The sequence below is a fragment of the Nitritalea sp. genome (assembly GCF_054166705.1).
Genome location: NZ_JBSZCV010000015.1, coordinates 288,358 through 403,700 on the forward strand (window position 1 = coordinate 288,358; position 115,343 = coordinate 403,700).

The window sequence follows — 115,343 nt, forward strand, 5'->3', positions numbered from 1 at the left end:
GCATCTTGATTTTTGAAAGCGGAACTTCACGGAAACCGTTTTTTATTTTCTCGCTGATAGAAGCGAGCAGACTGGAAAACAAAGAGATAAAAGAGTAGGGAGATAGGTGTTGCAAGCAGCAACCAAGCGCCCAATGCCACGAAAATGCGTTCGGAAAGCACTTGGGCGATCGCTTTTGGACCTTCTCCGAGTAAGGCCTGTAAGCCTTCCCAGTCTAATGGAAACGGTGGTAGACCGACTATCCCTTCTCCCACTCGGATAAAAAATAAAATCCCGATCAGTTGAACAGGGGTCAACATATAGCTAAATCCCATGGCTAGCGGTAAATTTAAGCGTAACCGAAGGACACACAAGGTAAGCAATAGCGTGACAGGCCCTATCAAGGGGATGGTGCTAATAAAGAGAGTGATACTTAAACAAAGCGCCAGCTCCTTTGGGCCGAGGCCCTGCTGAAAAAAAGGTAAAATGAGCTGCTTTAGCTTGCGCAACATGAGTGGGAGGACTTGGAATCGCTTGTAAAACTGGAGAAAGGGCCTGAAAGTTTCCCTTTCTCCAGCGGTCTGGGCTTACTTTTCAAAGATTGCAAACACGGGTCTGTTTGTATCTTTCAGTGCCTCCACCGTGCTCCGGATATGATCGCTCAGCTCGGCGTGGCGGCCTAGGCCTTCTTCCACTTTTTTCAAGATAAAGCTGGCTTCCATTTCCTTATCTTCGATCACGAAGCTTTCCATCTGAAAGAGCTTGAAGAGCTCTCTATATTTGTGCGACCAGGAAATCGCCAGCGAGGGAATGCCTAGGCTGAGCGCAAAGACCAATGTGTGAAAGCGAGAGGCGATCACATAGTGACAGGTTTTGATAACGGCCTTGATCTCTTCGGCGCTCCGATAGCCCTTAATGCGGTAGATTTTTTCTGGCTCGGGGACCAAGTCATGTAGCAGCTGACAGAGGAAGGCGTCGTCTTTCTGGGGTGCCCCAGGAGGACGAATTTCATTTGGTACGAGGAGCACCTCATACTGTGTTCGGAGTGAGGAAATGAGTGCCAGCAGGGTCTGCACATAGGGGTTTTGGCCATCGGCCTTTCCCATTCGTTCGAGCACGCGCATATTCGGTGAAAGGGCCAGCAGGGGCTTACCAGAGGCCTTTACAGCTGCTAACTCCGGCAGCACACTAGCGGGGTCCAAGGTTGGAATGGGGAAGTGAAAGGCGATATCTGGCATTAGGGGTATTTCCTCCACGGGGCGCTCCAGCAGTTCTGCCACATAGGCTCTGGACTGATCATCGCGCGCATAAAACCCATTGGCAGACTCTAGCATACGCCGGCAGTTTTGGCGCACCGCCTCCTCTTTAAACCCTCCCCAGGCCTGCGGCATGAAATAATAGGGGATCCCTTTCGGCTTGCAGTAGTCGATGATGAGTTGGGTTTCGAGTGGCTGCTGGTAGCCGCGTTTATCCCCGTATGCGAAGCCGCTGGCATCGATCACCATGCGCAGCTGCTCGATTTTTTTTATGCTCTGCATCGGGCTATAATCGGCATAGGGCTTGGTTTTTAGCTTCAGGCTCGACTTCACCTTGCCCTCCACTCGGCTGATGAGGTGGAGCAGTCCGGAGCTGGGTAAGTAATGGGGCACGAAGCCCTGTCGTTCGGCGATTTCTTTTTCCTCTGCATGGCAAATGACATGGATGGAGGCCTCCGGATCTTGCTGGCGGATAAAATGCGCCACTGTTTTCATCATGGCCTCAGCACCCTTGTTGATAAAATTCGTTCCGACGATTAAATAGGCATCTTTCATGGTTTTTTCTTAATGGATTTAGCGATGGTGAGGAGTTCTTTTAAGCGGGGCCGCAGGGGCGGCAAAAGGGCCCAAAGCCCCAAATAGCTCAGCCCGAAACTGAGTAGTCCGATGCCCAGCTGCAGCCATAAGGATGCAGCAGAAAGCGTATGCAAGGCGAGATAGTTCATGCCTGCTGCAAAAAGGGCCGTGCAGGCTGGGGCCAAAATACTCCGTAGAAATTGACCGACGGTCACAGGTGTTTTGGCAAAGCAATAATATAAGGAGGGGATGAGAATCAAGTAGTTCGCAATGGCATAGGCAATAGCGATTCCACTTAGCCCAAAGCGAATTCCAATCAGGAAGGCGATGGTTACCACGATGGCATTGGCTAATCCCCAGTAGAAATACCGTGTGCTTAAACCACTGGAAATCATGACCATACCGCGGGTAGAGGCTACGGGCTGTATGAAAGCCGTAATAGCCAGCAGCTGAAAGATCCCGATGGCTTCCGCCCACTGCGCTCCTAATGCTATCAGGATGAGCGCTTCCGCATTCACCAGCAGGAATAGGGTGATGGGCATGGAGAAAAAGGCCATAAAAAATAAAAACTGATTGTAATAGTGCTTGTAGCGCCCGGGCTCTGCGCGCAAAGAGCTCATAGCGGGGATGCCCACGCTATTTAGCGGGTCGCGCAGTTGCGTGATGGGAAGCATCAGGAGCTGGTATGCTTTCGAGTAAAGCCCTAAAGGATCTGATCCTAAGTATTTGCCGATAAGGATATTGTCTAGATTTCGGCTAAAGTAATTAATGATGTTAAAGCCTGAAATCCCCGCTCCGAAGCCCAGGAAAGATTTGATACGCGCAGAGGGCCAGTGAAAATCGGGGCGCCAGCTGCATTTCCTCCACAGTAAGAGACAGGTAATCAGGCTATTCAAGGCGCTTATGGCTACCAGTGCCCAGTAGCCAGCACCTAGGTAGGCCATCACGAGGGCAGGAATCAAGCTGAAAAATGCCGCCTGCATCGTGATCGATGAGATCCGCTGAAACTGCATCTGCCTACTCAGCAGGGCCTGATGCTGTACCGAGAGTCCGCCTAAAATAGCGATGCCGGCATAAGCAAGTGTGATCGGTGCCAGCCGACTTTCTTCATAAAACCAGACGACCAGTGGAGCGGATCCTGCGATGAGGAGTGCTAGCACGAAGCTGATGAGGACGTTAAACCAGAACAGCTCGCTGACCAGCCTTTGCGTCAGCCCATCCTGAGAAATAACAGCCTGCGCGATGCCTAAGTCTTTAAAAATCAAGATAAACCCTGTAAAGGAGGTCACCATGGCTACGACTCCATAATCCTCTGGAAGCAGCAGACGTGCCAGAAAAATAGTCGTCAGCAGGTTTGTGCTGAAAGAGAAAAGTTGGGCGCCCACCGTGCGCAGTCCTCCCTTTACGGAGCGCTCTTTCATGTTATCCACGAGGTGCCCCCGCTCAAACCAGTCTTCGGGCCGTATCGGAGCAGACTTAGGACCGGAGCTCATTAAAACGCATGAGTTGGTCTGGAGTCTTTTTCTGCGAGTAGGGGATCCCTCCTTCGGGGTCTGCATAGCCTACACCGATAAGCATCATCGGACGCTCGTCAGGCCTCAGGGGCAGGAGTTCGTCCATTTTACCCTCCAGGTACTCGATATCGGGCCAGTTAATAGTCACCGAGCTCAGTCCCAGGGTTTCCAGTGCCAGCACGAAACTCATGGAGGCTAGTCCGCCGTCCAGGTAAATGACGTGCCGGTCTCTTTCGCTGAGGTAGGCACTCAGGCGACCCACCAAGACCATGATGACGGGCATATTTTTAAAAAAGGGACGAATACCTGCCGGTAAGGCTCCGACTTTATTCTTCTTCTCCTCTTCTGTAAATACATGAAAATAAAAAGGTTGACGATTACAGGCAGAAGGAGAGTAGGTGGCGGCGGCCATGGCTTTTTCTAAAAGGTCTTTAGGCACCTCTTGCTGCAGGAAGTAGCGTACCGAGCGGCGCTGCTTGGTCAGGCTTAGAAAGTCTTCGTAGGAAACTTGGCTGCGGTGCGCCTCTTTCCGCTTATAGGGAGCCGCTTTTACTGGAGCCTGCTGGATGGAAAGGGGATGCTCGCAGGTCATAAATTGTGTATGCAAGGCTTGAATTTCAGCATCGTGATCCACGGCTTCGAAGTAGGCAGTGAGCACACTATAGCCCCAGAGGAGAAGTCCTTCGTCGATATCGCCACCCAGGTGTCGGTTTTCATTTAGGGTGATGTAATTTTTTACCGTATCCCCGATATAATCTCTTGCGAAGGAGCGGCGTCGGTTTTTCATGATCAGCCCCTTTTCCAGACGGTGCACCTGGCGGCGCAAGTGGAAAGCATTCGGTTTATTCGCCTTCAGGGCACTGAGGTGGAGAAATTTTCCTTCCAGCACCTTCTGATGTTCGCGCGAAAAATCACTGGAAAAGAGGAAGTAATATAAATCGGCTAGCTTCCGATGCTTGCGCACGATAGGCAGTAGGTAGTTATTTTGAATCTTGATTTTTAGGTCGTAAAGGCTCATGGTCTTCGGTTTACTAAATAGGCTGAGGGCGGCGTATGATACGGCCTCCTCTAAGGTACAAATTTCATGTAAATGTCTATCATCTTTTGGGCGGTATTTTCCCAAGAAAAGGAGGCAGCCCTGCGGTGGCCCTTTTCGATGAGCTCTTTTCGGAGCATGGCATCTGAGAGTACATGCTGCAGTGCCTCGGAGATGGCCATAGCCGAATGCGGATTTACATAGTAGGCCGCATCCCCAGCGATTTCGGGCATAGCAGAGGTTTCACTACAGATGAGTGGGCAGCCAGAAGCCATAGCTTCGAGCATGGGTATCCCAAAGCTTTCTCGCAACGAAGGATATAAAAAACAACGCGCTCCCTGATACAAGTAGGGCAGCTGCTTGTTGGGAAGGTAGCCTGTCAGGTGAATGGCCTCACGTAGCTTAGGGTTGCCGATTAGGGCTAGCTCTCGCCTGAGATAGCCCGCATCTAGGTCGGGCATCACCAGCTTAAAGTCCAGCTTACCAGCTTTCTCCACAAGCGAAAGCGCGTGGAGTACATTTTTCAGGTTCTTTTTAGGGTCTGTATTCCCTAAATAGAGCACATATTTATTCGGTATACCTTTTTCGCTGAGAAATTTTTGGATTTCTTCCGGACTATGGAGCGTGAAAAAGTGCGCACTGCAGGCATTGTAAACGGTGCTGATCTTCTCCTCAGGCACTCTCAGATAATGCTGGATACGCTCTTTTTCGTAGTCGCTGACCGTGAGGATATGCTGACACTGGGCTGCCACTTTGGGCACATTCCAGCGGCGATAAAGATTGCCCAGTCGCTGGTACCAGGAGCCCTCGCTAAGCATCCATTTTTCTAGGTAGATGACATCGTGAATGGTGACGATGAGCGGGATTTTACTTCCCGTGGGGCCTGTGTTGCTGGTGGTATGAAGAAGCTGTACAGCCGCTTGCTCTGCTGCCTGCGGCAAAAGGCGCTGTTCCCACTTGACATAATTCGCAGGCCCTAGCTGCTGTACCTCGACCTGCCCATTTGTGTGTAAACAGGGATCAGCATCGGGCTGGACGAAGACCTTTGCCCGGAAGGGCAAATTTTCTTGCCGCTGCATCGCGCGCAGGGCCTCCAATACGACGATATCCATCCCATGTTTTTTCGGGCGGAAAATGCGCTGGGCTTCAATTCCGATGTTCATGGTAACTGCCAGTTAGCAGCCGCTTTACCGGCTGAGGTGAAATTCCATTTAACGCCTTTCCAGTAGGCGGCGGCTTGCTCTTTTTCTCCGTTTTTTTGCATCTGCAGTAGGTTTTTCGGCACGGCGACTGCGAAATAGAAGACATACATGAGCAGTTTTTGGAGTCCGTGGGTATGGCGGCGAAGGTAGAGAAGACGGTTTCTACCATAGTAAAAGGCCTTTAGGGGGGACTGCTTGCCGGTGGACATGCTCTCTTTATGCCACACGCGGCTTTTCGGTTCGTACCAGATGCTGAATCCGGCACGGCTAGCGATGGCGGCGTAGTCCATTTCCTCGTAGTAGAGGAAGTATACCTCCGGCATGGGACCGATTTTTTCCCAAAGCGCTCTTGAGAACATCATAGCGGCACCGTGCGGGCGGCTGATGGCGCGGGCCTCTTCGAACTGGCCCAGGTCTTGTTCTCCTAGTCCGATGGAAAAGCCTCTGCCACTGATGCTGCTGATGGGCCCGAAGCCAGCGAACTGCAGGGTGAGCGGGGCATCATAAAAGTAGATCTTCGGGGAGACCATGCCGATGTCTGGATTTTGTGCGAAGCGCTCCACGAGGGGGAAAAGGAAATCTGGATCTACCTCGGTATCATTATTGAGCCAAAGGAAATAATCGCCCGTGGCCTTTTCCATACCCGCGTTATTGCCTCCGGCAAAGCCCAGGTTCTGGCCCGTATCCACATAGATCACTTCTGGAAACTCCTCTGCGAGCACGGCACAGGGCTCCTTAGAGCCATTATCAACCAAGATAATTTCCAGATTTGGATAGCGCTGCACGCACAAGGAGGACAGGAGCTCCCGTGTGACGGCAGTCGTGTTAAAGTTGACGGTCACCAGGGAGACTTTCGGAAGCTGCTGTGGTTCTTTCTTCATGGCTGTTGGTATCGATATCTTCGATGATATAGATGGCTGCCCAGGTAAAGTAGAGCATCAGGTTAAGCGGAAACTGGCCGAGGATGGGATTGCCGTAGGCGGCAAAGGCGATTCCGATAAATCCTGCGTGCAAGGCCATCAGGTATTGCTTGAGTACGGGGTCTTGCAGGGCAAAAATCACTGCGAAGCCCTTAAAGATAAAAAATAAAATGATGGCAATGTGTAAGGTAAGGCCTACCACGCCAGTTTCTGCCCAAATTTTTACATACCAGGAGTCGTTTGGCGTCTGGGCCAAGAAAGTATTCGGGCTGAAGCGCAGTCCCCAGGTGCCTGAGGTGCCGATTCCTCCTCCGAAGGGGCGGGTTTTCAGGTAGGCTTTGAACTTTTTTTGATTTTCAAGCCGCACTTTCAGGGAGGGGTCTTCGGGGTTAAGGGCGGAGCGCATCCTGCGCAAGGTATAATTGTCGTTTCCGATGGTGGTGTACTTGAGGAAGAAGAAGATACCGCCCAAAACGATCAAGCCAACAGCCACACTACGAAAGTTTTTGGTAGCTACGAGGTAGGCCATTGCCGCGCTAGCGGGCACAAAAAGTGCTCCTCGTGTGCCGCTCAGCCCCATGGCATAGAAGCAGATTAGCGAGGCGGCCAGAAAGAGCAAGCGCTTGCGCAGCGTAAAGGGTCCCAGCGCTAAAATAATGCTCATGATCCCGGCATAGCCCATGGTAGCTCCGAACTGTCCGGAGTCGGAAAGGAAGGAAAAGGCACGTAATACGCCTCTTAGGACGTGCGTTTTAATGGCTCCTTCTAGCAGCCAGGCCCACTCATAGTTATCAAGCCCGATGAAAATTTGTTTAAAGCCCCAAAAGGCGGCGATCACGCACCAGATTAAAATAAAATGAGTAAAAAAATAGATTTCCTCTTTTGTTTTTACATACAGTAGGATGAGTACTACGGTAAACAGCTGGTAGAAGGCCACCGCACGTACAGCATAAAACCAAGCCTCTTTACTAGGGGCTTCGGGGTTAAACAGCTCGAGCACTGCGAATCCTAACCAAATGACACTTAGGTAGATGGCGCCATTATTAAGCAAGCTTAGGCGAGGGTGGCGTGGGCTCACGATGGCCAGAATGAGGGCGATGACCAGTAGAAAATCGACACCAAGGCCCAGGGGCAGACTGGTCAAGTAGCGAGTGGCCCCATTGACGACGAAGGCCAAGCTTAGTGAAAGGTAAAAGCCGCGCAGCGGGTTCATCAGGATGTAGTACAGCAAAAAGAAGCTCAGCAGTCCGACCGTCGCTAAAATCACGAAAAGCACCTCCATCTTCAAAATCATGAAGGCAGAGGCTAGGGCGATGAGGATGCCCCCAACTGTGAAAGCGATATGGGTTTTGGCCTGCGAAACGTGCATGCTTAGGCTTGATTTCCGATGATTTCTCGAATAAAATTCACATCTACCTGGTAGAGGAGTAGCTCTGGTTTTAGTGTTCCACTGTCTTCTAGCCACTCTTTATGAATCCCATCACTGCGTGTCCATGTGTATGCGGCAGGAGCCGCAAAGAGGTGCCAATCTACCTTTTCGATAAGGTCTAAATTCGCATTTTCTGTCCGATAGGGCGGGAAGATAACGATGCTACAGGCCTGCTCGAACCAGTCGAAGCGGAGCTGTTCGGGAAGTAAGTCTGCCCAACTGTAGGCTTCATGAAAAGCCTCTACACTGTAGGCGTATTCTCCTGAACCCAAGCTCTCTGGGTGCAAGACAGGCACTTCTGGAAAATGAATTTGGGTCTGTTTGATGATGGCTTCCAGAAGCGGCAACAGTCGCTTGTCTTCTTTTACGGGATGAATACCGATGATAAAAGGAGTCCCCTTACCTGCTGGCTGCTGCTTCAGTCGTTTTTTCCATTCGTTTACGAAAAGGCGCGCCATAATGGCTGTGGGGAGTTCTTTCGCCGGGGAGGGGAAGGCGCCGATGACCCGAAGGCCAGTTTGCTTGGCCGCTTGCTGCGGTTCATGTAAATTAACCCCTAGAAGTAGCCTGCCGGCGAAAAAGCCGATTAACAAGATGTGTCCAAACATAAAGGAAGCCGCCACCATGATCTTACGCTTAGAGCTTCTCGCCTGCGTCGGAAAAAAAGGTGGGTCGATGATTTCCTGTGTCTGGGAAATTTTCAGATTTTGGCTCTGCAGGCGTGCTTGATTAAGTCCGGAAAGTATGGCCAGATATTCATTTTCATTTACCTGCACTTCTCGCTCGAGACGTTTCAGCTCTGCCCCCAGCGGCGCAAAACGGTCGATGCGGTCCGAAATTTCTTGTTTCGAGCTTAAGGAAATTTCTAAAGCACTAAGCTCTCGTTCCTTCTCGAGATACGTGCTCAGCCATTCTCCTAAAATCTGATTGAGCGGAATGCCATCTACCGCAAAATCCTGTCGGTAGAGGCTGGCGATTTTATCGCTAAGCTTATCGGATATTTCACGGATTTCTTTTTTTAACTCGATGATTTCGTAGCTATCGGGACCCAGTTCGGTCATCAGTGTGTTGAGCATCACACGTTTATTAGACACTTGGGTTCGGTAATAAGAGAGCGAGTCGATGGTAGAGGCGCGGAGTTCGTTTACCCGTAGTTTTTCCTCAAGTTTTCGGAGGCTGGCATCTGCTCCTTCGGACACCTGACGGGCGCGAATGACTTCTTTTTCGATTTCGTTTATGTAATTATCGAGGTTTTTTCCTTGCTCGTAAAAGTTCATGATGCGATTTGCACTGACGAACTCCTTTAAGCGCTCTTCTGATTCTTGGAGTTTCTTAAAGATTCGGTCTCTTTCCTGGATGTAGAAGTCAATACCTCCACTTGTCTCACTGATACGTAGATCTCCATAGCGGCTGAGGTAAACATCTGCTAGTGCATGGACGGTTTGGTACACGATTCCGGGATCATCTGTATAGTAGCTGATCTCGATCATATCCGAGCTTCTTTTTCGAAGCACGCGCACCCGTCCAGAGATATTTGAGATTCCGTAGTATTTGTGGTTTTCGAGTACGTAACGAATAGGTCCCACACGTGGGTCCTCATCGCGCAGCAGTCTCTCGATACGAAGTTGTGTACGGACGGGATCTCCAGGAACTGCAACCTGGCTGCGAAGAGATTCGGGAATATTTGTACGCAGCTGCTCATACGTGTCCTGCTCCATTCTTTTCGGATCGAAGGCATCCATGCTAAGATGCTGGGAGAGCAGTTTCAGCGCAACAAGCTCCGAAGTTCGCCGACTATTAATCAGTTCGACGATATTATCCATCAAGTTATTTGAGGTAAAATAGTCGATCTTAAGCGATTCGGTCAGGTCGGCAGTTTTACGGGTAGAGATGCCCGTATAAATAATGGTGTGCGAGTCGTAAATTTTTTCGAGATTGCGCGTCATAAAAATAACGACCGCAGCCAAGATACCGGGTACAAGTAAAAACAAGTACCAGTATTTCTTAATCTCCCACCATAGTTCTTTAATTTTTAACATGTAAGGCTTATCGCTTTAACATAGAAAGTTTAATGCCGAGTAAAATTTCTAAATTTTTATAGGCTGTCATAAAATCCGCATAGGCATTGTAATAGCGGTCTCGGGCCAGTGAATTGATTTCCGCCAGTCGGGTGTAATCGGTCAGGGAAAGTTGATTTTCTCTCAGTTTCAGCTCGCCGACCTGTTCACTTGTCGTCGCTTTTTCGAAAAATTCATGGTGGTTCACCATGGTTTTCTGAGCCGCCAGCAGCTGGTAGTAGGCCTTAGCGATTTCCTGCTTGGTTTCTATGGTCATGGCATCGCGCATGTGCAGGGCAGCTTCCTTTTCTGCGGTAGCAAGCTTGATTCGGTTTCCTCGCGTCGTAAATTCATAGAGCGGAATACTCACATTTAAGCCATAGAGAAATCCGCTGGCTACTGTATTCGTGAAGACGTCGGCAGATCCTGTCACCAGAATTCCTTGGTTTCCTTGTGATAGAATCACGAAGGGCCGAATATGGTTGGTCCAAAGCCTTTTTTGTACGTTTATGCGCTGTTCTTCCGCTCTTGCTAGCGCTTCTTCTCGTTTAATGGTAGGGTTAAAGTCGGCCCCCATGTCGAGAAGATCGTCTAAAGGCGGCAGCTGTAGGGCGAGATCTTCTAAAATATTAAACACTTCGATTCCTGAATCCCGGTCAGAAAAGGGCAGGACGTTCTGTGCTTTGGCCTGAAGGCCAAAAAATAAGGGGAGAAAAAGTAAAAGATAGGACCATTTTCTATCCATATAGAAACTGTAATAAGGTGACTTAGACGCTTTCCTTCTGAAATAAGGCAGGAAAGGTTTTTAAAATTATTTTCATATCCAACCAAAAGCTGAAATTATCCGCATAATAATTATCGAGTGAGATGCGCTCCTCCTCTGACATGGGTCCCCCTTTCCCACGTTTGGTAACTTGCCACAGTCCAGTGATTCCTGCGGGCGCCATAAAGCGTTTGGAATACTTATCTGTCGTTAGTTTTTCTGCTTCATAGATCGGTAGTGGGCGGTTTCCGACGATGGACATGTCTCCGATGAAGACATTAATCAGTTGTGGCAGCTCATCGATACTACTATTTCGTAGAAATGCCCCCAGCTTGGTGATACGGGGGTCGTTTGCGATTTTGAAAAAGGTGTTATCGCTCTCTTTTTTAAAGTCCGGGTAAAAGGTTTCGCAGATGTAATCGCCGCTATCGTTAAAGAGTGGTTTTTCACAACTTATCGCATAGCGCGTACAGGTATCACAGCGTTTATTGATGTATTTATTTTTAGATATTTCGGCCTCACCTGTCTTGTACTGGTTCAGGTGGTCCAAGCTTTTTAATTTTTTATCCGCATCGGGAACCATGGAGCGGAACTTGTAAAAGTCGATGACCTTCCAGGCGGTACCTACACGTTTAGACTTGTAAAAGATAGGTCCTTTTGATTCCAGGCGAATCAGGACGGCGATAGTCAGCAGGATAGGGGAGAGCAACAAGAGCGCCAGACCAGAAAAGAAAATATCGAAAAGTCTTTTGTTTAGCGGTGTCTTGTAATCAAAAGAGGCAAGGGTCTGGGTGTCTTCCGTAAGCTCTTCTCTCAGTTTAGAGGGTTCTCGGCTAAGGGCTTGGCTGAGGGCCTCCATAAAATAGTTTTTCTTCAAGTCCTTTGCGCTCAGCAAGCCGTCTACATCTAGACGAATCGCATGCCCTCTGTCCTCTTTTACGACTACATCACTAAAAACAATCACTTTAAATGCGTGAATGGATTTAAAGGCACTAATCGTTTCGACAGTATTTAAAAAGGAAGGGTCCGAAAGCTTACCGAAAAGACATACCGCATCTACCTGAAGCTTTCCAGCTTTAAGTTTTTCGATGAAAGAAAAGATGCTAAATTCCTCTGCCAGCAGGTAGGAGGTAGCGAGTTGCGTACGAACCTCCTTCGTAAACAATAGATCGGGGCGGATAATGGCCAGCGATGGGTTCATGCCTCGTGAAATTTATAACGATCAAAAAAACGCTTGATGCGTACGCGTAGTTCTTTCGGGTTAAAAGGCTTTATAAGGAAATCATCAGCTCCGGCATTAAAAGCCTCTATGCGGGCATTTACGCTATCCTCGCCGGAAAGGACAATGACAGGTATTTTTTCGAGATAATGAAATTTTCTAATTTCACCTAAAAACTCCATGCCTCCCATTTTCGGCATGTTTAGGTCAATAACGATGACATCAGGGATCTCTCCCTTCATGATGTGACTGAGTGCTTCCACACCATTCTGTTTAATGGTAACCTGATGATCCTCACTGAATTGCTTTTCCACGATCATCCCAATGATGGGTTCATCGTCGACTAAAAGTAGGGTACGCTTCTCGTCTGGGTTCATAAGTACAGCGTGCTGTTTAGTTTGTATTATTTAAATATAAGCTTTTTACACAAAATAAAGGCAAAGGTGCTGAAAAATCGGCATTTATTTTTAAAGGCCGATTTAATTTTTGTTCCTAGGGGATTGTTTTTATACTTTTGGCTTACCTATTAAACAGATATTTTCTATGCTACATGCTATCGATCCCACCACGACGTCTGCTTGGAAGACGCTTAAGCAATTAGCCGCTTCTTCAGGACAACTCAGCATCCGTACGTTGTGTCAGGATGCTGCGCGATTTTCCAACTATTCGCTCGCGTTCGAGTCCATTCTTTTCGATTACAGTAAAAATAAAATGAATGACGCGGTTAGGGAGCAGCTTTTAGGTCTGGCTAAGGAGTGCAAGCTCGCCGATGCTATTCACGCCATGTTCGGTGGCGAACCCATAAATTTGACTGAAGGTCGAGCCGTTCTACACACCGCGCTCCGTAATCAGTCTGACCGTCCCGTCCTAGTAGAAGGGCAGGATGTGATGCCAGACATTCGACAGGTGCTGTCACAAATGAAAGATTTCGCGGAAGGCATCGAGCAGCAGCGGCATTTGGGCTACACGGGTAAACCCATCGATACACTCGTGAATATCGGTATCGGGGGTTCTGATCTAGGCCCAGTGATGGTGACCGAGGCGCTGAAGCCGTATCACCTGCCGCATATAACCACTTATTTTGTATCGAATGTGGACGGGACGCATTTAGCGGAGACCCTGAAACGTGTAAATCCAGAGACTACCTTGTTTTTTATTGCGTCTAAGACCTTTACGACGCAGGAAACCATGACGAATGCCCATTCTGCGCGCGACTGGTTCTTGGAGCATGCGCGGGATGAGAAGGCGGTGGCCAAGCATTTTGTGGCCCTTTCTACGAATGCTGAGGCCGTGCAAGCTTTTGGAATCGCCGCCGAAAATATGTTTGGTTTCTGGGATTGGGTTGGAGGTCGCTACTCCTTATGGTCTGCCATAGGCCTGCCTATCGCGTGCACAGTGGGCTTTTCCCATTTCGAAGCATTGCTTCAGGGTGCCTATAGCATGGATGTCCATTTTCAGGAGGCGCCCTTCGGTCAAAATATTCCGGTGCTAATGGCTTTAATTGGAATTTGGAACTGTAACTTCCTTGGCGCTACTTCTGAGGCCATTCTTCCTTATGATCAGTATTTGCACCGTTTTGCAGCCTACTTTCAGCAGGGAAACATGGAGTCGAATGGCAAGTATGTCACCCGAAACGGGGAGCGTGTTTCCTATAGCACGGGCCCGATAATCTGGGGTGAGCCGGGAACGAATGGGCAGCATGCTTTTTACCAGTTGATCCATCAGGGAACACACCTGATACCCTGTGATTTCATTGCGCCAGCGCAAAGCCACAATCCGATCGGCGACCATCATGTGAAGCTGCTTTCGAATTTCTTCGCGCAGACTGAGGCGCTCATGAATGGCAAGGACCTGGCTGCTGTAGAGGCTGAAATGCGTGCAGCCGGCGCGGATGAGGAAACGATACAGAAAATCGCTCCACATCGCGTGTTTGATGGGGAGAGGCCGACGAATAGTATTTTGGTCAAAAAAATTACGCCTTACACGCTAGGGCAGCTTGTGGCCATGTACGAGCATAAAATTTTTGTCCAAGGGGTGCTTTGGAATATTCTAAGCTTCGACCAGTGGGGGGTAGAATTAGGAAAAGTTCTGGCGAAGCGTATCCTTCCTGAACTAGCTGGAGATGACGAAATTCGTTCTCACGATGCTTCCACAAATGGTTTGATTAATGCTTATAAAAAGATGCGCGATTAACCAAGGTCAAGCTTTATAGGGCGGTAAGGAAGTGATACAATCTTTTTTACCGCCTTTTTTATTTTGCTGCACCGATACTGCTTTTATCCGGAAGGGAGGAGGCTTTTTCCCCTTATTATTCGGTGGGTCTACCGTTTAGCACATTTTATTTGTTTTTTTTCTCATGCTTCTTTTCTTTACACAACCTTAGACCAGATACAGACATGAAGTATATACCGCTTTTAGTTTTTTTATTGCTTTTGGCCAGTGGTCAAATGCATGCGCAGCAGATGCAGTCTGCTGTATTAGAGCAGCGTGCGCAGGCCCAAGTAGTAGATGCTTGGCTAGAAGAACGCATCGATACGGTTCTTCCCGAGTTAATGGATCGGACGGGAATAGACATGTGGGTGCTGATTTCCCGGGAGTATAATGAAGACCCAGTCATTCGGACTTTTTTGCCAGCCACTTGGTTTGCGGCTCGCCGCAGGACCATTTTAGTGTTATACAAGCCGAAGGGAAGAGCTTCGGTGGAGGCTTTGGCCGTGGCGCGCTATGATGTAGGTAAGCGGTTTAAAAAGGCATGGGATCCGGATACCGAGCCGGACCAGTATGCGCGCTTGGCGGAGCTCATTCAGGAGCGAAATCCAGAGCGCATCGGCTTGAACTTTTCAGTAAATTATGGGCACGCGGATGGGCTCACCTTTCAAGAGCACGCCTTGCTGATGGATAAGCTCCCTAAGCGATTTCAGGATAGGGTGGTTTCGGCCGAAAAGTTAGCGGTGGGCTGGTTAGAGCGCCGTACGCCGTCGGAATTAGCCACATATCGGCATATTCAGTCGATTGCGAATCAAATTATAGCCGAAGGTTTATCTGAAAATGTGATTACACCGGGAGTGACGACGACGGATGATGTGGTTTGGTTTTATCGGGAGCGCATTAAAGAGCGGAAGTTAGACACTTGGTTTCAGCCTACCGTGGACATACAGCGTGCAGATCCGGATTCTAAGGAGCACTTGCGAACCTTTGATAAGCGTCCGGATGTGTCAGTGATTATGCCTGGAGATCTTCTCCATATTGATTTTGGTATTAGCTATTTGCGTCTCAGTACCGATACGCAGCAGCTGGCCTATGTGCTGAAGCCTGGAGAGGATGAGGTGCCGGCCTATCTGCGTACTGCTTTTCAGGTAGGGAACCGAGTGCAGGATTTTTTGACGAGCTCTTTTGAAAATGGGAAGACGGGGAATGAAATTTTGCGTGCTACGCGCGCCAAAATGGAAGCGGCAGGCATTCGGGGGAGCATTTACTCTCATCCTATGGGCTACCATGGGCATGCTGCCGGGCCGACGATCGGGATGTGGGACAACCAAGGGGATACGCCTGGGGCGGGGGATTATCCGCTTTATCCGATGACAGCCTATGCGATCGAGTTAAATGCAGTCGTGTATGTGGAAGAGTGGGGAAAGGATGTGCGTATCATGTTGGAAGAGGGAGCTTACTGGGATGGAGAGCAGGTGATTTACTTGAATGGGCGCCAAAAGGAAATTATGCCGATTCCAAGAGCGCAGCCATTTTTAAAAAATCAGTGATAGCGATCCTGATCTGCTGACTTTAGGAAAAAAGCTACTCCCTCTTCTAAGAAGGAGTAGCTTTTTTACTGTTTTGGCTGATTTTTTCATCGTAAAATAAATTTGGTTCTTTTTAATTTGAACCAAATATAATTTGATCATTCAGTTGAAGCTCTGGGGTTCGCCAAATTAAATTTTATCAGAAGTGGTATAGTGTAATATATTCTGAAAAAAGGTAAATTTATTTCTCTTTTTTATTCAAATAACATTTTTTCCTTTTGTCCTTTTCTATAAGGTCATCTGTTTATTTTGTGTTAAATTGCTTTTACACGTGAGAACGGATCAACTAAACGGACATGTTTTATAGCTAAGGGTTCTATTTTTAGGCTCGTAGTGCGCATGCTGCGAAGTTTTTTTCGTCGACACGTTCGTAACCCTTTTCTTTAACTTAATACTACTACCTATGCACAAATTTTACAGGTTCACACTGAGCTTGGTGCTGCTGCTTTTAGCCACGGGCTGGAGCATGGCGCAGTACACAGTCACAGGGACGGTGACGGATGATCGTTCCGGGGAGCCCCTGATCGGGGCAAATATTTTACTTCGGGGGGCCAGCATCGGTGCTGTCACGGATTTAGATGGCAAGTTTTCCTTAACGGTACCGGGTAATGATTCGGGTACACTGATCATCTCTTCTTTAGGGTATGTCTCCAGGAGTTTTACGATCAATGCATCCACAGGCACATTAAATGTACGCCTTTCTCAGGATGCCACGAATTTAGAAGAAGTAGTCGTGACGGGTCTGGCTTCCTCTGTAAAAAGGAGTAACTTGGCCAATGCGGTTTCATCCGTTTCGAGTAAGGAGCTGACGGGAACGACCACGCTGCAGACGACAGATGGAGCCCTATATGGAAAGATCGCGGGAGCGACCATTCGTTCGAACTCGGGTGCTCCGGGGGGTGGTTTTTCCATTCAGTTGCGTGGTATTTCTACGCTGGGTGGAGGATCGCAGCCGCTTATTATTTTAGATGGTGTCTACATCAACAACTCTTTTCAGCGTACGGGTCGTGCTGCTGTATCGGGTGCTGGTGGAGCCAATCAGGATGATGGAGCGAACCGTCTGGCAGATTTAAATCCAAACGATATCGAGTCTATCGAAGTGTTAAAAGGTCCTTCTGCAGCTGCCATTTATGGAACGCGTGCGAATGCTGGTGTAATCATTATTACCACCAAGCGAGGTGCGGAAGGAAGAACGACAGTTTCTTTATCTCAGGATATCGGATTCTCGCAGCCTTTACGTCTTTTAGGTGTGGATGACTGGAGTGAGGAAAAAATCAATGTATTTTTCCCTGAAGGACGTAGGCCCATCGAGCTAGAGCGCTTCCGTGAAGCACAGCAAACGGGAAATTTTATCGATTATGAGGATTTCTTTTATAACAATACTGCATTGCTGTCGAACACGCGGATAAATGTTTCCGGTGGGAATGAGCGTACCAAGTTTTTTGTGAGTGGAAATATCGTAAGCGAGGATGGCAATGTACGTAACACAGGTTTCGAGCGCTATTCCATTCGGGCGAATATCGATCAGAAGATTTCGGATAAGATTCGTCTTTCGGTTTCGTCAAATTATGTGCGTAGTAATACCGACCGTGGATTTACAGGAAACCAGAACAATTCTGGAGCATCTATCGGCTACAATATCGCCTATGTGCCGAATTATTTTGATTTAAGAAGAAGACCAGACGGTACTTATCCAGATAATCCGTATTTCGCGGAGAACCCTGTAGCGGTGACCGATCATGGGATTAATAATTCCGTCGTAAATCGTTTTATTCAGTCGTTTAGTTTAGACATCGACATTTTACAGACGAAAAATAGCTTTTTGAAGGCGCAGGTGGCGGGAGGTTTAGACTTCTTACAGAACACGACGTTGGTATATCTTCCTGAGTTTTTACAGTTCCAGCGTGGACAGGCGAATCCTGGGGATGTACTCTGGGGGAAGCAGGAAAGCTTTAACACGAATTTACAAGCTGCTCTAATTTATAACTGGAACTTAGGGAATGTGAACATGAATTCCACAGGGGGGATCGTTCGATTAGATTTTCAGCAGGACGTCCTCTTTAATCGGGGTAGAGGTCTAGCTCCGGGGCAGCGCAACTTACAGCAGGCGAATATTCAGGAAATCAATCAGCAGTTTTTCTCTGAAGTAGCGGATGCAGGGGTTTTCTTACAGCAGGAAGCAAACTGGGACGATAAAATTATCGGTACTTTAGGTATACGTTGGGATAAGTCTTCATTAAATGGAGATCCGAACCAGTTTTATGCCTTTCCGCGAGCCTCTTTGGCGGTGAATATTGCTAATTTTGAGTGGTTTAATGTCCCTGCTATCGCTGCCCTAAAGCCACGTATAGCGTATGGAGAAACAGCTGGACCCGTTGGGTTTGGAGCTACATTCACACCACTCGGCGGCACAAATATCGGCGGTCTATTAGGGTCGGTAGTTTCCACTTCTATAGGCAATACAGCCATATTACCGGAGTCTGCTACGGAGCTAGAATTTGGTGTTGATGCAGGTTTCTTTAATAACCGCATCGGGATCGAGGCTACCTATTATATCAAGAATACGCAGAACAATATTCAAAACTTAAGTCTAGCACCTTCTACGGGTGTGAATTCTACGCCGAGTAATGAGGCTGAGCTACAGAATAAAGGACTGGAGTTAGGTTTATTCGGTACGGTTATAGACCAACCTAATTTACGTTGGAACACCCGTGTACTCTACTGGCATAACCGTTTAAACATGACGCGATTAGGCATTCCGACCTATTTAAGTGGTGGTTTTGGTGCAGCGCTGGGGACTTTCTTATATGCGGAGGGTTTTTCTCCGACGACGATTGTAGGGACACCTGCGGATCCAAGTGTTCCGGGAGGTTTTACGATTTGGGGAGATGCCCAGCCGCGCTTTAATATGTCTTGGGTGAATAATTTCACGATCGCGCGTAATCTTGAATTATCTTTCTTGATGGAGTACCGTCATCGTGGGGATAATGTTAACCTGACTTCTTTTCTGACCGATTCTGGAGGCACCACGCCAGGGCTCTTTAATCCAGAAACGGGAACACTTAATCCGCGTCCCCCAGCACCTTTTAATAATGCAGGTCGCTGGATTCAAGATGCTACTTTCTTGAAGGTACGTGAAATTGGCTTATTCTATACAGTTCCTCTGGAGATCGTTCGAAACACTTTCGGTTCTTCGGTTTCAGGCGTGCGTTTAGGTACTTCTGTAAATAATGCCTTTCTGTTTACTAATTATGAAGGCTATGATCCAGAGACCTCTACATTTGGGGCACAAGCAGTTGGGAATAATGTAGATATCACCCCATATCCGACACCACGTCGTGTGTTTTTCCACATTAACATAGACTTTTAATTTTACCAAGAGAAGCATATGAAACGATACATAAATAGTTTAGGGGTGGCAGCCTTGGCGGCAACGACGTTTTGGGCCTGTAATCCCCTTCAGATAGACGAGGTAATTGATCCCAATAATCCAGCGGTGGAGGTGGTATTAGAAGATGCCTCTCGGGAAGCCGTGCAGTTTTTAATTACGGGCTTAGAGGCCCGTCACAGGGGGTATGTTTTTAACGTGACGACCTCTTGGGGGACTTTTGGGCGAGAAATTTGGTATTTAAATGGATCTGATCCGCGCTTTCAAACCGACTGGTTAGGCCAGGGAGGGCGTCAGCCGGATCGCTCGTATTTTGGGTTTGGTGCTACCGGAGGAGGTTCCTGGGCGGCTCCTTATCAGGCGATTAACCAAGCGGAAGTCTTAGCAGGAGCTGCTACGAATGCGAGTATTTTAAATGAGCGTGAACGTGCTTCGGCACGCGGGTTTGCGCGTACGATACAGGGTTTTCAGTTTATGATTCCTGCCAACTTTGTCTTTGAAAATGGTATCCGCATCGATGTGTCAGATCCTTTTAATCCGGGGCCTTTTGTTTCTTATGAAGAGGCTCTCGATCACGCAAAAAGCTTGCTGGATCAGGGTTTCGCTGACTTGGAATCTGCAGGAGTAGGGCCTTTTCCCTTCCGATTGACCCGAGGATTCGATGGATTTAATACCATCGCAGGCTTGCAGCAGGTAAACCGTGCCATCGCTGCACGCTTAAATGCGTATCGAAAGGATTGGAACGGAGTGTTAACAGCCTTAGAAGGATCCTTTATGAATATGAGTGGTGATATGCAAATGGGGCCCACACACCCCTATGGTGCAGCGCCGGACTTGTTTAATCCGCTCTTTTTTGTCTTAGATGCAGCCATTAATACGCTCACCGTAGTGCATCCATCCGTCCTTAGGGACACTACGGCAGGCGATTTACGCGTTCGGCAGAAGTTCTTTCCACGTACGAATCCAGTTATTATTACCACAGATGCAGCACCGCTTACAGGGACGCATCAGGATCAGCGCTGGCCTACGAACGAGACTTCTGTGCCCTTTATTCGAAACGAGGAGCTAATCCTCTTAAAGGCAGAAGCACATGCTAACTTAGGACAGGCAGGACCCGCGATCGAGGCGATAAATGTAATTCGAAATGCTGCCGGGATAGGTGAGTATACAGGAGCCAATTCCACTGCGGCACTTATAGATGAGATTCTTTACCAGCGCCGCTATTCCTTATGGGCGGAACCCTGGGGGCATCGCTGGATCGATACGCGACGCTATGATCGCATGGAAGAAATCGATACCTCTTTCGATGGTGGTAGCGTTTTCCGACAGTTCCCGCATCCACAGGCCGAGCTCAATTGGGATTTGTATGTCGAAGGACAATAACGTTCAACTCAGCCTTTGAATGATTCAGCCGATACCGTTAACGGTATCGGTTGTTTTTTTAAATTTTTGCATGCGTGTTCCTGAAATCAAAAAGAAAAGCTTAAATTACCCTTCTCAAAGACAAATTATGCGAAAATTTTTACTGACTGCGGCAGGACTCATTTATTCTTGGGTGGTATTCGCCCAGGGTCATGTAAGCACCCGTTTTGAACAAATTCAGGTTTTTGACAGCCGAAAAGCGCAGCTGCTGCCTCCTATGGATGTCCGTGTTCGCGAGAATAAAATTGTTGAAATGGCGCCCCGCCTAGCAGCGGAATCAGGTGAACGTGTGATCGATGGTAGTGGTAAAACGCTTCTTCCAGGTCTAATAGATGTGCATGTGCACTTAACTTTCGGGGCCCTAAGTATGAAAGAAATGTTATCGCCGATGCTTTCTCAGGGCGTTATCCTTGAAAAGGTGGGTGGAGGAGCAGAGGCGATGCTACTGCGTGGGTTTACCTCTGTACGCGACGCTGGAGGTCCGATTTTTCCGCTTAAAGCCCAGATAGATGCGGGCTCGCTCGTAGGGCCACGGATCTGGCCCTCTGGTGCCACGATTTCTCAAACCGCAGGTCACGGAGATTTCAGAAGTCCTGATGAGCGTTCTAGGAAATTTTTTGGTGAAGTATCGCGTGCTGAGCGCATGCAGGCCACTTTTATAGCAGATGGTCGCCCTGAAGTGCTCACGGCAGTTCGTGAAAACTTACGCTTTGGCGCTAGCCAAATTAAGCTTATGGCCGGAGGGGGGACCTCCTCGGCTTATGATCCAGTAGATGTAACGCAGTATACATTCGATGAAATGCAGGCTGCTGTAGAGGCAGCAGAAGACTGGGGAACCTATGTGATGGTGCATGCCTACACGCCGCGAGCTGTTCAGAAAGCGATTCGTGCAGGAGTGAAATGTATCGAACATGGTCAAATTTTGGATAAAAAAACACTTCGCATGATGAAGCGTAATGGGGTGTGGCTGAGTACACAGAACCTAGTGGAAAGCACTCCCGAAATGGATCCACTTCGCGTAGAAAAGCGTAAGCCAGTGCTAGAAGGGCAGGAGAAACTTTGGCCCATGGCCAAAAAAATGAACCTAAAAATCGCTTGGGGGACGGATTTCTTGTTTGAACCTGAGTTGAATAAGCATCAAAATGCCTACATCCTGCGCCTGCAGCGCTGGTTTACAAATGCAGAGGTCTTACAGCTGGTTACGTATAATAATGGACAGCTCCTACAGCTTTCGGGTATGCGCTCTCCTTATCCAGGTAGTTTAGGTGTGATCGAAGAAGGAGCTTTTGCGGACCTGATCGTAGTGGAGGGCAATCCGGTGGAGGATTTGTCGCTGATCGCCTCACCTGAAACTCGGTTTCTGGTGATCATGAAAGACGGGCAAATCGTAAAGGACATCATGAAATAACCTAATTGGCCCTCGTTTTCTCTTCCCATTTTTGAATGATTAAGGGGATTTCATCGAGTAAAAGCTGGTAAAACCCCCGAACATGTTCTAAATCCTCAGTTTTTTTCATGTTCTCCTTGCGTGCGGCGATTGCCGTGTCTAGCATCTGCATGAAAAGTGCAAAACGATGGTTGATCAGAGATTCCGTTGTCCAGCTTTCTAGCGTCAGATAAAAAAAACGCTTGCGCTTTCCCGGTTGCTGCCGGAAAGCGATTAGCTGCTGATCGATCAACATATTCAATGCGATTGAAACGGCACTCTTACTTAAACTAAAATAGCTTACGAGTTCTTCGAATGTAGCAGCGTCCTGCTTGTACATCAGGTAAGTGTACAGTTTGGCTGCTGCTGGCGTTAATCCTAATCGTTCAGCGAGGAGGGCTTGCTCCTCAATTTTTACTTTTAAATGTTCCACTGTTTACCTTGGTTTCGTTATTAAAGAACCAAAATTGCTTTATTTTACCCGAAATCGGGTATAGTACGGCAGATCGACTTTACTTACCTTTGTAAAGGGTGATTAAGTGACTTTTTTAATACAAGACTTAGAAGAGCATGCATTATTTTTCTGCTCTTCTACTCTTTTTTCTCTTGCGCCAAATCATGACGTTTCGGGATATCCGGGTTGATGAATGTAAATCCCCTGGCATCTACTCCTTCATAGAAATCAATTTCCATGCCCATTAGAAACATCATGTGCCTTTTTTCGATCAAAAGGGTCAATCCATCTACCTGAAAAATCTTATCTTCCTTTTTTTCTGTATCGAACCCGAGCATGTAAGCCATACCCCCACAGCCTCCCCCCTTGACGCCTACACGAAGTGCGTAGGAGGGAGGAATATTTTTATTTTCAATGATATAGAGGATTTCTTTTAATGCTTTAGGCGTAATAGAAATAGGGTTAAGCATATACTTGTTTTCCTTTTATGTGCATACTAGCAACAATATTCAAGGATAAAAGTACTCAAATTTCAAAATGTTTACTATCGATATGTAGAATTATGTGTAGGAACATGTAATTTTGTTACTCTTGCTGATATGGCGAGAACTTCTTCTTTAATCTGCTGTCTTTATGGAATTTCTTAGTCAACTACTCACTGTGTTAATTGCTGCTGGTGCTGTACTCTATGGCATGTATTTAGTCGTGCTTACCTTCCTGAAGCAAGAGCGAGAAAAGCAAGATAAGGAGCTGCGTGCTATTCGTCAGAAAGAACTTATCCCCATTCGCCTGCAGGCTGCGGAACGTGTTTGTCTACTTTTGGAGCGAATCCGTCCAAATCAGCTAATTCGTCGCGTGAATGATCCTGAGTTTTCGGCTGCTCAGCTTCATCAAGCGCTACTTCGGGATTTAAGAGAGGAAGTGAACCATAATCTCTCTCAGCAGGTTTATTTTTCAGATGAAGCATGGGCGCGGGTAGAGGCAGCTGTAGAGAGTACGATCGTTCTCATCAATGCTTCTTTTCAGGAGATAGACGCGCAGGCGAAGGGGCTAGTACTGGCAAAAGTTATTATGGAAAAATCCTTAGCTTCTTCCGCGGAACCTATCCGTTTAGCCATTTCTGCTATTAAAAAAGAAGTGAATCTGTACTTTTAACTCTTAAACTCGCGGGCATGTGGAAACAGAATAGATATTTTCAGCAGGCTAGGTTGCGGTTTTTGGCGCAAGCCGAACAAATCGCTTCCAGCAAAGAGGCGATGCTCAAGCTTCTCGATGAGGCGAGGGCGAAAGTGACAGCATTAGGAGAAAATAAAGAGGTGCAAAAGGTTCTTCAACCGCTAGGTGTATTCAAGCGGATGTTAGAAGCCCATCGCTCCGGAGCCCACCGCTTATCCTTTAAGACACTAGCGCTTTTGTGTCTAGGCCTACTTTATTTCGTAACACCCATTGATATTATTCCGGATGTTATCCCCGTACTGGGTTTTGCAGACGATGCCTCTGTGCTTTTAGCCATTTTTCATGCGCTGAAGCAAGAGATTGAAGACTTCCAAGCTTGGGAGGCTGGTAAAGAAAATACCTAAACTAAACTGTAATATATTATGCAAACGACCACTCCTGCTGTTCCTTTGGAGCTACTAACAGGGCCTACCTATACGTATAATACCTATAGAAACTTAGTCGATGAGCTCCTGGCCAAGGGGCAGACTACGGGAAATAATCATAGTGAGGCGATGCTACATTACACGCGTATGAATCAGCAGCGGATGAAGCGATGGGATAAAACGGCCCAGGTTCCTGAAACCTTTATTAGCCTATTAGTGGATTTAAAGCGTCCTCAGCATTGGCTCATCCTCACCGAGGCTTGGTGCGGTGATGCTGCCCAGTCAATTCCATTTTTAGCTAAACTGGCGGAAGTGAGCGAGCGCATTTCTTTAGACCTAGTATTGCGTGATCAAAATACTGCGCTTATGGCAGCGTTTTTAACAAATGGCGCACAGTCTATCCCCAAACTTATCGCCTGCGATGCTCAAACGGGAGAAGTTTGCTTTACTTGGGGGCCACGCCCTGCCCTTTTACAAGAAAAAGTTCTAGCCTACAAGGCCAATCCAGCAGGCCAAACTCAAGAAGAGTTTATCGCCTCGATTCACCGCTGGTACACCGATAATAAAAACCAAGCTATCGCAGCTGAATTTGAAAAGCTTTTAAAACCGTTTACACTATGAAAATCGCACTGCTAGCTGGGGCGACGGGCATGGTCGGGAAACAGACCCTTTATCAACTTTTAAATTCCGACTGCGATGCAGTCCTTTCTTTTGGCAGACGTCAGCTCCAAATTAAGCACAACAAGTTACTGCAGTTTACAGTGGATTTTACTCGAGTGGCTGATTTCGACTTAGAGGAAGCCCTGCAGGAAAAAAATAGTGGAGGTGATTGGACTTGGCTGCGCTTAGCACTCACAGAAGGCCAAGCGGAACTACATGCCTTTTGTGCCCTAGGCACTACGATTAAGCAAGCCGGATCACAGGAAAAGTTCAAACAAATCGATCAAACCTTTGTGCTCGACTTTGGAAAGTTGTGTCTACGCCTGGGAGTGAAAACGTTCTCTTATGTATCTGCTTTGGGTGCTGACCGCGGGTCAAATGTGTTTTACAATCGCATAAAAGGGGAAACCGAAGACAAGCTAAAGGAGCTGGGATTCACTCATTTACTGCTGCACCGCCCCAGCTTGCTCTTAGGAGATAGGGACGAGGTTCGTTTTGGAGAGACGCTGGCCATGTATCTTATGCTTCCTCTCAAATGGCTGCGTGTAGGAGATTCTTTTCGAGGAATCGAAGCCTCTAAAGTTGCTCGTGGCATGCTCCTGCATGCATTTAAGGAAAATCCGGCTGTCTTTAAAATAATTGTTTCACGGGAAATGCATCAGTTCACACCATGATCGTTTTAATTCAGCGTGTTCGACATGCGCGAGTGGAGGTAGCAGGACATAGCGTAGGAGCCATAGCGCAGGGGCTGCTCGTACTTGTAGGGATAGAGGCAGCAGATACTACTGAGGATGTGGATTGGTTGAGTCGAAAGGTCTGTCAACTTCGTATTTTCGAAGATGAACAAGGTGTCATGAATAAAAGTGTGCAGGAGGTGGGAGGTGACATCCTTTGTATTTCTCAGTTTACACTTCATGCTAGCACGAAGAAAGGAAATCGGCCCAGCTATAGTAAAGCCGCTCGACCGGAGCAGGCCCAGCCGTTTTATGAAGACTTTTGTTCCGCTTTAGAAGGACACTTAGGTCGGCCGGTTGCCAAAGGGATTTTTGGGGCAGATATGCAAGTAAGCTTGCTCAATGATGGCCCGGTAACCCTACACATCGACTCCAAGAATCGCGTATAAGGGCTGTGTTTTTAGCGAATCCCTTTTGCACTTAAACCTCTAATACCGAATTTCAATAGGTGTGCATGTTGAGGTTGAATAGGGATTTCGGTATCATTTAAATATTCATAATCGAGAAAAATACGGACTTGGGCAGCGCCTCGCAGGAGGAGCCCCGTGCTAACTCCTGCATTCACATGAAATTCGGCTGTTTCTCGAAATCGATTGGTAAATCCTTTATCCCGCCCGAATAGGTTCGGTTGTACATAAGTATTTACAAACCATGCCACTTGTTCGTCTTTAAAGGGCAGTAGTACGTGTGCTTTTAGCGAGGCCGAGGCTAGCAGTCGTTCTTGGTTGAGGGACTCGGGAGCCGGATTAAATGGATCACGGGTGTCTTGAAGGATGCTGTAGAGATCGGTCCCGAGGCTTAGCCACATTTCCCTGCGCTTCGGTAGCTGGTAGGTGCGGATATGTTCTGCCCGAAAGCTACCGTAAATAAGTGTACGTTCCTCTCCGATGGATAAGTTGTCGATATCATGCTTGCAGCGATGGTGGTAGCTAAACTGCCAAAACCGATCTTCTGCTGTCTTTAAGGAATAAATGAAACCCTCCGACCACCAAATGGCGCGTGGGTTAAAGGTAATCCGATTAAAAGGGTCAGCGATAAACTCTATAGTAGTGTAGACGGAAAGGGTACTGCGGTTGGAAAAGCGAATCAACTCGATAGCAGCACCCAGCTCATGAAACCATTCGTGATCATTGTCCGAAACTCCTGTATAACGACCAAATCCGGCCCACCCTTGCAGCGCATGTGCAACAGAAAAGCCTTTATTTTCGGGAAAAGAAGTACTATCTGCTAAGGGATTAATGATAAGATTACGATCGCTGAGCCGCTGGGCCTGGCTCGTGGTTAGCGCAAACCAAAGGGCGAGAAGCGTAAAGTACATGCATAAATTACGGGAGGAAACGTTCATGAGCTAAGGGAATAGTGGCTATAATTTCCTCAACTCTAAGAGAGAGATTTAGTTTTAAAGAATCCCATATTTCCGATTTTTGTGTGCCCCTTCTTCAATTTTCTATCTAACCTGCTCGACGGGTATAAAAAAACCCTTCGCGAATGCGAAGGGCTTTAAACTTAAACACCTACTTAAATTTCATTTAAGTATTACAAATATAGGGCGGAGACCTCGAATAGGAAATACCTATTTTTAGGTATTTTTCGCCACTTTGAATTATAATAATTAAATAAAATAATAAAATAGTTTAATTAATCAAAAAGCACGCTTTTCTAGATGCTCCTCTAGGCTTAATCTTGGTATACCGTCCACTACCCAATCGGGGGCCGCTGCTCCTTTCAGAAAGTGATCGAAGAACTCAAGCATGCGCACGCTGTAATCTTTACGGTTCTCTAATTTACCCAAACCATGGTTTTCACCTTTATACTGAACCATAATTACGGGCTTTTGGAGACGCCGTAAGGCATTGTAATATTCGATACCCTGTGTGAAGTCTACGGCACCATCTTTATCGTTATGCAGCATAAGCAGTGGCGTTTCTACTTGTTTCACATGGTAAATAGGGGAGTTCCGCTCATAAGACTCCCAGTTTTCCCATGGAGCTCCACGGAAACGACCCTGAGAGGCTTCAAAAATACTCATGTTGCCACTTCCAGTATTCCAATAGATAAGGTCATACATGGAAATCATGTTGGTAAGTGGCGCACCCGCTGCCGCTGCTTTAAAGCGTGGTGTTTGCGTGATAAGGAATGATGTCTGGTACCCTCCCCAGCTATGTCCGTGCAAGCCCATGCGGTTTTCGTCGATTACTCCTGTTTTAATGGCTTCATCTACAGCCGGAAGTACACACCATACAGCAGACATCCCTGGATCATCTAAGGTGTATACGATGTCTGGAATAAAGACCGCATACCCATTTGAGGTATAAATGGCAGGGTTCCAACCTGTACCAGAGAAGTTGGGTGCCGCATAGTTATGCAGCGTCTGAGACAATTTTTCATAATAATAAATAATCGTGGGATATTTTTTCCCTTCCTCATAGTTGGCAGGCAAGAAGAGCGCTCCTTGGAGCTTTGCGCCCTTATCAGAGGTATAATCGACCAGACGAACGCCAGCGCTCCACACAAATTTATCCTTGTCAGGAGCGTTTTTCGTCACCTGAATGGCATTCGATAAATTCATATCTGCCATAAACAACTCAGTCGGCACTTGGAAGTTTTCGCGGCTAAAGCTCAGCTTATCTGCTTTTTTCGGCTTAGCAACGCGCGAAATCGCAGCATCCTCCCAAAGCAGCACTTCAGGACCTGCTACTAGTCCACGACGGGATGCATTCAGTCGACCCACGCCACTCTTCTTCGTCCACTCCCCATACATGCGTAGGTACTGCGGCTTACTCAGATCGATGCCTTTTTCCTCCATATCTAGGACGTAGCGAGCCTGGTAGCGAATGCCTTTCTCGCGTCCATCCACTGTAAGGTTTATGGCTGCTCCTCGCCCTGAGACCGGTACCTGCCAAATATCCCAGCCATCACGTAAAAGCACAAACTGACTGTCTGCACTCCAGCCTAAGGGCGTGTGTAGCGGATCGGTTACATTTCGGTCATTTTCTGTATCGATAAAGGAAACTGGAATATTTTCGGTTAGCTTAGTAGTAAGCCCTGACTCTAGATGTAAGACATAAAAATGACCTTCTAAGCCATAGAGCCATTGCTTCCCATCCGGAGAGCTTCTCGGAAGACTTGCGAAGGTAGGCAGATAGAAATTCTCGAATCGTAGTACTTTCTCCCCTGTCTGTAGGTTCACACTGTAAATGTCACGGAAGTTTTGGCCATCGAGGTTACTCTGCAGCTCATAGGCGCGCTCGTCCATACCCATCGCGAAATGCTGCTTCGGGAGTAAGTTGAGGTCCTTCATCGTGCTGTCATTCAGGGTAATATGCTGTTTATCGGCCAAGCGAAACATGCCATAGTAGCTCAGGTTTTTATCCTGATTTTCTAGAATTTGCTGCCGCGACTGTAGCCTGCTATCCGCCCAGTGCCAGATGGTCATATCGGGCTTTTTAGCTTCATTTTTCTTGGCTTTCTGGCTTGCCTTAGCCTTGTCTAAGGTGTCTACCTTTGCTAGCGCTTCGCGCAAAGCCTTTATGTCCGCTATGGAGGCATCATTTCGAAGCTTTTCGACCATCACCTTTTCTAAAGAATCTCTGTTGATCGTACTGGAGCTATCCTGCTCCTTGTCCGATTTTTCAACTGTATCGTCCGCCTTTTCCAGACGATGTAAGCCATAAAACAAGCGTGTTTTATCCTCTGACCAGCTGGGTCTGCGGTTCGGACTGATCGTCATATTGCTCGTTTTCAAAGCCTCGATTTCTCTGGGATCAACCAGCGTAAGTTTTGGCGCGTTTAGCACCGTAAGCCCCATCGCGATACCATGTTCCTGCTTGTATTTCTTGTCTTTTATAAATTTAAGCAAGCTTAGGGCATCTCCTTCCTCGTTCCAAGAAAGCGACTTGTAGGAGGCCTCGTCATTATCGATTACCTGTGTCGTCCAACTGGCTAGCTGTAAAAGGTAAAGGCCGTTCCCATTTTTGTTGGCGGCATCTACCAAGTAGGCCAGATGTGTCCCGGGCTTGTTGAAGCTAAATTCAAGCACATTTCCTAGGTTCAGCTTTTTCTGGCTACTCAGCTCCATGAGCAGAAGGTCCGAGCCTTTGCCGTCCCCGGCATTACCTTCTTTCAGTAAGTTAATGGCGATAAAATTCCCATTTTCATTGTTAAATGAAAAATTAGTTACTTTATCGATCGTCGTCTCTTTCAGGTCGCTTAGATTCAGAACGGTAAGCTTATCGGGCTTGCCCTTACCGTTACTTTTTGCGGCAGCTTTTTTACTTTTATCGTCTTCGTAGATTTTAAAGGCGAAGTAGCGGCTATTTTCTGAAAAATCGAACATAGGAAAGGTGCTCGAGCCAATGTTAAACGTTTTGATGTCCTCGTTTTTCGTGGCATCGTGTAGGATCAGCTCAGCGTCACCGTCCACCTCTGAAATACTGTAGGCAACAAAACGCCCATCGGGGCTGATTTTCACCGCATTTGGGTTCATGGCTTTCCAGGAGGGGATATCCTGCCAGGTCATCGGACGCGGCGTATCCTTTTCTTGAGCGAAAGCCCCCGTACTCAGCCAGAGGCCGAGGACGAGGGCAAGCATGCTTCTTCGGGGCATGTAGTTCATAAGTAGTAAGAATAGTAAATTTTCGATTAGTTGGGATGCTGCACGTAGCGTTCGAAGAACTCGATGATACGTCCGATACGATCCATGCGGCGTGTGATGTCTCCGGAGCGGGACAACTCATGTCCTTCATCCGGGTAGCGCACGTATTCTACGGGTTTGCCGAGGATTTTTAAGGATTTATAAAGCAGTTCGCTTTGGCGCACGCCCGTTCTTAGATCCACATCTCCATGCTTGATTAGAAGCGGAGTTTGGATATTTTGTACGTACGTTTGGGGTGAATTATAGTCCATGATTTCCTTTACGCCCTCTTCCCATGGGTACCCGAAGTGGTGGGGAACCAGTCTCCAGGCATTTCCTTCTCCTAGGAAAAAGGTGAGTTCATAAACGCCGCGCTGCGCAAAGGCCGCTTTAAAGCGGTGGTCATGTCCGACGATCCATGCGGTTAAATAGCCTGCATAGGAGCCTCCCGTTAGGAAAAGCTGATCTTCATCGATCCAATCGTACGTTTTACCGGCTTCATCGAGGGCGCTCAGCACATCGGAAGCGGGGCCATCACCCCAGTTTTGGAAATTGCCCTTTTGGAAGGCTTTTCCGTATCCGCCGGAGCCTCTCGGGTTTCCATACACGACACCATAGCCTTTCGCGGCCATCACTTGAAACTCATGCCACATGGAGCCTTCACCTGGCCCCCACATGGCGCTAGGCCCGCCGTGCATTTGAAGCACAGTAGGGTATTTCACGCCTGATTTTTTGCCGATAGGCTCCATCACCCAATAGTCGATTTCGAAGCCTTCATCGGTTTTTAGGCGATGCGCCTTGGGGTAGGAAATTTCTTTCGTGGCCAGCCAGTCAGCATTAAAGCGTGTGATTTGTTTCGTGTTTTTCGCATTTTTATCTGCGAGGTAAAGCTCAGAGGGGTTTTTTACTTCGGTAAAGGCATAGAGGAGGTGGTCTCCATGGAGGTCAAAGCTGCTGACGCCCACCTGTCCGCTGATGAGCGGTGTGATTTTCGCATTGCTAGCTTGTACGCTCCAAAGGGAGAAGCCTCCTTCGTTAGCGGCAGTGAAGTAGATATTTTTACTGTCCGTGCTCCACTTGGCGCTTCCTACGCTTCGGTCGAGGCTTTCGGTGAGCCATTTAAAGCCGCTACCATTCGCTTGTAAAATGCCGATCATAGACTGATTATAGCTCGGTTCATCGATCTCCTGGCCGCTCACCAAGATACTTTTTCCATCCGGTGAGAAGCTGGGATTTCCTACGCGGAAGCCCTCAAGGGCAAAGAATACGGAGGCTTCCTGGGTCGCCACGTCCACTTTCCATACTTCGGTATGCTGGGTGAAATCTGGGTGGATTTCATTTTTAAGGCTGGAGGCTAAAACGAAGCTTCCATCGGGGGACCAGGTGGCGCCAAAGTAGTTTTGGAAACCGGAGGTAAGTGTGGTCTCAGTTCTTGACTCCAGGTCAACAATAGCAAGATGGGAGAAATACAGATCGGGGCTCAGGTCTTTTTCGCCGAGGAAATTTAGTCTATCGATGACTTTAGGATCTTGTTTGGCCGCATTTTTAGCTAGCCAAGCACGCAGTTCGTCTAGATCGCCGTCTACATTTGGTTTGACTTCTTCTTTTGCCAGTCCTGCTTGGATAGCGCGGTAGTCGGGCTCATCGCCAAAGCGTCTGCCAGGGCGCTGGTGTTCCCAATCGGGCTCTCCTTCGATGGCCCACATGGGGAGAGTGCTGGAGAAGAGGATTTTTTTGCCGTCAGGTGACCAAACTGGATTGGAGGCGCCGTATTTGGCATCGGTAAGCACTTGGGCTTCTCCACCGTTAAGGGGGAGCAACCAAATTTGGCTTTTGCCTTTATAAGCGCGGGTGAAGGCCAGGGTTTTACCGTCCGGGGAGAAGCTGGCTCCACCGCTGTTTGCCGTTGGGGAGCTGATGGGGCGCATGGTGTTCGGCTGTTTCACGTCCATCATCCAGAGCTGGCGTTTATAGGAATAGCTGCCCTGTTCTTCTTCCATAAAGCTTTTCACGAAGATGGCTTTTTCACCGTCCGGGCTGATGGAAATGGAGCCCATGGTGACGACTTTGGTAAGGTCAGAGATGGTAATGGGTTCTTTTTGGCCGAAGGCCGAGAAAAAAGTTCCGAAAAAGAGAAGTAGAATGAGGAATCTACTGCTTAGATGTTGCATGGTTTCTATAGAATTACGTTATATTGTCGCTTCAATCGGTTTCACGGGCAGATGCCTGAAGGGTAAACTGAAATAAAATAAAAATAGCTTCTCCATCATGGTGATTTCTGATCAAGAGGATTTTTTCGTGTTATTTGGCGATAATCCCTGTCCGATAGCATTTTTTGGCCCAGAGGGCTTACGTTTCTCGAACGGCGCCTTTGAGCAGTTCATGCAGCTCCTTTCACCGGATAGGAGTGAGAGGTTTTTGATGGCTATCCACGAGAGGATGATGGCATCTGCTGCGCCTTCTGCTGCCACTATCGAAACAGAGCGGGCAGAAATGCCCAGATTCTCCATACATGTGGCTGGGGAGGGTTTATTTTTGGTTAAAGTAAGCGATAAAAACCTGCGTATCCAAAACCAACAGCAGCGACTTTCGCTTCCACTTGTGCAGTATAGCCGCGAAATGCTTATTATTTTAGATGAGCAAGGGCGTTTTTTATTTTTAAATGAGGCGGTAAAAAAGCGGCTGGGGGTGGTCGAGAGCATGCTGGAAGAAAAGACCATTTTCGATTTAAAGGAAAAGGGGCTTATTCAGGTGACGAAGGGTTCGCTGAAGGAGGTCATCGCAGGAGGGCCAGGGCATGAAGTGCAGGTGGATTTTTGGGTGTTATACGACTCGGACCGCCCTCTATTTGTAAAGAGTGTGGCTACTAATTTACTTCACGATCCGACCGTACGTGGTATTTTATTTTCGGGGAGTGAGACTACGGCTTTCATCGAAACTGAGGGTTCACTAAAAAAGCGGTATGCTTTAGAGCAGCTTATTAATAAGATTTCGACCAAGTTTGTAAATGCGAATGCGGAGGACTTACCACTCATCTATCAAGAGTCTTTAAGAATGTTAGGGGAGTATGAACAGGCCGACCGCACCTACATTTTCTTAATTCATCATGAGCTGCAGGAGATGGAAAACATTTACGAGTGGACAGCAGAGGGGGTGGCACCGGAGATCGATAATTTAAAGCATTTGCCCTACGAAATGAATCTACTGACGATGGTGACCTTAGCCAGAGGGGATGTCTTCATCGTGCCAGATGTGGATCACATGGATGACTTGTTTCAGTACGAACAGGAAGTATATAAGGCGCAGGACATTAAATCCGTGATGCTAATACCCATTTTTTCAGAAAGTAAGTTGATAGGCTTTTTCGGATTAGATGCTGTTCGTGAAAAGCGGGACTGGCAGGAAAAGGATGAATATGTGCTCCGGCAGTTAGGGGATATCTATGCTGCTGGTTTGACGAAAGGGCGCATGATCAGTGAGTTAAAACGCAATGAAAGTTTACTGGAAAGCACCGAGCTGATAGCTAAGTCTGGTTCTTGGCGTTATAGTTTTATTACCAAACGCTTTACGTTTTCAGAGGGACTTCGGCAGCTGTTCGAGCTTCAGCAGGAGGAAGATTCTATTCCTATTCAGCATTTTACACAGTTGATCGCAGATAAAGAAAAGATACCCTTTCTGCGCCATCTGGTGGCGGCCGTGCAGGGAGATCTGACGAGTTCCGGGCAGTTTATGCTGGAAACACCTTCGGGGCATTTTAAGCATGTGCAGTATTTCGTAAAAAGGGGGGACACGCTGGAAAATTCTCATAATGAGGTGTATGGCTACTGCTTGGATATCACGCACAAGCAGCAGGCCGAGCGTTATCTGCGTTTTCAGTCGCAGGTATTAACTCAGGTAAACGATGCGATATTTGTGACAAATGTTAATTTGCAACTGGTGTATCTCAACCGTGCTGCAGAGTCTTTTCATCTTTTACATCGGGCGTTTCAGCAGGAGGAGGAGATTTCTTTGCAGGATCTTTTAGAACCCTCAACGCTCCGCAGGGGGACTTTAGAAGAAATTCAGGTACAGCTGCAGCAGCGAGAGGTGTGGAAGGGTTTCTTGACTTGGTATCAGGAAGGAAAAGAAATTCCGGTGGAGTTAAGTGCTTCGCTGCTGCGTAATGAAGACGGAGATCCTTTAGGCTATTCCTTTGTTATGCGGGATTTGACGGCTTTGCGTCAGCAAGAAGCTTTAGCGCGGCAGGCGCAAACGATCGTAGAAAACAGTACAGCCATTCTCTTTACAGTGAACCCCGCAGAGAACTTTAGAATCACTTATATTACCGAAAATGTACAGCAATTCGGGTACTGTGCTGCTGATTTGGTGGCGGAGGGGGCCAGTTTAATGGAGCTCGTACATGCAGAAGATCGTGCTGCGATCGAAGCATTTTACTCCAAAGAGAATCAGGTAGGGGAAACCGTCTTTTCCGGAGAGTATCGGTTACGGTGCGCCGATGGACGCTATATTTGGGTTTCAGATAAATCCACGAATACGCTGCAGCAGGGTTCGGGGGCGGTGCTCCATGAGGGGGTCATTCAAGATATCACAGAGCAAAAGAAATACCGCGAAGCCCTAGAGCGGGGGCAAAGGCTTTACCGTTTACTTGCTTCTAACTTGCCCGGAACGGGCGTGTTACTCTTGACTCCAGCGCTGGAGATTTTAGTTGCTGAAGGAAGCGTGCTGCAAGATTGGGAGACGGATACGCGCGCCTTAGAGCGGCATAGCATCGTTGACTTTCAGGGAGAACATTGGGCCAAGTTGCAGGAAGCTGTCCAGAGCAGCAAGCGCAGCTGTGTCATGAAGGTGATCACCTTTAGTCATCAGGACAGGTACTATGAAGCGTATTGTAACCCGATCCTGGAAAAAGAACAGCTCCAATCCATGCTAGTGGTGATACGCGATATTCACCATGAGTTTACCTATCAGCAGGCGCTGAAGGAATCGGAAAGCAAGTACAGGACGCTAGTGGAAGAGTCTACTGAGATTATTTTTTCGATTTCCAGTGATTTACGCCTGTCGTACATTTCTCCGAATGTGACGCAATATTTCGGGTATAATCCAGAGGAGGTACTTGGACTCTCTATTATGAGCCTGATCAGTGAGGAAGACAAACAAGTGTTTGAACAATCCCTAAATGCCGTAGATCCCTATGATTTTTTTGCACAGAACCAATTTCTCGAATTCAAGCTGCGTACCAAAGAGGGTGTGCTGAAGGTGCTAAGCTCAAATGGCAAACTGGTCTATGATGCGAACGGAGAGGTAACAGGCTACATGGGGGTAGCACGGGATATTACGCGTTTAAAAGAAACCCAAAAGGCGCTGTACTATGCCAAAATAAAGGCAGAAGACGCTCTCCGGGTAAAGTCGCAGTTTCTCTCCATTATGAGCCATGAAATCCGTACGCCGATGAATGCGGTGATTGGAATTTCTCACTTGCTACTTCAAGATAATCCGCGGCTAGATCAACTGGAAAACTTAAAAACCTTACAGTTTTCGGCGGAAAATCTTATGGCACTTATTAATGATATTTTGGACTTCAATAAAATTGATAGTGGGAAATTACAGCTGGAACATATTCCATTTCAGCTGAAGGACAACATACAAAAAATAGTCCGCTCCTATTCTTATACAGCCTCTGAGAAGGGACTGCGACTAAAAGCAGAGGTTCAGGAGGCTATTCCTGAGCAGGTACTAGGAGATCCGACGCGCATTTCCCAGATTCTTAACAATCTCGTGAGTAATGCGCTAAAGTTTACGGAGTCCGGTCATGTGCTGCTTCGTGTCGTTCTCATAGAGAAAACAGCAACTCACATACAGCTCTTGTTCGAGGTAGAGGATACAGGAATCGGAATTCCAGACGATAAAAAGGAAAGTATCTTCGAGGCATTTACACAGGCAAGTAGTGAAACTACCAGAAAGTATGGCGGCACTGGATTAGGCTTAGCCATCGTTAAGCGCCTCATCGAAATGCATGGTTCGCATATACAGGTGAAGAATAACTTTTATGGAGGCACCACCTTTTCCTTCTCCTTATCATTCGCCTATGAAACCGTCACCGAGCAGCCAAGAGAAGTGCGTGCAGAAGAAGACGACAAGGCTTATTTTTCCCGTCTACGGGTCTTAGTGGCGGAAGATAATATGGTCAACCAGCTGATGATTCGTAAATTTATGGAACGCTGGGGGGTAGGGAGCATACGTCTGGTCGATAATGGGGAAGAGGTGCTGAAAGCGCTGGAGGAAGCCCCTGCAGACTTGCTGCTTTTAGATTTGCAAATGCCAATTATGGATGGCTTCGAGGCTGCGCGACTGATTCGTTCTAACCCCTTAAAGCCCTATGCAGCTATTCCTATTATTGCTTTGACAGCGTCTTCCATCGCCGAAATTCAGCAGGATATCCGTGCGGCAGGGATTTACGATCACATGGGCAAGCCCTTCGATCCGCAAGAGCTTAAGAAAAAATTGATGCAGGTGGCGCAGCAGCTCTAGACCTAGTCGGCAGCTCGCCGCGTGCTTTTTTCACTGCCGATGCGAAAGGCCTTTCGCCATCTCCCCGCTTTCTCTTACCTTTGTATCCGGATGTTTAGGAAGACACTTGTATGTACTGGGCTCCTTAGCCTGCTCGTAAGCTTGCAAGCTTTTGGTCAGCTGGACCTGACGAATCGCTCTACCGTATACGGAACTTTCGGCCTCACTGGGGCTACGAATAGAGAGTTTAATGAGCTGCTGAGCAGCAAAGGACTCTCCCCGACACGGAATGGCTACATGAATTTTGGACTGGGATTCCAAACCCGTTATAATGATTTTTTAGTAGGTTTCGAGCTGTTCCAAAACGTGGGGCAGTATGCGACCTTTAACGACTTTACGATAAACCAACGTAGCACACGCTTTTATGCAAATGTGGGCTATGCGCTCACCGAGGAAGGGCGTTTTCAATTCTTGCATTACCTCTCGCTCGGTGCTGGATTTCTCAACTTCCAAATGCTGCGTGATACACCCCGAGAGACCTTCGGCCACTTTCTCGATCAGCCTCAGCAGGGATTCATTCTACGCGATGGTGATATTCACCGAGGAACCAGTGCCCTCACGGGCTTTCTTACAGAGATAGGCTTTCAGGCGAGCTATGACTTTTTTATTCCCGGAAGGGGGGAAATGTTGGAGGTGATTACTCGCTTTGGTTATGCCTTTAGCCCCTTTGAAAATTCTTGGGAAATGGCAGGCATGAGCTTCAATAACCTTATGAGTGGAGCCTTTTTCCGCATGGGCCTAGGGCTTACACTGCCAGACCAAAACTTCTTTTACAAGGATGCCACTCTAGGGGTTTACTTCCTCTATGGCCCTAATTTCACTGCGCCAGAAGCCTTAAACGAGGCACTCGAAGATGCTGGATTCGAGCCCGTTGCGAATCGAGCTAATAATTTCGGCATGCGCATCATGGGCGAGTCTAAACAGTTTCTCTATGCTATTGATATTTATAATTCCGGTCATAGTGGTGTGGCAAATAGCTCTTCTACGCATACGCTAAATTTTACGCGGATGTATCTAAGTGGTGGGCGGAAATTTTTCGAATGGAAAAACTTCGAGCTTGGAGGGCTGCTGGGCCTGGGGTATGCGAATCTGCGGTATACGCTGCTGGCGCAGCAAAGACCCGAATTCCCCGTGCTTTTCGAAGAACCTTTCCATGACGGTTACGTGAGGACCAGCGGTCTGGCTCTCAAGCCGGAAACATCCTTTTTATACGGTATCCCGCTTACGAAAAGCCAACTTTTTAATGTCGTCGTAGGTCTAAACGTAGGATTGGAGCTCCCCATCGGTAGCTTCGACCTCCTTGATGTCCCCATGGGCTCTTATGTGCGCAGCCCCTATGCACAACTGGTTCTTGGGCTGCGGCCCTAAATGTGCCTGACACAGAAGGGAGCCAGAGCGGGTGCTTTGGGAAAAGAAAACCATCGAAAGCGCTCCCCGCATAAGGTAAAACTATTTGGCATGAGCAGCAGTTATGGATCCTGTGAAAAAACAACATTTACCCGAAAAGATGTGTCCTGTTTGTCAACGCCCATTTACCTGGCGTAAAAAGTGGGAAAAGAACTGGGAAGAAGTAAAGTATTGCTCGAAACGCTGCGCTGGTAACAAGCAAGCGAAAAAGTAACCCTTTTCCACTTGCCCTTTACCTGCTGGTTCCATAAAAAACGATTGCGCCAAGCATGCGCACTGCTCTTCCCCATTTCAACGAGTAAAGGAACCTCTTTGGCTCATTTCTTATGTTTTTATTCGCCGAACCCAGCTGCTTAGCGTGCTCAAGCCGGCATTACTTTTGACTACCAGTCAAAATCACAGAATATTTCATCTGATCCGATGGGGGCCCCATCAGGAACCTTCAGGGTACTCCGCCTTCCTGCGGGCATTTTTTCGCTTAAAAAATGGGTAATTTTATCCCGAATCAGCGCCCGATGCATAGACAGATAGGCATTCGCTTTACCTCCCTTATTGTCGGCAGCTTGGATCAGAGCGATCTCTTGGAGTTTCGCCCTACTGATGGCTTGTACTGAAGGACTACTGCCCGGATCAGCAGCGATACGCTCCAGATGTTCCACCAGCTTGTGCTCGGCCAGTACCTGAATTTCATCCGTATAGGTGGCGGCATAGCGGCGGACCACTAGGGCTTCGCTAAGCGCATCCACTAGCTCCTGATAGGTCGGCAAGGAAGGCTCGAATAGGTGTTGCTGATGTAGACGATTAGCCCTCCCAGGCTCTAAAAGAAGTCCGAGTGCGAGATCGAGAACATTTTCCGCTGGCGCAAAGGGATCGAAATTCAAGCCATTGCGACTTGGAAAAGTTTCGCGGTTACGTCCATAGCCCATGGGACGCGGGGGAATACGCTCGATGATAAACTCGGGGAGAGCAAGCTGTTCCGCCCGTAGAGATTCTAGGATCGCATCCAGTGCCCCACGCTGTGTGGCAGCATCTAAGCGGACCTGCACACGCTGATTATCTCCTTTCACTTTATAGGTGTAGTCTAGGCCGCCTATTCGTTTACTCGTCGCTTCCAACTGATACCGATGCATCAGGTACAGCGGAACTAACACTTCTTCCATCAGTGCTTCGGGGGTTCCTTCAGGAATGCTGTTAAGGGAAAAGGTGGCCAGCTTTTGCTCTCGAATTTCAAGCATTCGCTTTAGCTCCTCTGCCGCATCTTCTCCGTTATCCCACAGGTGCGCTTGCGGATGACTTCCACTTGGATGGCGCGCATCTGTATCCGAAATAAAGGTATGTCCAGCCGCGTAGGTGTCCTCTAAGAGTGTCTTCAAATGCTCGGCTTCCGTCTGCCCTTCCGGAACTGGCTCGTAGCCGTAGCGAATCGCCCAAATGTCCCAAGCGCCAATCTTCTGGTCGTAGGCATTTGAAAAATCAGGCTTTCCCTTGTTATCTAAGCTGATTAGTGGATAGGGGTAATCCATGACAGAAGCACGATTCGTGGGCGAAGAGGCATAGGCATGCGCCAAACCGATCGTATGGCCGATTTCATGTGCCGAAAGTTGGCGCAGCCGTGCCAGCGCCATTGCTAAAAGGGGATTTTCGTCCGGATTTTCAGCGTCATAAGGCTGTGCCAGCCCCTGTGCGATCAGGAAGTCCTGGCGCACGCGCAAAGAGCCTAAACTAACATGCCCCTTTAAAATTTCTCCTGTCCGGGGATCACGGATTGAGCTGCCGTAGGACCAGCCTCGCGTCGCGCGGTGTACCCACTGGATAACATGGTAGCGCACATCAAGGGGATCTGCTCCTTCAGGCATCAGTTCTACCCGAAAGGCATTCACGAAACCCGCTGCTTCGAAGGCCTCTGCCCACCAATTACCGCCCTCGATTAAGGCTGAACGAATGGGTTCAGGTGTCCCACGATCCACATAGTAGACGATGGGTTTTACGGCCTCTGATCGTGCCGCTGTGGGATCTTTTTTCTCTAGCCGATGCCGCGAAATATATTTTTTGATAAGCGGACTGTTGATCGGGCTACTGTAATCTTGATAGCTGATGTGAAAATAACCTGAGCGGGGGTCGAACGCTCTGGGCTGATAGCCTGCATCAGGCAAAGCGATGAACGAATGACGCTGCCGAACGGTGATATGGTCCGCATCAGGGCTGACGCTGCGGATATAAGCCCCTTTACCCTCACCGCTTACCGTTAAAATACTTTCTACCTCTGTGTTTAGAGGGAAATTTTTTACCATCGGAAAATGCAGGGCACTTCTGCTCGCATCTACTGTGTATCGCCCCTGATTCGCATCTGTAAGCTTGCGAGCTACCTGATGCGCATCCTGTAAATAAAAGGAGGTTGCGTCCACCAACAGGCTTCCGTCAGGACGCCTTTCAGCGATATCAAAACCAAAAACCACAGATTGAGCGAAGGCATCTTCTACCGCTTTCAGTTCCGATGGATTATCCGAATACGCTCGAAAGCCATAATTTTTTTCGATAAGCAAGAGTTTTTTACCCGCCTCATGAAAGTATACGACACGAGTTTTGCCGAGCTGTCCTCGGTCTAGGCCTAGGTCATTGGAGCCTACGCCTGCGGCAAGGCTGTTGACATACAAAAACTCTTTTTCCAGAAATTCCCGTGGAATCTGGAGGCTAATTTTTCCTGCTTGGCGTTCGATTTCTAGCGGAACGAAACCTGCTAAGAGTTCTTTTTTTTCCTGCTGAGCGAATATTACGCTACTGAAGAGGCAGAGGAAAAGGAATAAACATGCTCGGGATCGTGTTTTCATAGGGTAATGCTGCTCAAGAAGTAAAAATACCTCTAAAAAATTCGGGGTAATTTCCAAGGGCGGAGAATTTATGGCTTATTATGCTATAGGTGAATCGGGTGGATAAACGGTAGAAAAGGTACTTTTGGCCGAAGGCCTACCCTAAAAAAGGAATTCCGCTTACCTTTACAGGAAAACTAAATATGGAAAAAGATGAACAGCCACAGCCTTCACCCACGCTTCAAGAGGTGCAAGCGCAGGTAGACCATTGGATTAAGACAGTAGGTGTTCGCTACTTTAATGAGCTCACGAACACGGCCATTCTCATGGAAGAGGTAGGGGAACTCGCCCGCTTGATGGCGCGCACCTACGGAGAACAATCATTCAAGGCATCCGATAAGGACCGTGACTTGGGGGATGAAATGGCGGATGTCCTTTGGGTTTTGGTTTGTCTGGCTAACCAGACCGGTGTGGATTTAAGTGCGGCGCTGCGCCGAAACTTTGAGAAAAAAAATATCCGCGATGAGAAGCGCCACCAAGAAAATGATAAGCTAAAAAAATAGCTGCACATGATTCGCAAGGAGGTAGCCTGTAACATCTCCACGGCTTTGCTCTGCTGCTTTTCGGGCTAGTAGCGGTAGCGAACTTGGAGGCTGAGATCGTGCTGGGTATTGCCCGCGATTTCTTGCCAGCCGCTGCTGATGGTCCTGAGGTCGGTATACAGCGTCCGCGCCAGTCGTCCGTATAGGGTAAAGCGATCACCGAGGCGTTTGCTGACCAAGAGATAGGTCCGCTGTCCTCGCCCATGAAAAGCGGGAATCGCAAATGCCCGAAATACCTGTTGCTCAAATAGATACTGTCGGGTATCGAAGTCGTCGGTTTGAAAGAGGGCCATTCGCGCAGAAAAGCGCCAGGTATGGATGCGGTAGTGGAGGTCTTGCGCCAGCGCAAAGCCCCGACTTGGCTCCAGGTCACCATGCCTAAACCGCGCCCACTGCAGGCGGGTTCTACTTTCCCAGCCTTCTTGAAAACGCTTGCTGAAATTGAGCACGGCTTGTGTCCGATGGGTATCCCAAAGCTGAAAGAAGCGGACGCCTTCCTGCTGGGGGGCATTGCGGTCTTTCTGGGTGTAGCGCGTGAAGAAAATCCATTCATCCGATTTAGAGGGAGAAAAGCGCACACGCAAGAGGTACTCGTATCCAGAACCTGGTCCATAGGCACGAAAGCGAGCCTCTTTAAAGGAAAAAAAGTCTGCATAGGTAGTCAGCAGCCAGCGTCTTCCTTTTTCATATTTGAGCCCCACGTACATGCCTCTTTCATTTTCTGGCCGTGTGTTTTCAGCGAATGCAGCCGCATAAAAGCTAGAAAAATCCGGTGCGTAGTCACGCCAAAGTAGGGAAAGGGATAGTTGTGGGTGCAGTGCGCTCATCAGTCCGACAGTGTAGGCCGCTCCTCGTCCCAGGCTTTGGGCGAACTCTCCAAAGAGCAGATGATTTTCCCAGTTCAAACTCCCATAGAGGCTAGCCACGGTATGCTGCTGCCCACGAAAACGCTGTTGGTTGTAGCGATTCGGGATGGGCATCCACTCATGACCGAAATTCGTGTGAAGGACATTGACTCCTAGCTCCCATAGCCCTTTAGCACCCGTGTAGTGGTAATTTCCCCCGAAATCCACTACACGCTGCTGCTGCTTAGCGGCAAGCTCCGAGAGGGTACGGTAGCGTCCGACGGTAGGAAAAGAGCGAATCCTTCGTGCCCAAGTCTCCTCCGTACCTTCATCCGGTTCATGAAAGCGGGCGTCTCGTTTTTGGCTGGAAGCCATCAGCGTCAACTGATGCCTTTTTTCTTGGAAAGTGGCAGTAGCCCCACGGAAATAGCCGAAGGGCATTGTCCCAGTGAAGGGACGGCTGCCCTTACTGCTTTGACGTAAGGAAGTGATGGTTTCGGCCCCCTTGCCGACCTGAAAACCCCCACCGAAGACCAAGCCCTGCCCGAACTGCAAGACATAATCTCCCAAAATAAGTGCCCGAATGCGCCCTTTTGGATAGAGTGCTGCATGAAAGCCTTGATGGTTATAGCCAAAACGCCGTGTGTGTGGATCCCAAAGAAAGGCTTCTCCGGGCTGCTTGCTTAGGGTGAGCCCAAAGCTAAAGGCACCGGGCTTGGCATAGCGTGCTAACAGCAGATGCTGCCAGGGGTCACCCAAATAAGCTGCGGGGCCTTGTTCGCTTCGAAAGCCTCGGCGTGTTTCCAAAGTGCGGGCAGCGCGCTGCAAAATATCCCATGTCCCTCCTTTTTTAAGGTTGTCCCGTAGATTTCCAGTGTCTGCCAAAGGGGCATTCAGCTGCACGAAAGGCAGAAAGAGCTGGAGCGATTCTAGCGATAACTCTTCTATCCCCTGTAACTCGTATAGGGACTGAAATGGGCCAAACTCCTCCCGAAATTGCAGGAAGGCCTCGATTTCCCTTTGGGTCCAAATGCCTAGGGCTTGTATTTCTGCTCCAGTAATCTCGTTTACTCCACGTGGCTGGGCGAGAGCTTCGAGGAGCTGTTCCTGAAGTGCTTCCAGATCGACATCTTCGGCATGGCTGCTGAAAAGGAGGTTTTCTAACATGCGTTCGAAGTGAGGATCTTCCTGAGCCCAAGCAGGCCCTCGTAAGCTCAGCCCAAAACAAAGGAGTAAGGCAAACCATTTTTGAAATAAAGTCATGGCGAGAAAAAGTTAAAAGTCCAAACGGAAAGCCGCATGATGGGTGAAACCTAGTGCCTGGTGGTGGCGAGAGGCAAAGGAGATGTCTAGCTTGCCATAACGAAAGCCGAAGCCTCCATGCAGGCTCTCTTGCAGCTGGTTCACCCCTAGGCGAAGCTGCAGGGCATCTACTAACTGGTACGCTAGCCCGGTTTGGATGCCAAAAGGATAGAAAAGATCTTTTTCCCCTTGGGCGAAGACCTGTAGCTTCTCGGAGAGATGGTAGCCGAGCCCAATTTTTATCAGGGAGGGATAGCGTTCTTCTGTCTCTGAACTCCAGCGTGCTGCATTCAAATTAACAGCGTGCATGCCCATGTAAAGTTTTTTAGAAAGCGCCATATGTAGCCCTGCATCGATGTAAAAAGCTCCCGCACTGCCGATCCCAGCCATGTAAAGGGTAGAATAGGTGACTTTTACACCGATAGCAGCAGGCCCCACCCGATGTGCATAGGCTAGCTTCAGTTTGCTTTCATGCATATGAGGGCCTCCAAAGCGGGAAGCCCCCACAGTCATGCTGCCATTCGCTAAGGGGTGTGCGTATGCAGCTCCTAGACTGCTAAGCTCGGCCAGTTGCCAGCGATGGTCATAGCCAACTACTGCTGTAGCCTCTGTTATCAAGCCTAGGGCCCCTGGGTTATTAAAAAGCGCCCAGCCATCGATTAAAGTGAGGGAAGCATGCCCTAAAGCGGCAGCGCGTGCACCTTTCGGAAGGAGTTCTTGACTTCCCTGAGCTAGCAGCTTCTTGGTGAGAAAAAAACTTAAAAATAGAACGACAAAAAAAGTAAGACGAAACGGCATATGAAAAAATTTTCAGCAATATCCATCCTTTAGAAAGCAGGATCCGGAGGAAAAACACTTGTAGTCTGTTTCAATCGGTTACGGTTGCCATCGCATCAAAAGTCTATAGTTGTTTAGCGCTCTTAACACACATTTCCCGAAGGGGCAAACTTATTTTTTCAAATAAAAGCCTATATTTGGCATGGAAAAAATAGTGTTTTTACTCTATTTATTCTATTCGAAGTAATTCAAACACAAAAAATAGGTGTACATGGCGTTTGAGATGGAGTGGGAATTCGATCGTTTGATGGAGTTTCATGAGTATAAGATTCCGTATCTGGAGGCAAAAGCGCATTTTAATGCTTTAAATGAGCTCGCAGCTCAGATTTTCCAAGTACCTTTTTCCTTCACCCATGTTTTCGATGCCACTAATCAGTGGGCGATAGGCGCTTATGGGGCCGACCCTACCTTAACGCCGCGCATCACCACCATCTGTCATCACACCATTACCCAGCATGAGGCGGTAGAGATTAAGCGGCTGGATTTAGATGAGCGCTTCGCAGATGCCCCCTGGGTGGTACAAGCTCCTTTCTTCAAACATTATTATGGTGTTCCGCTCGTTAATCCTAAAAAACGCGTACTAGGAACCTTATGTGTCATCGCCACTGAGGATCAAGAATTTACCGAGGTACAAAAGCGCATGCTACAGTTGCTGGCTCAAGAGTGTGTGAAGAAATTAGAAGCCCTGCGTGAGCGTAATGCGCTTTTGAAGTATGTGGCCTCTACGCGATATTATAACAGTGCTGTCCTTCACGATGTCCGTTCTCCCTTGTATTCGTTGCGCCAATTTGCCGCATTGGAGTCTGAGGAAGCCAAAACGATGGCGGAGTCTAAAAATGATGCTTTTGCCCTTGCGGTACATGGCCTGGCCAGTACTTTATGCGAACGCCTAGACGATTATCTAGGACAAAGCGAGGAGGCCAAAAAATTTCAAAATACGGCGGAAGTGGATCCAGTCGATGTGGTGGAGATACCTGACTTGTTAAAAGAGTATTATGGCCCGCTTGTGCAGGCCTTCGGTTGCTCCTTTGAAATTGATATGGCTCCAGGAATTTCGCCACGTAAAGGATTTTTTCCCCGCTCGAAAGTATTAGAAATTATCGGTAATATGCTTTCTTATGCCGTTAGTGTCACTGAAGACAAGCGGGTTCCTGTGCGCGTCGAAATGAAATACATGTCTGTTGAGCATCAGCTCTTCGTAGAGCTCATCTTTGCAGGCGCTCCTCTCGATACCGCTGTCGTACAAAATATTTTAAGTATCCGTCAGCAGGACGAGCTGCAGGGTAAGGAAAGTTATAGTGAGCGATTTAAGTTAAAATACATTGCATATGCCGTGCGCAGTGTGGAGGGCAAAATGGAAATCGGAGAGGATCATCGCACCCAGCACTGCCGACTGGCTGCCTTACTTCCTCTTAAAGATAGGAAAAGGAGCCGAGTGCACATGGATCATCCTGAGACATGGCCACAGTTTTACTTGAATAGCTAAAGATTTTTTCTTTTGGCCGGAGGCCAAAAAACAACTTAAAACGGAGCTCGGAAATTGATGAAAAATACATTTTCTCCATTATTATTTCGAGAAAGCTCAAAGCGTATCGCCAGGTCATACAAGCTCACAAAGTCCAAGCCCAGGCCGTAACCGAAAAGGTAGCTATTAGCGAGGCGCTGATTTTCCGGAAGGCGCATGCGGTCATTTACATAGCCATGATCGAAGTTCGCACTCAGGTAAAAGGTGATCGGCAAAAAAGAAATTTCATCGAAGGGGATATAGTCGCTCAAGTCCCAGGCATAGTCTAAAAATTTAAATCGGAGGGAGTTTTTTTGGACGATAAACTGCTGTCCTTCCACCACATTAAACTCATAGCCCCGTATGAAACTGGGCGGATAGCCGATGCCGGTCACTAAGGTGTAAGGTTGCTGGCGCCCGAAAAAGTAGGTTCCGCTGGCCCCGGTAGCCAAGTGAAAGCGCTCTCCGAAAGGCAAAAAACGACTGGCTGAAAAACTGAATTCCAGGTCTTGTATATCATCCGAGGGCAGCAGCCCATACTTGCGCAGGCTGGCCTCTAAAAATGCACCTCTGGTGGGATAGGCGTTGTTATTCCGTCGGTCATGCCGGAAGGTATAGGCCGCTGTAAAGTAGCGCAAACGCCGACCTTCATGGAGAAAGAAATTGGGGTTTTCTTCCAGCACATCCGAGTTCATAAGGGTGTTCGTAAAGCCTATATTTACAAAGTGGAAATTGTAAAAACTCCCTCTGTAGGTGTAACGAATGGCTGCCGCAGTGTTCCTCCTCAGCACCTCTTCGTTTTCGTTGGTGAAAAAAACCTGCCTGTTGTTTTCCGAACGAAGCGCCACCGTTTTCTGTGTGAAATAGGTAAACTGCGCCGCGATGCCGTGCTTTTGATTGCGATCGATGTACGGGATGGAATAGAGCACGTCGAAAGCCTCGGTGAAACCTAGCTGTCCCCCGATGCGTAGCTTTTCATTTCGGCCGGCGACGTTATTATGGGCCACACGCATCCCGAAGTTCACGCGAGAGAGGTCACGCTCCTGATTGGTCCACCACTCGGCCAGGTTTCTATCGGCTAGCGCCAAAATGATATTTGGATAAATGTACCAGCGTTCTGTTACCGTCACGAGAATGTCTACCGTATTTTGGCCGTAGACGATAGGTTGTACGGTTACTTGATTAAATAGAAGTAGATTATATACCTTCGCGCGGTCGGCCTCCAGCTGCTCGAGCAGAAAACCCCAGGTGTAAGTGCGTCCTTCCTCTAGGGTAAGCTCTCGCGATATGATGTTTCGGCGTGTTTTTTCATTGCCTACCACATAGATAGCGCCTACGGTCACTTCGGATTCAGGGCTGAGGTCATTTTGCGCGGTAGCGCAAAAGACAAGGCCAAGCCAAAGGCCCAAAATAAGGCCTATTAAGCGACTACCAGAAGAGCTCCAACAACTAAATTTCATGCTTTCTCCTTAACGCTGGCGCTTATTCGCGCGTATGCTCGCTTATGCTTTTTTCTCTAGCGTAGGGGGCTTGGGGGCCCCATTTTTTAGGGCCCGCGCTATCAGTATAATTCCCGCGATCACCAGTGGAATGCTCAGCAGCTGTCCCATGTTATACTGCAAGCCTTCTTCGAACTCCACCTGGTTTTCTTTCATAAACTCCCAGAAAAAGCGCATACCAAAGACCAAGATAAGAAACAGTCCCAGCAGAAGGCCTTCCGGAACGCGCTCCTTCATGCGAATCCAGAGTAGCAGCAGGAATAAAAATATCAAGAAATACGACAGCGATTCGTATAGCTGCGTCGGATGGCGGGCGATACCAAAGGTCTCCACCGTCACTTTATAGGTACTCCCATTATCGGATACTTGCAGCTGTACGCTACCCTCCGCTGGCTCGGCTAAGTATTTTTGCGAACTGCGGTATCGGGTCAAGATGTACTTGATATCCTGACCTAATACGCGCTCCAGCTCAGCTTTTTCGAAGGCACCTTTCGAAACTTGCAACTCGAAATTTACCGGTACGATGCCATTTCCCACTAATTCGTTTTGTCGGTTTTCCGGCTTGTACGCATGTACATCTACGATGGGTACTTTCAGTTCCTGCATGATTTCTACTGCTTCTCGGGCGAAAACAAAGCCGCTGTCGGATTCTGTAGGCTTGCCTCCGATTTCGGAATTCATCAGATTCCCTATCCGGATCATCGCCCCCACCATGGCGGTGACGATGACGATGCGATCTACCACCCAGAGGTACGACTGCCCGGGTGTTTTTCGCGCATACAGATACAGGGCAAAGAGAATGGCAAAGGCTGCTCCATGGCTGGCTAATCCACCCTCCCAGACTTTTAAAATATCGATGGGATTACTTAGATATCGTTCGGGCTCATAGAAGAGCACATGTCCTAAGCGCGCCCCGATGATAGTGGAAAGTACCATATAAATCGTCAGTCGGTCCACTAGCTCTGCTTTATGGCCCTCCTTGGTAAAGAAATACACCATAATCTGCTGGGAGATAATAAAACCCAGTGCGAAAAGTACGCTGTACCAGCGCAGGCGCGGAAAAGCAGAAAAGATGGCGGGATCTGCATCCCAGACTGTATAGGCGAGTAATGTATGCAACATGCTGATGTACGATCGTTAAGAACGTGTAAACTTACTATTTTTCGAGGGTTTTCCCTGTTAAATTAACAACTAATCTGCTGAATAGGCCTCCAGCTCGGTCAGTTCTTCGTGAAAGCTGCCACTTAAAATCGGAAAACGGTACCAAGTTTTCGGATCTACATTAAAGTCGTCCAAATGAAAAGAAGGGGCTAGGCGCTCTCTTTTCCACTGGTTTTGGCTCCAAAGCTTGAAAAACCGGATTACCGAAGTCTTTAGGGTCTGTGGATCTCCCCATTTTCCTTCTTCGAGGAGATTTTTATACACATCTAGTGGGGATCTGTACTCCCGAATCGCCAAGCTTTCGATCGCTAGCAGGAGGGGGTAGGGCATGAGGTCATCTTCGTCGCGCTGTTCTTGGGCCAGCGGCCGGAGTTCGGCAGAAGGCTGTAAGCTATTGACAGCCGTCAGACCGCTGTAGCCCAGCTCGCTTTCCGCCCAGCGCAGCCACTGGAGCACGAAGACCTTACTGAGGCCTGCGATAGGGGAGATGCTTCCGCTGGTATCCCCATCCATGGTGGCATAGCCTACATCTCCTTCGCTTCTGTTGGAGGTCGTAAGCAGTAGGGCCCCCTGGATATTAGCCAGCATCCAGATGATAGGAGAGCGTGCGCGAGCCTGAATATTTTGGAGGGCGAGGTCATCCTCCTGCCAGCTGAGCTCTCTTCCGAGGGCCTGTGCGATTTTTTGGCTGTAGCCCTGCACTTCCGCATCGATGGTCCAGTGGTGAAAGCGCGCACCGATGGATGTGGCCAGCAGGCGTGCACTTTCGAAGGTAGCTTCAGAAGAATTTTCTGTGCCTTGGTATGCAGTGGTAAACAGCCGTCCGGTGAGTGCCTTCAGCTCCTCTGTTTCCGCCTCCTGAGGAAGGGATAGCGCCTGCGCAAAGGCCTTTTGGCCAAGGGCCTGCACACCTCTTCGCACCATTTCTGCCACCATGACAGCGATGCTGGAGGAATCTGCCCCGCCACTCAGGGAGAGGACGAAGCCTTTCGCTCGGCTTTTACGTAGGTAATCGAAAAGTGCTAAGCTTACTGCCTGCGTAAGCTCTTCATTCCGGTTGTATTCGGCCTTCGGCCAAAAGGGAGCCTTTTCCTGCTTGTGATACTGAAAGCGGTGGAGGGTGAAAGGCTGAAAGGAGAGCAGTTCTCCCTTATAGACGATACCCTGGGGCTGCGCGATAAGCGCTTCCCCATCGAAAATCATGCGGCCGGACTCATTTCCGGTTAAGTTAATGTAGCAGTAGGTACCTTTCATAATCCCGACGCTTTCCATGAGAAGCTCCTCACGCGTTAGCGTCTTGCCCATCGCATAATGGCTGGCACTAGGGTTAAAAATGAGGTCAACGCCCCTTTTTGCAAGGCGATAGGCGGGGCGGTCCTGGCCTCTCCATGCGTCTTCGCAGATTTCGAAGCCAATTTTATGCCCTTCAAGCGTGTAGATGTAATCGCCAAAGGGGATAGACTGCCCCTGAAAGTCGATAGTATCCAGTTTATCGGCAGGCCAAGGTTCGAACCAGCGAAATTCATAGTGAACCCCGTCGATGGCCATAAACTGCTTCGCGATACAGGCTTTCAGTGCGCCATTTTCTAGGATAGCCATACAGTTATAGAGCTTGCCCTCTTTCCGAACGGGCAGGCCGACGGCCACGCTAATATTTCTGGTGTGCGGAATTAGTTTTTCAAGCTGCTCCCAGGCTTTTTTCGGGTACCAGTAGCTTAAAAACAGGTCCTCGGACCCATAGGCGCACAGGGAAAGTTCAGGAAAACAGAGAAAAGCGATTTCTTGTTGTTTCGCTTCCTGGATGGCGCGTAGAATTCGATTTAAATTTCCGGACCAGTCGAGAGGGGTTTGGTTTACGGAGGCCAGGCCGAGGGCAAGTGACAGGGTAGAATTTTCGCTCATTCGAATATGCAGGGGTAGGTAATTTAGAGTAAAGAGAGACTTTCACAAGCAGCTTTAGCGGCTTCTTGTTCGGCTTTCTTTTTAGTGGCTCCTTTTCCGGTGGCGATGCTGGTTCTATCCACTAGTATTTCCACAGTAAATTCTTTGAAGCGCTGGTTTCCAGTAACGGATACCGTGCTGAACTCGATCACCTTGGATTCTTTTTGGCTCCATTCGATGATCTTGCTTTTGTAATTTGCGGTGGTCGTGATGAGGTCATCGACATCAAAGTGAATAACAATTCTTTTCAGTACAAAGTTGCGCGTGAATGCATATCCGCGATCCATGTAGATGGCTCCCACCATGGCTTCGAGCGTATCGCCGTAGATGGATTTATGGATTTGAAAATTTTTATCGCTTTGCTGGGCCTCTATGATTTTTTGCAAGCCGATTTTTCGAGCGATTTCATTTAGCGCCTCTCGATTTACCATTCGGGAGCGCGTTTCGGTGAGAAATCCTTCGTCTCGGTAGGGGAATTTTAGATAGAGAAATTCAGCGATTATAGCACCTAAAAATGCATCGCCCAAGTATTCGAGACGTTCATTCGAAATTTTAAGCCCATGGACGACCTCATCTGCGATAGAGGCATGCTTTAGCGCGAGGGTATAAAGGGCTATGTTTAAAGGCTTGCTTCCTACCATATGTTCGATGGAGGATGCAAGCCTTCGTTGATTTTTGTTATAAAAGATCGACCGGAGTCGAAGCATTAGCGTTCGGATCAAGTTACGCGTCTATTTTTTTGAAAATGATGGAACAGTTATGTCCACCAAATCCAAAGGTGTTACTCAAAGCCGCTCTGACTTCTCTTTTTTGTGCTTGGTTAAAGGTGAGGTTCACGCCGCTATCGAAGACCTCGTCATCTGTGAAGTGGTTGATAGTCGGTGGAATGATCCCATTTTTAACGGCTAAAATAGAAGCGATCGCTTCCACTGCCCCGGCAGCACCCAGCAAGTGACCGGTCATGGATTTCGTACTACTTACATTTAGCTGGTAGGCATGCGCTCCGAATACAGACTGTATTGCCTTGATTTCACTTACATCTCCCAGAGGTGTAGAGGTGCCATGCACATTAATGTAATCGATATCCTCTGGCTTCAGGCCAGCATCTTCTAGTGCAAACCGCATTACATTACCGGCCCCTTCTCCCTCAGGATGTGGTGCAGTAATATGGTGGGCATCGGCTGTCATACCTCCACCTACTAATTCAGCGTAGATTTTTGCACCACGTGCCTTTGCATGTTCATATTCTTCCAGTATAATGGCGCCGGCACCTTCGCCTAGGACGAAGCCATCTCTGTCTTTATCGAATGGGCGGGAGGCTGTCTCAGGAGAATCATTTCGCTGAGAAAGTGCCTTCATTGCATTAAAACCACCGATACCTGCTTCGGTCACAGCGGCTTCTGATCCGCCTGAGATAAAGATATCAGCTTTACCAAGACGAATGTAGTTAAAGGCATCTATGAGTGCATTCGTGCCGGAAGCACAAGCGGACACCGTCACGAAGTTCGGGCCTTTAAATCCATACTTGATGGAAATAAACCCTGTGCTGATGTCGGCGATCATTTTTGGTATAAAGAATGGGTTAAAACGCGGCGTTCCATCACCGGTCGCGAAACTGGTAACTTCATCTTGGAACGTGCGTAAACCACCTATTCCGGATCCCCAGATTACGCCTGCGCGCAAGGGGTTGATTTTTTCGAGATCAAGCCCAGAATCTTGCATAGCCTCATCCACAGAAATCATAGCATACTGCGTAAAAGGATCCATTTTACGGGCTTCTTTCCTGTCTATGAAGTCCTCTACGTTTAGATTTTTAACCTCACAGGCAAATTGTGTCCTAAATTTAGATGCGTCAAATTTCGTGATAGGCGCAGCACCACTTACACCCGCTACTAATCCCTCCCAATAAGCTGGGACGGTATTACCAATGGGCGTAAGGGCACCTAAACCTGTAACAACTACTCTTTTTAAATTCATAATTTAAGCTTATGAATTTTATTTAACGTTAGCCTCTAAATAATCGATCGCCTGCTTAACAGTACCGATTTGTTCAGCTTGTTCGTCCGGAATCGAGATGTTAAATTCCTTTTCGAATTCCATGATGAGCTCTACCGTGTCAAGAGAGTCAGCACCAAGATCATTCGTGAAGCTAGCCTCAGGAGTAACTTCACCTTCATCTACGCCAAGCTTATCAACGATAATGGCCTTTACTTTTTCTGCAATTTCAGACATTTTAGATCAGTTTAAATTTTAAACACTCCGCAAAGAAATAGATTTAATGCCTTATTGCCAAAAAAAAATGGCAACTAAATGAAGATATTCGTGTAGCGTGTTAAAGTTGAGCGAGAATGCTTAACTTTGTATTTTGACGTCATCCAGCCATGAAGAAAACCAAACTCCTGATAGCGCCTTCTTATGATTTCGAGTTATTGGGGTTGGCGACTTCTTTGCGAGCGCATACTTTGGCCTTCTGGTTAAATAAAAAATTAAATATTCAGCTAAAGCGCGTAGACGATCATGAAATGTATGCAGCGCGGGGGGAAAAGCTATTCACGACCATGTTTAAACAAATGCTTGAACATGGTTATCTGGTACTAATCCAAAACAGGGGTATCCTACAGAGTGGCCGTCGTGGCTACCTGCTTCCTGAGCTTAAGCAAATGGATTATTTCTTTCTAATTGAAGATGAAAGTGTAGGCTTTGACCCCGAATTCTATCTAGAGCGCATGCGGACCTGTCCAGGTGTGCAGCTTGTTTTCAAGCTGGATATTCGTAAATTGAAATCCAAAGACAATCTTATAACCTATTAAATACTCTTAAACCTATGATTAACCAATCGTTTAATCGCACGAAAATTTTAGCGACAGTAGGTCCCGCCTCGAACTCTGAAGATGTGCTCAGAAGTCTCGCTGCAGCTGGAGCTAATGTTTTTCGTCTTAATTTTTCGCACGGAAACCACGAAGGACACGCTGCTGTCATCGAGAAAATCAGGAAAATAAATAAGGAGACAGACTCTAGTTTAGGTATCCTCCAAGATCTACAAGGACCTAAAATCCGCGTCGGTGAGGTGGAAAATAATGGGGTTACGATCAAGCCTGGTGATGCTTTAACCATCACCTCTGAAGAAATGGTAGGAAATTCCGCTATGGTTTCTACCGTCTATCAAAATCTTCCAAATGACGTAAAGGAAGGGGATCGTATTCTTATCGATGATGGTAACCTCGAGCTGCGCGTAAATAGCACCGATGGCAAGCAGGTGCACTGTACGGTGATTCATGGAGGCGTGTTAAAATCCAGAAAAGGCATTAACCTGCCGAACACGAAGGTTTCCGCCCCTTCTTTAACGGAGAAGGACATCGAAGACCTGGCCTTCGGCTTAGAGCAGGAAGTAGACTGGATCGCACTTTCTTTCGTCCGCTCAGCAGCAGATATCGAAGATCTAAGACGACGTATCCAGGCTGCGGGGAAGTTTTGTAAAATCGTGGCCAAAATCGAAAAGCCTGAAGCTTTAGAAAATATCGATGAAATCATCGCCGCCACAGATGCTATCATGGTGGCGAGAGGAGACCTCGGCGTCGAAGTGCCCATGGAAAAGGTGCCGCTCTGGCAAAAAACGATGGTCGAGAAATGTAAGCTGGCATGCAAGCCTGTCATCATCGCTACCCAAATGCTGGAAAGCATGATCGTGAACCCACGGCCTACGCGCGCTGAAACGAATGATGTCGCTACCGCCGTTTTAGATGGAGCAGATGCTGTCATGCTTTCCGCTGAAACTGCCTCCGGGAATTTCCCGATTAACGCCGTGAAGGCGATGAGTACCATCATCGCGCATATCGAAGAAAACGCGCCCATTTACCATAACCTCTTCAAGATTCCTGAAACGGACGAAACCTTTTTATCGAATAACCTTATATTGATGGCTGTGCGCCTCTCGCGTAATGTGAAGGCTAAGGCAGTGGTCGGCATCACTTCTTCAGGCTTTACGGCTTTCCGTGCCTCCGCACACCGTCCCTCAGCAAGCATTTTTATTTTTACCCGAAACAAGCCGCTCATCACACAGCTGAGCCTGGTCTGGGGAGTGCGCGCCTACTATTATGAAAGTAATGTCTCTACGGATGCTACTTTCATGGATTTACAAAATAAGCTGAAAGAGGACCGCCATGTAGCTCCTGGCGATATTATCGTGAACACGGCCAGCATGCCTTTAAAAGCAAAAGGAAAGACGAATATGTTGAAAATCCATATCGTGGAATAAGACGCATAGTCGCCAAATCGTTTGAGTCTGTATCTTCCAGAGAAGGTACAGACTTTTTTTTTGCCCAGGGGGCAAAGGAAACTTTCCTTCATTACCCGAAGATGAAGTGTCCCTACGGAAATCTTGCTGCGCGTTAAGCCTTTATTAAGGCTACTTAACATGTTAAAATTTAACATGTGGATGAAGTGAAGAACGCGAATTTTGAGGCATCAAACGACACTTTATCTTACTATGCTTACACTATTACGCTTACGTGTGCTGCTCCTGATTTTCGGGGTGGTATGCCTGCTGGCCTCGCCCAGGTCAGCTTACGCCCAAGCTACTAATGCCACGATAAGTGGTTTAGTAGTGGATGATACAGGGGAAACGATGCTCGGTGCCATGGTGCTGGTTCGAAATGAATCCACAGGCTTCGAGGCAGGGGCCGTTACAGGACCCGATGGCCGTTTTACTTTCCAACAGCTCCCTTTAGGAAGCCCCTACACGGTTACGATTAGCTACATGGGCTATCAGACGCAGCGCTATACGGGATATGCGCTGAATCAAGGGGACCGGATTCAAGTGCGTGCGGAGATGTCTTCTAGCGACAGCCAGCTGGAAGAGGTAGTCGTGACGGGCAATAGTTTTAAAAATCAGATTGACAAGCTTGGGGCTGTGACGGCCATCGATGCCAAGCAAATTAAAAATCTGCCTACGGAAGGAAGGAATTTCGCCAACCTTACCGCGCTTTCTCCACTTCAGGGCGGTGGTGCTCTGAACTTGGGAGGACAGCGTAGGACGTCTACAAATATCACCTTAGATGGAGTAAATGCCCGAAATCAGTTGACCGCTGGAGAAATCGGTAGGGGGCCTTACACGGTTTCCATCGAAGCGATTCGGGAGTTTGAGGTCGCTACGAATGCCTACGATGTGACCCAGGGCCGCCAGGCAGGTGGTGCATTAAATGCGGTTACGAAAGCTGGAACGAATGAAATGGAAGGGGCCGCGTTCGTGTATCACCGAAATGATAATTTGGCTAGTCAGACGGATATTCGCGGCGTACCGAGAGATGCCAGCTTCCATAATACCCAGTGGGGTTTCAGTCTCGGAGGGCCTATCATTAAAGATAAACTCCATTTTTATACCGTATTCGATCGCCAAGATGCTGGTGAGCCGGTGTTTATCGCGGACATCCGAAATGAAGACGATGAGCGTCGCTTACGCATCCGCCAGGATACCTTAAACCGGTTCATCGACATCGCGCGTTCTAAATTCGGAGTCGGGCCGGAGCAGCAGGTGGGGGAATTCGCACGTACGACCGTGGCCAATACGTTTTTTGCGCGACTAGACTGGCAGATCAACAAGCGAAATAAACTGACGATTCGAAATAATTTTACGAATTGGAGTAATCCCTTTTCTGTCAATGACAATACGGCTATTAACTTGGCTGAGGTCTGGGGGGATTTTACGTCTAAAGAAAACAGTTTACTGGTTTCTTTACGTAGCATCGCGAATGCATCCACCACCAATGAGTTAAAAGTCCAGTTTCAGCATGCTGAGCGTGCCTTTGCCCCGAATGGACAATTACCGTTTTTTAATATACCGCGGGCTATCGTGCGGGTAGAGTCTCCTTTCCCAACAGAGAGCAATCCCGATGCCATCCAGACCACGAATGTACAAATCGGTGGCCAGCGTTTTTTACCGGAAACGAACATGGAGCGCCAGCTACACTTCGTGAATACGACCTATATGCAGCGGGGCAAGTTCAATTTAACTTTCGGAACGGATAATATGATTACCTACTTGGAAACGCTTTTAACGAGTGAGCAGAACGGCCGGTTTTTTTACAATAGTCTGACGGATTTCGAAAATAATCGTCCCTTTCGCTATGCGCGGGAGGTGCCACTGCAGGGATTGCCGATCGTTAAGCAAACGGTGATGGACTTTTCGGTATTCGGGCAAGCGGAATGGAATCCACATCCAGATCTGAATGCGGTAGTAGGTATTCGTTACGATGCCACGCTGTTTATGAATGCGGCAGCTCCAAATCCGGTATTATTTAATGAGTTAGGGATTAATACCCAGGTGAAGCCTCAGGATTTCACCAGCGTTCAGCCCCGGGTACAGTTGACCTGGAACATAAAAGGAAAAAATACAGACGTGCTGAAGTTTGGTGCAGGGATCTTTGCGGCTCAGCCGCACTACTATGCCCAGGTGAATAACATCCAAAACTCTGGGGTGATGTTAGCGGCTATCGATGTACAGGGCGATTTAGTGCCGGAGGCTGATTTTATCGGTTACCGCAATGGGGTGCCCGCACCTGGGGTACCGGAAGGGGCAGATTTTATCTCTACCATTAATGCGATAAGCGATGATTTTAGAGTTCCAAATACTGTGAAGGCGAATGTGAACTACAATAAGTTTATCGGCGATCGCTTCCGAGTGGGGGCCAATGCGCTTTTCTCCTACACCTACAATAATTATGTATATCTGGAGCGGAATTTAGTGGAGGAACCCTTTTTTAGGTTGGAAAATGAAGGGAATAGAGGGGTTTTCGTGCCAGCAGGAACTATTTCAGATCGCGGGCAGACCAACTGGCTCTTTTCCCGTGCTTCAGAAAACGTGGGGCGTGTACTTGAACTAAACTCTGTGGCATCTGCGTATCAGTATGCATTCATTTTGGACGGTTCGGTGCGTATCGGTAAAGATGGCTATTTTACGGCTTCTTATACCTTTAATCAGGCTTTTGATAATTCTTCTTACAACTGCTGTGTGGCAAATACCTCGACCTTCCTGCCGGTGGTGGATGATTCCCGCGCCTTGAACTGGGGCTATTCGGATAATCAATTCCGAGACAAGGTGGTGCTTAACGGTGCCTCTCCGACTTGGAAGGGCTTTGTGTTTGGGGCGAGTTTAATCGGAATCGGGGGGTCGCGCTACTCTTTTATGACTTCTAATGGCTCTTTACAGGGAGATTTTCCGCTGAATAATGCCTTGGCCTTTGTCTTTGACCCGAATGATCCCGCTACCCCAGATGCTATTCGAGCGGGATACGAAGCGATTTTAAATGATCCGAATACAGCAGAAAGTGCTAAACGCTATTTAAGGGAAAGTTTCGGAACGGTGGCACGTCGAAATGGAGGCGAAAACCCTTTCTTCTTCACAGTAGATCTGCGCTTATTAAAAACGATCAAAACCTTCGGTAAACAGCGCTTCGAACTATCTGCCGATGTGTTTAACTTTATGAATATGTTGAATAAAGACTGGGGCGTGAATAATAACTTAGGAAGTACCCGTAACCTGCAAAGTATTCGTGGATTTGACCAGGCTTCCCGCACCTACCAGTATAATGTAGAGTCTGGAGTAGGGGTGTTACCTATTAACGGTACCCCATGGCGTATGCAGCTGGGCTTACGCTATGCCTTCTAAAAATGACGAAAGGTGCTGCCAACTAGAATCCTGATGGGTCCTCGGTAGAGAGGGTTTTTTTTTCAGAGTCCAAGGAATGCGATGAGCCGCTCCTTGGACTCTTTTTTTATAAAGTTAAGTTTTCATCTCGAGCAGTTCAACGTAAAAAATGAACAGTTCAGGGTCTAAATTCTACAAGTCGCAGAAAGGCAGGAAAACTTTTTATTTTTAATCGGTTTAATCCATAAAATAATTTTACTCTCTTATGAAAAAACTAGCCAGTTATTTACTCGCAGGATCTCTCTTCCTGTCATTCTTCGCTTGTAGTGATGAGGACGAAATGATGCCTCCAGTAATGGAGGAGGATGCCCCCAACTTGGTAGTGGCTGCTCAGAATGCCGGTCTAACGACCTTATTAGCCGCAGTAGAGGCAGCGGGAGTAGGGCCTGACCTTCTTGCTGCTGATGCCATTACAGTCTTTGCTCCCTCAAATGAAGCCTTTGCCGCAGCGCTAGCTGCATTCGATGCCAGCGACTTAGGTGAATTGGTTGCTGCCTTAGGTGGTGTTGAAAATTTAGAAACTGTTTTGGCATTCCACGTGGTACCTGCTGTCGCATTCGCAGCGGATTTACAGCCCACTCAGATGCTTCCTACGCTTAGTGGTCAAGAACTTTTAGTGGAGCGAAACGGAAATGTCGTGACGGTAACAGATGCGGCAGGAAACACATTTAATGTGATCGCTGCTGATGTAGAAATCGAGAATGGCGTCGTACACGTGATCGATGGTGTTTTACTTCCTGAATTAGGCGAAATGGAAATGGAGGCTCCGTCTCTTTTGGAAGCAGCTACTGAAGCAGGCTTATCTAATTTAATTTTAGCAGTGACAGCAGCGGGAATCGCAGATGACTTGGCGGCTGCCGAAGCCATTACAGTGTTTGCTCCTAACGATGAAGCCTTCGCGAACGCTTTAGAGGCGTTTAACGTGTCTTCTTTAGAAGAGTTAGTGGTTCGCATCGGCGGAGCTGAGAATTTAGAAACTGTTTTAGGCTTTCACGTCGTACCAGCTGTTGCTTTTTCTGAAGACCTATCAGCTACAAATACGTTTACTACCTTAGCTGGACAGGAATTAACTGTTAATGCGTCTAATGGAACAGTTACAGTGGTGGATGCAGCCGGTAATACGTTTAATGTCGTGACCGCTGATGTAGCGATCGAAAATGGTGTGGTACACGTAATCGATGGTGTCCTACTACCTGAGCTTACTTTCCCGAATGTAGTAGAGGCCGCTACTGCAGCTGGCTTAACTGTTCTTTTGGACGCAGTTATGGCTGCTGATTTAGGCGCCACGTTATTAGAGGCGGAAGAGATCACCGTGTTTGCTCCTTCTAACGAGGCTTTTGGGGCCTTACTCGAAGAGCTAGAGGTGGACGACTTAGAGGGACTGGTAGAGCTTTTAGGACTGGAGGGCGTGGTTAATGTGCTTGGCTTCCATGTAGTGCCAGCAGTCGCTTTCTCCTTTGACTTAGCCGATGGGGCTCAGGAAGTGCCTACCCTAGCGGGTGAAATGCTAACCGTAACGCGCAGCAATGGCAGCGTAACCGTAACGGACAAAAATGGAAATACCTTCAATGTGACTACAGCTAATGTAGCGATTGAAAATGGTGTAGTGCACGTCATCGATGGTGTATTACTTCCTTAATTAGGCAATCCTTGCTTTTATATACTTAGAAATGGGGCATTCTGTGCCCCATTTCTTCATCCAAAACAGACCCGTAGCACGTATTTTCCTTAAAGAAGGCCCATGTTCTCTCATAACTATCGATGGTTATTTATCCTCTTCCTAACGGCATTCTCCTTTTTAAACATTTGGCTGTTAGACGGAGATCGATTGACTTTAGTAGAGGTACAGGCTTTACCGCTGGGTTTACTTGTTTTTTTGGCCGTCACCTACGTATGGGAAGGAAATCGCCTCCTGCAGCGCTACCTCGTTCACAAACCCACTGGATTCCATGTTCTTGTTAATCAGTTTCTTGCCAGCCTACTGCTGACGGGTTTAGGAGCACTCTTTTTCACATGGGCGAGCGCCAAAGTATACGGAGATCCTTTTTTTTTCCGTGTAGAAAATTTTCTGCTTATCGCAGGCTTTATGTACCGGGTCAACTTGTTTTTAAATACCGTACATGCACTCTTTTACGTACATCGACAGTATAAACAGAAAGCCTTAGAGGCAGAGAAACTTTCCCGCTTAAATTCTGAAGCCAAGCTAGAGCGCTTAAACGCGCAAATGAATCCTCATTTCTTTTTTAATAATTTAAGCACATTATCCGCTCTTATTCAGACAGATGTAGATGCGGCAGAAAATTACCTGCAGCAGCTAGCTAAAATTTACCGCTATCTCCTCTTGCATAAGGACAGTGTCCTGGTTTCACTGGAAGATGAGCTCGAATTTATGCGCGCTTACTTGGCGTTACTTGAAACCCGCTTTGAAAGTGCCTTACAGGTAGAGGTTCGCTATGCGTCCCATTTGAATCAAAGCCTCCTCGGTATTCCACCAGCTACTTTACAGCTCCTCATCGAAAACGTGGTGAAGCATAATAGTTTTACACAAGCCCAACCCATGCATGTCCTGTTAGAGGTAGGACCGGAAAGCATTAAAATAGCCAATAAAAAACAGCTTAAGCCGTATCCTGAGAATTCTAATGGTATAGGGCTGCAAAACATTCGTGAAAGATATCAGTTTTTAGGACATGCGATAAGGGTTCAGGAAACACCTGAACAGTTCGAAGTCGTTCTTCCCATGCTGAAACGCCATGAAAATCTTACTTATAGAGGATGAGCCTTTAGCTGCTAAAAGACTTCAGCAGCTTATTTCCAAGCTGCGGCCAGAAGCGGAATTTTGTGGTTTGGCGCAGAGTAATGAAGAGTTTGACCAACTGCTATCCGCCCACACAGAGATAGACCTCATTTTCTGCGATATCCATTTAGCGGATGGACACAGTTTTCATACTCTACGAAAGCATCGGCTGCTAACACCGATTATCTTTGTCACTGCCTACGATCAACATGCCCTTGAGGCCTTTGAACACTACTGCATCGATTATCTACTAAAGCCTATAGAAGAGCGGAAATTGATTCGTGCCTTGGATAAATTCGCGCCTATCGTACGGCAAAAAGCTGTGTCAGCCTCTGAAAATGCTATTGCTGATCCTGAACAACTGAAGCAAATGATTCAGGAGGTGCTTGCTCCGCCTCCGCCAACCTATAAATCTCGTTTTTTAGTGCATGTAGGTAAAAAAATGCATTTTGTTTGGGCACAGGATGTTTCCTTTTTCCATTCCAAGGCAGGAATAACGTATTTAGTAACTCGAGATGGCGGTCAACGGTACCTAGTAGACGAGTCATTGAGTGAGTTGGAAAAAAATTTAGATCCTGCTGTTTTTTACCGTATCAGTCGCAATACCATCGTACACATCGGGGCACTAAATGTCATAAGCCCTTTCGAAAATGGACGTCTGAAAATTGGTGTTGGAACAGCAGATGGCGAGCAGCTCGTGGTATCTCGCGAGCGTGTTTCCGGGTTTAAAAACTGGGTAAATCAATAAACTGAATAAGATGAAGGTGTTTCTGTGTACCCTGTTATTTCTCTGCCTTGGATGCTTTGCGCATGCGCAAAAACAAAGCGAACTGTTACAAGAAAGCCCTGTCTCCACGGGCCTGCTCACTCGCTCGGACTCTTTGGTTCGTGCGCTTTCTCGTCTGGAGATAAGACAGTATGAGACGGATATGCGCTTGTACCAAGCCAAACGGCAGTTAAAAGCGGGTATTTTAGTGGCCACGCTAGGTTACTCTGTCACTATCCTGGGTGGGCAGCTATTAGGCACCCGGCCCCGGGCGGGGGAAACGCTGCTTTATGTCGGGGGAGGAATAGGCATTGCCGGTACTGTGGTTTTAGTAAATGGCTTTAATAAAATTAGTTTGGGGCGACCCGAAATAGACTTGTATTTTGCTCCTCGCGAGAGTGAATTGCGCTAGAGAGATTTTTTTCTTATTTTTCCTACTAAATCGAATGTATGCTTTTACTTGCGGATATTTACGACACTTCGCTGCCGTTAAGCAACCCTGTGCTGCGCTTTTTGATTATTTTAATTATCATCCTGGTAGCGCCCTTACTGCTTCAAAAGATTAAAATTCCGCCTCTGCTGGGACTCATTATCGCGGGTGCCATCGTGGGTCCGAATGGGTTCTACTTGCTGGATCGTGACAGTAGCATTATTTTATCCGGGACGGCGGGGCTTCTCTACATCATGTTTTTAGCTGGACTGGAAATCGATTTGATGGATTTTAAGAAAAATGTTAACAAATCCCTCGTGTTTGGCTTATTCACCTTTCTGATTCCCATGGTTTTAGGGACCTCTGTGTCCTATTTTCTGTTTGCTTTCTCGCTACCAACATCTGTACTCTTAGCGAGTATGTTTGCATCTCATACGCTCATCGCTTATCCGCTGATTAGTAAGTTAGGGGTGGCCAAAAATAAGGCTGTCAATGTGACCGTTGGCGGAACGATGATTACCGATACGCTGGCCTTACTTGTTTTGGCTGTCATTGTCGGCATGAGTGCCGGTGAGGTAGATGGCTACTTCTGGGGGCGACTAGGTATCGCGCTTATCGTTTTTTCTAGTATCATTATCTTTTTATTTCCCTTACTGGCACGCTGGTTTTTTAAAAAAGTAGATGATAGCGTGGCACAGTATATTTTTGTACTTGTTATGGTCTTTTTAGGTGCCGTTTTAGCCGAACTAGCTGGCATCGAAGCGATTATCGGGGCGTTTTTATCCGGATTGGCATTAAATCGCCTCATTCCACATACTTCCCCTTTGATGAACCGCATTGAGTTTGTAGGAAATGCGATCTTTATTCCTTTTTTCTTAATAGGTGTCGGCATGTTAATCGACTACAAAGCGTTTTTTAAGGACGTAGAAACGATTAAAGTGGGGACAATGATGATCTTGGTAGCTACTTTATCGAAGTTCTTGGCGGCCTTTGCTACGCAAAAAGTATTTAAATTTTCTGTTGATGAACGTCATCTGATCTTTGGCTTAAGTAATGCGCAGGCAGCAGCTACTTTAGCTGCGGTGTTGGTTGGGTTTAATATCATCTTAGGTACAGATGAGGCGGGGAATCCTATTCGCTTACTTAACGAAAGCATCTTAAATGGGACGATTTTAATGATTTTAGTTACCTGTACCATTGCGAGCTTTGTGGCCCAAAAAGGGGCACGTAATATCGCTCTGCAAGAAGTAGATGCTGAAGAAAATGAAGCTACGGAGGAAAAAGAACGTATCCTGATTCCAGTCAGTAACCAAGAAACGACCGAAGAGCTGGTCAACTTAGGCTTGCTGATTAAGTCGAAGAAAAATACCTCAGGTTTGTATGCATTAAGTGTTGTGAATAACAATGACGAGGAGGATTTACCGATAAAAAATGCACGGAAAATTTTAGAACAGGCGGTAAGGACAGCTGCCGCCTCTGATAATAAGTTGAGGGAATTATTGCGGTACGATCTAAATATCGTGAATGGAATTAATAGCGTCGTTAAAGAGCATGCCATCACGGATCTGATCCTAGGGCTTCACGTGAAAAAGGGAATATCGGATTCTTTTTTAGGGCACCTGACAAAAGGGATTCTGACTAAATGCAATACGACTACTTTTATTTATAAGCCCGCGCAGCCTCTTAGCACGATTAAGCGACTTTGTGTGGTACTTCCAGGAAATGTGGAGCGAGAAATCGGTTTTCCTTTTTGGTTAGTGAAAATATGGAATATTAGCAAAAACTCCGGTTCTCCAATCGTATTTTACGGGACAGAAGCCGCATTTAAGGTTATTCGTACCATCCAAAAATCTAATCCCATCGAAGCAAGCTATAAGCCTTTTACCAATTGGGAAGATTTTTTAATCCTCTCGCGAGAATTGAAAGATAATGATCAGCTGGTACTTATTATGAGTCGAAAGGAAAAGATTTCATATCATGCTGCCATGGCGAAGATACCCTACTATCTAAATAGTTATTTTACTAATTTCTCTTACTTGCTCGTTTATCCGATGCAGCGTGGAGTGGGTAATACGGATTTCCAAGCCCTAAGTGACCCGTCCCTTGGCGATAGGGCAGCTTCTTTTGAAGGGATTAGCGAGACACTTACGGCGCTGTTTCGGAAAAACAGGTAGTGCAGGAGCTTTAGCTGTTGCGCGCTCTTACCAGAGGCTCATTGGGGAGAGAGAGGCTGTACGAGGATCACCTTTTCTCGGTCTACCCTGACAGCTCCTGGGGCACTGCCCTTTACCTTATGTACGTATTTGGCTGGCGTGTAAGCGATCGGTGCGAGGCTTTCCTGCTTGTATTTAGAGTAATATGCTGCCAGTCCAGCTGCATATTCGAGTACATCTTTAGGGAAATTAAGGCCAGAACGGGCCTTAATGAGTACATGGGAGCCGCTCACGTCTTTGGCATGGAGCCATAAATCTTCCTTCCAAGCATAGCGGCGCAGCAGTTCGTCATTGGCTTTAGCTGATTTCCCTACTAAAATTTCAAATCCCTGATGCTCGAAGCGCTTGAAAGGGACACTTTCCGCCTGCTCCCGCTGCTGGCTTCCGAGCTGATTGTCCTTTAGAAAGGCCTTTAGGCTACGGTAATCTTCCAGCTGCTCGAGCTGTTCTATAAACAGGTCGTTCTGCGCGATAAGCTCCTCTTTATCGCTGACATGCTGTTCGATTTGTGCGATTTCCAGGCGGCGGTTTTTTGCTTTTTTGTATCTGAGCTCGGCTTGTTTTTGGGGACTCAGGCCTTGCTTAAGCTTAAAGACCTCTTCCTGTCCGCTATAAAAGTTAAACAAGCGCACTTCGGTCTCGTTTCCGCTAAGCTGGTGTAAATTAGCCATTAGTACGTCGGCTTCTTCTTGAGGGGAGCGCCCTTCCACCAGTTCCTTCAGGCGCTGTCTATTTTTGGCGATGTAGGCCTGCGACTTTTTGTTTTGACCCTGAAAATGTTTGATCCACTGCCCCCGTTCTTTTTCGAAGGCGCGAATGGCTACCCGATACTTAAAAAGCATGCGGCAGGCCTCGAGGGCCTCACTGGTCTGAAATAAGGGTTTTTCCACAGGCAGCATGCTAAGCACAAAGTCTTCATGCTCCTGCATAATGCTAAAGAGCGGCACGCTAAGCATATCTAACAGCTCCTGGAGGAGCTCCCATTTTTCATCGACAGAAGCGTCTGGATATCCTCTTTCTTTTAGCCACTGGCGAGGGATTTTGCCCAGAGTGGGCAAAAACTGGCCCGCATGGCCACCTAAAGCATTAAAATGTTCCCTGCTTAGGTCTAATTCCTTTGAAAAATGGTGTAGAGGAACCTCATGGTCCTCTTTTAGCTCATTGCGGAAGAGTAGCTGCGCGGCGGGAGCGTCGGCGGACTCGAAAAAGAGTACATTAGCCCGGGTGCCGTGAAGCTTAAAAAGGAGCACCGATCCCCCACTAAGTAGCAGTTGAAAGGCCCGCTCATGCGGCATGGCCGCTACATCTTCGATGTTTTTTTCCAGCAAAGGAGAAAATAAGTTGATGGTATTACGTTTTCCTCGATGGAAGGTGTCGGGAAAGTCCATACACGCCACACTCGGCAGAAAATTAGCGCGGATAAAGCGCTCCCCAGAAGGACCGCCTGTGCCGATGATCAGTTCATCTTTGTTTTGGGAAAAACAAGCGTTTATCTGTTGTCCGACGAGAATTTCTCGCAGCTCCGGCACGAGAAATTCTAGAAAATAGCGGTTGAAGTGCATGCTTAGGGGATTGAAACGCTGAGCCCATCGTAGGCAAGGCGTACGTGTGGAGGCAGCATGGCTTCCACCTCTCGATGGGTGCCCAGTTTATGGGAAATATGGGTGAAGTAAGCTTGCTCCACCTCGAGATCTTCTACCAGCGCGAGTGCCTCTGTTAAGGTAAAGTGGGAGATATGCGGAGTACGCTGTAAGGCATTCACCACGAGAACTTTACTGCCCCTGACTTTTTTTAATTCCTTCTCTGAGATATAGTTAGCATCTGTGATGTAGGTGAAGTCTCCGATTCGAAAGGCCTTCACGGGCAGTTTATAGTGCATGACCTCGATCGGTGTGATGGGTACGCCTGCGGCCAAAAAAGGGGCTTCATCGATCGTTTCAGGGGCTACAGACGGGACGCCGGGGTATTTAATCGCCTCGAACACATAGGCGAACTCGCGTTGAATTTGTTTTAACACATCCGCAGTAGCAAAAATGGGCATGTCTTGCTTTTGCTTAAAATTAAACGAGCGGATATCATCCATTCCTGCTGTATGGTCTTTATGAGCATGCGTAAAAAGTACGGCATCTAATTGTTGCACGCGGTTTTGCAGCATCTGCTGCCGAAAATCGGGCCCTGTATCGATCACAAGTGTTTTTCCTTGGACCTCCAGCAGTAAGGAGCTTCTGAGGCGCTTATCGCGGAAGTCTAGGGAGCTGCAGACCGGACAGTCACAGGTAATAACGGGAACCCCTTGAGAGGTTCCCGTCCCTAAAAATGTAATCTTCAAAGTTTCAGTACAGTTTGTTTGATTTCAGAAAGAAAAGCCTGCATTTTTTTATCTGTCACGGTAGCAGGATCTAGATCTAACTCCTTTAAGATATCCAGTAGCGTATTTATTTTTCCCTCTAGCGTATAATACTTGTTAACGATCACAATCTTGTTTTCGTTCAAGATACAATACCCCGATTTAAAGCTTCCTTTTTCATACCGGAGATGATAGGCAGAAGCGGCAAAAATACTTTCTAATTTATCTAGGTAGGCTTTGGTATACCGTACGGGCATGAAGAAATTTATTTGGTCAAGTGTTTCTTCACCGTGGCGAGCAGCAGATCATAGTCGAGTGGTTTTTGGATATAGTCATCCAGCCCAGCAGCTTTAAAGTCATCCAAGGTGTAGTTTTTATAATTTCCTGTTATGGCTACGATAGGAATTTGAGATTTTTCTGGCTTACCTAATTTTCGTATTTCCTGCGTACAAGAAATTCCATCCATGATAGGCATGTTAATATCCATTAGAATAAGATCGAAGTCTTCATTCTCAAGCTTTTTTAAAACTTGCGCACCATTTTTTACGGCGGTGATGTGATACTTTTCGAAGGCCAGAACATTTTTAGTAAGGTTAATGATAACGGAACTATCCTCGGCTACTAAAATTCTTTTACTTTCCATTTACGTAGATGCTTGGTTTTGTGTGCTTAATAAATGCTGTTTAAAGTGCTGTACCTTCTCTTTCAGACGGTCTGTTTGGGCACTCACCTTGTCAAAAATGCCTTTTTTAATACTATTTTCAAAATCTTTCGTGAAAATAAAAATATCTGTGGCCCCCAGTGTTCCTGAATTTCCTTTAATGATGTGGAGCTTTTCTCCGATTACTAAAAATTCTTCCCGCACACATGCCTCTTCGATATCGACCAGTAGACGTTCACATTCATCGATAAAATCAAAATACACCATCCGGATATTTTGCTCGGTATTGTATTTTAAAAGTTGCTGCCAAACTTTTTCATCCAGTACCACTGCATGCGCACTACTTAAATTTTCTTCCCTCCTTTGAATTAACTCCTCCGCTGGAGCCAAGTGAAATGCGATACACTCTAAAAGTACTTTCGGCTTTACCGGCTTGGGTATAAAGTCATGGAAGCCAGTGGACAAGAAATAGGCCTTATCCGTCTCGTCAGCGAATGCAGATACGGCAATAATAGGGCATTCGGTTAACTGCTCCTTCTGTATAACACCCAGCGCTGTAATGCCATCCATCACGGGCATCTGTATATCCATGAGGACAAGATCTACTTTCTCTACTCGTAGCAAGTCGATGGCCTGCTGCCCATCTTCAGCTGAGCGAATTTCGTATAGCTGGCCGACGATATGTTCGAAAACCTTTCGATTAAGTAGGTTGTCGTCTACTATGAGTATTTTTTTTGTTTGGCCGTCCATTTATTCTATAAATTTATCCCCATGAAAGATGATGTCCTCAATAAAACTTTAAAGCCGATACTCATCACGGTGGTGGGGCCTACTGCTGTAGGCAAAACATCCCTATGCATCGCATTGGCTGAAAAACTTCGTGTTCCCATACTTTCCGCCGACAGTAGGCAGTTTTTTCAGGAAATGGAAATCGGTACCGCGAAACCTTCTCCCGAGGAACGCCTGAAAGTAACGCATTATTTCGTAGATCACAAGTCTATACATGACGCGTACGACGTGAATTTGTTTGAAAAAGAAGTCCTAAATTTTATGGATGCTTATTACAAACAGGAGAAGGTTTTGCTGCTTACGGGTGGCTCAGGACTTTATGTCGATGCCATCACGAAGGGATTCGATCCGATTCCAGCCGTACCTCCTCATTTTCGAGAACAGGCCCAACAGCTTTTTCAGTCGGGAGGGATCGCTGTCCTGCAGCAGGAGCTACGCGAGCTGGACCCCACATATGCGGCAGAAGTAGATATGCAGAATCCCCAGCGCCTCATGCGGGCGCTTGAAGTCTGCTGGGGAACCGGACTTCCCTATTCTGGCTTTCGCCAGAAGCAACTGCCCGAGCGGCCTTTTCGCACCATTAAAATCGGCTTAGAGCGTCCGCGTGAGGAGTTGTATGCACGGATCGACCAGCGCATGGACCTGATGCTAGAAGCGGGACTCTTACGTGAGGTGGAGGCACTCTATCCTTTTCGGAGCTTAAACGCGCTGCAAACAGTAGGATATACGGAGCTCTTTGCATACCTAGACGGTCAATATCCTTATGAGGAAGCTGTGCGTCTACTAAAAAGAAATTCGCGTAGGTATGCCAAGCGGCAGCTTACCTGGTTTCGTCGCGATCCAGACACCCGGTGGTTTCATCCGGACGCATTCGAGGAAATTTTTAGGTTTATCGAACAACAAATGGCAGCACCCGCGTAAGGAGTGCTGCCCATACCTGATAAAAGGGCCATTTACGCGAACTGCGGACGTGCCCGAAAACCAAAAATTTTAGCCACGAAGCTGTAAGGGCGTTTTTTGACCAATTTATTGTAGGCCCGAACCTCCAGTTGGTAGGTTTTGTGCGCTTGCGTAAATTGCGCGAGGAGCGCCTGATCAAAGCTATTTTTTTTATCCGTCTTTAGGGAAGGGAAAAAACCAGAAGGATGCTGCGTCTCTCCATAGAGCTGGGTGAAGCGTAGGCTTCGCGCGGCAGCGCTCATCTGCAGCTCTAACTCCTCTAGCGTCTTATTCCGCTGTGCCAGATAAATACGTACCGTTAAGATAAACAGCAAGGAGGCGCCGCCTACCACAATCATAATCGGTAAAAACCCCATAAATTAGATGCTCAAGATTTCGATTAACTTTAGGTGATCGTCTTTTAGAACTTTCTTCTTCGTGATACAGTCGTGGAAGTCTGTGTAACACACCTCCCCATTTACTACCCCTGCCATCACACGTTTTTGTCCCTGAAGAAGGCCCTCTACTGCGGCCATGCCACATCTAGAACCTAAAACACGATCTCGGGCTGTAGGGTTTCCGCCGCGCTGAATATGGCCGAGAGTGGTTACTTTAAACTCTTTTTCAGGGTCGTTAATGGAGGTCTTTACTTCCTGCATGATCTGTTCAGCAGAGCCAGCGTCATCGCCTTCTGCTACCACGATGATGCTGGAGCTTTTCGATTTGCGCAGGTTTTTAAATGTTTTAATGAGTGCCTTCAATTCCGTTTTTTGTTCAGGGACGAGCACAAATTCTGCACCCCCTCCTATACCACACTCCACGGCGATGTAGCCTGAATCTCGTCCCATCACTTCGATAAAAAAGATCCGATCGTGTGCCGCCGCCGTGTCGCGAATTTTATCGATGGCTTCCAGTGCCGTGTTCACTGCCGTATCGAAACCGATGGTGTAGTCGGTGCCATAAATATCATTATCGATCGTTCCTGGGCAGCCCACCACAGGAATGCCGTATTCCTCATGAAAGATTTTAGCCCCTGTAAACGTTCCATCCCCGCCGATGGCAATAAGCCCTTCGATGCCCTGCGCTTGAAGGTTCGAATAGGCGATACGGCGCCCCTCGGCCGTTCTAAAGTCCTCACTCCGTGCTGACTTCAAGATCGTTCCGCCGCGCTGGATAATATTGCTTACGGAGTGAGACTGCATTCTTTTGATATTGCCTTTCATCATGCCCTCGTAGCCATAATTTATACCATAGACTTCGATGCCATGGTAAATCGCCGTACGGACTACGGCGCGGATACAAGCGTTCATTCCGGGAGCATCACCCCCAGAGGTAAAAACCGCGATTTTTTTCATGAATAGCCTTTAGGTTTTTTTAAAATAGGTTGAGTCGGCCTGCGCCGTTCCAAAAGTACAAAAATAACAGCAGAGCGCCCGATTAGTTTCCATACTTAACGGAGGCTTCATCTAGATTGGTTCTTTTTACCTTCTTTTCTCCGCCAAAGAAACTACAGGAGATGTGTGAAGGCTACAAAATGGAAACTCTTTAGGGATTACTTCGTTTTCGAGAGTACCTGATGGTGTCACTTAAGGCGCGTTTCATGGTGTTTTGTTATTTTTATTCGTGTGTAAAATCAACTGTATATGTCTGCTATTTTTACAGAAGCCGCACATGTGGTGGCCTCGATCAAGTCGGGAGATCGTGTCTTTATTCATGGAAGTGCTGCTACCCCGCATCATTTACTTCGCGCCCTCGCTGCCCGAAGTGCCGAGCTTAAAGGAGTCGAAATCGTCTCCATTTCCACCTTAGGAGCAATGCCACTTACGGAAGTAAAACAAAATGATGCCTTCTTTATAAATTCTCTATTCGTCTCTGAAAATGTCCGCCAGGCGGTTAATAGTGCACAAGGTGGCTATGTGCCGGTTTTCTTGAGTGAGATCGGGCAGCTGTTCCGTTCCGGTATATTGGAGCCGGATGTGGCCATCGTTCACGTTTCGGAACCAGATCAGCATGGCTACTGCAGCTTGGGGGTGTCAGCGGATATCGCCATCCCTGCCGTGGAAACAGCTAAAATCGTTTTGGCGCAGGTCAACAAGCAGATGCCGCGTACCCATGGGGCTGGCCATATTCACATGAGTCGCATACATGCCTTTGTGGAGATCGACGAATCGCTTCCAGAGGTAGATTATAGCCAAAAAATAAGTGAAAAAGAGGAAAAAATAGGGGCCTACATCGCCGAGTTGATCGAAGATCGCTCCACCCTACAGATGGGCATCGGCGGTATCCCGGACGCGACCTTACGTGCACTTTCCCAGCATAAAGACCTGGGTATTCATACTGAAATGTTCTCCAATGGCCTACTTCCGCTCATCCAGTCGGGCGTGGTGACGAATGCATATAAGAAAAAGCATCCCGGTAAGGTCGTCACTGCCTTTGCCATCGGCAATCGCGAACTTTATAATTTCCTTCACGATAATCCACTCTTTTCTTTTCAGGAGGCAGCCTATGTAAACGACACCTCCGTAATCCGTAAAAATCCGAAAGTAGTTTCCATCAACTCCTGCTTGGAGCTAGATCTTACGGGCCAAGTATGTGCAGACTCCATCGGGAGCTATCATTATTCTGGAGTCGGCGGGCAGATGGATTTTATGCGCGGCGCGGCCCTATCGAAAGGCGGGAAGCCCATCATGGCGCTTGCTTCGACTACACGGAAAGGGGAGAGTAAGATCAATCCATTCCTGCGTACAGGGGCGGGGGTAGTGACTACACGGGCACACATGCACTATGTGGTGACAGAATATGGTGTGGCCTACTTGTATGGTAAAAACTTACGCCAGCGCGCCTATGCCTTGATGGAAATCGCACACCCCGACCATCGGGAAAACCTGGAGCGGGAAATCGTAGCCCGATTTGGTTCTTATAAGTATACGTTTCGTTAAATAAGGGACTAAAGTACTAGAATGGAGGTACTTGCTCTTTAGGAGTGAGTCCTCCATTTTTTTTTGCGCCGGGGCGCAAGTTATACGGCCGCTCTATCGATGTCTATACAGCCGTTTATTTATCTACTTTAAGCTGCGTTTTCTTTCAGAATATTTTTAGTTTACACCTAAAACAAGTGCGAGCGGAATAATCTTTTGCTAGCTTTCTGTAGGAGGGGTTTCTCTCTAAGCATAAATTGCTTATATTCGCAAGATAGCCGGCAGGCTCCCCACTTACGGGGGCATCTAAGAAAAATATAGCTTTATCATACAGTGACGCAAGAAATCTATAAACCCAAAAATCACATCCGAATTGTGACAGCGGCCTCGCTTTTTGATGGCCACGACGCTGCGATAAACATCATGCGGCGAATCATCCAAGCGACTGGCTGTGAGGTCATTCACCTAGGGCATAACCGCTCGGTGCAGGAGATCGTGGACTGTGCCATCCAGGAAGATGTGCAGGCCATCGCTATCACCTCCTATCAGGGAGGGCATGTGGAGTATTTCAAGTATATGTTTGACTTACTACAGGAGAGAGGCGCCGCTCATATCCGGCTTTTTGGTGGTGGTGGAGGCACGATTTTGCCCACCGAAATCGAGGAGTTGCATGCCTATGGCATCGCGCGTATTTACTCTCCCGATGATGGCCGCTCCATGGGGCTTCAGGGCATGATTAATCACCTGGTGCAGACGGCGGATTTCCCTGTGGGAGATCAGGTGCAGGATTTAGCGGCGCTGCCGCAAAAGGAGGACAAGGTCCGAATCGCACGCCTTATTTCTGCTGCGGAGAATTTTCCGGAACAGTCTGCTGCCCTTTTAAAGCAGGTACGCGAGGCAGCTAAGGCTGCGAAAACGCCTGTCCTGGGCATCACAGGTACCGGCGGAGCAGGGAAGTCTTCTTTGGTAGATGAACTAGTACGTCGCTTTTTGTTGGATTTCGAAGACAAGCATCTGGCGATCATATCAGTGGACCCTTCCAAGCGTAAAACAGGAGGGGCACTTTTGGGGGATAGAATCCGCATGAATGCCATAAATCATCCCCGCGTGTACATGCGCTCTCTGGCGACACGGCAGTCCAACCTAGCGCTATCTAAGTATGTGCAGGATGCAGTAGATGTGGTGAAGGCTGCAAATTTCGATTTGATCATACTTGAAACATCCGGCATCGGGCAGTCAGATACGGAAATTATCGAACACTCTGATCTTTCCCTCTACGTGATGACGCCAGAATATGGAGCAGCCACGCAGCTGGAAAAAATCGATATGTTGGATTTCGCCGACGTCATCGCGCTAAATAAATTCGACAAGCGCGGAGCACTCGATGCGATCCGTGATGTGAAAAAACAGTATAAGCGCAATCATAACCTTTGGGACACTCCAGACGAGGAGCTTCCTGTCTATGGAACCATCGCCTCTCAGTTTAATGATCCGGGCATGAATCACCTGTATCGTGCGCTGATGGAGACTGTGGTGGCCAAAACGGGCGCTCCTCTTCAGACTAGCTTTCAGGTGAGCAACGAGATGTCCGAAAAAATTTATATCATTCCGCCGGCACGTACCCGGTACCTCTCCGAGATTTCCGAGACGAACCGGAAGTATGGGCAGTGGGTAGAGGAGCAGAAAGAAGTAGCTCAAAAGCTATACAGTATCCATAAAAGTATCGAGACCATTCAGCACTCCGGCGTAGCGGATTCTGATCGCCTGGTGAAAGAGCTTCAGGAGGTATATGCACAGGTCGAGCTCAACCTAGACCCTAAGAACAAAAAATGGCTAGAGGAGTGGGACACAGAAAAGGCGCGTTACTCGGACGATTTTTACGTTTTCCAGGTACGTGATAAAGAAATTAAAGTACAGACCTACACGAAAAGTTTAGCGGGTAGCCACATTCCGAAGGTGGTGCTTCCGCGCTACGAAGCTTGGGGCGACCTGCTGAAGTGGGGGCTGACAGAAAATGTACCGGGCAAGTTTCCCTTTGCCGCAGGCGTCTTCCCTTTTAAGCGGGAAGGAGAAGATCCCACGCGTATGTTCGCAGGGGAAGGGGGTCCTGAGCGGACCAATAAGCGTTTCCATTATGTATCGAAGGGCATGCCTGCCAAGCGCTTGTCGACGGCTTTCGACTCTGTAACCCTCTATGGAGAGGATCCTGATTATCGTCCGGATATCTACGGAAAAATCGGTAATTCTGGAGTAAATGTTAGCTGTCTCGATGATGCCAAAAAGCTGTACAGTGGTTTTGACCTTTGTGCGGCCAGCACCTCCGTGTCCATGACCATCAATGGCCCTGCGGCGGCAATGACGGCATTTTTCATGAATGCGGCCATCGATCAGCAGTGTGAGCTTTATATCCATGCCAATGGCCTGGAGGCAGAAGTGGAGGCGAAGATAGCGACGATTTATGCAGAGAAAGGCGTCCCGCGGCCACGCTATAATGCTACCATTCCAGAAGGGCACGATGGTTTAGGTTTGTTCCTGTTAGGGGTGACCGGGGATCAGGTGTTGCCTGCCGAGGTGTACGCGAAAATCAAGGCTGAGACGATGGCGAAGGTGCGTGGAACCGTTCAAGCAGACATTTTAAAGGAGGATCAGGCGCAAAATACCTGTATTTTTTCCACGGAGTTTTCACTCCGCGTAATGGGGGATATGCAGCAGTATTTTATCGATCATGCCATCCGTAATTTTTATTCCGTATCCATTTCAGGATACCATATCGCAGAGGCTGGGGCGAACCCGATTACCCAGTTGGCACTGACGCTTTCGAATGGCTTTACCTTCGTGGAGTATTATGCGTCGCGCGGGATGGATATTAATAAGTTCGCGCCGAACCTATCCTTCTTTTTCTCGAATGGGATCGATCCGGAGTATGCGGTGATCGGGCGTGTGGCCAGGAGAATTTGGGCGAAAGCCATGAAGCTAAAATATGGGGCAAATGAGCGTAGCCAAATGCTCAAGTACCATATCCAGACCTCTGGGCGCTCGCTACACGCACAGGAAATCGATTTTAATGATATTCGCACCACGCTGCAGGCCTTGTATGCGATTTATGACAACTGTAACTCGCTGCATACCAATGCTTACGATGAGGCCATTACGACGCCTACGGAGGCTTCGGTCCGTCGTGCGATGGCGATACAGCTTATTATCAATAAAGAGCTGGGCCTAGCTAAAAATGAAAATCCACTTCAGGGGGCCTTTATTATCGAGGAGCTTACCGACCTAGTGGAAGAGGCGGTGTATACGGAATTCGATCGCCTAACGGAGCGTGGTGGGGTTTTAGGTGCTATGGAGACCATGTATCAGCGTGGTAAAATCCAAGAGGAAAGCTTGTATTACGAGACGCTTAAGCACACGGGAGAGTATCCGATTATCGGGGTCAATACGTTCTTGAGCGCTGAGGGTTCTCCTACGGTGATACCGGGTGAAGTGATTCGGGCTCATAAGGAGGAAAAGGAGTATCAGATCGAGATGTTAGGCTTTCTGCATCAGCGGAATAAGGAGCAGGCGGAGGAGATGCTGAACGAATTACGCCACCGCGCTGTTCAAAACCAGAATATCTTCGAGGGACTCATGGAGGCAGCGAAGTACTGTTCTCTAGGTCAGCTGACCCAGGCACTTTATGAGGTCGGAGGTCAGTACCGCAGAAATATGTAAGATAATTTCAAGGCCTCGGGGATTTTCTTCGAGGCCTTTTTTAGAGAAAAAAAATTATGGCGACAAGACAAGTGGAGGTCCGTATGCAGTCGGACTATGCCTATGAGGCAAAAAACGATCAAGGTATCCGTGTACCCATCGATATGTTGGCACCTGAGGAAAAACAGGCCCAGAGCCCGATGGATCTTTTGCTTTCTGCAGTAGGGGGCTGTGCCTCAGTGGATGCGGTACTCATGATGCGCAAGAAGCGGCGGGAGATTACAGATTTTTCTGTTCAGGTAAAGGGAGAGCGGCATGAGGGCATTCCTGCCTATTATGAAAAGATCCACATGCATTTCGTGTTAGTGTCGCCAGATGCGACGGCTGAGGAGTTCGAAAAGGTGGTGCGTCTCTCGGTGGACAAGTACTGCTCCGTGTCTGCGAGTTTAAAATCAGAAATATCCTTTTCTTCAGAAGTAAAGAAACCGTAAGTATGCGCGTAGTAAAAGAATTCACGCAGGACGATATCCGGATCAGCATCTTTTCCTGGAACAATAAATACATCATCAAGTATGAGCTAGGCCCCTTAGAGCAAACGTATAAGGTGTCCGAGCTGGATATTTTAGAGGAAAAAGAGCTAGAAGGCTTCCTGGCAGCACCTTTTTTAGATGCCGTGAAAAATAATTTTGAGGTAATGGGAGAAAAACTTCGATTTCAATTAGAAAATGGCTAGATTTAGTCATTTGTTATGAAATTATGCGATTAAGTTGTTGGTATTTCGGTTGGTTTCTTTTTCTAATTCTTGTAGCATGTAATCCGGGGGAAAAGCAGGAGGAGGTCTCGGCGGCAGAAAGATTTGCAGCGTCTTTTTATACGCAGCTTATCGAGCTGGAGCGTGCGATGGTGGGTTTATCCTTAGTAGCGGAGGAAGTAATAGAAAATGCGCCTCCATTTTCAGAACAAGAGTTACGCGTGAAGTATGACTTGGGAAAGCATTATTTTAATACCTTACCCCGAGCAGATACTTCGGAAAGTTCACTTTATGTTTCGGCACTAGCCCGGGATAAAATCCGCAGTTTTGAGTTGCTGGCGCAAACGGAACGCCTGGACAGGCACTTTAAAAATATGCTAAAGGATAGTCCTCTGGTCACTCAGGTGTACCTGAACTCCAAGTATCAGATTAATCGACTTTATCCGCCTTATGAAGCGCAGTCCATGCTAACCGCGGAGTTAGATGTCACCACCTATAATTTCTATTATATGGCGGATGAGTTGAATAATCCTGAAAAAGGCCCTGTTTGGATTCAGGAGGCCTACGTGGATCCTGTCGGCAAGGGGTGGATGGTGAGCCTCTTACACCCTGTTTATCGAGGTGAGGAGCTGCTCTTTGTACTGGGAGCCGATATCACCATCTCTACTATTATCGAAAATTATTTGCGAGCTACAGATGAGCTTTTACTCATCGTAGATCGAAATGGCGTTTTAGTGGCAGGAAAAGACTCTGCCGTTGAAATGTTTAGCCTACCGCCAATACGTAATTACTCCTATATTCAACCGGTCATACGCGACAGCTTTCGTCCTGAGGCGTATAATCTTTTCCAAAGTAAACAACTTGAGGTTCGACTTCTTGCAGAAACCTTATTTAAGAAAGGTGCTGAAGTCGATGTATTTACCATGGAGGATAAGCAGTTTGAGGTTATAAAAGTACCTTTAGAGAAGTTAAATTGGTTTGTACTTGAGCTTCGCGCCCTATGAAGAGGAAGGTGATAGAAAATAGCAAAGCGGGAAATTTTATCTTCGGAGCACTAGTGGGACTGGTGCTTTTGCTCACGTTCTACCTGGCATTTACTTTTTATCAATCACTTTATGAAAATAATACCTCCAGCACAGGGCAGGTTTACCGGAAGCAAGTAGAGCTGGCAGCAAATGAGCTAGAGAAGGAATTTGGGAATTTTTATGAGGACATGCAGTTTGTACTCAGCATGCTTGATGAAGGTAGCTTAGGTGATAATGACCGGGAGCGCCGGCTGTTAGAAAGGCGTTTGCGAAGAGTATTGACTTCACATTACGATCTGGTCGACTCCCTTATTTTACATGTAAGACAGGATAAGTATCTGTATTTTTTTGATGCGCAAAATAACTTTTATGTAAAAAATGTAAGCGTTTTACCGCCTGCCTCTGGGAAAACAGTTTTAGTAGATCATCAAATGCTACCTGTTCGCTTAGAGGCACGCGTAAGTGTTCGTAATTTTATTCGGCAGCAGCTGAAGTCCTTTTACATCTCTTCGGGATACAAGATCTTTTTTAAAAATGGTCATTTTTATTCGGCTCAAGGAGGGCTTTCTGATGATGAGCTAGAGGATTATGTCTTTTCTGATGATCTGCAACAAGTGATTTTTTCCAATCAATCAAGTGGTCTTCGCGTCTCTCAAGTTGGCATTTTATCTACCCCCGATAGTCAAATTAGCGGTACGGCGCACAGTTATCCCTTTCGTTTATATCCTCTAGTCGATCAGATGGGGCTTGTGTTTTTCCAGCCGCATCAGGGCGTAGTAGCAGGCATCTACAGAGGGTACTGGGCTACGTTTTTAGGTTTTGTTGTGCTCGTCGTGCTCTTTTCTTTACTGATCTATTTTTGGGTAAAAAATTTAGAGAAAAATGCCCGCTTACTATCAGAAAACGCAGCAGAGATTAATGATTTATTTGAAAAGCAGCGGCTACTGCTGCAAGAGTCTAAAGGGTTCATCTATTTTCAGAATCAATATTTTAAATTCACTGGTGTAGGGGAAGAGGTCAAAGAAATCTTTGGCTATACACAGACTGAGTTTATGCTTGGCTTTAAAGATTACCTAGACGATACGACAGTGGAAGACTATGGCCAAGTGTTTCAGCAGGCGATTAAGGAGAGGAAGGAGTCTCTGACCTATGAGTTTTTTATTCGTCATAAAGATGGAAGTGTGCGCCGTGCGCGTACCTTCGAGCGTATTCTCTATAATGAGGAAGGGGCCTTTACAGGTGTGGTAGGACTCTGCTCAGATATTTCCTCTAGATATGCTGTAGAGGAGGCGATGAAATTAGGTGAAGAGCGCCTTCGCTCAGTGCTTCATGCCCTGCCCGACATCATTTTTATCTATGACCAAGACGCCGTATTCATCGATTATTATGTGCAAGACGAGTCGCTTTTGTTATCGCCCGCCGAGAAGAGTTTAGGTAAAAGTATCCGAGAAGTATTGCCCTCCCCATTAAATGAAAAGGTGATGCACACCTTTAAAAAGACCTTAAAAACGGGTAAGCTTCAGACCTTCGAGTTAGAGTCTGATCTGCCTATCGGCAAAAGAATTTTTGAAACGCGATTTTTTATGCTCGATGCGAACCATGTCATCAGCATGGCACGTGACATCACCGGCCAAAAACTTTGGGAAAAGGGCCTTCGTGAGGCAATGGAAGCTGCTGAACAGGCCTCTCGTGCGAAATCTACGTTCTTGGCCAGCATGAGTCATGAAATTCGTACGCCCATGAATGGGCTGCTGGGAGTCCTCAGCCTTTTCGAAAAAACACCACTCACGGAGCAGCAGCGCCAGTATCTCCAAATCATTAAAGAGTCTGGTATCTCCTTGAAAGACATCATTAGCGATGTATTAGATTATTCTAAAATTGAATCCGGTAGGATAGAGCTGCACCCCTCCAACTTTCAAATTCGGGAGGAGATAGCTGGGATTTTCCGTATGTTTAGCCGGCAGGCCGAAGAAAAACAGGTAAAGATGGAGTTTAAAATTGCCGGAACCATACCTGAGACGCTCCATGCAGATAAAGAAAAACTCCGCCAAGTCCTCGTGAATTTAATCGGAAACGGGCTTAAGTTTTCGAAGCCAAATGGTTTTTTACGACTGCGGATTACTTCTGAGCCTATCGTTGGCCAAAATATCGTACTTCTCTTTGAAGTAGAAGACTCAGGTATAGGGATCCCTAATAACCAGATTAAAAAGCTGACAGAGCCCTTCGTCCAAGTACAAAATACCTCTGTGGGAGGGACTGGGCTGGGCCTAGCGATCTCTAAACGCTTAATCGAACTGATGGGCGGTGATCTTGATATCAAAAGTACCCTCGGAAAAGGCTCTATTTTTATGTTTAGTATTTTCGCTCAAGCAGCTACGAAAGAACAGTATACCCGAGTGGAAGTCCCATTACCTTTCGAGGAAGACGACTTCACGAATATGGCCGAAAAATATCCGCTCCGCCTGCTCGTTGTCGAGGATAATGATATCAATCTTAAATATATGCGGCTATTAATGGACCAATTGGGCTATTCCTTCGCTACTGCCCGCGATGGTTTAGAGGCTGTAGAAAAACTTACAGAAAATAGCTATGATGTCATCTTTATGGATATTCAAATGCCACGGATGGATGGCTTTCAGGCAACCAAAAAAATTCGAGAAGAAAATCTAGCTCCCGATGCCTTTATCATCGGCCTTTCGGCCAATGCATTTACAGAGGATATAGAAAAAGCATACAAAGCGGGCATGCACACGTATTTATCCAAACCAGTACGCCCTGATCAAATCGCTAAGCTGTTAAAAGAAAGAGCATTACAACTTGGAGTAAGCCTCTGATGTGGGCCTTCTCGAGCTGTAATGCTCTTTTACACGCTGAACATGCTCATTCTGCGGAAACTACCGCTGTCCGAAAGGCAGGTTGTTGAAGATTACAAATTGCAATTGATTACGCGTGAATAGAGGGTTATTTGTGCTTTGGCGCATAAAACCTACCTCAAAGCGGAGGCGCGGACTCGTCTGGTAGCCGATAGCCCCATAAAGGCGGTTACGATCGAAGATAGCTGGATTATCTTCTTGGTTTGAATTAAGGAATATCTCGTTATACGCCGATAAATACCAAGTATCTTCTCCCATTCTGTTTTTGTTTAAAGGGAAGTTAGCACCCAAGAAATAGCGCCAACGCATTCTGAAGTCATCGTCTCCGAAAAAACGCTGCTCGAAGCGATAACGGTGAATCAAAACCAGACGGCCTACATTCTGGCGACTCCAAAACTGTTGCCATAAGCGATGCTCATCGAAAGCTCGATCCTCTACTACATCTAAAATGCCATCTAGCTCACCAAGTGGACGTGTATGAATGAAGGCATAACCAGCAGAAAGAATATTGTTGTTCTCCGTAAGGTATCGACCTATACCTGTACGAATAAGTAATTGTTCAGTGTTACCAACGAAGTTATAGTTTCGGTACTGAATTTCATTGTGAAACACCCACTTGTTGTTCCCGAAATTCTGGTTGCCGAAATAAATTAACCAGTTACCAGTTTCAGGCACTTGACTGTAGACGGCTCGCTCTCCGGCAAAGAATAGAAGTACGAAGCAAAGTAATCGTAAAATGTATTTTTTCATACAGGCTTAAAGGTGAAAGAAGCGTTTAATGTACATAAAGAAGCGTCACTCTTTCTAAAGAGTGACGCTAGAAAGTAAAGACTCTTATAGACCCATGATGTCTCTTTTAGAGAATTTAGAGGAAGGTAGATCGGTTAAGGTCTCTTCTAAAAACTCTACTTTTCCTGACTCAAGGTCATAGACAGCACCCACGATGACAATCTCACCATTGTAGTACATACGAGAAAGCATAGGCTCTAATTCTCGCAATTCATTCACTTGATTGATTACGTTTTGCTTTACAGCGAAGTTTAGTAAATTATCGCTTACGCCAAAATAACGCTTAGTAGCAGGCTTAATGCTGTTAATTAAGGTAACCACGTGCCCCGGAGGATTCTCAGGAAGCTTGATCGCAGCATCTACCGCACCACAATACGTATGGCCTAAAACAACGATGAGTTTTGTTCCAAGAACACCAGAGGCAAATTCAATCGTGCCATAAGAAGCCTGTGCCATTACCTGGCCAGCTGTTCGAGTTACGAATAAGTCACCGAATCCCTGGTCGAATAAAATTTCAGCGGATACACGAGAGTCACTGCAGCCTACGATAGTAGCGAATGGAGCTTGACCCTTGGAAAGTGCGTTGATTACATCTGCATCTTGTCTTGGATGAATACTTCTACTCTCCACAAAACGCTTATTCCCCCACATTAACTTTTGTAATGCATAGTAAGGGTTAGCACCAGCAGAGTCCCTGTTGATGATGTAATTTTCCTTTCTCCACTGAGGATCCGCATACAATGCTTCCTTCTCTTTTTTCGCTTCACGACCATCGCGCTGCGCTAGAGCTAGTCCTCCTGTTAGTACAGTGAGCAGGCATGTAAACAGGGTGACGTTTAATAGCCTGAAAAGATTGTTTTTTCTTGTAAACATATAATTGGATTTAATTCCTTGGTTATACGATCAAGTTTTTAGAGAGTTGTTTAAAACATAAGGCCTAGTTCAGTTTTGATGATAAACGTTTAATATTTCGATTTAAAGGAATTGTAATAGTGTACATAAAACGTAAAAATGTAAACGTGTAGCACGATCCTTATAATAAGTGTAGATATTACCTAAAGAATAAACATTACAAGCTCTATGAAACATAATAAACCTATATGGTAAATAGGTTTATGTTTACTGCATGCTACTTTAAATAGAATTAAATTGTAAACTAAAAAAGAGCGCTTTTATACAAAAGCGCTCTTTATATAATTTAATTTATCTTTTTCTCAGTTACAGTTGCATGTCGAGATCGAAGGCCTCTAGATAATCCGCTACGCGACGAACAAACATACCTCCTAAGGAGCCATCTACCACACGATGGTCGTACGAGTGAGAGAGGAACATCTTATGCCGTATCGCAATCACATCGCCTGTAGGCGTTTCTACCACCGCAGGTTTTTTCGTGATCGCCCCCACTGCCAAGATGGCTACCTGTGGCTGCGGAATAATCGGCGTACCCATTACGTTACCGAAAGAACCTACATTAGAAATCGTATAGGTTCCTCCCGCAAGTTCATCTGGGCTAAGCTTATTATTCCGCGCTCGAACTGCTAAGTCATTTACTTTTTTCGATAAGCCACTTAAATTGTACTGATCTGCTTGCTTGATGATCGGAACGATCAAGTTACCCGTAGGGAGTGCTACCGCTATGCCGATGTTGATGTCACGTTTTTTGATAATACGTTCACCATCTACCGAAATATTGATCATTGGGAAATCTCTAATGGCTTTGGCTACTGCTTCTACGAAGAAGGGAGTAAAGGTCAGCGATTCGCCTTCCCGTTTCTTATAGGCGTCTTTAACCTTATTTCTCCATAAAACGATATTCGTCACATCGGCTTCTACGAAGGAGGTCACATGCGGGGAAATACGCTTGGAATCCACCATACGCTGCGCGATCATTTTGCGCATTCGATCCATCTCGATGATCTCATCTCCCGCGCTGATGCTTACTGGCTGTGGTTTCGGTGCTGTACTTGGTGCCGCTGTGGCTGCTACGGGAGCCTCTGCTACATCACGGGTAGCTGCTGTCGCCGGAGCCGCTGGTTCTGCTGGCGCTTGATTGCGATTTTTTAAATAGGCCAGCATATCGTTTTTTGTAACACGACCCTCCTTTCCAGTGCCAGGAATACCTGCTAATTCCGCAGCGCCTATCCCTTCTTCCTTGGCAATGCTCTGCACAAGGGGGCTATAAAAGCGGTCATCTGATGCTCCTACAGTAGGCTGCGCGCCAGAGGCTGTCACTAGGCTCTCCGTAAGGGCTGGAGCCACTGTGGTCTGAGTTACGGCCGCCGTTTCTGAAGCCGGCTGAGCAGGAGTAGATGCCTCTGCTGCAGCGGCATCTGTTTCGATGAGCGCTATCGGTGCACCCACCGCCACGACATCACCTTCTTTTACTAATATTTTCTTTAAAATACCGCCTTCTAGGGCGGGTACCTCTGTATCTACTTTGTCCGTGGCGACCTCTAAAACCGATTCATCTTGCTCGATGGTATCCCCTTCCTGCTTTAACCAGGTCAGGATGGTCCCCTCTATAATACTCTCACCCATTTTGGGCATCACCATTTCTATCGTTGCCATAGTCTTTATTTAATTGGGTTTATTTCTGACTTATAAAATTATATTTTATTTCGGGCTTTTCAAAATCGAAAATAAAATTTTTATTCTGAAATGTTTGCTAGCTCCTGCCGGAGCAAATTCAGCACCGAGATCCCTGTGAGACGTATATTCAGCCCTCGATCAGCCGTCAGCTGTAGCTTTTTCGTCCGCACTCCCTTCTCTGTAGCGCAGGCGATCCACACGGTGCCCACGGGTTTTTCAGCCCAGCCACCGGAAGGTCCCGCGATACCACTACTCGATAAGCCGATATCACTCCCAAACTGCCGGCGCACTCCTTCGGCCATCTGCGCGACCGTTTCCTCACTTACGGCACCTTTGTGCGCCAGCACCTGCTCCGAAACGTTTAACAGCCCAGCCTTATGGCGGTTATGGTAAGGAATAATGCCTCCCTCGAAATAGGCCGAAGCACCCGGAATTTCGGTGAGCATATGCGCTATATAGCCACCACTACAACTTTCTGCTAGGGCGACTGTTTTTTTCTGCTGCCGCAAAAGTCGGCCCACAGCCTCGGATAGGCTATCGTCATCATAGCCATAAATGTACTTGCCGATGAGTGGTAGCGCCGCCTCGATCTGCTCGCTGACGTCACTCACCAGGCTGTCCTGCTCTTCGCCAAAGGCAGAAAGACGCAGCTTGACATGCCCTAAGGAAGGTAAATAGGCCAGCTTAATGTGTGCAGGCAGTGCCGACTCCCAGTCTTGCAAAACTTCCGCCAGCCAACTTTCGCCTATGCCTACGGTCTTGATGACCTTATGGTAAATCATCGGTAGCGGAAAACATCTTTTTAATTCCGGCAGTACGAAATGTTCCATCAGGTGTTTCATCTCGTAGGGTACCCCGGGCATGGACATCCAGTAAGTGCCCCGTTCGTGAAACCACATTCCCGGCGCGGTGCCCATGCTATTTTCTACATAGCGGCAGTTCGTGGGCAGATGGGCCTGTAGTTCATTTAGTCGTGTAAGCGGTCGGCCACGCTTTTCGAAAAACTGGCGAACGGATTCGAGCGCCTCTGGCACCAGCGCCAAGCTGCTGCCAAAATACTTGGCCAGTAGCGGCTTGGTTAAATCATCATTAGTAGGCCCTAAACCACCTGTAATCAGCACCACATCTGCGCGCTCCTCCGCCTGCCGAAACGCCGCCAGCATGTCCGCCTCATTATCCCCGACCGTCAGGCGTAGGACCACACGGACGCCGATACGATCTAGACTTTGGCTGATCCACTGGCTATTCGTGTCCACGATCTGCCCGTAAAGTAATTCATCTCCTACAGCGATGATGGCTGCACTGACTTCTTGGTATGCCATATTATCTGACGCGTGTTCGGGTAATTAATTTTGCAAATAGTCTGGGGAAAAAACGTTTCAGCAGGACGCCAAAGCGCTCTTTTCCGCCTATAGTCACTTCTTGTTTTTTAGTTCGAATGGCCTTGGCAATCGCTGCTGCGCAGGCTGCTGCTGACATCCCCTTCGCTTGGGCCTCATCCATTTCACCTAGTTGCTGGCCTTTGCCCGTGAGGGCGTTTACAGAAACCTGCGTATGAATAAATCCAGGACAGAGGAGCGTTACGTGAATCGGGAGGGGATACAGCTCGGCACGTAGAGAGTCAAAAAAGCCGTGGAGGGCATGCTTAGAGGCGGCATAGGCCGAGCGGTAAGGGGTGCCAAATTTCCCAACCAGGCTACTCACTGTAGCAAAATGCCCACTGCCGCGTTCTAGGAAGTGGGGGAGGAGGGCCTTCGTCAGGGCGATGGTTCCAAAATAATTCACCTCCATGATGGTGCGGTCAACTGCGAGCTCTGTCTCATCCACCCGAGAGCGCTGGCTAATGCCTCCATTATTTACGAGCAGGTCGACCTGGCCGAAATAGTCAATAGCCTGTGCCACATAGGCTGTGGCCAAGCTAGACTTGCTTAAGTCCAGTGGAAGCACATACACCTCCTCTGGGTAGCTGCATCGAGAGGCTACCGCCTGCAGGGCTTCTGCATTACGCGCGGAAAGGATAAGCCTATACCCCTGTAAGTTAAGTGTGTAGGCTAGGGCTTCCCCTATGCCGGAGGAGGCGCCTGTGATCCAGGCTACAGGTTTTTTCATAACTTTTCTTTTCGGATCAGCGTGCGAAACCGGTAGGGGTAACTGTGGCGCTCATCGGCCGGATACCAAGGGCTCACCTCATTTTCCTGCCATTCTGCCTCTGAGAAGGCGGGGAAAAAGGTGTCCGCCTCCGGTTCAGCGTCGACCTCCGTGAGTTCCAGGTGGGTGGCGAAGGGCAGCCCCTGCCGGTAAATCTCCCCACCACCGATGAGGTAAATGCAGCTTTGGCCCGCGGCCTCCGCCCCTGCGAGTGCTTCTTCCAGACTATGGAAGACGTGATGCCCTTCGGGCAAAGCAAACGATGGGTTTCGTGTAATGACCGCAGATATCCTACCCGGAAGGGTACGGCCTAAGCTGTCAAAGGTTTTTCTGCCCATAAGCATCCAGTGGCCCATAGTTAGTGCTTTAAAGCGCTTTAAATCTTCTGAAAGCTTCCAAGGCATCCCACTCTTTAGCCCGATGGCTTGATTGCGAGCGGCCGCCACGATGATACGTATCTCCACAACTTTTTTTTAAAAATACTACTTTCCTTTTCGGGAACAAATCCTTTTATGCTTAACTGACATAAAGAAGCAAGCCCTTCAGATAACTGGTTTCTTGGTGGAAAATGTTTACGGGATGATCTCCCGGTTGCTCAAGATGTTTAAGGATGCGGACAGCGCGGCCGGCTTCCAGTGCGGCTGCGGTGATGGTATGCGTGAAGAGGGCCTTATCCACGACTTGGGAGCAACTGAACGTGAAGAGCAGCCCCCCGGGCTTGATTTTGCGTAGGGCGGTCGCATTTAGGCGCTTGTAGGCTTGGACTGCGCGGTGGCGCGCCTTTATGTTTTTAGCGAAAGCGGGGGGGTCGAGTACGATAATATCGAAATCCTCTGCCTGGATGTCTTTTAGGTAGGGGATAACATCTGCGGTGAGGGCCTCATGTGCCCCAGATAACTCAGGGTTTAAGGCGATATTTTCTTGGACTAACTGTATCGCCTGCGCGGAAATATCCACCGAACAGACCTTAGCGGCACCGCCTTTTAGTGCTGCCAGAGAGAACCCTCCGGAGTAGGAAAAGGTGTTCAGGACGCATTTTCCTGCCGACAAGCTGCCGAGGAGCGCTCTATTTTCTCTTTGGTCGATAAAGAAACCGGTTTTCTGACCTTTTTCCACGTCGATGGCATAGCGAATCCCATGTTCTACAGCGGTTAAATGTTGCTTGTCTCCCCATAGCCAGCTATTCGTGCAGGCATAATCGGCAGGAAGTGTTTCTTTACTTTTATCGTAGATGGCATGGATGCTGTCGCCGGCTACCCGACGAATCGCTTCGGCGATTTCTGCCACATGGGCATGCATGCCCACCTGATGGGTTTGGATCACCGCTACCTGGTCGAAGACGTCGATGATCAGTCCTGGGAGTCCATCTCCTTCACCATGTACCCAGCGGAAGAGGTTGGTGGCTGCTGCTCTTACCAGCCCGAGTTCTCGGCGCAGCTGCCAAGCCTCAGAGAGTTTTTCTACCCAAAAGTCCAGATTGATTTCCCTAGGCGTGAAGCTGAGTAGTCGGACCATGATAGAGCCGAACTGAAAATGTCCTGTGGCCAAAGCCTTACCAGCGGCATCAGCCACGGTGACAAGGCTTCCGGAGTTTAGCTGCTCCACATCGGAGAGTATCGCTCCGGAAAATATCCAATGATGTTTTCTGCTGATGGAAATTTCTTTGCCTTTTTTCAGACGGAGGAGGGGGTAGTTGCTCATGAGGCTATTGGTTTAGGGGTTGTCCAGCTGCCGATCAGCATGCCCAGAATACTGACGCCGAGTGCCGGAATATGTGCATAAATGGGAAGCGGCACTTGTAGTAAGAGTAAGTAGGCGGCCATTCCACCGATAATAGACCAGTAAGCACCTTTTTCGCGGGCGTCTTTCCAGTATAGACCAGCGGTTAGCGGTACGAATAAAGAGACCAGCAGTAAGATAGAGGCGTCTGCTACGAGTTCGTAGATATTCGCTTTATAAAGTGCCAGCGCAATCGCAACAATGGCCACCCCTACGATGCTTAAGCGTAACGTCCAGAGAAAGCGGCGATCGCTCCAGTCTTTGCCCCAGATAGGGCGAATGATATTTTCCCCGATGACGGCAGCGGGGGCCAGGAGTCCGGAGCTGGTGGTACTCATAATGGCGGAGAGCAGAGCGCCGAAAAATAGGATTTGAACGAAAATACTGCTATGGTTGAGCACCATAGAGGGCAGTAAAAACTGTTTGTCGGCTAGGTAGAGTTCCGGATAGAGGTATTTTGCCCCCAGGGCAATAAACAAAGGCAGAAGCCCCAGCGTCAGGTACATACTGCCGGCGATGAGGGTGGACTGAAAAGCGACGCGCTCACTTTTCGAGGACATGACGCGCTGGTAGATATCCTGAGAGGGGATGGATCCCAGACCTAAAATCATCCAGGCGCCAAGGTAATTTAGCCAGGATATGGGATTCGGATCGGGAAGAACTTGAAAACTACCTTCTGGGGCGCTGTCGAGAATGACGCCCACACCACCGGCATCAGCGGCCACCATGTAAGCTACCCAGGCCAGCCCGATGATGATCAAGGAGGTTTGGATAAAGTCGGTAATGGAAATCGCCCACATGCCGCCCATATAGGTATATACCACGACGATGACAGCACCGATGAGAACACCTTCTACCAAGGTGAAATCGGTGATGCTACTGAATATCAGGGCCATCGCCACAAGCTGGGCTGCTACATAGCCGAAGTAGGCAGGGATCATAAAAATGGAGGCCAGCAGTTCGATTCTTGGCCCAAAAAGCTTTTTGTAAACTGCTCCGATGGTCAGTACATCCATTTTATACATGGGCTTTAGGTAAAAGAGCCCAAACAAAATGAGACAGAGCGCGCCGCCGAAAGGGTCCTCGATAACCCCCTGAAGTCCATGCTCTAAATACTCAGAAGAGGCTCCGAAAATCGTTTCCGAGCCAAACCACGTAGCAAAAAGTGCTGCAGAGGAGAGAAAAACAGGCAGTTGCCTGCCTGCTAACACAAAATCCTTCGAGCGTTTCACAAAGCGCGCGGTATAGGCTCCCACACCCAGTGTTAACGCGATGTAAACCGTAATCGCTGCTAGTAACAATTCCCCCTTTTCCCTTAACTGTACATACTGGCCCGCAGGGCTTTGATTTCCTCACTTTCTAAATAATCATCGTAGTTCATCCTGCGGTCGATCGTACCTTTCGGCGTAAATTCGATAATACGGTTTGCAGAAGAAGTGACGAAAGCGTGGTCATAAGAGGAAAGGAATACGGTGCCGCCAAATTCGATGATGGCATTATTAAAGGCCGTGATACTTTCTAGGTCTAAATGATTCGTGGGCTCATCGAGGATGAGGAAGTTAGGGTTTTGAAGCATCATCTTGGATACCATGCAGCGCACCTTTTCTCCTCCCGAAAGGACAGAAGCTTTTTTCAGCGTTTCTTCTCCAGTGAAAAGCATACGGCCCAGGAAAGTACGTACATAGGCTTCCTCTTGGTTGCTGCTAAACTGTGAAAGCCAGTCAATTAGGTTCAAGTCGCTCTTAAAAAACTCAGAGTTATCATTAGGAAGGTATGCTTTTTGGATGGTGACGCCCCATTTAAAGCTACCGGAGTGAGCATTCAGGTCTCCCATGATGGTTTGAAAAAATTTCGTGACCGCCTGCTTGGTTTTAGAAATGAAAGCGATCTTATCTCCCTTCTCTACCATAAGGTTGACATCCGTAAAGTAGGTAGTACCTGCCTCACGTAATTCGAGTGCTTCAGACATGAAGAGCTGATCACCCGCTTCACGCTCCTGTTTGAACTGAATACCGGGATATTTTCGCGTAGAAGGCTGAATGTCGTCCACATTTAATTTTTCAAGCATTTTCTTTCGTGCTGTCGCCTGCTTGGACTTAGCCACATTTGCAGAAAAGCGCATGATAAACTCCTGAAGCTCTTTTCGCTTTTCTTCTACTTTCTTGTTTTGATCCGAACGCTGCTTCGCAGCGAGCTGGGAAGATTCATACCAGAAAGTATAGTTACCTGAGTATATTCGGATTTTGGCAAAGTCGATGTCTACGATATGCGTAGACACTTCATCGAGGAAATGTCGGTCGTGGGAGACTACGATCACCAAGTTTTTAAAGTTGACTAAAAAGTCTTCGAGCCATTTAATGGTTTCCGCATCTAGGTCGTTTGTCGGCTCATCGAGAATCAAAATATCCGGGTTCCCGAATAGTGCTTGCGCGAGAAGCACGCGTACTTTTTGGTTCCCTGCCAGGTTTTTCATCTGCTCATAGTGCAGGTTTTCCGAGATGCCAAGACCACTGAGCAGGGCGGCGGCATCGGATTCTGCATTCCAGCCATCCATTTCGGCGAATTCACCCTCGAGCTCAGAAGCACGTATCCCGTCTTCTTCTGAAAAATCTGCCTTTAAATAAATGGCATCTTTTTCTTCCATGATGGCATAGAGTTTCTTATGTCCCATGATAACGGTTTTCAGCACCTCCATTTCGTCGAATTCGAAGTGATTTTGCTTGAGGACCGCCATACGCTGGCCCGGAGTGATCGAAATCTGCCCACTGGTACTATCGATTTCTCCTGATAAAATCTTTAAAAAAGTGGATTTTCCTGCACCATTGGCTCCGATAACCCCATAACAGTTGCCAGGAGTGAATTTTACATTGACTTCGTCAAAAAGTGTGCGTTTTCCAAACTTTAAGGAAAGATTATCAACAGAGATCATACGTTCAAATTAGTCTTTAAGACTGCAAATGTACGGCAAAAACGATCAGGAATCAAAAATCATCTCGGGAAGCTTCTCAGAAGGGGAGTATCACTGTTTTTCACGTTTTATTGTGGGGACTTTTTATAGGTTAGATTACGAACTGCATGGAAAGCGTCGCTTTGCTTTAGAAGTAACCGGCGAAAAAAATAGATGAAAACCCGAATGTATACAGCTAGATGATCTTAAAGATAAGATACTGTTTAGGTCGTTTCTAAAAACTCAAGAAGTTTCGGGATGTCCTGCTGTTTTAGAGGCTTCGTGAAGTAATGTTTGACCTGCCGAAAACTCGTGGAGCGCGTGATATCGAGAGGGTCCACTGAACTGCTGAGCATACAAACCGGAATACGAGCTAAAGTGGGGACCTCTTGCATATTCATGAGCAACTCCCAGCCATCCATGATCGGCATGTTAATGTCTAAAATGATGAGCCCCGGCAAACGGTTTTCTTCCAGCTGACTGGTCAAATAGGCCCAAGCCTCTGCGCCATTTTCTTTAATGATTAGCTCATCGTAGCAGTCACGATGCTTCTCCAAGTAATTTTTACCAATTACCTGGGTTACTCTACCATCCTCAACAAGTAAGATTTTTAAGGATCTCATGGTTTTACTTCAGTGACTACGCTCCCCAATAGTTTTCAAGCAGAGCAATGTATCTTTCCTAATCCAAGGTAGAAAAAAAAAGCCGCAAATACATGCGGCTTATCATTTTTTTCTTTACTTCTGTGTAGCTCCTTGGGCTTCTAAACCCGGTGAGCGTTCCAAAAACTCTTGATAGAGTCGGATTTGCCTATTACTCATAGGAACACGATATCCCTGAATGAATACATGTTTAATTTGAGAGCGTGTTTCGAATGGATCTCCAGTGGCTACTAAAAGAGTAGCATCTTTCCCTTCCTGTATGCTACCCATGCGGTCATCTACGCCGAATACCTCGGCGGCATGTAAGGTAACAGCTTTAAGCGCTTCTTCTTTCCCCATTCCATAGGCGGCAGCAAATCCTGCATTGAACGGCAGATTACGTGTGTTTTCTGCGTCGTTAGACCGGATGACTACTTTAACACCTGCTTTGGCCATCTTACCAGGATTCGTGTATGCTGCATCGTAGCGGTCTGATTGGCGTGTAGGTATAGAAAGCATCGGGCCTGTGATAACAGGCAAGCCGGACTTGGCGATATCCTCTGCTACTCTCCATCCTTCCGCGACACCCGTTAGGATAGCGCGTACTTTTTTCTCTTTTATCCAAGCGATTGCATTTAGGATGTCCTGTGCTGCATTCGCTTCCACTAGTAGTGGGAGCTCTCCTGCGATCACCTTTGCTAAATGCTCCATTTCTGGGTAATAGGTAAGGGTAGCCCCTTTTTCTGTCAGTTCATGATAAAGTGTGGCCTTTTCCCAAACCTCATTCAGTGACTTCTGGGCTAAGTCCGACTCCTTCTTGATATCTTCGTCTGAGCGTCTATCCCAGGTCGAACGACGTGCCGAGGAAGGGAAATTCAGCACGACGCCTTTGAAGCCCGCATACATTTGATCCGGGGTATAACCGTTTAAATTAATGAGCGCCGCCGTTCCTGGGAAAAGACCTCCCGAAGGCATCGCCAAGGTCGTCGTGACACCACTTACGCGCGTTACAGGGATCGCCACTGAATTCGGGTTGACGGCCGTCAGCGCCTGCATATTCGGCTTCACGTCACCGATTTCCTGATAATCTTGTGTTTCAGCCAGTGAGCCCACTTCCACCAAGCCCAGCCGGCTGCCCCCATCGACCAGTCCTGGATAGATGCTCATCCCGCTGCAGTCTATAATTTCGGCACCTTCTGCAGATAGGTTTTGGCCGATGGCCAAAATCTTTCCGTCCGCCAAGAGCACATCGGTATCCTGTAAGACGGGTCCGCTAACGGTGTAGACAGTACCATTTTGTAATAAAAAGCGCCCACTTCGAGGCTTGATGAACTCACCATCAAACTGCGCCCAAAGCAGGGTAGGCGCCATTAAGGCAAGACTCATGAGTAGTAGTCGTATCAATCGCATAATCGCTGGACTTAATGTTCGTGTTCAAATAAATTTCTACCAAAATTCGTGAAAAAGAAATCCACACCATGCATACAGCGATGGTCGTGCTCTTTTAAGAAAATCGGCTCTACGCGATCCTCAGCGCTCACTTTCAAACGCATATCGTTAGGGTCTTCGTCGATGTCAAAATACTTCTTACCATCGATAAAGGTCATCTGTGGGATCGCATAGACGGAAAGAGGATGTTCATTAAAGATGACCAAGTCACCCTGCTTGCCGACTTCGATGCTGCCTACTTTATCGGCGATTCCCAGCTGCTTAGCAGGATTTATCGTGATGAGTGCCAGCGTTTCATCATCGCTTAGCTCTCCATAGCGCTGCGCTTTCGCGGCTTCATGGTAGAGATGTCGAATGAGCTCTCCCGAGTCGGAATTAATAGAGGTGATGACCCCGTTCTCTGTCAGGATGGCCGCGTTATAGGCTGTCGAATAGTATACTTCAAACTTATACGCCCACCAGTCAGCGAAAATGGAGGCGCCCATGGTGTATTCCGCTAACTCTGGGGCCACCTTGAAGCCTTCATTTACGTGAGAGAAAACGATATTCGTGATATCAAATTCACGACAAACCTTAATCAGCATGTAAATCTCATCTGCGCGATACGAGTGGCAGTGGATGATGACCTTGCCATCTAAAATGTCGGCGAGTGTCTGCAGGCGCTCATCGTAGGCAGGAGGGGTAGGCTTGGCACCCGCTACCTTACGCGCCTCTTCATAAGCTTTCCATCGTGCTTGGTACTGCTGGGCTTCTTTAAAACCATTTCGAATTACAGCCTCTACCCCCATGCGGGTTCTTGGCTGCTTGTTGTTCCCTCGCCCATGCACTCGGGTAGGGTTTTCGCCTAGGGCAAATTTAATCGTCCGTGGTGCGTCCTGCATGAATAGATCTTCAGGATTAAAGGTACCGTAGCGATGCTTTAAGGTGATATTTTCTCCCCCGATGGCATTGGCCGATCCGTGCATCGCATGTGAGATGGTCACCCCACCCGCCAGAGCGCGGTATAAGCCGATATCAAATGGATTCACCACATCGGCCATTTTCACCTCGGAGGTGATGGGAGAAGTAGCCTCATTCACGGCATCTAGCGCCACATGCGAGTGCGCATCTATGATGCCAGGCATCACGTATTTTCCGGAGGCGTCGATTACCTGAACGCCGCTCCCAGCATTCAGCCCCTTACCGATACGGCGAATGATGCCCTTTTCTACAAGGATATCTGTATTTTCCAAAGTGCCCTGCGTGACTGTCAGAACAGTAGCATTTTTTATGAGCACGTCTCCTTTTGGGGTTTGCGCGGAAGCGCAAAAGGCCCAGAGCGCGCAACATATACTGAGTATGAAAGACTTTTGATACATCTGTGTGAAATTAAAGCGTTGGTTTTTTTTCAGCACTAAGCGGGAAAGTGCCGAAGTCAGCGATGTTCATCGTTCCTGTGAAGCTGCTGCCAGCCACGTCCCCACTTACGCGTACCTGCAGTTCCATGCCTGCCGCCGAGACATCGAAGGAAAACCGCAGTTTGCCTTCGTTAAATTCGATATTCTGCATGCTAGCACTTGCCTTTCCGCCACCTGCGGGATCATCGTAGGTGATGGTGCCCGAGTAGCGCTCACCTTCTCGGCTGATGGTCATGGTTCCACCACCACTCCCAGCAGGCGTGGTGCTTTCGTAGTCCCACTCTCCTGTGATGCCGGGTGCAGCCTGACCATTGCCAGCGGCTTTCTTCTTTTGACTCACCTCATAATCGTATACAAAACCATCGGCGATGACATGTTTAATTTGGGCATCCTCCGAAAAAACGGGTGCAGTACTGATCGTGAAGTTGGCTAATTTTCCTTTCTCGATACGGCCGATAAAATTATCTACACCCAGGATGCGTGCGGGATTCGTCGTGAGTGCAGCAAGTGCAGCCTCCTCTTTTAGGCCCGCGGCCACCATTTTGCGAATGGATGGAAGGGCATCACCTGCCTTTGTTTCCATCGTCCCGAAAGCGAAAAGGATGCCGTTATCCGCCAGTGTGGCGGCCTGCTGTACCTTTTGCGTGTAGGCTTCTTGCACCTTTTCTAAGCGTGCCTTCACCTCTGGTGAAGCGTCTGCATCGCCAGCTTTCGGTTCCTTCGGTAGCGAGGGCTTGAGCACAACACGCATCTTGGTCGCCTTCAACTCGTCTACTAGGTAATCGACATCATCGACACCAAGTAACATAAGATTGAAGCCAAGCTCCTTTTGCAAGCGCATCGCGCGCCGCGCCTCCAGGTCATTACTCACCTGAAAGGCGACTGTCAGCTGCTGGTCTACGACAGGAAATAGCGCGCGCTGAGTTTTGGTTACCGCAGGCCGCTGCATGTTGCCGGCATTCGCGAAGAGACGTTCATGACGTGCTGCAAGTTCGGTATTTTTATAAAGATCACGGAATTTTGCCATGACACCGAGCGGTGTGCCCGGATACATGCCTCGAGCCCCACGGAATTTCGCTACTGCCGTAACTTCCTTACGGATGCTGTTGATACGATCTTCTTCGCCGAAAACCACCAAAGCACTTTTGCCCGGAAGCATACCTCCCTGCGGGATCATATGTCCTAGGGTGAATCCAGCCTTGCGTGCATCTTTAATCGCTTGGTTACGCATATCCATAAAGTCTGTTACATCCATCCATGGGCTGATACCTGCGAGCTCGTCAGGAGGGGAGGTGTAGTCGAAGTTGGAAGGGCGCTCTCCACTGGGGGGCGTGCTGACGCCTGCATAGCTGGCCGCATCCAAGAAGCCCGCATAAATAAAGAGTGAGTCCAGTAGAAGCGTCTGAGTGCCTACCGGTACTTTAAGGTTTTTACCCACCTGCTCGATGAGCCCCTCATTAATGTGAATGTCTAGTGCCTCGGGGCTCTTGCCCGGAGCGGTGACGACATAGCCTCCTTTTAATAAATAGGAAGCAGTGACACGCCGCTTTGCATTAGGATCACTTTGCGCCAGCAAATTTCCTTCCGCTCCTAACCAGAAGCACAAAAAAAATGCTAGTAAAACAGTTGAAATCCTGCTCATTCTTTCTAAATTATGGTGTAATTTGACAGTTAAATAGGCATGAAGATAAGAAAAGAACCAGCATGCAGATACTGTTTTGTGTTGCCAATTCCCGAATATGGTAGGAAAGGAAAATAATGTCCATCAGTGGAATAAATGAAGGGTTTCTTACAGTGTGCGGTCTTTTCTTTCCAAACAAAGCCTACAAAAGGAGGGTTAAAAGAGTGTATCGTTAGAATAGGTATTCAAAATTTTTCAGTACCTTATGAGCTGAAAAAAATAAAAAGCGCTGTTTTTAGGCGGACGTGTTTTGATTTATATGGAAAAGAAAGAATTGTTTAAAGAATTATATACGAACATCGGTACCACAGGAGCCATTACCTTTAGTTCGAAAGCATTAGTAGACAAGATGTTGTCCTATGCAGATTTCAAGGGGGCGAAAATGATCGTGGAGCTTGGCGGCGGTGATGGGAGTATCACGCGGGGTATAATCGAACGGATGGATCCGGATGCGACCCTCTTGGTGTTTGAAATTAGTAAGGAGTTCTGTGATAACCTGGAGCTGGAATTTCCACAGAAGAACATTAAAATCATCTGCGACAGTGCTGAACACTTAGATCGCTACCTGCGTGGAAAGCGGGCGGATTTGATTTTATCCTCTTTACCCTTTAGCCTGATCCCGAAAGAAAGTCGCCAGCAGATTTACACGAAAAGTCGCTCGGCGGTAAAACATCAGGGTAAATTTATCCAGATTTGCTACTCGTATCTGCTTCGCTTTCAATTTGCCAAACATTTCAAGCAGATTTCTACTTCTTTTACCCTACGTAATTTCCCGCCTGCCTTTATTATGGTTTGCCAAGGATGAGCACAAAAGCTGGTATAAATGCCCGAATCGTTCATGAGGCGATCGTTTTTTTAGCTGAAAAAAGGGGTAGAGAGGGATCCTTTTGCCCCTCAGAGATAGCCAGATGGCTTTTCCCGCAGGACTGGCGCCATTTTATGGATACCGTTCAGGAGGCGGCCTTTGAGCTTTACCGAGAAGATGTCATCCGAATCCTACAAAATGGAAAGCCGGTACCTAAAGATGCTCCCGTAAAGGGTCCGATTCGAATTGCTAAGCGTTAAGTTAAACTCTTTCGCCATCGCTTATGTTAAAAGTAAAAATTCATTTATGAAAAATAGGTCCATTCTAATCGGGTTTCTGTTCGTCTTCTTCGGAAATCCCTTTGGGGCTGCGGCCCAAAAAACAGTGACGAAAACCATGCAAACATCAGCGCTCCCGAAAACACAAGTTCAAGTGCCAGCAGGCATGGAAGTAGCCACTTTAGGTTCTGGCTGCTTCTGGTGTATAGAGGCGATTTATCAAGATCTAAAAGGGGTGCATGAGGTGCGCTCCGGGTATAGCGGAGGACATATCGAAAAGCCGAGCTATCGGCAAGTGACGAGCGCTACTACGGGGCATGCTGAGGTCATCCAGTTTTACTTTGATCCGAAAATAATTTCTTTTAAGGAGGTGCTCGAAATCTTCTGGTCCACGCATGACCCGACTACTTTAAACCGTCAGGGTGCGGATGTAGGTCCTCAGTATCGATCGGCTATCTTTTATCATTCCGACGAGCAGCGCGCCTTAGCTGAGCAGTTAAAGCAAGCATTAGATAAATCGGGTGCCTTTCCGAATCCGATCGTGACGGAAATTACCCCTTTTACCAACTTCTATGTAGCAGAGGACTACCATCAAAACTATTTTAAAGATAATGGGGCTCAGCCTTATTGCCAGGTGGTTATACGTCCTAAGGTGGAGAAATTTCGGGAGGTCTTCGCCGACAAGTTAAAGTAAAGCAGTATCTTTAGCGCATTAAAAACTAAAAGCATGAAAAAAAGCAGCCTTATCTTAGCGGTATGTTTGGCATTCGCCTGTCAGCCCAAAGAAGCACAAGAAAAGACCGATAGAGCAGTTGAGGACCAAATGGAGCTCGTTGGGAATTTTGGTGCCCCTATTCGAGAGGAAGAAGCGGTTACTACAGCGGAAATGGTGCGTGAGTTACGGCAAACGGGATCGTTTTCTGGCCGTGTAGCCGGGAAAATCGTCGACGTCTGTACTAAAAAAGGCTGCTGGATGACCTTGGAACTTCCGGGTGAGCAGCTCGTCCGCGTTACCTTTAAGGACTATGGCTTCTTCGTTCCGACAGATGCGCACGGTGCTTATGTGGTCATGGAAGGGGTAGGTAGCATACAAACCACCGATGTGGCCACCCTTCGGCATTATGCAGAAGATGCAGGTGCTTCTGAGGAAGAAATCGCTAAAATCACTTCAGATAAAGAAGAACTAAGCTTTGAAGCCCATGGTGTCATCGTTAAGACGGCTAAGTCGTAAGCCTGCCGCAGGGATTTTCTATGGCATGCTGTTATGGGCGGTCTTCGTCGCCTGCGCTGCAGAGCAGCAAAACGAGCTACAAGAGGTTCCCGTCCATGAGCCAAGTGAGCCCTCCACTATTCGCTACCCGAATGAAAGTGCCCCCCTAGCTTGGGCGATGAGAGGGCTTTTCGAAGAGTTCGAAGTGGTACGCGATGCGCTACGAGAAGGCAATAGAATTCCGATAGACATCGAGCAGCATATCTCTTGGATGGAGGCACGGCCTACCGATCCGAAAGTGAAAACGGCGACCTTTTCCCATTATGCTGATCTCTATATCTCCCAGATTAAACGATTCAATGAGGAAACAGATAGCGTTTTATTGGGAAATCACTACAAGGCCATCCTAGAGACCTGCTTGGCATGTCATGCCACCTACTGTCCCGGGCCGATGAAACGCATCCGCTTATTAGAACTTGACACCTAAATGGCCATAGCATTAGATAATTTACGTGTGGGAAGATGTTATTCCTTTAAAAATTACGGAGAAAACAGGAGACTAAAAGTACTCGCACGAATCAGTAGAGAGGATTTTGAGGTATTAGATCTCGATACCACGGAAAAATATACCCTGGAAGAGCTTCTACGCTACGGAAAGGGGAAGGATTATGCCCTTTTCGAATTAGATGAGCACGACGCCTAAAAGTGGAAGCTGTATTCTATTTTCCTTAAACAAAATAAGCCAGATGCGGCAGAGGGTTCCCGTAGACGCGGCCCAAGGTTCTCATACAAGCCAAAAAAGGTGACAGCGTATTTAGCTGCCACCTTTTTTGGCTTGTATGAACCGAATTTTTTCAGCCTATCCCCTTATTTGTGGAAGGTTCTGAAACCAGGTTCATAAATGATACGCATGAAGGAGCTGAGCCCTACGAATTCATTTCTGTTGACCGGTATTCCCGTCACAATACCGATGAGTAAATTTTCAGCTAGTCCCAGCCGCATCTGTGGTCGAAGGACATGGCTGATACCAAAGGAGTGTACTTCAGAGTTTACTTCCACTCCTATGAAATTACGCGTTCCGGTGATCATGTAATGAAAGTTGCTGTTTATTTCATACACTACCTCACTTCGCTGGCCAAAGTCGCGGATTACGCGTGGTCCCGTGTAGAGCAGGGTATGGTAGTTCGATCCCCAGCGCTTGGCAGCGATCAAGAAGGGATTATAAATATTCCCTTTGAAGACATTATCCCGTGTGATCTGATTCAGGTCTACGAACTCGAATTCATGGATGTATCCTAAAGCCAATGTCGTTTTGGCCTTTTCAGACACGAAAAAAGACCACTGTGCAGCCAGCTTAAGCGATTCTACTCGATTAGACGGCACTTCTGGCCGGGCGTTTTCGGGGAAGTTACGGTTAGCAGAATATAAGGTGACAGGGACTTCTATTTCCAATCCCAGTCGATCTATAGGCGCCCACTCGTATTCGATAAGCGTTTCGAACTCCGTAAATCCTCTGCGATCCGTCATACCGGCACCTATGTTCCACTCCTTTTCACCTTTGCGTGCTCCAAGGTCACGGATAAGATCGATGTACAGCGGTTCCGCGTGGAGGACCTTAGGCTTTAAACGTGGTTGATCTTCCACTTCGGCGATAAACATGCTATCTAAAAGCATGCGCTCCATTTTCGCACTGTCCAGTTCGGACTGCTGACTAAACCCCCACATGCTACTAAGCATAAGGATACTGAAGAAGATGGTTTTTTTCATGATCGTTTTAAAACGGCGCAATTTTACTTGCTTTTTTCCACAATTAGGAGTTAAAAACTGTTAAGACCTAGAAAATTAGGCCGATCCCAAATTCTATACGATCAGCTTCCTGAAAGCCCTGTGGGGCAAGGTTGCTGCGGAACTGATAGTTGCCCTTAAAGACAAGGTTTCTTTTCGGTCGGTAATTCGCTCCAATGCTTATGATTTCTAGGTTTTGACGTTCGAAGTTTATGGCATCTAAGCCAGAGGCGATTCCCGCATGGGTATCTAGTCGTTCATAGCGCACCCAAAAAGGAAGACTGCCTTTTAGCGCTTTATTCGGAAATAAGCGAAAAAGGTTGTAGCGCGCTTCTGTATAATAACCGAAAGTTTCTCGACCGATAAGTTGCTGGGAAAGAAGGAAAAGACGGTCGGTTTGTGTCATGTTACCTGTCATCGCCAGCCCGAATAAAGAGAAATCTTTCCATTCATAGCCCGCAAATAGGCTGTACAGCTGTACAATAGGATCTAGGGAAGTGCCATCGGGCAGCATACGTCCCCTTCCAGCATTTCCGTAGTAGCCGCTAAGCCCAAATTTAACGCGCTCATTTCCAGTATATTCTACTTTTCCATTGGCCGCCAGGCCGTTAAAATCCAATGTATGAAAGCGTCCTCTTCGGATCCACGTTCCTTCCACCATTTCAGCTGCATCAAGCCCCTTTGTGATCCCAGCATTGTATTCCCAGCGCCCTCCTAAAACACTACCGTACAACAAAACTCCCGTTTCTAGCCACTGGGTAGGGGAAATCAGGCGCTCTACCTCCGGGCGATTAACGGAATAAAAGGCCGTAGGCTCCTCATTGATATTTACATAGCCGATGGGTACGGGATAGTTACCCACACGTACATTAAAATGTGGAGCTAAAAGATAATCAAAGATCCATTCGAAGTTCAGCTCGGTTCCTAGCTCTTGAAAGCCATCATGCAAGAGTTCCGCCTGAAGTTCAGAGTTAAAAATAAGCTTATCGGTAATTTTATAGCCAAAATAGAGTCCTAAGCGGTATAGATTGGTATAGTTAAGCTCCAAATCATCACCGCGGGTACGATCCCCTAAAAAGCTTACACTATTAAGTTCTAAGAAACCGCTGATCGAGTAGCGCCGGTCGGCATGATAAATTTTAGAGGCAGCATTCGCCAGCCCGGGCTGTTTAATGTATTTCAGCTCCTCGATAAGCTTTTCTTTCGTTTCTACGGCTGCGCTATCCGCTACCGGTTCGACTTTTTCCGTCGTGTTTTTATCTTGTGCATGTAAGGATGAGCTGTAGAGTGTCATGCATGTGATGAACACCCTCAGAATCCGTGAGAGGGACATAGGAATTCGAATTTAAGGTAAAAGACATTATTTTTTTTCCACGTGTAGATCAGTGGGTAAATGGGCGGTGCCTCAGGCATTCCGCCAGCTATGTCTTAACCTTTCGGGGGAGGAGAGAGTACCTCGAAAAAAAGTTGGTAGTGTAGGGTTTCGGTTACAGGCATTCTGTAGGCACGACTTTGGCCGTGGAGTGCAGGAGATAGGCTCAGGAAAAGGGCTTCTAAACGAATTTTTACATCCGACAACTTTCTTTTTTCATGGGGGACTTCGGTGTCAGGAATGGTCTCTTCATCCATTTCAAAGACATACTCCAGCACTAGCTCTGCTAAGGAGTCGATCGGATCGTGGTGTCCTAAAAGAGCCGAATCCTGTAAGGAAGCATGATAAAAATTAGCGCTCAGGTTGATGAAATTCACTAAGAGAAGGTACTTCATCCCCTGAATGAATTTTTTAGGTAAACCGAGTATACGCTTTTGACTCATCCTACAATATTACAAAAAAATGCCCACTTGCGTAGGGTAATTAAATTATATTCCTATTAGAGTTTAGGTGTGTAGACATCCTTCGTTTTTTTCGTGATGGCAGTCACCAAGATCCTAGGCATTAAGTTGTATCTTTACTGTATGAGTAGTAAGAACACCCCTGAAACCACATCCTTAGTCTCTGCTATGCTTGGAGGCAAGTGTCCCAACTGTAGAACTGGCTCTCTTTTTCCAGCATCGCTTTACAGTTACCGTAAGCTTTCTGATGTACATCATAAATGCCCAACTTGTCAGTCGGTGCTCACACCTGAGCCAGACTTCTATTATGGGGCTATGTATATCAGCTACGCCTTTTCCGTAGCCTTGGTTATCACGGGAATGGTAGCCATTAATGTATTGGTAGGTCGCCAAGAGCTTTGGGTGTATGGCGTGGTTATCGTCGTGGCTAATGCCTTATTGACCCCATTCATGCTCCGCTATTCGAAGGTGCTTTACCTCTATGGGGTAGGTAAGCTTTCTTATGATCCGAACTGGAAGCAGAAATTACAGCAGAAATAAGGCGCTTTATTTTTGGCCTGGCAGGGCCAAAAATAAAGAAAGTTGGCACACCCAAATGGGGAGCCAACTTTCTTTATTTTCGCTAAGCCAAAAGCTTATCTAAGTAAATTACTAATTTAACCTGCCGTGACGCCTGCAGCCTCCAGGAGGAACTGATGCATGCGGTAATTTTCCATAAAATGCGGCATCGCTTCCGCTCCCGGCCCGAACATAGCGAGTTCCACATGGTCCGCAGAGTGATTCGTGCCTGCCCACTGCACGTTGGTATGCTTGGCCTGCATCGCTGCAAAATCAGCGAAGGGCAGGTTTCCAGGGTTATAAAGCTCCTTGCTGTCCTTGTTGTAGCGAGATAGAATCGCCTTGGCATCCTCTTCATTTAGCACGATACGCTGTTTGGCCTCGATTAATTCGATAACTTGAGCGGGTGTATAGTTTTGTGTGATTTGATTCAGGACCCACTCATTCGAAGCTGTCGTAGAAAAAAGCTTTTCGAAGTTTTCATTTGCCTTCGAGCCGTAAAATAGACCCGGGTTCGCATTTCCGTGATCCGTGGTCGCGACTACTAAGGTTTCGCCGTTTTCGGCTGCGAAATCCAAGGCCACTGCTAGGGCCTCATCGAAATCCACTTGATCGTAAATAAGTGCAGGGGCATCATTGGCATGCGCCGCCCAGTCCACTTTGCCGCCTTCCACCTGCATCACGAAGCCATTTGGGTTTTTCGATAGGTTTTGAATGGCTAAGCGCGTCATTTCTGCTAAGCTGGGTACTTTCTGTTTTAATTCAGGGTCATTTTCCCGATCTACGGCATAAGGCAGACCATCGTCCGAAAAAACGCCTAATAAGGGTTTTGTTCCATCACTGGAAAGCATCTCCGCCTTCGTCCGAGCGACATGAAAGCCTGCGTCTGAAAACTCTTTAAATAAGTTTCGCTCGTCTTTGCGCGCCGCAGGCGCAAAGAAATTTGCCCCGCCTCCCATCATCACGTCGAAACGTAAATCGAGGTAATCTACAGCGATTTCCGGCTGTGAATTCCGACTATTGCTATTTACACAAAAAGCCGCAGGTGTGGCATGGGTGATGGTTACTGAGGTGACACAACCCACCGCTTTTCCGGCGGCTTTAAATTTCTGCAAGATAGGAGTGGGGCGTTCTCCATTAGGACCTACATTGAGCGCGCCATTATTTACCCGCATACCACCGCCCCAGGCAGAACCTGCAGCTGCAGAGTCCGTTATCCAGGAGTTAGCCGACTGTGTATCCATGAGCCCTCTGCGCATGATCCCTTGTTCATAAGCAGTGATCCATGAGCTGGTACGGCCTAATTTATGTTTCATTAATATATTAGCCATGTTTAGTGTGCCATGGCTCATACCATCACTGACTAGAAAGATGATGTTTTTAGCTTCCCCCTTTCGAGTATGGAACTTTTCAGCGAATGCAGGAGATGCGGTACCCAGCGCGCCGAGCCCTAAAGTGGTTAAAAAGCCATTTTTAAAGAAGTCTCTTCTTTTCATGAGAATGTTAAGATTAGGCGTGTTACGTCGTTTCAAGTTGTCCAAAGATAAGAAAAACTTTTTTTCTACCGAGATGAAGCTTTTTTAACGGTTTGCTCATATGGCCTTCATATAGTACTTGGCGCACACGGCTAAAGACTTGACGCTCAAAGAACGTTTCGATAATTTACAACCTCCTCGTTGTTTTTTCGTTCTTTTGCTCATGAGTATCTTTCTTTGGCGGATCGTGGCGGCAGGCTTTTTTATCGTAGCAGGTGTGAATCACTTTGTTATGCCTGATTTTTATCTCCCTCTCATTCCAGACTATTTACCCTTCCCCAGCGTATTAAATGCACTTTCTGGTGTATGGGAAGTGCTAGCGGGCATAGGCTTGCTACTCACGAAATACCGTCAGTGGGCAGGCTGGGCACTACAGGTATTGCTCTTACTTTTCGTAAGCTCTCACATTTATTTTATTCAGCAGGGGGCTTGTGTATACGATGGCTTATGCGTGCCTATGTGGGTGGCTTGGATGCGTCTTATCGTCCTACACCCCTTGATTATGTGGCTTGTATGGCGTGTAAGCGCACGATAAAATTTTCTAATTTTTTTTTAACAGATTTTGAAAACCGAGAACAAAATGTTTCCGTAGGTAGTTTAGAGCTTGTTATTAATTTATAAGTGTATTTTTGTAATGCACGAAGAAATTATATCTAAAACCCTACAAAAATGGTAGGAATTATAATGATTGTATCACAGATCTTTAATCAATGTTAGGTTTAGATAGTGATATAAATGAAGTTTCAAAACTCTATTACCTAAATATATCATGAAAGAAGTAATGTCTAATGTGCTGATCCTGCTGTTAGGAACGTCGCTCGTATACGGCATGGTGTCGCAAGAAGTTAAATCTTCAGAATCCATCGTGGGAGTCTGGAAGGAGGTCGCTTGGGAATACGAAAAATTACCCACCGTGCGCGATCAAGAGCTTAATTATGATCTCTTAGATACGCGTGAACTGCTCGGAGAGCGCGTCATCATTCATCAGGGTGAAACGTGGGAGTTTAATCCGGATGGCACCATGAAAATCTATCTGAAGGATGGAGATGTGGAAAAAACAAACTACACCATCAAAAGAAGAGGAGATTTATTACGCATTCAGCATGGTGAAAACTTGTTCGAAGCGTATGAAATCCGAGAGCTATCCGATGAACGTATGGTAATCCATTTTCATGCAGATGTATTCGCAAGAGGGATCGTCAAGCTCACTTTCGAAAGAATATGACCTACACAAACCTATAACCTGATAATTAGTAAAGATTCGAGTAAATTATGTTAAGAAAATTTAGTAGCGCCCGTTCACTTACAGACAACATTCAACTAGGAGCCCTAACCGCATTTGCAGCCGGTATGGTTAACGTAGCCTCCTTAATCATTTTCTTCGCCTTCACCTCTAATGTTACGGGCACTTGGGCCATTCTTGCAGAAGAAATATCCAAGGCCAACTGGGGTCAGGTGCTCATCGTAGGAACTTGGTTGTTCCTCTTTTTCTATGGGAATTTCGTGTCTAACTATTGCGTGATTTCCATTAAAAAATCCAACTATCTTTCACATGCTATCCCCCTTATTCTTGAAATCCTATGTGTAGTAGGGGTCGGAATTTATGGCATTTACTACTATGGTGAAACACTGAGGGAAACCGAAATTTTGGTTGGTGTACTGCTCTTTGCTATGGGGATTCAAAATGGCCTTGTAGCCACCATTTCGAATGGCGCCGTTAAGACTACCCACCTAACTGGTCTCACGACCGATATGGGAATTCTAGTCTCCATGCTTACGAAAAAGGAATATCGCGAACAAGAAGCTGTTGTAAATAAGTTTAAACTACTGTCCTCAATTCTTGTGGGTTATATGGCTGGCGGCGTTTTCTCCGGTTACCTCTATTGGAATATTGGTTTTAGTGTATTCTTCGTGACAGCTATCTTCCTTCTTTTCGTCCTGTCCTATGACTTCATCAAGTTCAGACTCAGGTTTATGAGACGTAAGGCTGAAATGCCTGCGCCTGCACAAAGTGCTTATCGAACACAATAAGGAGAGGTACCGTCAACCACCATCTTCTCTAAACGCGACTTTCGAGTCGCGTTTTTTGTTTTAGGGCAGAATTACAGGAGTAATACCGGCCCATTCGAAACTTTCTCCTGTCGTAGTAAAAACCTCAAAACGAAGTTGCAAGCGTGCCGGAGTGCTGGGTATACGCGTCAACCTCAGTTGATTAAAACGAGAGGTACGGCTAAAATCTCTCCAGCGCTGCACCGTAGAACCATCATTTCGTACAAATAAAAAGCTTATGTCATCCCCTATTTGTAAGTCTTCAAAGGGACTTAAGAGAAAAATACGGATATTCGATACGTTTTGCACCTGAAAAATGGGACTGCAATCTAAGCGCCTATTGTCTTGGAGAAAAAAATAGCCGATTTCGTTGGCTAGAGACCTACTTAAGGCATCAGCAACATGCCTAGAAAACAACGAAGCTGTCAAGGGGTTCACTACTTCTTCATCTTCTACTGCATCGAGAGCAAATCCAAACGCCAAATTCAGAAATAGCTGTTGAGCCGATACCGTATCCGCGGACGTCAACCAACGTTCCTGACGGAGTGGTCCAAAGAGCACATCATCGATACGTACTAGGTCGGTCTGCTGTGCTGTAAAACAGTCATCGGGTAGAAGAGGGGGGGTAAAGGAGCACGCCGCAAAGAGGCTTTCAAGTATGCAAAATAGCAAAATCCCAAACAGGGTAGTGGTGTATCGGGTTTTTACAGACATTTTTCTTTTAATTTAAGCAAAAATACCCATTAAAACACTATTCCCGTGAAATTTAGGAAACCCGCTGCTTATGAGGACTACTCCCTCACTTGTCCCGATCCGAAAACCTGCCATTTATAGCTACACAGCGCCTCCAGGCCCATAGGCCCGCGTGCATGCAACTTCTGTGTGCTGATGCCGATCTCCGCCCCCAGTCCGAACTGCTCCCCGTCTGTAAACGCCGTAGAGGTGTTCACGTAGACCGCCGCTGCATCGACATGCGTAAGAAACTGAGCTACCGCCTCCGCATCATGACTTAAGATAGCCTCACTGTGTCGGCTACTGTAGCGATCGATTTGCGCGATAGCGCTATCCACACCCTCTACCACATGAATGAGCAGCTTTAGGGATAAAAATTCACATCCGAAATGTTCTGGCAGCGCCTGCTCCACATAGGCCGAACGAAAGGCCTGCTGCAAATAAGCTTCCCAAGCGCGCGCATCCAGATAAAGGGTCACATTATGCCCCACAAAGGCCTGTATCAAGGCACTCAGCTGAGGTAAATTAGCTGAGTCTAGCAGGATGCAATCCAGGCTATTACATACACTGGGACGCCGAGTTTTGGCATTGAGCAGAACAGGAAGGGCTTCCTCCAGTGGCAAGGATGCATCCCAATAAGTATGTACAATGCCCGCCCCTGTTTCGATGACCGGAACTTTAGCATGTGTACGCACATATTGGATCAGACCTTGGCTCCCCCTCGGAATCACGATATCCACCAAGCCCTCTGCCTCCAGTAATGCCGTCGTCTCTGTTCGTGCGCTACCTAATAGTGCAAAAGCCTCGACAGGAAGTCCTGCTGCTTTTAGACTGGTTTGTATCAACTGAAAAAGTGCTTGATTACTCGCTTGTGCATCTGAGCCGCCCTTTAAAATCAAGGCGTTTCCTGAGCGCAGCGCAAGCGCAAAAACGTCGATAGTAACATTCGGGCGTGCTTCATAAATAACGCCGATTACGCCGAGAGGAACGCTAACCTTTTCCAGACGAAGCCCATTCGGCAGCTGGCGCTGTTCGTGTAAGCGCCCTACCGGGGAGGGGAGTAGCGCCACATTTTCTAAGGAGGCGGCGATGCTGGCGATACGCTCAGCCGTCAGCAGTAAGCGGTCATATCGCGGATCTTCCTGAGGCATGCGTTCTAAGTCTTTCCGGTTAGCCTCTAAAACAAAAGCTGTTTCCGCCACTAAAAGCTGGGCGAGATGCCGCAGGCAGCGCACAATCGCTGCATCCGCATAAGGACTTAGCTGCTTGGAAGCTATTTTAACGCGCTGAAGTGTCTGTAGGGTATTCGTCATGATGAAAAAGATACAAGTAGTTAACATGAATAAAGGGGCGAGCATGCTGTTCGCCGATACGCCTCACCGCCTCCTCAGCGGGATATTCTGCGCGCCCGAGGCCAAAGGCCTGCCCAGAAGGAGCACAGACCTGCACGATATCCCCCTTGTCGAAATGCCCGTTTATTTTTTCTATACCCACCAGCAACAAGCTGCCCCCTGTGGGCTGAAGTAGTGCCTGCTGCGCACCGGCATTTACCCAGACCTCCCCCTTATAGTAGGAGGAACCGTAGGCCAGCCAGCGTTTGGCGGCATCTTGCCTTTTTTGGGGGTGGAAAAAAGTGGCCATTGCCTCGCCACGGAAAATTTTACCTAATATCCTGTCTTCCTTTCCATTCGCGATAAAAACCCCAATGCCAAGCTCTGCAGCTTTACGCGCCATCGCCAGCTTGGAAGCCATGCCCCCCCGCCCGAGGCTGGAGCTCTGAGCGATTTCTACATCCAAGGGCGCTTCGGACTGCACCTCCCGGATAAGTTGACTGCTCGGGTCACTCGGCGCACCCGTATACACGCCCGCCACATTGGTCAGCAGGATCAGGGTGTCGGCTTGACAGAGGGCTGCCGTCAGCGAGGCGAGCTCGTCATTATCGGTGAACATCAGCTCGGTAATCGCGATCACATCATTTTCATTAAGGATAGGCACGATCCCCTGGCTGAGTAATCCTTCCATACAGCGCTGCATATGCACATAATGCTTGCGGTCTCGAAAGTCTTCCTTGGTGACCAGCAGCTGCCCGATGCTTAGCCCAAATCGCTGGAAGGCATGGGCATAAGCCTGCATGAGGGGAATTTGGCCCACAGAGGCGAAAAGCTGCCGCCGCAGGATGGGGTCTGCTTTCCCTTTCCCTTGGAGACTTTTGGACTGCCGTCCAAAGGCCACGGCTCCTGAAGAAATCAACAGTACCTGTACACCCTCCGCCATCAGCTCGGCGATTTCTTCCACCAGTGCTCCCAAGCGCTCCAGGTCAGGAGCTCCTCCCGGAGAGGTCAGTACATTAGAGCCTATTTTGATGACGCAGCGTTTCAATGCTATGGAATTGTTAGTGAAAAACAAAAATAGCAATTGAATTCGTAATCTATTAAAGAATTTACTGTTGATTTTAAAAAGTGATCGAATAACCTGCAGCAGACTAAAAAAAAAGGCGAAACCCGAAGATTTCGCCTTTTGCAAAAAGGATGTGGAAAGGGCTTACATCATGCCACCCATGCCACCGCCACCCATAGGAGGCATAGCAGGAGCATCTTCTTTGATGTCAGCTACCACACATTCAGTCGTCAATAGAAGAGCAGCGATAGAAGCCGCATTTTCTAAAGCCAAACGTGTCACCTTCGTAGGGTCGATAACGCCAGCCTCGAATAAGTCTTCGTAGCGGTCGTAACGGGCATTGTAACCGAAGTTGCCTTCTCCTTCTTTGATTTTATTAATCACGACAGAACCTTCGCCGCCAGCATTCTCTACGATCGTTCTCAATGGAGCTTCGATGGCAATGCGGACAATGTTAATACCTGTATCTTGGTCTTCGTTTTCACCTTTTAAGCTATCCAAAGCAGCAGCAGCACGTACGAGAGCCACACCACCACCAACTACGATACCTTCTTGAACCGCTGCGCGTGTCGCGTGTAAAGCATCGTCTACGCGGTCTTTTTTCTCCTTCATCTCTACTTCAGTAGCAGCACCGATATAAAGGATCGCTACACCACCAGAAAGTTTCGCTAAGCGCTCTTGTAATTTCTCTCTGTCGTAGTCAGAAGTTGTTTTATCGATCTGCGCTTTGATTTCATTAATACGCGCCTCGATAGCACCTTTATCACCTGCTCCGTTTACGATAGTGGTGTTATCCTTATCGATGTTTACCTTTTCAGCATTACCTAGGTAATCGATAGTGGCGTTCTCCAACTTGTACCCTCTTTCTTCAGAGATAACAGTACCACCGGTTAAGATCGCGATATCTTCTAACATCGCTTTTCTTCTGTCACCGAAACCTGGAGCCTTAACAGCAGCCACTTTCAGCGCACCACGGATTTTATTCACTACGAGTGTGGCTAAAGCCTCACCATCTACATCTTCAGCGATGATGACTAAAGGTCTTCCAGACTGCGCGACGGGCTCTAGTACAGGAAGTAATTCCTTCATAGAAGAAATCTTCTTATCGTAGATTAAGATAAATGGATTCTCTAATTCAGCCTCCATTTTCTCCGTATTCGTGGTGAAGTAAGGAGATAGATAACCACGGTCGAACTGCATACCTTCCACTGTTTTTACTTCAGTTTCAGTACCTTTCGCTTCTTCTACAGTGATGACACCATCTTTACCTACTTTATCCATCGCGTCAGCGATCATCTTGCCGATCTCTTCGTCTGCATTCGCAGAAACTGTAGCGACCTGCTCGATTTCTTTAGAAGTAGAAATGTCTTTAGAGTTAGCTTTTAGCGTGCTTACGATCGTAGAGACCGCTTTGTCGATTCCTCTTTTTAGGTCCATCGGATTTGCACCTGCGGCTACGTTCTTGATACCTGCATTAAAAATCGCCTGCGTTAATACTGTCGCAGTAGTGGTACCATCACCCGCATTATCAGCTGTTTTAGACGCAACTTCCTTCACTAGCTGAGCACCCATGTTTTCGATGGGCTCTTCCAGCTCGATTTCTTTCGCTACAGAAACACCATCTTTAGTGATCGTAGGAGCACCGAATTTTTTATCGATGATTACATTACGGCCCTTAGGACCTAAAGTTACTTTTACAGCATTCGCCAAGGCATCTACGCCTTTTTTCAGTTTATCTCTTGCGTCTGTATCGAAAAAGAGTTCTTTTGCCATTTTTTTCTAATGTTTTAGAGTTTAAAGGGTTTAATTAAATGATCGCTAAAATGTCAGCTTCTCGCATGATCAAATAGTCCTGACCATCAAAGGACAGTTCCGTACCGGAATATTTTCCGTAAAGTACAGTGTCACCCACTTTTACAGTCAATGGTTCATCTTTTTTGCCATTTCCAATCGCTACTACAGTGCCTTTCTGTGGCTTCTCTTTAGCAGTGTCCGGAATGAAAAGACCAGAAGCGGTTTTTTCTTCAGCTGCAGCAGGTTCTACCAGAACTCTGTCTGCAAGAGGTTTGATGTTAACGTTTGACATGATTAAATTATAAATTAAGGTTGATTGCTTGTTATCTACAGTGCCCATGAGCGATTCTTGTGCCAATTCTCTCAAATCGGTAGAGACTGCCATAAAGTCGCTTGCTCAGCTGGGTATTTGTGATAAATTCTTGAAAATGGCTTTTTTCAACTGTCAAAATTTCAAAAGCACTTGTTTAATTTGTCCGAACTCCTTAAATTCCAAATCTAGTAATGCCTACTTTATGGAAAAATTAACCGATAACTGGATCGCTGAAGGCTGGATGGACATGGAATACAAAAAATATCTGCTTTTGGCCTACCTAAAACATGTCTCTAGTCGCTTTCGAGAGGTGAAATTATATCCTCCTCTGGCAGATTTAATTTACCATTACCAAAAACTGACAAGTATGCAGGAACAAAAGGAGCGCTTGCGTGAAGCTTTTCCGAAACGTATCCTCGGTCCTGATCCTGAAAAAATGACATGGAAATATGGCAGCGCCATCCCAGATGATGCCTCCATACAGGTACTCGAGGAACTGCTTCACTATGCCATTCCTCAGTTGAAAAAATACATCGAGGAAGGCAAAACCATTTACGATTTTCTGGAAGAGGAAATGGAACTTAGCCCTGTAGGCATCACGCCGCTGTACAGACAGGAAGGCTATGCTATCCTAGGTTCTAAGGAGGAAAAGGAGCTGCATGTTTACCGCTACAAGGTGGGTATCTTCACTCAGGCACGCGACTCCTTTAAAGGAATCATGATGCAGTTTATGCAGTCCATACGTAGAACCTTGGCCGACACGGTAGAAGCGATAAAATTGCGCCTGATTCGTGAATACCGAGACCTTCCGAACCCAGCAGTCTACAGTATTTTATCGAACCGCACGATTCCGCTGCAGGAAACATTCTTGCCCATGAGTAAACGCCTGCTCTTACTCCATCTTAGCGAAGAAGAAAAGAGCTAAGGAAAGTGACGGAGGGTAGGACTTACAGCTTGGACACCCTTTGCGCCAAGGGCGCAAAACAAGGGAAACACTTCTTCACAACATAAAAAAGCGCCACTAACGAGGTTAGTGGCGCTTTTTTATGTTACGAAAAGGATTAATTCTCCTCTTCCTCAGAAGACCCCTCTTCAGCAGGAGAAATCTCTATGTTTTGTAAAGACTCACCACCCTCTTGGATAGAACCTTCTGAGGGAAGTAAACCGCCTTCGTCATCACCGAAAGAAGGTGTTAATAGCTGCTGCTGGCGGGCATTTTCGATGTTTGGAGAGCTAAAGCTATCACCACCTGTCGATGAGGTATAAAAAGCCGAAGATGCTAAGGAGAGCACCAAAATCGCGATGGCAAGCACCCAAGTAGATTTCTCCAAAATATTTCCAGTCTTCGTTACCCCCATAATTTGACTTGCGCTGCCGCCGAAAGCTGCACCTACGCCACCCTTGGAGTTTTGACCTAAAATAACTAAAATTAAGAGTACTGCCAGTACGATGATAACTGTAATAAGTACGGTAAACATATGATGGGATTAATTATTCTTCTTTTTTATCTAAGCTTGAAATAAGGTCTGCAAAGTAAGCCTTTTTATTCGGAAATTTCACCATTAACTGGGCATAAATTTCTTTGGCCTTCGTAGTTTTACCCTGCAAAGTCAGCAGTTTCGCATAACTTTCCGTCACTAAATTCATTTTTAGCTCGGTACTGGGTTTACTAAGATCTTCTTTTTTGTAGGGTGCATCCATATCCTGCGGCAAGGCCCGTAAACGACCATGCCCTTCATCGAATTTAGCGATCAAGGCGTCTAAACGAGAGCCTGTTTCCGCATCTCCAGCTTCTTCGGCAGCGCCATCTTTCGGTTCTTCTACGTCACCTACACTGAAGTCAGGCGTTTGGCTGAGGGCTTCTCGTAAGGCGCCGTCTTCATTTTCAACTGACGGTGATGCAGAAGCGGCTGTCTCTTGGGTTTCTCCTGGCTTTAAAGTGGTGGAGGCAACGACTTGTTGCGCTGAATCGGAACTGCTAAAAACAGTAGTATCATGAAGGTAATCGTATAAATAACGCCGATCCGAAATGCTAATCGCCGCCCAGTGCAGACAGTTTGTACGCTTTCCCTGTGAACGCTGCCGCTCATGATAGGCCAAAACAAGATTCACCACTGCACAGTAAGGAAAATCTTCATGTAGCTTTACCAGATAACCGTATTGCGTGGGATTTAATTCGCTAGGATTTTTTACCGCTGTTACTAATTCAATAAGATTCATCGGATGAAGTTACTGGAAAAATCACACATTTACCAGTTCGCTACGGTAGCCGTAAAGATATCCTGTATGATATTTTCGAAAATTTCCTCTATTAGCTCACTTTCTACCTGTAAAACAGAGGTGGTTCGCGGATCGTAATCTTGGAAAAAGGAAAACGTTCGCTTTAAATCCTGCTCCTCATCGTGAATATTTACATACTCAACCTCTACCGCGATCGTCAAGCGCATCTGGCCCGCACGATCTGGCACATCCGGATTTTGACTGGTGACTGTCGCCGATGGCGCGATAGCATATCGTGTAATCGCACCCGACAACTGTAAATCCCCATTGGAGCGCACCAGCTCCAGCTGGGTATTTCGTTGATAAAATTCTTTTAAGCTTTCCGTGAACAGCTGCTCCATGTTTGCAGGTCCCCCGCCCGAATCATTGAAGAAATTATCGACCGAAAAGGTCTTCGTAATGTCATAGTTGATGTTCGTCCCCGTAAAGCTATAACTGATCGAACACGCGGCCAGAAGCGTAAGCATGCCCACACTACACACTACAGCGAGTATACTCTTCTTATCCCTCGATATCATACTGTTTGATTTTTCTGTAAAGCGTTCGCTCTGAAATACCTAAATCTAACGCAGCATATTTACGTTTATTATGGTGCTTCTTTAAGGCTCGAATAATCAATTCCCGCTCCTTCTTTTCTAATGAAAGGGAACCCTCGTCTTCTTCATGGGCGATGTCCTCGATAACAGTATCTGCATACTCCTCAGCGTCATGCTCATGCTCCTGCTGCTGTCGATGGTCTAGCAAAATCGGATAGGAGACCGTTTCCTCCCGCTCGCTAGTCCGGCTATCTTCCCGATGATCGTCCCGCTCCATACCCTCGCTGGTTTCTACTCCCTCGAAAAGCCGCTGATGCTTGTTAATAATCGATGCATTCAATCCGCCCGACTGGTAGGTTTCCAGCACTAGCTTTTTCAACTCATGCATGTCTTTTTTCATGTCGAACAAGACTTTATATAAAAGTTCGCGCTCGCTGAAATCTTGACCTTTTTCGCCCTCCCCACCTTTGTAGGCCACAGGCAAACTAGACCCTTCACGTGGCAGGTAACGCTCTAAGGTGGCCGCATCTACCTCACGTTCTTCTTCCAGCAACGAAATTTGCTCCGCCAAGTTTTTTAATTGACGGATATTGCCACGAAAAGGGTAGCGGAGCAGAAGTGCCTTTGCATCAGCCTGTAAGGTAATCGGCTTCACGCGGTATTTTTCTGAAAAATCAGTCGTAAATTTTCGAAATAACAGCGCGATATCTTCTCCGCGCTCGCGCAAAGGGGGCACGTAGATGGGTACGGTATTTAATCGATAATACAGGTCCTCGCGGAAATTCCCTTTTTCTACTGCCTTTATTAGGTTCACATTCGTAGCAGCGATGACACGAACGCTCGTTTTCATCACCTTAGAAGAGCCTACGCGGATAAATTCACCATTTTCCAGGACCCGTAGCAGACGGGCTTGTGTGCCTAACGGCATTTCTCCTATCTCATCTAAAAAAATTGAGCCTCCATCAGTTACTTCGAAATACCCTTTGCGCCCCTCGTGGGCGCCAGTAAAGGCTCCCTTCTCATGACCGAAAAGCTCAGAATCTATCGTTCCCTCCGGAATCGCGCCGCAGTTAATCGCGATAAACTTGCCATGCTTACGGGCACTGAGCGCATGGATGATTTTCGAAAAACTTTCCTTCCCGCTACCACTCTCGCCCGTGATAAGCACAGTCATATCCGTAGGGGCCGCTTGCATGGCCACCTGGATCGCATGGTGAAGTAAGGGACTGTTTCCGATAATGCCGAATCGCTGCTTGACGCTTTGTATCTCTGCTGTGCTGATCATAACTGCTGGCTTTCTTCCGCTTTATACGACCTCACCGAAAAGTGTCGCTGTAGAACAATTCGTGATTTTAACCTGTACATATTCCCCGATCTGATGC

Annotated in this window: 101 protein-coding genes (2 of these 101 only partly in view); 42 read left to right on the plus strand and 59 right to left on the minus strand. The window is 47.4% G+C overall.

Annotation, left to right across the window (positions count from 1 at the left end):
• Positions 1 to 16, plus strand: the 3' end of a protein-coding gene (locus ACXIT9_RS11180; protein ID WP_458056314.1) for a DEAD/DEAH box helicase. Its footprint begins 1,118 nt before the window's first position; only the last 16 of its 1,134 coding nucleotides appear in the window; its start codon lies off the left edge, out of view; the stop codon is at positions 14 to 16.
• A 10-nt stretch (positions 17 to 26) separates the two neighbouring features.
• On the opposite strand, the gene ACXIT9_RS11185 is transcribed toward ACXIT9_RS11180, so the two are convergent.
• The 11 genes from ACXIT9_RS11185 to ACXIT9_RS11235 form a co-directional block, all read right to left on the minus strand.
• Positions 27 to 491 (minus strand): DUF2062 domain-containing protein, encoded by a 465-nt coding sequence (locus ACXIT9_RS11185; protein WP_458056315.1) that lies wholly within the window; start codon positions 489 to 491, stop codon positions 27 to 29.
• Positions 492 to 566: 75 nt separating this feature from the next.
• On the minus strand, positions 567 to 1,790 hold the full coding sequence (locus ACXIT9_RS11190) for a polysaccharide pyruvyl transferase family protein (RefSeq protein ID WP_458056316.1): 1,224 nt from the start codon (positions 1,788 to 1,790) through the stop codon (positions 567 to 569).
• A complete protein-coding gene (locus tag ACXIT9_RS11195) occupies positions 1,787 to 3,304 on the minus strand; it encodes a lipopolysaccharide biosynthesis protein (protein ID WP_458056317.1) in 1,518 nt (505 codons plus the stop codon). The genes ACXIT9_RS11190 and ACXIT9_RS11195 overlap by 4 nt, the downstream gene beginning before the upstream one ends.
• Positions 3,288 to 4,343, minus strand: a complete 1,056-nt coding sequence (locus tag ACXIT9_RS11200) for a nitroreductase family protein (RefSeq protein WP_458056318.1) — start codon at positions 4,341 to 4,343, stop codon at positions 3,288 to 3,290. The genes ACXIT9_RS11195 and ACXIT9_RS11200 overlap by 17 nt, the downstream gene beginning before the upstream one ends.
• A gap of 50 nt (positions 4,344 to 4,393) precedes the next feature.
• Complete coding sequence (locus tag ACXIT9_RS11205; RefSeq protein WP_458056319.1) at positions 4,394 to 5,524, minus strand: glycosyltransferase family 4 protein; 1,131 nt, start codon at positions 5,522 to 5,524, stop codon at positions 4,394 to 4,396.
• On the minus strand, positions 5,521 to 6,444 hold the full coding sequence (locus tag ACXIT9_RS11210) for a glycosyltransferase family 2 protein (RefSeq protein WP_458056320.1): 924 nt from the start codon (positions 6,442 to 6,444) through the stop codon (positions 5,521 to 5,523). The genes ACXIT9_RS11205 and ACXIT9_RS11210 overlap by 4 nt, the downstream gene beginning before the upstream one ends.
• A complete protein-coding gene (locus ACXIT9_RS11215; RefSeq protein ID WP_458056321.1) occupies positions 6,389 to 7,852 on the minus strand; it encodes an O-antigen ligase family protein in 1,464 nt (487 codons plus the stop codon). The genes ACXIT9_RS11210 and ACXIT9_RS11215 overlap by 56 nt, the downstream gene beginning before the upstream one ends.
• Positions 7,853 to 7,854: 2 nt before the next feature.
• On the minus strand, positions 7,855 to 9,951 hold the full coding sequence (locus tag ACXIT9_RS11220; RefSeq protein ID WP_458056322.1) for a GumC family protein: 2,097 nt from the start codon (positions 9,949 to 9,951) through the stop codon (positions 7,855 to 7,857).
• A 7-nt stretch (positions 9,952 to 9,958) separates the two neighbouring features.
• Positions 9,959 to 10,714, minus strand: a complete 756-nt coding sequence (locus ACXIT9_RS11225; protein ID WP_458056323.1) for a TolC family protein — start codon at positions 10,712 to 10,714, stop codon at positions 9,959 to 9,961.
• 22 nt (positions 10,715 to 10,736) lie between these two features.
• On the minus strand, positions 10,737 to 11,933 hold the full coding sequence (locus ACXIT9_RS11230; RefSeq protein ID WP_458056324.1) for a sugar transferase: 1,197 nt from the start codon (positions 11,931 to 11,933) through the stop codon (positions 10,737 to 10,739).
• A complete protein-coding gene (locus tag ACXIT9_RS11235) occupies positions 11,930 to 12,328 on the minus strand; it encodes a response regulator transcription factor (protein ID WP_458056325.1) in 399 nt (132 codons plus the stop codon). The genes ACXIT9_RS11230 and ACXIT9_RS11235 overlap by 4 nt, the downstream gene beginning before the upstream one ends.
• Positions 12,329 to 12,494: 166 nt before the next feature.
• Here ACXIT9_RS11235 and pgi point away from each other — a divergent pair, with 166 nt between their 5' ends.
• From pgi to ACXIT9_RS11260, 5 genes are all read left to right on the plus strand, one after another.
• A complete protein-coding gene (gene pgi / locus ACXIT9_RS11240; RefSeq protein WP_458056326.1) occupies positions 12,495 to 14,144 on the plus strand; it encodes a glucose-6-phosphate isomerase in 1,650 nt (549 codons plus the stop codon).
• Between the two features lie 203 nt (positions 14,145 to 14,347).
• Positions 14,348 to 15,709: a M24 family metallopeptidase gene (locus ACXIT9_RS11245; RefSeq protein ID WP_458056327.1), complete on the plus strand. Its 1,362-nt coding sequence runs from the start codon at positions 14,348 to 14,350 to the stop codon at positions 15,707 to 15,709.
• A 442-nt stretch (positions 15,710 to 16,151) separates the two neighbouring features.
• Entirely contained in the window at positions 16,152 to 19,118 is a 2,967-nt protein-coding gene (locus ACXIT9_RS11250) for a SusC/RagA family TonB-linked outer membrane protein (RefSeq protein ID WP_458056328.1), read from the plus strand.
• An 18-nt stretch (positions 19,119 to 19,136) separates the two neighbouring features.
• A complete protein-coding gene (locus tag ACXIT9_RS11255) occupies positions 19,137 to 20,519 on the plus strand; it encodes a RagB/SusD family nutrient uptake outer membrane protein (RefSeq protein WP_458056329.1) in 1,383 nt (460 codons plus the stop codon).
• A gap of 127 nt (positions 20,520 to 20,646) precedes the next feature.
• Entirely contained in the window at positions 20,647 to 21,966 is a 1,320-nt protein-coding gene (locus ACXIT9_RS11260) for an amidohydrolase family protein (RefSeq protein ID WP_458056330.1), read from the plus strand.
• A 1-nt stretch (position 21,967) separates the two neighbouring features.
• Here ACXIT9_RS11260 and ACXIT9_RS11265 read toward each other — a convergent pair whose 3' ends face one another.
• Together ACXIT9_RS11265 and ACXIT9_RS11270 are read right to left on the minus strand one after the other, a co-directional pair.
• The gene (locus ACXIT9_RS11265; protein ID WP_458056331.1) at positions 21,968 to 22,417 is read right to left on the minus strand and encodes a GbsR/MarR family transcriptional regulator; all 450 of its coding nucleotides are present in this window, start codon (positions 22,415 to 22,417) and stop codon (positions 21,968 to 21,970) included.
• Between the two features lie 158 nt (positions 22,418 to 22,575).
• Positions 22,576 to 22,908, minus strand: a complete 333-nt coding sequence (locus tag ACXIT9_RS11270; RefSeq protein WP_458056332.1) for a HesB/IscA family protein — start codon at positions 22,906 to 22,908, stop codon at positions 22,576 to 22,578.
• A 163-nt stretch (positions 22,909 to 23,071) separates the two neighbouring features.
• Between ACXIT9_RS11270 and ACXIT9_RS11275 the strand changes: the two genes are divergently transcribed.
• Genes ACXIT9_RS11275 through dtd form a run of 5 tightly spaced genes read left to right on the plus strand, consistent with a single transcriptional unit; the run spans position 23,072 to position 25,822 of the window.
• Positions 23,072 to 23,593 (plus strand): DUF7935 family protein, encoded by a 522-nt coding sequence (locus ACXIT9_RS11275; RefSeq protein ID WP_458056333.1) that lies wholly within the window; start codon positions 23,072 to 23,074, stop codon positions 23,591 to 23,593.
• A gap of 17 nt (positions 23,594 to 23,610) precedes the next feature.
• Positions 23,611 to 24,018: a YkvA family protein gene (locus ACXIT9_RS11280; protein ID WP_458056334.1), complete on the plus strand. Its 408-nt coding sequence runs from the start codon at positions 23,611 to 23,613 to the stop codon at positions 24,016 to 24,018.
• Positions 24,019 to 24,036: 18 nt separating this feature from the next.
• Positions 24,037 to 24,660, plus strand: coding sequence for a thioredoxin family protein (locus ACXIT9_RS11285; protein ID WP_458056335.1), 624 nt, complete (start codon positions 24,037 to 24,039; stop codon positions 24,658 to 24,660).
• Positions 24,657 to 25,373, plus strand: coding sequence for an oxidoreductase (locus ACXIT9_RS11290; protein ID WP_458056336.1), 717 nt, complete (start codon positions 24,657 to 24,659; stop codon positions 25,371 to 25,373). The genes ACXIT9_RS11285 and ACXIT9_RS11290 overlap by 4 nt, the downstream gene beginning before the upstream one ends.
• Positions 25,370 to 25,822, plus strand: a complete 453-nt coding sequence (gene dtd, locus ACXIT9_RS11295; RefSeq protein ID WP_458056337.1) for a D-aminoacyl-tRNA deacylase — start codon at positions 25,370 to 25,372, stop codon at positions 25,820 to 25,822. The genes ACXIT9_RS11290 and dtd overlap by 4 nt, the downstream gene beginning before the upstream one ends.
• An 11-nt stretch (positions 25,823 to 25,833) precedes the next feature.
• On the opposite strand, the gene ACXIT9_RS11300 is transcribed toward dtd, so the two are convergent.
• From ACXIT9_RS11300 to ACXIT9_RS11310, 3 genes are all read right to left on the minus strand, one after another.
• Positions 25,834 to 26,778: a hypothetical protein gene (locus tag ACXIT9_RS11300; RefSeq protein ID WP_458056338.1), complete on the minus strand. Its 945-nt coding sequence runs from the start codon at positions 26,776 to 26,778 to the stop codon at positions 25,834 to 25,836.
• A 297-nt stretch (positions 26,779 to 27,075) separates the two neighbouring features.
• Positions 27,076 to 30,039, minus strand: coding sequence for a prolyl oligopeptidase family serine peptidase (locus ACXIT9_RS11305; RefSeq protein WP_458056339.1), 2,964 nt, complete (start codon positions 30,037 to 30,039; stop codon positions 27,076 to 27,078).
• A 35-nt stretch (positions 30,040 to 30,074) separates the two neighbouring features.
• Complete coding sequence (locus ACXIT9_RS11310) at positions 30,075 to 32,237, minus strand: S9 family peptidase (RefSeq protein ID WP_458056340.1); 2,163 nt, start codon at positions 32,235 to 32,237, stop codon at positions 30,075 to 30,077.
• A 97-nt stretch (positions 32,238 to 32,334) separates the two neighbouring features.
• On the opposite strand from ACXIT9_RS11310, the gene ACXIT9_RS11315 reads away from it, so the two are divergent.
• The 3 genes from ACXIT9_RS11315 (at position 32,335) to ACXIT9_RS11325 (ending at position 38,254) form a co-directional block, all read left to right on the plus strand.
• The gene (locus ACXIT9_RS11315; RefSeq protein WP_458056341.1) at positions 32,335 to 36,594 is read left to right on the plus strand and encodes a PAS domain S-box protein; all 4,260 of its coding nucleotides are present in this window, start codon (positions 32,335 to 32,337) and stop codon (positions 36,592 to 36,594) included.
• A 90-nt stretch (positions 36,595 to 36,684) separates the two neighbouring features.
• Positions 36,685 to 38,001, plus strand: a complete 1,317-nt coding sequence (locus ACXIT9_RS11320) for a hypothetical protein (RefSeq protein WP_458056342.1) — start codon at positions 36,685 to 36,687, stop codon at positions 37,999 to 38,001.
• 103 nt (positions 38,002 to 38,104) lie between these two features.
• Positions 38,105 to 38,254, plus strand: a complete 150-nt coding sequence (locus ACXIT9_RS11325; protein WP_458056343.1) for a DUF2256 domain-containing protein — start codon at positions 38,105 to 38,107, stop codon at positions 38,252 to 38,254.
• Positions 38,255 to 38,423: 169 nt separating this feature from the next.
• Here ACXIT9_RS11325 and ACXIT9_RS11330 read toward each other — a convergent pair whose 3' ends face one another.
• Complete coding sequence (locus tag ACXIT9_RS11330; RefSeq protein ID WP_458056344.1) at positions 38,424 to 40,868, minus strand: zinc-dependent metalloprotease; 2,445 nt, start codon at positions 40,866 to 40,868, stop codon at positions 38,424 to 38,426.
• A 182-nt stretch (positions 40,869 to 41,050) separates the two neighbouring features.
• Between ACXIT9_RS11330 and ACXIT9_RS11335 the strand changes: the two genes are divergently transcribed.
• The gene (locus tag ACXIT9_RS11335; RefSeq protein ID WP_458056345.1) at positions 41,051 to 41,410 is read left to right on the plus strand and encodes a nucleotide pyrophosphohydrolase; all 360 of its coding nucleotides are present in this window, start codon (positions 41,051 to 41,053) and stop codon (positions 41,408 to 41,410) included.
• A 65-nt stretch (positions 41,411 to 41,475) separates the two neighbouring features.
• Here ACXIT9_RS11335 and ACXIT9_RS11340 read toward each other — a convergent pair whose 3' ends face one another.
• Positions 41,476 to 43,557 carry a hypothetical protein gene (locus ACXIT9_RS11340; protein ID WP_458056346.1) on the minus strand — a complete coding sequence of 694 codons (2,082 nt, stop codon included), beginning with the start codon at positions 43,555 to 43,557 and terminating at the stop codon, positions 41,476 to 41,478.
• A gap of 12 nt (positions 43,558 to 43,569) precedes the next feature.
• Positions 43,570 to 44,394, minus strand: coding sequence for a hypothetical protein (locus ACXIT9_RS11345; protein WP_458056347.1), 825 nt, complete (start codon positions 44,392 to 44,394; stop codon positions 43,570 to 43,572).
• 250 nt (positions 44,395 to 44,644) lie between these two features.
• On the opposite strand from ACXIT9_RS11345, the gene ACXIT9_RS11350 reads away from it, so the two are divergent.
• The gene (locus tag ACXIT9_RS11350) at positions 44,645 to 45,919 is read left to right on the plus strand and encodes a GAF domain-containing protein (RefSeq protein ID WP_458056348.1); all 1,275 of its coding nucleotides are present in this window, start codon (positions 44,645 to 44,647) and stop codon (positions 45,917 to 45,919) included.
• Positions 45,920 to 45,954: 35 nt separating this feature from the next.
• Here the strand turns inward: ACXIT9_RS11350 and ACXIT9_RS11355 are convergent, their stop codons facing one another.
• The 6 genes from ACXIT9_RS11355 to ACXIT9_RS11380 form a co-directional block, all read right to left on the minus strand.
• Complete coding sequence (locus ACXIT9_RS11355) at positions 45,955 to 47,397, minus strand: POTRA domain-containing protein (RefSeq protein WP_458056349.1); 1,443 nt, start codon at positions 47,395 to 47,397, stop codon at positions 45,955 to 45,957.
• 42 nt (positions 47,398 to 47,439) lie between these two features.
• Positions 47,440 to 48,558 (minus strand): prolipoprotein diacylglyceryl transferase, encoded by a 1,119-nt coding sequence (locus ACXIT9_RS11360; protein WP_458056350.1) that lies wholly within the window; start codon positions 48,556 to 48,558, stop codon positions 47,440 to 47,442.
• Between the two features lie 69 nt (positions 48,559 to 48,627).
• A complete protein-coding gene (gene nadE, locus ACXIT9_RS11365) occupies positions 48,628 to 50,499 on the minus strand; it encodes an NAD(+) synthase (RefSeq protein WP_458056351.1) in 1,872 nt (623 codons plus the stop codon).
• 23 nt (positions 50,500 to 50,522) lie between these two features.
• Positions 50,523 to 51,179, minus strand: coding sequence for a ribonuclease III (gene rnc, locus ACXIT9_RS11370; RefSeq protein WP_458056352.1), 657 nt, complete (start codon positions 51,177 to 51,179; stop codon positions 50,523 to 50,525).
• Positions 51,180 to 51,261: 82 nt separating this feature from the next.
• Positions 51,262 to 52,515 (minus strand): beta-ketoacyl-ACP synthase II, encoded by a 1,254-nt coding sequence (gene fabF, locus ACXIT9_RS11375; protein ID WP_458056353.1) that lies wholly within the window; start codon positions 52,513 to 52,515, stop codon positions 51,262 to 51,264.
• Between the two features lie 18 nt (positions 52,516 to 52,533).
• A complete protein-coding gene (locus tag ACXIT9_RS11380; RefSeq protein WP_009055231.1) occupies positions 52,534 to 52,770 on the minus strand; it encodes an acyl carrier protein in 237 nt (78 codons plus the stop codon).
• Between the two features lie 149 nt (positions 52,771 to 52,919).
• Here ACXIT9_RS11380 and ACXIT9_RS11385 point away from each other — a divergent pair, with 149 nt between their 5' ends.
• The 8 genes from ACXIT9_RS11385 to ACXIT9_RS11420 all read left to right on the plus strand — a co-directional run bounded on the left by ACXIT9_RS11385 (position 52,920) and on the right by ACXIT9_RS11420 (position 64,404).
• Entirely contained in the window at positions 52,920 to 53,348 is a 429-nt protein-coding gene (locus ACXIT9_RS11385) for an IPExxxVDY family protein (RefSeq protein ID WP_458056354.1), read from the plus strand.
• A gap of 14 nt (positions 53,349 to 53,362) precedes the next feature.
• Positions 53,363 to 54,793, plus strand: coding sequence for a pyruvate kinase (gene pyk, locus ACXIT9_RS11390; protein ID WP_458056355.1), 1,431 nt, complete (start codon positions 53,363 to 53,365; stop codon positions 54,791 to 54,793).
• A 231-nt stretch (positions 54,794 to 55,024) separates the two neighbouring features.
• Positions 55,025 to 58,201: a TonB-dependent receptor gene (locus ACXIT9_RS11395; RefSeq protein ID WP_458056356.1), complete on the plus strand. Its 3,177-nt coding sequence runs from the start codon at positions 55,025 to 55,027 to the stop codon at positions 58,199 to 58,201.
• A 244-nt stretch (positions 58,202 to 58,445) separates the two neighbouring features.
• On the plus strand, positions 58,446 to 59,879 hold the full coding sequence (locus ACXIT9_RS11400; protein ID WP_458056357.1) for a fasciclin domain-containing protein: 1,434 nt from the start codon (positions 58,446 to 58,448) through the stop codon (positions 59,877 to 59,879).
• Between the two features lie 102 nt (positions 59,880 to 59,981).
• On the plus strand, positions 59,982 to 61,016 hold the full coding sequence (locus ACXIT9_RS11405; RefSeq protein WP_458056358.1) for a sensor histidine kinase: 1,035 nt from the start codon (positions 59,982 to 59,984) through the stop codon (positions 61,014 to 61,016).
• The gene (locus tag ACXIT9_RS11410; protein WP_458056359.1) at positions 60,991 to 61,782 is read left to right on the plus strand and encodes a LytR/AlgR family response regulator transcription factor; all 792 of its coding nucleotides are present in this window, start codon (positions 60,991 to 60,993) and stop codon (positions 61,780 to 61,782) included. Before ACXIT9_RS11405 ends, ACXIT9_RS11410 begins: the two co-directional genes overlap by 26 nt.
• A 10-nt stretch (positions 61,783 to 61,792) precedes the next feature.
• The gene (locus tag ACXIT9_RS11415; RefSeq protein WP_458056360.1) at positions 61,793 to 62,212 is read left to right on the plus strand and encodes a hypothetical protein; all 420 of its coding nucleotides are present in this window, start codon (positions 61,793 to 61,795) and stop codon (positions 62,210 to 62,212) included.
• Positions 62,213 to 62,250: 38 nt separating this feature from the next.
• A complete protein-coding gene (locus tag ACXIT9_RS11420; RefSeq protein ID WP_458056361.1) occupies positions 62,251 to 64,404 on the plus strand; it encodes a cation:proton antiporter in 2,154 nt (717 codons plus the stop codon).
• Positions 64,405 to 64,442: 38 nt separating this feature from the next.
• On the opposite strand, the gene ACXIT9_RS11425 is transcribed toward ACXIT9_RS11420, so the two are convergent.
• The 5 genes from ACXIT9_RS11425 to ACXIT9_RS11445 are packed head-to-tail and all read right to left on the minus strand — an operon-like array spanning position 64,443 to position 68,201.
• Positions 64,443 to 66,005 (minus strand): NFACT RNA binding domain-containing protein, encoded by a 1,563-nt coding sequence (locus tag ACXIT9_RS11425; protein ID WP_458056362.1) that lies wholly within the window; start codon positions 66,003 to 66,005, stop codon positions 64,443 to 64,445.
• Between the two features lie 2 nt (positions 66,006 to 66,007).
• A complete protein-coding gene (locus ACXIT9_RS11430) occupies positions 66,008 to 66,772 on the minus strand; it encodes an MBL fold metallo-hydrolase (RefSeq protein ID WP_458056363.1) in 765 nt (254 codons plus the stop codon).
• Complete coding sequence (locus ACXIT9_RS11435) at positions 66,769 to 67,047, minus strand: hypothetical protein (RefSeq protein WP_458056364.1); 279 nt, start codon at positions 67,045 to 67,047, stop codon at positions 66,769 to 66,771. The genes ACXIT9_RS11430 and ACXIT9_RS11435 overlap by 4 nt, the downstream gene beginning before the upstream one ends.
• Before the next feature lie 8 nt (positions 67,048 to 67,055).
• Positions 67,056 to 67,433 carry a response regulator gene (locus ACXIT9_RS11440; protein ID WP_458056365.1) on the minus strand — a complete coding sequence of 126 codons (378 nt, stop codon included), beginning with the start codon at positions 67,431 to 67,433 and terminating at the stop codon, positions 67,056 to 67,058.
• Positions 67,434 to 68,201, minus strand: a complete 768-nt coding sequence (locus tag ACXIT9_RS11445; protein WP_458056366.1) for an Hpt domain-containing response regulator — start codon at positions 68,199 to 68,201, stop codon at positions 67,434 to 67,436. It lies immediately after the preceding gene.
• A gap of 21 nt (positions 68,202 to 68,222) precedes the next feature.
• Between ACXIT9_RS11445 and miaA the strand changes: the two genes are divergently transcribed.
• Positions 68,223 to 69,161, plus strand: coding sequence for a tRNA (adenosine(37)-N6)-dimethylallyltransferase MiaA (miaA, locus tag ACXIT9_RS11450; protein ID WP_458056367.1), 939 nt, complete (start codon positions 68,223 to 68,225; stop codon positions 69,159 to 69,161).
• Between the two features lie 32 nt (positions 69,162 to 69,193).
• On the opposite strand, the gene ACXIT9_RS11455 is transcribed toward miaA, so the two are convergent.
• Entirely contained in the window at positions 69,194 to 69,556 is a 363-nt protein-coding gene (locus ACXIT9_RS11455; protein ID WP_458056368.1) for a hypothetical protein, read from the minus strand.
• Between the two features lie 3 nt (positions 69,557 to 69,559).
• A complete protein-coding gene (gene pfkA / locus ACXIT9_RS11460) occupies positions 69,560 to 70,534 on the minus strand; it encodes a 6-phosphofructokinase (protein ID WP_458056369.1) in 975 nt (324 codons plus the stop codon).
• A 288-nt stretch (positions 70,535 to 70,822) separates the two neighbouring features.
• Here pfkA and ACXIT9_RS11465 point away from each other — a divergent pair, with 288 nt between their 5' ends.
• The 6 genes from ACXIT9_RS11465 to ACXIT9_RS11490 all read left to right on the plus strand — a co-directional run bounded on the left by ACXIT9_RS11465 (position 70,823) and on the right by ACXIT9_RS11490 (position 80,397).
• Positions 70,823 to 72,118 carry an acetyl-CoA hydrolase/transferase family protein gene (locus ACXIT9_RS11465; protein ID WP_458056370.1) on the plus strand — a complete coding sequence of 432 codons (1,296 nt, stop codon included), beginning with the start codon at positions 70,823 to 70,825 and terminating at the stop codon, positions 72,116 to 72,118.
• A 402-nt stretch (positions 72,119 to 72,520) separates the two neighbouring features.
• The gene (locus tag ACXIT9_RS11470; protein WP_458056371.1) at positions 72,521 to 75,808 is read left to right on the plus strand and encodes a methylmalonyl-CoA mutase family protein; all 3,288 of its coding nucleotides are present in this window, start codon (positions 72,521 to 72,523) and stop codon (positions 75,806 to 75,808) included.
• A 56-nt stretch (positions 75,809 to 75,864) separates the two neighbouring features.
• Positions 75,865 to 76,278, plus strand: coding sequence for an OsmC family protein (locus ACXIT9_RS11475; protein ID WP_458056372.1), 414 nt, complete (start codon positions 75,865 to 75,867; stop codon positions 76,276 to 76,278).
• Positions 76,279 to 76,280: 2 nt separating this feature from the next.
• Entirely contained in the window at positions 76,281 to 76,520 is a 240-nt protein-coding gene (locus ACXIT9_RS11480) for a hypothetical protein (RefSeq protein ID WP_458056373.1), read from the plus strand.
• 23 nt (positions 76,521 to 76,543) lie between these two features.
• On the plus strand, positions 76,544 to 77,542 hold the full coding sequence (locus tag ACXIT9_RS11485) for a Cache sensor protein (protein ID WP_458056374.1): 999 nt from the start codon (positions 76,544 to 76,546) through the stop codon (positions 77,540 to 77,542).
• Positions 77,539 to 80,397, plus strand: coding sequence for a response regulator (locus tag ACXIT9_RS11490; protein ID WP_458056375.1), 2,859 nt, complete (start codon positions 77,539 to 77,541; stop codon positions 80,395 to 80,397). The genes ACXIT9_RS11485 and ACXIT9_RS11490 overlap by 4 nt, the downstream gene beginning before the upstream one ends.
• A gap of 60 nt (positions 80,398 to 80,457) precedes the next feature.
• On the opposite strand, the gene ACXIT9_RS11495 is transcribed toward ACXIT9_RS11490, so the two are convergent.
• The 13 genes from ACXIT9_RS11495 to ACXIT9_RS11555 form a co-directional block, all read right to left on the minus strand.
• Positions 80,458 to 81,186 (minus strand): DUF2490 domain-containing protein, encoded by a 729-nt coding sequence (locus ACXIT9_RS11495; RefSeq protein ID WP_458056376.1) that lies wholly within the window; start codon positions 81,184 to 81,186, stop codon positions 80,458 to 80,460.
• An 84-nt stretch (positions 81,187 to 81,270) separates the two neighbouring features.
• Entirely contained in the window at positions 81,271 to 82,098 is an 828-nt protein-coding gene (locus ACXIT9_RS11500; RefSeq protein ID WP_458056377.1) for a carbonic anhydrase, read from the minus strand.
• Between the two features lie 345 nt (positions 82,099 to 82,443).
• The gene (locus ACXIT9_RS11505; RefSeq protein ID WP_458056378.1) at positions 82,444 to 83,793 is read right to left on the minus strand and encodes a dihydrolipoamide acetyltransferase family protein; all 1,350 of its coding nucleotides are present in this window, start codon (positions 83,791 to 83,793) and stop codon (positions 82,444 to 82,446) included.
• An 80-nt stretch (positions 83,794 to 83,873) separates the two neighbouring features.
• Positions 83,874 to 85,136 (minus strand): competence/damage-inducible protein A, encoded by a 1,263-nt coding sequence (locus ACXIT9_RS11510; RefSeq protein WP_458056379.1) that lies wholly within the window; start codon positions 85,134 to 85,136, stop codon positions 83,874 to 83,876.
• A gap of 1 nt (position 85,137) precedes the next feature.
• A complete protein-coding gene (locus ACXIT9_RS11515; RefSeq protein ID WP_458056380.1) occupies positions 85,138 to 85,923 on the minus strand; it encodes an SDR family oxidoreductase in 786 nt (261 codons plus the stop codon).
• Complete coding sequence (locus ACXIT9_RS11520; RefSeq protein ID WP_458056381.1) at positions 85,920 to 86,426, minus strand: dihydrofolate reductase; 507 nt, start codon at positions 86,424 to 86,426, stop codon at positions 85,920 to 85,922. The genes ACXIT9_RS11515 and ACXIT9_RS11520 overlap by 4 nt, the downstream gene beginning before the upstream one ends.
• Positions 86,427 to 86,478: 52 nt before the next feature.
• Positions 86,479 to 87,663 (minus strand): class I SAM-dependent rRNA methyltransferase, encoded by a 1,185-nt coding sequence (locus ACXIT9_RS11525; protein WP_458056382.1) that lies wholly within the window; start codon positions 87,661 to 87,663, stop codon positions 86,479 to 86,481.
• Positions 87,660 to 89,042, minus strand: coding sequence for a sodium:solute symporter family protein (locus ACXIT9_RS11530; protein ID WP_458056383.1), 1,383 nt, complete (start codon positions 89,040 to 89,042; stop codon positions 87,660 to 87,662). Before ACXIT9_RS11530 ends, ACXIT9_RS11525 begins: the two co-directional genes overlap by 4 nt.
• Before the next feature lie 14 nt (positions 89,043 to 89,056).
• Positions 89,057 to 90,670, minus strand: coding sequence for an ABC-F family ATP-binding cassette domain-containing protein (locus ACXIT9_RS11535; RefSeq protein WP_458056384.1), 1,614 nt, complete (start codon positions 90,668 to 90,670; stop codon positions 89,057 to 89,059).
• A gap of 242 nt (positions 90,671 to 90,912) precedes the next feature.
• The gene (locus tag ACXIT9_RS11540; RefSeq protein ID WP_458056385.1) at positions 90,913 to 91,311 is read right to left on the minus strand and encodes a response regulator; all 399 of its coding nucleotides are present in this window, start codon (positions 91,309 to 91,311) and stop codon (positions 90,913 to 90,915) included.
• A 114-nt stretch (positions 91,312 to 91,425) separates the two neighbouring features.
• Positions 91,426 to 92,715, minus strand: coding sequence for an amidohydrolase family protein (locus tag ACXIT9_RS11545; RefSeq protein WP_458056386.1), 1,290 nt, complete (start codon positions 92,713 to 92,715; stop codon positions 91,426 to 91,428).
• Positions 92,716 to 92,750: 35 nt separating this feature from the next.
• Positions 92,751 to 94,136: an amidohydrolase family protein gene (locus tag ACXIT9_RS11550; RefSeq protein ID WP_458056387.1), complete on the minus strand. Its 1,386-nt coding sequence runs from the start codon at positions 94,134 to 94,136 to the stop codon at positions 92,751 to 92,753.
• Positions 94,137 to 94,146: 10 nt separating this feature from the next.
• Positions 94,147 to 95,781 (minus strand): amidohydrolase family protein, encoded by a 1,635-nt coding sequence (locus ACXIT9_RS11555; protein ID WP_458056388.1) that lies wholly within the window; start codon positions 95,779 to 95,781, stop codon positions 94,147 to 94,149.
• Between the two features lie 334 nt (positions 95,782 to 96,115).
• Here ACXIT9_RS11555 and ACXIT9_RS11560 point away from each other — a divergent pair, with 334 nt between their 5' ends.
• From ACXIT9_RS11560 to ACXIT9_RS11585, 6 genes are read left to right on the plus strand one after another with little or no spacing between them, the layout of a single operon-like run.
• Positions 96,116 to 96,661, plus strand: coding sequence for a class I SAM-dependent methyltransferase (locus tag ACXIT9_RS11560; protein WP_458056389.1), 546 nt, complete (start codon positions 96,116 to 96,118; stop codon positions 96,659 to 96,661).
• Positions 96,658 to 96,921: a DUF3253 domain-containing protein gene (locus ACXIT9_RS11565; protein WP_458056390.1), complete on the plus strand. Its 264-nt coding sequence runs from the start codon at positions 96,658 to 96,660 to the stop codon at positions 96,919 to 96,921. Before ACXIT9_RS11560 ends, ACXIT9_RS11565 begins: the two co-directional genes overlap by 4 nt.
• Before the next feature lie 46 nt (positions 96,922 to 96,967).
• Positions 96,968 to 97,633, plus strand: a complete 666-nt coding sequence (gene msrA, locus ACXIT9_RS11570) for a peptide-methionine (S)-S-oxide reductase MsrA (protein WP_458056391.1) — start codon at positions 96,968 to 96,970, stop codon at positions 97,631 to 97,633.
• Positions 97,634 to 97,666: 33 nt separating this feature from the next.
• Positions 97,667 to 98,170, plus strand: coding sequence for a DUF4920 domain-containing protein (locus ACXIT9_RS11575; RefSeq protein WP_458056392.1), 504 nt, complete (start codon positions 97,667 to 97,669; stop codon positions 98,168 to 98,170).
• Entirely contained in the window at positions 98,139 to 98,636 is a 498-nt protein-coding gene (locus tag ACXIT9_RS11580; RefSeq protein WP_458056393.1) for a hypothetical protein, read from the plus strand. Before ACXIT9_RS11575 ends, ACXIT9_RS11580 begins: the two co-directional genes overlap by 32 nt.
• Positions 98,637 to 98,852 (plus strand): hypothetical protein, encoded by a 216-nt coding sequence (locus tag ACXIT9_RS11585; RefSeq protein ID WP_458056394.1) that lies wholly within the window; start codon positions 98,637 to 98,639, stop codon positions 98,850 to 98,852.
• Positions 98,853 to 99,016: 164 nt separating this feature from the next.
• Here ACXIT9_RS11585 and ACXIT9_RS11590 read toward each other — a convergent pair whose 3' ends face one another.
• The 3 genes from ACXIT9_RS11590 to ACXIT9_RS11600 form a co-directional block, all read right to left on the minus strand.
• The gene (locus ACXIT9_RS11590) at positions 99,017 to 99,916 is read right to left on the minus strand and encodes an HAEPLYID family protein (RefSeq protein ID WP_458056395.1); all 900 of its coding nucleotides are present in this window, start codon (positions 99,914 to 99,916) and stop codon (positions 99,017 to 99,019) included.
• A 67-nt stretch (positions 99,917 to 99,983) separates the two neighbouring features.
• Positions 99,984 to 101,267 carry a hypothetical protein gene (locus ACXIT9_RS11595; RefSeq protein WP_458056396.1) on the minus strand — a complete coding sequence of 428 codons (1,284 nt, stop codon included), beginning with the start codon at positions 101,265 to 101,267 and terminating at the stop codon, positions 99,984 to 99,986.
• Positions 101,268 to 101,362: 95 nt separating this feature from the next.
• Entirely contained in the window at positions 101,363 to 101,701 is a 339-nt protein-coding gene (locus tag ACXIT9_RS11600; RefSeq protein ID WP_458056397.1) for a hypothetical protein, read from the minus strand.
• A gap of 189 nt (positions 101,702 to 101,890) precedes the next feature.
• On the opposite strand from ACXIT9_RS11600, the gene ACXIT9_RS11605 reads away from it, so the two are divergent.
• Positions 101,891 to 102,307, plus strand: coding sequence for a DUF983 domain-containing protein (locus ACXIT9_RS11605; RefSeq protein ID WP_458056398.1), 417 nt, complete (start codon positions 101,891 to 101,893; stop codon positions 102,305 to 102,307).
• A gap of 116 nt (positions 102,308 to 102,423) precedes the next feature.
• On the opposite strand, the gene ACXIT9_RS11610 is transcribed toward ACXIT9_RS11605, so the two are convergent.
• Positions 102,424 to 103,821 (minus strand): alkaline phosphatase, encoded by a 1,398-nt coding sequence (locus ACXIT9_RS11610; protein WP_458056399.1) that lies wholly within the window; start codon positions 103,819 to 103,821, stop codon positions 102,424 to 102,426.
• Between the two features lie 202 nt (positions 103,822 to 104,023).
• Between ACXIT9_RS11610 and ACXIT9_RS11615 the strand changes: the two genes are divergently transcribed.
• The 3 genes from ACXIT9_RS11615 to ACXIT9_RS11625 all read left to right on the plus strand — a co-directional run bounded on the left by ACXIT9_RS11615 (position 104,024) and on the right by ACXIT9_RS11625 (position 105,891).
• Positions 104,024 to 104,395 carry a DoxX family protein gene (locus ACXIT9_RS11615; protein WP_458056400.1) on the plus strand — a complete coding sequence of 124 codons (372 nt, stop codon included), beginning with the start codon at positions 104,024 to 104,026 and terminating at the stop codon, positions 104,393 to 104,395.
• 234 nt (positions 104,396 to 104,629) lie between these two features.
• Complete coding sequence (locus ACXIT9_RS11620; RefSeq protein WP_458056401.1) at positions 104,630 to 105,085, plus strand: lipocalin family protein; 456 nt, start codon at positions 104,630 to 104,632, stop codon at positions 105,083 to 105,085.
• Positions 105,086 to 105,132: 47 nt separating this feature from the next.
• The gene (locus ACXIT9_RS11625) at positions 105,133 to 105,891 is read left to right on the plus strand and encodes a YoaK family protein (RefSeq protein WP_458056402.1); all 759 of its coding nucleotides are present in this window, start codon (positions 105,133 to 105,135) and stop codon (positions 105,889 to 105,891) included.
• A gap of 60 nt (positions 105,892 to 105,951) precedes the next feature.
• Here the strand turns inward: ACXIT9_RS11625 and ACXIT9_RS11630 are convergent, their stop codons facing one another.
• The 5 genes from ACXIT9_RS11630 to ACXIT9_RS11650 all read right to left on the minus strand — a co-directional run bounded on the left by ACXIT9_RS11630 (position 105,952) and on the right by ACXIT9_RS11650 (position 111,124).
• On the minus strand, positions 105,952 to 106,623 hold the full coding sequence (locus ACXIT9_RS11630; RefSeq protein WP_458056403.1) for a hypothetical protein: 672 nt from the start codon (positions 106,621 to 106,623) through the stop codon (positions 105,952 to 105,954).
• Positions 106,624 to 106,700: 77 nt separating this feature from the next.
• Complete coding sequence (locus tag ACXIT9_RS11635) at positions 106,701 to 107,954, minus strand: glutamate-5-semialdehyde dehydrogenase (RefSeq protein WP_458056404.1); 1,254 nt, start codon at positions 107,952 to 107,954, stop codon at positions 106,701 to 106,703.
• Complete coding sequence (gene proB / locus ACXIT9_RS11640; protein ID WP_458056405.1) at positions 107,920 to 109,020, minus strand: glutamate 5-kinase; 1,101 nt, start codon at positions 109,018 to 109,020, stop codon at positions 107,920 to 107,922. Before proB ends, ACXIT9_RS11635 begins: the two co-directional genes overlap by 35 nt.
• A gap of 162 nt (positions 109,021 to 109,182) precedes the next feature.
• Positions 109,183 to 110,811 (minus strand): chaperonin GroEL, encoded by a 1,629-nt coding sequence (groL, locus tag ACXIT9_RS11645; protein ID WP_458056406.1) that lies wholly within the window; start codon positions 110,809 to 110,811, stop codon positions 109,183 to 109,185.
• Between the two features lie 34 nt (positions 110,812 to 110,845).
• Positions 110,846 to 111,124 (minus strand): co-chaperone GroES, encoded by a 279-nt coding sequence (locus ACXIT9_RS11650; protein ID WP_458056503.1) that lies wholly within the window; start codon positions 111,122 to 111,124, stop codon positions 110,846 to 110,848.
• Positions 111,125 to 111,347: 223 nt separating this feature from the next.
• On the opposite strand from ACXIT9_RS11650, the gene ACXIT9_RS11655 reads away from it, so the two are divergent.
• The gene (locus ACXIT9_RS11655) at positions 111,348 to 112,070 is read left to right on the plus strand and encodes a hypothetical protein (protein WP_458056407.1); all 723 of its coding nucleotides are present in this window, start codon (positions 111,348 to 111,350) and stop codon (positions 112,068 to 112,070) included.
• A gap of 136 nt (positions 112,071 to 112,206) precedes the next feature.
• On the opposite strand, the gene secG is transcribed toward ACXIT9_RS11655, so the two are convergent.
• The 5 genes in view from secG to miaB are tightly spaced (at most 34 nt apart) and all read right to left on the minus strand, a layout consistent with a single transcriptional unit that may run on beyond the window.
• Positions 112,207 to 112,623: a preprotein translocase subunit SecG gene (gene secG, locus ACXIT9_RS11660; protein WP_458056408.1), complete on the minus strand. Its 417-nt coding sequence runs from the start codon at positions 112,621 to 112,623 to the stop codon at positions 112,207 to 112,209.
• 13 nt (positions 112,624 to 112,636) lie between these two features.
• Positions 112,637 to 113,365, minus strand: a complete 729-nt coding sequence (locus ACXIT9_RS11665) for a hypothetical protein (protein ID WP_458056409.1) — start codon at positions 113,363 to 113,365, stop codon at positions 112,637 to 112,639.
• A 29-nt stretch (positions 113,366 to 113,394) separates the two neighbouring features.
• The gene (gene lptE, locus ACXIT9_RS11670; RefSeq protein ID WP_458056504.1) at positions 113,395 to 113,892 is read right to left on the minus strand and encodes an LPS assembly lipoprotein LptE; all 498 of its coding nucleotides are present in this window, start codon (positions 113,890 to 113,892) and stop codon (positions 113,395 to 113,397) included.
• 34 nt (positions 113,893 to 113,926) lie between these two features.
• Positions 113,927 to 115,246, minus strand: a complete 1,320-nt coding sequence (locus tag ACXIT9_RS11675) for a sigma-54 interaction domain-containing protein (protein WP_458056410.1) — start codon at positions 115,244 to 115,246, stop codon at positions 113,927 to 113,929.
• Positions 115,247 to 115,267: 21 nt separating this feature from the next.
• Positions 115,268 to 115,343: the end of a tRNA (N6-isopentenyl adenosine(37)-C2)-methylthiotransferase MiaB gene (gene miaB / locus ACXIT9_RS11680; protein ID WP_458056411.1), read on the minus strand. 1,376 nt of this gene lie beyond the right edge of the window; 76 of the gene's 1,452 nt are visible here — the last part of the coding sequence; its start codon lies beyond the right edge, outside the window; it ends in the stop codon at positions 115,268 to 115,270.

Bases quoted from the DNA above. Each gene is read 5' to 3' on its own strand.
- ACXIT9_RS11185 (WP_458056315.1), bottom strand. From the start codon at position 491: ATGTTGCGCAAGCTAAAGCAGCTCATTTTACCTTTTTTTCAGCAGGGC.
- ACXIT9_RS11190 (WP_458056316.1), bottom strand. From the start codon at position 1,790: ATGAAAGATGCCTATTTAATCGTCGGAACGAATTTTATCAACAAGGGT.
- ACXIT9_RS11195 (WP_458056317.1), bottom strand. From the start codon at position 3,304: ATGAGCTCCGGTCCTAAGTCTGCTCCGATACGGCCCGAAGACTGGTTT.
- ACXIT9_RS11200 (WP_458056318.1), bottom strand. From the start codon at position 4,343: ATGAGCCTTTACGACCTAAAAATCAAGATTCAAAATAACTACCTACTG.
- ACXIT9_RS11205 (WP_458056319.1), bottom strand. From the start codon at position 5,524: ATGAACATCGGAATTGAAGCCCAGCGCATTTTCCGCCCGAAAAAACAT.
- ACXIT9_RS11210 (WP_458056320.1), bottom strand. From the start codon at position 6,444: ATGAAGAAAGAACCACAGCAGCTTCCGAAAGTCTCCCTGGTGACCGTC.
- ACXIT9_RS11215 (WP_458056321.1), bottom strand. From the start codon at position 7,852: ATGCACGTTTCGCAGGCCAAAACCCATATCGCTTTCACAGTTGGGGGC.
- ACXIT9_RS11220 (WP_458056322.1), bottom strand. From the start codon at position 9,951: ATGTTAAAAATTAAAGAACTATGGTGGGAGATTAAGAAATACTGGTAC.
- ACXIT9_RS11225 (WP_458056323.1), bottom strand. From the start codon at position 10,714: ATGGATAGAAAATGGTCCTATCTTTTACTTTTTCTCCCCTTATTTTTT.
- ACXIT9_RS11230 (WP_458056324.1), bottom strand. From the start codon at position 11,933: ATGAACCCATCGCTGGCCATTATCCGCCCCGATCTATTGTTTACGAAG.
- ACXIT9_RS11235 (WP_458056325.1), bottom strand. From the start codon at position 12,328: ATGAACCCAGACGAGAAGCGTACCCTACTTTTAGTCGACGATGAACCC.
- pgi (WP_458056326.1), top strand. From the start codon at position 12,495: ATGCTACATGCTATCGATCCCACCACGACGTCTGCTTGGAAGACGCTT.
- ACXIT9_RS11245 (WP_458056327.1), top strand. From the start codon at position 14,348: ATGAAGTATATACCGCTTTTAGTTTTTTTATTGCTTTTGGCCAGTGGT.
- ACXIT9_RS11250 (WP_458056328.1), top strand. From the start codon at position 16,152: ATGCACAAATTTTACAGGTTCACACTGAGCTTGGTGCTGCTGCTTTTA.
- ACXIT9_RS11255 (WP_458056329.1), top strand. From the start codon at position 19,137: ATGAAACGATACATAAATAGTTTAGGGGTGGCAGCCTTGGCGGCAACG.
- ACXIT9_RS11260 (WP_458056330.1), top strand. From the start codon at position 20,647: ATGCGAAAATTTTTACTGACTGCGGCAGGACTCATTTATTCTTGGGTG.
- ACXIT9_RS11270 (WP_458056332.1), bottom strand. From the start codon at position 22,908: ATGCTTAACCCTATTTCTATTACGCCTAAAGCATTAAAAGAAATCCTC.
- ACXIT9_RS11275 (WP_458056333.1), top strand. From the start codon at position 23,072: ATGGAATTTCTTAGTCAACTACTCACTGTGTTAATTGCTGCTGGTGCT.
- ACXIT9_RS11280 (WP_458056334.1), top strand. From the start codon at position 23,611: ATGTGGAAACAGAATAGATATTTTCAGCAGGCTAGGTTGCGGTTTTTG.
- ACXIT9_RS11285 (WP_458056335.1), top strand. From the start codon at position 24,037: ATGCAAACGACCACTCCTGCTGTTCCTTTGGAGCTACTAACAGGGCCT.
- ACXIT9_RS11290 (WP_458056336.1), top strand. From the start codon at position 24,657: ATGAAAATCGCACTGCTAGCTGGGGCGACGGGCATGGTCGGGAAACAG.
- dtd (WP_458056337.1), top strand. From the start codon at position 25,370: ATGATCGTTTTAATTCAGCGTGTTCGACATGCGCGAGTGGAGGTAGCA.
- ACXIT9_RS11300 (WP_458056338.1), bottom strand. From the start codon at position 26,778: ATGAACGTTTCCTCCCGTAATTTATGCATGTACTTTACGCTTCTCGCC.
- ACXIT9_RS11305 (WP_458056339.1), bottom strand. From the start codon at position 30,039: ATGCCCCGAAGAAGCATGCTTGCCCTCGTCCTCGGCCTCTGGCTGAGT.
- ACXIT9_RS11310 (WP_458056340.1), bottom strand. From the start codon at position 32,237: ATGCAACATCTAAGCAGTAGATTCCTCATTCTACTTCTCTTTTTCGGA.
- ACXIT9_RS11315 (WP_458056341.1), top strand. From the start codon at position 32,335: ATGGTGATTTCTGATCAAGAGGATTTTTTCGTGTTATTTGGCGATAAT.
- ACXIT9_RS11320 (WP_458056342.1), top strand. From the start codon at position 36,685: ATGTTTAGGAAGACACTTGTATGTACTGGGCTCCTTAGCCTGCTCGTA.
- ACXIT9_RS11325 (WP_458056343.1), top strand. From the start codon at position 38,105: ATGGATCCTGTGAAAAAACAACATTTACCCGAAAAGATGTGTCCTGTT.
- ACXIT9_RS11330 (WP_458056344.1), bottom strand. From the start codon at position 40,868: ATGAAAACACGATCCCGAGCATGTTTATTCCTTTTCCTCTGCCTCTTC.
- ACXIT9_RS11335 (WP_458056345.1), top strand. From the start codon at position 41,051: ATGGAAAAAGATGAACAGCCACAGCCTTCACCCACGCTTCAAGAGGTG.
- ACXIT9_RS11340 (WP_458056346.1), bottom strand. From the start codon at position 43,557: ATGACTTTATTTCAAAAATGGTTTGCCTTACTCCTTTGTTTTGGGCTG.
- ACXIT9_RS11345 (WP_458056347.1), bottom strand. From the start codon at position 44,394: ATGCCGTTTCGTCTTACTTTTTTTGTCGTTCTATTTTTAAGTTTTTTT.
- ACXIT9_RS11350 (WP_458056348.1), top strand. From the start codon at position 44,645: ATGGCGTTTGAGATGGAGTGGGAATTCGATCGTTTGATGGAGTTTCAT.
- ACXIT9_RS11355 (WP_458056349.1), bottom strand. From the start codon at position 47,397: ATGAAATTTAGTTGTTGGAGCTCTTCTGGTAGTCGCTTAATAGGCCTT.
- ACXIT9_RS11360 (WP_458056350.1), bottom strand. From the start codon at position 48,558: ATGTTGCATACATTACTCGCCTATACAGTCTGGGATGCAGATCCCGCC.
- nadE (WP_458056351.1), bottom strand. From the start codon at position 50,499: ATGAGCGAAAATTCTACCCTGTCACTTGCCCTCGGCCTGGCCTCCGTA.
- rnc (WP_458056352.1), bottom strand. From the start codon at position 51,179: ATGGTAGGAAGCAAGCCTTTAAACATAGCCCTTTATACCCTCGCGCTA.
- fabF (WP_458056353.1), bottom strand. From the start codon at position 52,515: ATGAATTTAAAAAGAGTAGTTGTTACAGGTTTAGGTGCCCTTACGCCC.
- ACXIT9_RS11380 (WP_009055231.1), bottom strand. From the start codon at position 52,770: ATGTCTGAAATTGCAGAAAAAGTAAAGGCCATTATCGTTGATAAGCTT.
- ACXIT9_RS11385 (WP_458056354.1), top strand. From the start codon at position 52,920: ATGAAGAAAACCAAACTCCTGATAGCGCCTTCTTATGATTTCGAGTTA.
- pyk (WP_458056355.1), top strand. From the start codon at position 53,363: ATGATTAACCAATCGTTTAATCGCACGAAAATTTTAGCGACAGTAGGT.
- ACXIT9_RS11395 (WP_458056356.1), top strand. From the start codon at position 55,025: ATGCTTACACTATTACGCTTACGTGTGCTGCTCCTGATTTTCGGGGTG.
- ACXIT9_RS11400 (WP_458056357.1), top strand. From the start codon at position 58,446: ATGAAAAAACTAGCCAGTTATTTACTCGCAGGATCTCTCTTCCTGTCA.
- ACXIT9_RS11405 (WP_458056358.1), top strand. From the start codon at position 59,982: ATGTTCTCTCATAACTATCGATGGTTATTTATCCTCTTCCTAACGGCA.
- ACXIT9_RS11410 (WP_458056359.1), top strand. From the start codon at position 60,991: ATGAAAATCTTACTTATAGAGGATGAGCCTTTAGCTGCTAAAAGACTT.
- ACXIT9_RS11415 (WP_458056360.1), top strand. From the start codon at position 61,793: ATGAAGGTGTTTCTGTGTACCCTGTTATTTCTCTGCCTTGGATGCTTT.
- ACXIT9_RS11420 (WP_458056361.1), top strand. From the start codon at position 62,251: ATGCTTTTACTTGCGGATATTTACGACACTTCGCTGCCGTTAAGCAAC.
- ACXIT9_RS11425 (WP_458056362.1), bottom strand. From the start codon at position 66,005: ATGCACTTCAACCGCTATTTTCTAGAATTTCTCGTGCCGGAGCTGCGA.
- ACXIT9_RS11435 (WP_458056364.1), bottom strand. From the start codon at position 67,047: ATGCCCGTACGGTATACCAAAGCCTACCTAGATAAATTAGAAAGTATT.
- ACXIT9_RS11440 (WP_458056365.1), bottom strand. From the start codon at position 67,433: ATGGAAAGTAAAAGAATTTTAGTAGCCGAGGATAGTTCCGTTATCATT.
- ACXIT9_RS11445 (WP_458056366.1), bottom strand. From the start codon at position 68,201: ATGGACGGCCAAACAAAAAAAATACTCATAGTAGACGACAACCTACTT.
- miaA (WP_458056367.1), top strand. From the start codon at position 68,223: ATGAAAGATGATGTCCTCAATAAAACTTTAAAGCCGATACTCATCACG.
- ACXIT9_RS11455 (WP_458056368.1), bottom strand. From the start codon at position 69,556: ATGGGGTTTTTACCGATTATGATTGTGGTAGGCGGCGCCTCCTTGCTG.
- pfkA (WP_458056369.1), bottom strand. From the start codon at position 70,534: ATGAAAAAAATCGCGGTTTTTACCTCTGGGGGTGATGCTCCCGGAATG.
- ACXIT9_RS11465 (WP_458056370.1), top strand. From the start codon at position 70,823: ATGTCTGCTATTTTTACAGAAGCCGCACATGTGGTGGCCTCGATCAAG.
- ACXIT9_RS11470 (WP_458056371.1), top strand. From the start codon at position 72,521: ATGCGGCGAATCATCCAAGCGACTGGCTGTGAGGTCATTCACCTAGGG.
- ACXIT9_RS11475 (WP_458056372.1), top strand. From the start codon at position 75,865: ATGGCGACAAGACAAGTGGAGGTCCGTATGCAGTCGGACTATGCCTAT.
- ACXIT9_RS11480 (WP_458056373.1), top strand. From the start codon at position 76,281: ATGCGCGTAGTAAAAGAATTCACGCAGGACGATATCCGGATCAGCATC.
- ACXIT9_RS11485 (WP_458056374.1), top strand. From the start codon at position 76,544: ATGCGATTAAGTTGTTGGTATTTCGGTTGGTTTCTTTTTCTAATTCTT.
- ACXIT9_RS11490 (WP_458056375.1), top strand. From the start codon at position 77,539: ATGAAGAGGAAGGTGATAGAAAATAGCAAAGCGGGAAATTTTATCTTC.
- ACXIT9_RS11495 (WP_458056376.1), bottom strand. From the start codon at position 81,186: ATGAAAAAATACATTTTACGATTACTTTGCTTCGTACTTCTATTCTTT.
- ACXIT9_RS11500 (WP_458056377.1), bottom strand. From the start codon at position 82,098: ATGTTTACAAGAAAAAACAATCTTTTCAGGCTATTAAACGTCACCCTG.
- ACXIT9_RS11505 (WP_458056378.1), bottom strand. From the start codon at position 83,793: ATGGCAACGATAGAAATGGTGATGCCCAAAATGGGTGAGAGTATTATA.
- ACXIT9_RS11510 (WP_458056379.1), bottom strand. From the start codon at position 85,136: ATGGCATACCAAGAAGTCAGTGCAGCCATCATCGCTGTAGGAGATGAA.
- ACXIT9_RS11515 (WP_458056380.1), bottom strand. From the start codon at position 85,923: ATGAAAAAACCTGTAGCCTGGATCACAGGCGCCTCCTCCGGCATAGGG.
- ACXIT9_RS11525 (WP_458056382.1), bottom strand. From the start codon at position 87,663: ATGAGCAACTACCCCCTCCTCCGTCTGAAAAAAGGCAAAGAAATTTCC.
- ACXIT9_RS11535 (WP_458056384.1), bottom strand. From the start codon at position 90,670: ATGATCTCTGTTGATAATCTTTCCTTAAAGTTTGGAAAACGCACACTT.
- ACXIT9_RS11540 (WP_458056385.1), bottom strand. From the start codon at position 91,311: ATGAGATCCTTAAAAATCTTACTTGTTGAGGATGGTAGAGTAACCCAG.
- ACXIT9_RS11545 (WP_458056386.1), bottom strand. From the start codon at position 92,715: ATGAGTCTTGCCTTAATGGCGCCTACCCTGCTTTGGGCGCAGTTTGAT.
- ACXIT9_RS11550 (WP_458056387.1), bottom strand. From the start codon at position 94,136: ATGTATCAAAAGTCTTTCATACTCAGTATATGTTGCGCGCTCTGGGCC.
- ACXIT9_RS11560 (WP_458056389.1), top strand. From the start codon at position 96,116: ATGGAAAAGAAAGAATTGTTTAAAGAATTATATACGAACATCGGTACC.
- ACXIT9_RS11565 (WP_458056390.1), top strand. From the start codon at position 96,658: ATGAGCACAAAAGCTGGTATAAATGCCCGAATCGTTCATGAGGCGATC.
- msrA (WP_458056391.1), top strand. From the start codon at position 96,968: ATGAAAAATAGGTCCATTCTAATCGGGTTTCTGTTCGTCTTCTTCGGA.
- ACXIT9_RS11575 (WP_458056392.1), top strand. From the start codon at position 97,667: ATGAAAAAAAGCAGCCTTATCTTAGCGGTATGTTTGGCATTCGCCTGT.
- ACXIT9_RS11580 (WP_458056393.1), top strand. From the start codon at position 98,139: ATGGTGTCATCGTTAAGACGGCTAAGTCGTAAGCCTGCCGCAGGGATT.
- ACXIT9_RS11585 (WP_458056394.1), top strand. From the start codon at position 98,637: ATGGCCATAGCATTAGATAATTTACGTGTGGGAAGATGTTATTCCTTT.
- ACXIT9_RS11590 (WP_458056395.1), bottom strand. From the start codon at position 99,916: ATGAAAAAAACCATCTTCTTCAGTATCCTTATGCTTAGTAGCATGTGG.
- ACXIT9_RS11595 (WP_458056396.1), bottom strand. From the start codon at position 101,267: ATGTCCCTCTCACGGATTCTGAGGGTGTTCATCACATGCATGACACTC.
- ACXIT9_RS11600 (WP_458056397.1), bottom strand. From the start codon at position 101,701: ATGAAGTACCTTCTCTTAGTGAATTTCATCAACCTGAGCGCTAATTTT.
- ACXIT9_RS11605 (WP_458056398.1), top strand. From the start codon at position 101,891: ATGAGTAGTAAGAACACCCCTGAAACCACATCCTTAGTCTCTGCTATG.
- ACXIT9_RS11610 (WP_458056399.1), bottom strand. From the start codon at position 103,821: ATGAAAAGAAGAGACTTCTTTAAAAATGGCTTTTTAACCACTTTAGGG.
- ACXIT9_RS11615 (WP_458056400.1), top strand. From the start codon at position 104,024: ATGAGTATCTTTCTTTGGCGGATCGTGGCGGCAGGCTTTTTTATCGTA.
- ACXIT9_RS11620 (WP_458056401.1), top strand. From the start codon at position 104,630: ATGAAAGAAGTAATGTCTAATGTGCTGATCCTGCTGTTAGGAACGTCG.
- ACXIT9_RS11625 (WP_458056402.1), top strand. From the start codon at position 105,133: ATGTTAAGAAAATTTAGTAGCGCCCGTTCACTTACAGACAACATTCAA.
- ACXIT9_RS11630 (WP_458056403.1), bottom strand. From the start codon at position 106,623: ATGTCTGTAAAAACCCGATACACCACTACCCTGTTTGGGATTTTGCTA.
- ACXIT9_RS11635 (WP_458056404.1), bottom strand. From the start codon at position 107,954: ATGACGAATACCCTACAGACACTTCAGCGCGTTAAAATAGCTTCCAAG.
- groL (WP_458056406.1), bottom strand. From the start codon at position 110,811: ATGGCAAAAGAACTCTTTTTCGATACAGACGCAAGAGATAAACTGAAA.
- ACXIT9_RS11650 (WP_458056503.1), bottom strand. From the start codon at position 111,124: ATGTCAAACGTTAACATCAAACCTCTTGCAGACAGAGTTCTGGTAGAA.
- ACXIT9_RS11655 (WP_458056407.1), top strand. From the start codon at position 111,348: ATGGAAAAATTAACCGATAACTGGATCGCTGAAGGCTGGATGGACATG.
- secG (WP_458056408.1), bottom strand. From the start codon at position 112,623: ATGTTTACCGTACTTATTACAGTTATCATCGTACTGGCAGTACTCTTA.
- ACXIT9_RS11665 (WP_458056409.1), bottom strand. From the start codon at position 113,365: ATGAATCTTATTGAATTAGTAACAGCGGTAAAAAATCCTAGCGAATTA.
- lptE (WP_458056504.1), bottom strand. From the start codon at position 113,892: ATGCTTACGCTTCTGGCCGCGTGTTCGATCAGTTATAGCTTTACGGGG.
- ACXIT9_RS11675 (WP_458056410.1), bottom strand. From the start codon at position 115,246: ATGATCAGCACAGCAGAGATACAAAGCGTCAAGCAGCGATTCGGCATT.